At 61.0% G+C, this 113277-nt stretch carries 112 protein-coding genes, 1 other RNA gene and 1 riboswitch (1 of these 114 running past the window's edge); of the genes, 42 read left to right on the plus strand and 71 right to left on the minus strand.

Annotation, left to right across the window (positions count from 1 at the left end; translation table 11 throughout):
* The first annotated feature begins 186 nt into the window (after nt 1-186).
* The 6 genes from GJA_RS27880 (at nt 187) to GJA_RS20625 (ending at nt 6871) form a co-directional block, all read left to right on the plus strand.
* The gene (locus tag GJA_RS27880) at nt 187-351 is read left to right on the plus strand and encodes a hypothetical protein (RefSeq protein WP_156484104.1); all 165 of its coding nucleotides are present in this window, start codon (nt 187-189) and stop codon (nt 349-351) included.
* A gap of 44 nt (nt 352-395) precedes the next feature.
* Nucleotides 396-612: riboswitch (cobalamin riboswitch) on the plus strand.
* Nucleotides 613-744: 132 nt separating this feature from the next.
* Nucleotides 745-2634 carry a TonB-dependent receptor plug domain-containing protein gene (locus GJA_RS20605; protein WP_038496037.1) on the plus strand — a complete coding sequence of 630 codons (1890 nt, stop codon included), beginning with the start codon at nt 745-747 and terminating at the stop codon, nt 2632-2634.
* Between the two features lie 79 nt (nt 2635-2713).
* On the plus strand, nt 2714-3736 hold the full coding sequence (locus GJA_RS20610) for a FecCD family ABC transporter permease (protein WP_038496039.1): 1023 nt from the start codon (nt 2714-2716) through the stop codon (nt 3734-3736).
* Nucleotides 3733-4506, plus strand: coding sequence for an ABC transporter ATP-binding protein (locus tag GJA_RS20615; protein WP_038496041.1), 774 nt, complete (start codon nt 3733-3735; stop codon nt 4504-4506). Before GJA_RS20610 ends, GJA_RS20615 begins: the two co-directional genes overlap by 4 nt.
* Entirely contained in the window at nt 4503-5408 is a 906-nt protein-coding gene (locus GJA_RS20620) for a cobalamin-binding protein (RefSeq protein WP_051781195.1), read from the plus strand. Before GJA_RS20615 ends, GJA_RS20620 begins: the two co-directional genes overlap by 4 nt.
* A 17-nt stretch (nt 5409-5425) precedes the next feature.
* A complete protein-coding gene (locus GJA_RS20625; RefSeq protein WP_038496045.1) occupies nt 5426-6871 on the plus strand; it encodes a cobyric acid synthase in 1446 nt (481 codons plus the stop codon).
* Here the strand turns inward: GJA_RS20625 and GJA_RS20630 are convergent.
* Nucleotides 6868-8601 carry an alkaline phosphatase D family protein gene (locus tag GJA_RS20630; protein WP_051781470.1) on the minus strand — a complete coding sequence of 578 codons (1734 nt, stop codon included), beginning with the start codon at nt 8599-8601 and terminating at the stop codon, nt 6868-6870. The genes GJA_RS20625 and GJA_RS20630 overlap by 4 nt on opposite strands.
* Before the next feature lie 198 nt (nt 8602-8799).
* On the opposite strand from GJA_RS20630, the gene GJA_RS20635 reads away from it, so the two are divergent.
* From GJA_RS20635 to GJA_RS20655, 5 genes are all read left to right on the plus strand, one after another.
* Nucleotides 8800-10275, plus strand: coding sequence for a DHA2 family efflux MFS transporter permease subunit (locus GJA_RS20635; protein ID WP_081905661.1), 1476 nt, complete (start codon nt 8800-8802; stop codon nt 10273-10275).
* Nucleotides 10276-10470: 195 nt separating this feature from the next.
* Entirely contained in the window at nt 10471-11769 is a 1299-nt protein-coding gene (locus GJA_RS20640) for an HlyC/CorC family transporter (protein WP_038496047.1), read from the plus strand.
* A 188-nt stretch (nt 11770-11957) separates the two neighbouring features.
* Complete coding sequence (pilB, locus tag GJA_RS20645) at nt 11958-13685, plus strand: type IV-A pilus assembly ATPase PilB (RefSeq protein WP_038496049.1); 1728 nt, start codon at nt 11958-11960, stop codon at nt 13683-13685.
* A gap of 33 nt (nt 13686-13718) precedes the next feature.
* The gene (locus GJA_RS20650) at nt 13719-14948 is read left to right on the plus strand and encodes a type II secretion system F family protein (RefSeq protein ID WP_038496051.1); all 1230 of its coding nucleotides are present in this window, start codon (nt 13719-13721) and stop codon (nt 14946-14948) included.
* Nucleotides 14949-15352: 404 nt separating this feature from the next.
* On the plus strand, nt 15353-15553 hold the full coding sequence (locus GJA_RS20655; protein WP_144241606.1) for a hypothetical protein: 201 nt from the start codon (nt 15353-15355) through the stop codon (nt 15551-15553).
* Here the strand turns inward: GJA_RS20655 and GJA_RS20660 are convergent.
* Nucleotides 15550-15819, minus strand: coding sequence for a hypothetical protein (locus GJA_RS20660; protein WP_038496054.1), 270 nt, complete (start codon nt 15817-15819; stop codon nt 15550-15552). The genes GJA_RS20655 and GJA_RS20660 overlap by 4 nt on opposite strands.
* 308 nt (nt 15820-16127) lie before the next feature.
* Between GJA_RS20660 and GJA_RS20665 the strand changes: the two genes are divergently transcribed.
* From GJA_RS20665 to yacG, 4 genes are all read left to right on the plus strand, one after another.
* A complete protein-coding gene (locus tag GJA_RS20665; RefSeq protein ID WP_038496056.1) occupies nt 16128-16997 on the plus strand; it encodes a prepilin peptidase in 870 nt (289 codons plus the stop codon).
* Nucleotides 16998-17036: 39 nt separating this feature from the next.
* Nucleotides 17037-17684 (plus strand): dephospho-CoA kinase, encoded by a 648-nt coding sequence (gene coaE / locus GJA_RS20670; protein ID WP_038496058.1) that lies wholly within the window; start codon nt 17037-17039, stop codon nt 17682-17684.
* A 64-nt stretch (nt 17685-17748) separates the two neighbouring features.
* Nucleotides 17749-18504 (plus strand): cell division protein ZapD, encoded by a 756-nt coding sequence (zapD, locus tag GJA_RS20675; protein WP_038496060.1) that lies wholly within the window; start codon nt 17749-17751, stop codon nt 18502-18504.
* A 9-nt stretch (nt 18505-18513) separates the two neighbouring features.
* Nucleotides 18514-18702 (plus strand): DNA gyrase inhibitor YacG, encoded by a 189-nt coding sequence (yacG, locus tag GJA_RS26900; RefSeq protein WP_081905662.1) that lies wholly within the window; start codon nt 18514-18516, stop codon nt 18700-18702.
* Nucleotides 18703-18798: 96 nt separating this feature from the next.
* Here the strand turns inward: yacG and GJA_RS20680 are convergent, their stop codons facing one another.
* The 4 genes from GJA_RS20680 to secA form a co-directional block, all read right to left on the minus strand.
* Nucleotides 18799-19212, minus strand: coding sequence for an NUDIX domain-containing protein (locus GJA_RS20680; protein WP_038496062.1), 414 nt, complete (start codon nt 19210-19212; stop codon nt 18799-18801).
* Nucleotides 19199-20077: an ATP-binding protein gene (locus GJA_RS20685; protein WP_038496064.1), complete on the minus strand. Its 879-nt coding sequence runs from the start codon at nt 20075-20077 to the stop codon at nt 19199-19201. The genes GJA_RS20680 and GJA_RS20685 overlap by 14 nt, the downstream gene beginning before the upstream one ends.
* Nucleotides 20074-21312, minus strand: a complete 1239-nt coding sequence (gene argJ / locus GJA_RS20690; RefSeq protein ID WP_038496066.1) for a bifunctional glutamate N-acetyltransferase/amino-acid acetyltransferase ArgJ — start codon at nt 21310-21312, stop codon at nt 20074-20076. The genes GJA_RS20685 and argJ overlap by 4 nt, the downstream gene beginning before the upstream one ends.
* Before the next feature lie 157 nt (nt 21313-21469).
* Nucleotides 21470-24229, minus strand: coding sequence for a preprotein translocase subunit SecA (gene secA, locus GJA_RS20695; protein WP_038496068.1), 2760 nt, complete (start codon nt 24227-24229; stop codon nt 21470-21472).
* Between the two features lie 261 nt (nt 24230-24490).
* On the opposite strand from secA, the gene GJA_RS20700 reads away from it, so the two are divergent.
* On the plus strand, nt 24491-24985 hold the full coding sequence (locus GJA_RS20700) for a DciA family protein (RefSeq protein ID WP_051781472.1): 495 nt from the start codon (nt 24491-24493) through the stop codon (nt 24983-24985).
* A gap of 2 nt (nt 24986-24987) precedes the next feature.
* Here the strand turns inward: GJA_RS20700 and lpxC are convergent, their stop codons facing one another.
* The 4 genes from lpxC to GJA_RS20720 all read right to left on the minus strand — a co-directional run bounded on the left by lpxC (nt 24988) and on the right by GJA_RS20720 (nt 28323).
* Nucleotides 24988-25923, minus strand: coding sequence for a UDP-3-O-acyl-N-acetylglucosamine deacetylase (gene lpxC, locus GJA_RS20705; RefSeq protein ID WP_038496072.1), 936 nt, complete (start codon nt 25921-25923; stop codon nt 24988-24990).
* A 68-nt stretch (nt 25924-25991) separates the two neighbouring features.
* Nucleotides 25992-26834: a DMT family transporter gene (locus tag GJA_RS20710; protein WP_038500634.1), complete on the minus strand. Its 843-nt coding sequence runs from the start codon at nt 26832-26834 to the stop codon at nt 25992-25994.
* 153 nt (nt 26835-26987) lie between these two features.
* Nucleotides 26988-27407 (minus strand): hypothetical protein, encoded by a 420-nt coding sequence (locus tag GJA_RS20715; RefSeq protein WP_038496074.1) that lies wholly within the window; start codon nt 27405-27407, stop codon nt 26988-26990.
* A gap of 142 nt (nt 27408-27549) precedes the next feature.
* On the minus strand, nt 27550-28323 hold the full coding sequence (locus GJA_RS20720) for a helix-turn-helix transcriptional regulator (RefSeq protein WP_051781199.1): 774 nt from the start codon (nt 28321-28323) through the stop codon (nt 27550-27552).
* Nucleotides 28324-28448: 125 nt separating this feature from the next.
* Between GJA_RS20720 and GJA_RS20725 the strand changes: the two genes are divergently transcribed.
* Nucleotides 28449-29216, plus strand: coding sequence for a class I SAM-dependent methyltransferase (locus GJA_RS20725; RefSeq protein ID WP_038496078.1), 768 nt, complete (start codon nt 28449-28451; stop codon nt 29214-29216).
* Between the two features lie 65 nt (nt 29217-29281).
* Here the strand turns inward: GJA_RS20725 and GJA_RS20730 are convergent, their stop codons facing one another.
* The 17 genes from GJA_RS20730 to mraZ all read right to left on the minus strand — a co-directional run bounded on the left by GJA_RS20730 (nt 29282) and on the right by mraZ (nt 49070).
* The gene (locus GJA_RS20730; RefSeq protein WP_144241607.1) at nt 29282-30838 is read right to left on the minus strand and encodes an Ig-like domain-containing protein; all 1557 of its coding nucleotides are present in this window, start codon (nt 30836-30838) and stop codon (nt 29282-29284) included.
* A 287-nt stretch (nt 30839-31125) separates the two neighbouring features.
* Complete coding sequence (locus GJA_RS20735) at nt 31126-31632, minus strand: peroxiredoxin (RefSeq protein WP_038496082.1); 507 nt, start codon at nt 31630-31632, stop codon at nt 31126-31128.
* Between the two features lie 164 nt (nt 31633-31796).
* Nucleotides 31797-33002: a cell division protein FtsZ gene (gene ftsZ, locus GJA_RS20740; RefSeq protein ID WP_038496084.1), complete on the minus strand. Its 1206-nt coding sequence runs from the start codon at nt 33000-33002 to the stop codon at nt 31797-31799.
* Nucleotides 33003-33154: 152 nt separating this feature from the next.
* Entirely contained in the window at nt 33155-34387 is a 1233-nt protein-coding gene (gene ftsA / locus GJA_RS20745) for a cell division protein FtsA (protein WP_038496086.1), read from the minus strand.
* A gap of 9 nt (nt 34388-34396) precedes the next feature.
* Entirely contained in the window at nt 34397-35215 is an 819-nt protein-coding gene (locus GJA_RS20750) for a cell division protein FtsQ/DivIB (protein ID WP_038496088.1), read from the minus strand.
* 3 nt (nt 35216-35218) lie between these two features.
* Entirely contained in the window at nt 35219-36202 is a 984-nt protein-coding gene (locus GJA_RS20755) for a D-alanine--D-alanine ligase (RefSeq protein ID WP_051781200.1), read from the minus strand.
* Between the two features lies 1 nt (nt 36203).
* Entirely contained in the window at nt 36204-37607 is a 1404-nt protein-coding gene (gene murC, locus GJA_RS20760; protein ID WP_038496090.1) for a UDP-N-acetylmuramate--L-alanine ligase, read from the minus strand.
* Nucleotides 37608-37672: 65 nt separating this feature from the next.
* Nucleotides 37673-38755, minus strand: a complete 1083-nt coding sequence (gene murG, locus GJA_RS20765) for an undecaprenyldiphospho-muramoylpentapeptide beta-N-acetylglucosaminyltransferase (protein ID WP_038496092.1) — start codon at nt 38753-38755, stop codon at nt 37673-37675.
* Nucleotides 38752-39963 carry a putative lipid II flippase FtsW gene (gene ftsW, locus GJA_RS20770; RefSeq protein ID WP_038496094.1) on the minus strand — a complete coding sequence of 404 codons (1212 nt, stop codon included), beginning with the start codon at nt 39961-39963 and terminating at the stop codon, nt 38752-38754. The genes murG and ftsW overlap by 4 nt, the downstream gene beginning before the upstream one ends.
* Nucleotides 39963-41477: a UDP-N-acetylmuramoyl-L-alanine--D-glutamate ligase gene (gene murD / locus GJA_RS20775; RefSeq protein WP_038496096.1), complete on the minus strand. Its 1515-nt coding sequence runs from the start codon at nt 41475-41477 to the stop codon at nt 39963-39965. The genes ftsW and murD overlap by 1 nt, the downstream gene beginning before the upstream one ends.
* On the minus strand, nt 41477-42652 hold the full coding sequence (gene mraY / locus GJA_RS20780; RefSeq protein ID WP_038496098.1) for a phospho-N-acetylmuramoyl-pentapeptide-transferase: 1176 nt from the start codon (nt 42650-42652) through the stop codon (nt 41477-41479). Before mraY ends, murD begins: the two co-directional genes overlap by 1 nt.
* Nucleotides 42653-42654: 2 nt before the next feature.
* Entirely contained in the window at nt 42655-44058 is a 1404-nt protein-coding gene (locus GJA_RS20785) for a UDP-N-acetylmuramoyl-tripeptide--D-alanyl-D-alanine ligase (RefSeq protein ID WP_038496100.1), read from the minus strand.
* On the minus strand, nt 44058-45590 hold the full coding sequence (locus GJA_RS20790) for a UDP-N-acetylmuramoyl-L-alanyl-D-glutamate--2,6-diaminopimelate ligase (RefSeq protein ID WP_038496102.1): 1533 nt from the start codon (nt 45588-45590) through the stop codon (nt 44058-44060). The genes GJA_RS20785 and GJA_RS20790 overlap by 1 nt, the downstream gene beginning before the upstream one ends.
* A gap of 20 nt (nt 45591-45610) precedes the next feature.
* Nucleotides 45611-47392 (minus strand): peptidoglycan D,D-transpeptidase FtsI family protein, encoded by a 1782-nt coding sequence (locus GJA_RS20795; protein WP_038496104.1) that lies wholly within the window; start codon nt 47390-47392, stop codon nt 45611-45613.
* Complete coding sequence (gene ftsL / locus GJA_RS20800) at nt 47389-47661, minus strand: cell division protein FtsL (protein ID WP_038496105.1); 273 nt, start codon at nt 47659-47661, stop codon at nt 47389-47391. Before ftsL ends, GJA_RS20795 begins: the two co-directional genes overlap by 4 nt.
* The gene (gene rsmH / locus GJA_RS20805) at nt 47658-48632 is read right to left on the minus strand and encodes a 16S rRNA (cytosine(1402)-N(4))-methyltransferase RsmH (protein WP_038496107.1); all 975 of its coding nucleotides are present in this window, start codon (nt 48630-48632) and stop codon (nt 47658-47660) included. Before rsmH ends, ftsL begins: the two co-directional genes overlap by 4 nt.
* 9 nt (nt 48633-48641) lie before the next feature.
* A complete protein-coding gene (gene mraZ, locus GJA_RS20810) occupies nt 48642-49070 on the minus strand; it encodes a division/cell wall cluster transcriptional repressor MraZ (protein WP_038496109.1) in 429 nt (142 codons plus the stop codon).
* A gap of 2 nt (nt 49071-49072) precedes the next feature.
* Between mraZ and GJA_RS27535 the strand changes: the two genes are divergently transcribed.
* A complete protein-coding gene (locus GJA_RS27535; RefSeq protein ID WP_144241608.1) occupies nt 49073-49294 on the plus strand; it encodes a hypothetical protein in 222 nt (73 codons plus the stop codon).
* Nucleotides 49295-49475: 181 nt separating this feature from the next.
* Here GJA_RS27535 and GJA_RS27540 read toward each other — a convergent pair whose 3' ends face one another.
* Together GJA_RS27540 and rnpB are read right to left on the minus strand one after the other, a co-directional pair.
* Nucleotides 49476-49721, minus strand: a complete 246-nt coding sequence (locus GJA_RS27540) for a hypothetical protein (RefSeq protein WP_144241609.1) — start codon at nt 49719-49721, stop codon at nt 49476-49478.
* A 72-nt stretch (nt 49722-49793) separates the two neighbouring features.
* Nucleotides 49794-50145, minus strand: an RNA gene (rnpB, locus tag GJA_RS26435) — RNase P RNA component class A.
* 216 nt (nt 50146-50361) lie between these two features.
* Here rnpB and GJA_RS20815 point away from each other — a divergent pair.
* Complete coding sequence (locus tag GJA_RS20815) at nt 50362-52065, plus strand: thiamine pyrophosphate-binding protein (RefSeq protein ID WP_038496111.1); 1704 nt, start codon at nt 50362-50364, stop codon at nt 52063-52065.
* Between the two features lie 51 nt (nt 52066-52116).
* On the opposite strand, the gene GJA_RS20820 is transcribed toward GJA_RS20815, so the two are convergent.
* The 10 genes from GJA_RS20820 to GJA_RS20865 all read right to left on the minus strand — a co-directional run bounded on the left by GJA_RS20820 (nt 52117) and on the right by GJA_RS20865 (nt 61871).
* Nucleotides 52117-52650, minus strand: coding sequence for a hypothetical protein (locus tag GJA_RS20820; protein ID WP_038500640.1), 534 nt, complete (start codon nt 52648-52650; stop codon nt 52117-52119).
* Between the two features lie 151 nt (nt 52651-52801).
* Complete coding sequence (locus tag GJA_RS20825; protein WP_038496114.1) at nt 52802-53938, minus strand: porin; 1137 nt, start codon at nt 53936-53938, stop codon at nt 52802-52804.
* Nucleotides 53939-54903: 965 nt separating this feature from the next.
* Nucleotides 54904-55365 (minus strand): nuclear transport factor 2 family protein, encoded by a 462-nt coding sequence (locus GJA_RS20830; RefSeq protein WP_038496116.1) that lies wholly within the window; start codon nt 55363-55365, stop codon nt 54904-54906.
* Complete coding sequence (locus GJA_RS20835; RefSeq protein ID WP_038496118.1) at nt 55362-56129, minus strand: SDR family NAD(P)-dependent oxidoreductase; 768 nt, start codon at nt 56127-56129, stop codon at nt 55362-55364. The genes GJA_RS20830 and GJA_RS20835 overlap by 4 nt, the downstream gene beginning before the upstream one ends.
* Complete coding sequence (locus GJA_RS20840) at nt 56126-56683, minus strand: DUF3833 domain-containing protein (RefSeq protein ID WP_038496119.1); 558 nt, start codon at nt 56681-56683, stop codon at nt 56126-56128. Before GJA_RS20840 ends, GJA_RS20835 begins: the two co-directional genes overlap by 4 nt.
* 40 nt (nt 56684-56723) lie before the next feature.
* Nucleotides 56724-57959 (minus strand): MFS transporter, encoded by a 1236-nt coding sequence (locus GJA_RS20845; protein ID WP_038500642.1) that lies wholly within the window; start codon nt 57957-57959, stop codon nt 56724-56726.
* Between the two features lie 5 nt (nt 57960-57964).
* Complete coding sequence (locus GJA_RS20850; RefSeq protein ID WP_038500644.1) at nt 57965-58501, minus strand: chalcone isomerase family protein; 537 nt, start codon at nt 58499-58501, stop codon at nt 57965-57967.
* 43 nt (nt 58502-58544) lie between these two features.
* Nucleotides 58545-59801, minus strand: coding sequence for an SAM-dependent methyltransferase (locus tag GJA_RS20855; RefSeq protein ID WP_038496121.1), 1257 nt, complete (start codon nt 59799-59801; stop codon nt 58545-58547).
* Nucleotides 59798-60592: a DUF1365 domain-containing protein gene (locus tag GJA_RS20860; RefSeq protein ID WP_038496123.1), complete on the minus strand. Its 795-nt coding sequence runs from the start codon at nt 60590-60592 to the stop codon at nt 59798-59800. The genes GJA_RS20855 and GJA_RS20860 overlap by 4 nt, the downstream gene beginning before the upstream one ends.
* Nucleotides 60582-61871, minus strand: coding sequence for an NAD(P)/FAD-dependent oxidoreductase (locus GJA_RS20865; RefSeq protein WP_038500647.1), 1290 nt, complete (start codon nt 61869-61871; stop codon nt 60582-60584). The genes GJA_RS20860 and GJA_RS20865 overlap by 11 nt, the downstream gene beginning before the upstream one ends.
* Before the next feature lie 329 nt (nt 61872-62200).
* On the opposite strand from GJA_RS20865, the gene ftsY reads away from it, so the two are divergent.
* From ftsY to GJA_RS27550, 6 genes are all read left to right on the plus strand, one after another.
* Entirely contained in the window at nt 62201-63262 is a 1062-nt protein-coding gene (gene ftsY, locus GJA_RS20870; RefSeq protein WP_038496125.1) for a signal recognition particle-docking protein FtsY, read from the plus strand.
* Between the two features lie 7 nt (nt 63263-63269).
* On the plus strand, nt 63270-63932 hold the full coding sequence (locus GJA_RS20875; protein WP_038500650.1) for a cell division ATP-binding protein FtsE: 663 nt from the start codon (nt 63270-63272) through the stop codon (nt 63930-63932).
* Complete coding sequence (ftsX, locus tag GJA_RS20880) at nt 63929-64849, plus strand: permease-like cell division protein FtsX (RefSeq protein WP_038496127.1); 921 nt, start codon at nt 63929-63931, stop codon at nt 64847-64849. The genes GJA_RS20875 and ftsX overlap by 4 nt, the downstream gene beginning before the upstream one ends.
* Nucleotides 64850-65448: 599 nt before the next feature.
* Entirely contained in the window at nt 65449-66342 is an 894-nt protein-coding gene (rpoH, locus tag GJA_RS20885) for an RNA polymerase sigma factor RpoH (RefSeq protein WP_038496129.1), read from the plus strand.
* Nucleotides 66343-66723: 381 nt separating this feature from the next.
* Nucleotides 66724-66960 carry a hypothetical protein gene (locus GJA_RS27545; RefSeq protein WP_144241610.1) on the plus strand — a complete coding sequence of 79 codons (237 nt, stop codon included), beginning with the start codon at nt 66724-66726 and terminating at the stop codon, nt 66958-66960.
* Nucleotides 66961-67135: 175 nt separating this feature from the next.
* Nucleotides 67136-67348 carry a hypothetical protein gene (locus tag GJA_RS27550; RefSeq protein WP_144241611.1) on the plus strand — a complete coding sequence of 71 codons (213 nt, stop codon included), beginning with the start codon at nt 67136-67138 and terminating at the stop codon, nt 67346-67348.
* 163 nt (nt 67349-67511) lie between these two features.
* Here GJA_RS27550 and GJA_RS20890 read toward each other — a convergent pair whose 3' ends face one another.
* Entirely contained in the window at nt 67512-67775 is a 264-nt protein-coding gene (locus GJA_RS20890) for a hypothetical protein (protein WP_038496131.1), read from the minus strand.
* A gap of 138 nt (nt 67776-67913) precedes the next feature.
* Between GJA_RS20890 and GJA_RS20895 the strand changes: the two genes are divergently transcribed.
* A complete protein-coding gene (locus GJA_RS20895) occupies nt 67914-68348 on the plus strand; it encodes a hypothetical protein (protein WP_038496133.1) in 435 nt (144 codons plus the stop codon).
* 10 nt (nt 68349-68358) lie between these two features.
* Here the strand turns inward: GJA_RS20895 and GJA_RS20900 are convergent, their stop codons facing one another.
* From GJA_RS20900 to GJA_RS20920, 5 genes are all read right to left on the minus strand, one after another.
* Nucleotides 68359-69243, minus strand: coding sequence for a hypothetical protein (locus tag GJA_RS20900; RefSeq protein ID WP_038496135.1), 885 nt, complete (start codon nt 69241-69243; stop codon nt 68359-68361).
* A gap of 168 nt (nt 69244-69411) precedes the next feature.
* Nucleotides 69412-69993 carry a TerD family protein gene (locus GJA_RS20905; protein WP_038496137.1) on the minus strand — a complete coding sequence of 194 codons (582 nt, stop codon included), beginning with the start codon at nt 69991-69993 and terminating at the stop codon, nt 69412-69414.
* 23 nt (nt 69994-70016) lie between these two features.
* A complete protein-coding gene (locus GJA_RS20910) occupies nt 70017-70712 on the minus strand; it encodes a TIGR00266 family protein (protein WP_038496138.1) in 696 nt (231 codons plus the stop codon).
* A 55-nt stretch (nt 70713-70767) separates the two neighbouring features.
* A complete protein-coding gene (locus GJA_RS20915; protein WP_038496140.1) occupies nt 70768-71343 on the minus strand; it encodes a TerD family protein in 576 nt (191 codons plus the stop codon).
* 139 nt (nt 71344-71482) lie between these two features.
* Complete coding sequence (locus GJA_RS20920; RefSeq protein ID WP_038496142.1) at nt 71483-72532, minus strand: DUF475 domain-containing protein; 1050 nt, start codon at nt 72530-72532, stop codon at nt 71483-71485.
* Nucleotides 72533-72661: 129 nt separating this feature from the next.
* Between GJA_RS20920 and nhaR the strand changes: the two genes are divergently transcribed.
* Complete coding sequence (gene nhaR, locus GJA_RS20925; protein ID WP_038496144.1) at nt 72662-73585, plus strand: transcriptional activator NhaR; 924 nt, start codon at nt 72662-72664, stop codon at nt 73583-73585.
* Here nhaR and GJA_RS20930 read toward each other — a convergent pair.
* Together GJA_RS20930 and GJA_RS20935 are read right to left on the minus strand one after the other, a co-directional pair.
* Nucleotides 73580-74002, minus strand: coding sequence for a helix-turn-helix domain-containing protein (locus tag GJA_RS20930; protein ID WP_038496146.1), 423 nt, complete (start codon nt 74000-74002; stop codon nt 73580-73582). The two genes, nhaR and GJA_RS20930, sit on opposite strands and share 6 nt — an antisense overlap.
* A complete protein-coding gene (locus tag GJA_RS20935) occupies nt 73990-74277 on the minus strand; it encodes a type II toxin-antitoxin system HigB family toxin (RefSeq protein ID WP_197539806.1) in 288 nt (95 codons plus the stop codon). The genes GJA_RS20930 and GJA_RS20935 overlap by 13 nt, the downstream gene beginning before the upstream one ends.
* A gap of 261 nt (nt 74278-74538) precedes the next feature.
* On the opposite strand from GJA_RS20935, the gene GJA_RS20940 reads away from it, so the two are divergent.
* A complete protein-coding gene (locus GJA_RS20940; protein ID WP_038496148.1) occupies nt 74539-75879 on the plus strand; it encodes a hemolysin family protein in 1341 nt (446 codons plus the stop codon).
* Nucleotides 75880-75885: 6 nt separating this feature from the next.
* Here the strand turns inward: GJA_RS20940 and GJA_RS20945 are convergent, their stop codons facing one another.
* The 6 genes from GJA_RS20945 to GJA_RS20970 are packed head-to-tail and all read right to left on the minus strand — an operon-like array spanning nt 75886 to nt 80962.
* Nucleotides 75886-76932, minus strand: coding sequence for an AI-2E family transporter (locus GJA_RS20945; protein WP_038496150.1), 1047 nt, complete (start codon nt 76930-76932; stop codon nt 75886-75888).
* Between the two features lie 54 nt (nt 76933-76986).
* Nucleotides 76987-77571 (minus strand): SCO family protein, encoded by a 585-nt coding sequence (locus GJA_RS20950; RefSeq protein ID WP_038496152.1) that lies wholly within the window; start codon nt 77569-77571, stop codon nt 76987-76989.
* A gap of 4 nt (nt 77572-77575) precedes the next feature.
* On the minus strand, nt 77576-78469 hold the full coding sequence (cyoE, locus tag GJA_RS20955; protein ID WP_038496154.1) for a heme o synthase: 894 nt from the start codon (nt 78467-78469) through the stop codon (nt 77576-77578).
* Nucleotides 78466-79629 (minus strand): COX15/CtaA family protein, encoded by a 1164-nt coding sequence (locus GJA_RS20960; RefSeq protein ID WP_038496156.1) that lies wholly within the window; start codon nt 79627-79629, stop codon nt 78466-78468. The genes cyoE and GJA_RS20960 overlap by 4 nt, the downstream gene beginning before the upstream one ends.
* 6 nt (nt 79630-79635) lie before the next feature.
* Nucleotides 79636-80184 carry an SCO family protein gene (locus GJA_RS20965; RefSeq protein WP_242404681.1) on the minus strand — a complete coding sequence of 183 codons (549 nt, stop codon included), beginning with the start codon at nt 80182-80184 and terminating at the stop codon, nt 79636-79638.
* Nucleotides 80185-80242: 58 nt separating this feature from the next.
* Nucleotides 80243-80962 (minus strand): SURF1 family protein, encoded by a 720-nt coding sequence (locus GJA_RS20970; protein WP_038496159.1) that lies wholly within the window; start codon nt 80960-80962, stop codon nt 80243-80245.
* Nucleotides 80963-80999: 37 nt separating this feature from the next.
* Between GJA_RS20970 and GJA_RS20975 the strand changes: the two genes are divergently transcribed.
* Nucleotides 81000-81200 carry a twin transmembrane helix small protein gene (locus GJA_RS20975; RefSeq protein ID WP_038496161.1) on the plus strand — a complete coding sequence of 67 codons (201 nt, stop codon included), beginning with the start codon at nt 81000-81002 and terminating at the stop codon, nt 81198-81200.
* A 74-nt stretch (nt 81201-81274) separates the two neighbouring features.
* On the opposite strand, the gene GJA_RS20980 is transcribed toward GJA_RS20975, so the two are convergent.
* The 7 genes from GJA_RS20980 to GJA_RS21005 all read right to left on the minus strand — a co-directional run bounded on the left by GJA_RS20980 (nt 81275) and on the right by GJA_RS21005 (nt 87399).
* Complete coding sequence (locus GJA_RS20980; RefSeq protein WP_038500656.1) at nt 81275-82153, minus strand: cytochrome c oxidase subunit 3; 879 nt, start codon at nt 82151-82153, stop codon at nt 81275-81277.
* Nucleotides 82154-82190: 37 nt separating this feature from the next.
* Complete coding sequence (locus GJA_RS20985) at nt 82191-82403, minus strand: DUF2970 domain-containing protein (protein WP_038496164.1); 213 nt, start codon at nt 82401-82403, stop codon at nt 82191-82193.
* Nucleotides 82404-82417: 14 nt separating this feature from the next.
* Complete coding sequence (locus tag GJA_RS20990; RefSeq protein ID WP_038496166.1) at nt 82418-82975, minus strand: cytochrome c oxidase assembly protein; 558 nt, start codon at nt 82973-82975, stop codon at nt 82418-82420.
* Between the two features lies 1 nt (nt 82976).
* Entirely contained in the window at nt 82977-83084 is a 108-nt protein-coding gene (locus GJA_RS28360) for a cytochrome oxidase small assembly protein (protein ID WP_218008471.1), read from the minus strand.
* Between the two features lie 72 nt (nt 83085-83156).
* Nucleotides 83157-84752 carry a cytochrome c oxidase subunit I gene (gene ctaD / locus GJA_RS20995; RefSeq protein ID WP_038496168.1) on the minus strand — a complete coding sequence of 532 codons (1596 nt, stop codon included), beginning with the start codon at nt 84750-84752 and terminating at the stop codon, nt 83157-83159.
* A 13-nt stretch (nt 84753-84765) separates the two neighbouring features.
* Entirely contained in the window at nt 84766-85974 is a 1209-nt protein-coding gene (gene coxB, locus GJA_RS21000; RefSeq protein WP_038496170.1) for a cytochrome c oxidase subunit II, read from the minus strand.
* Between the two features lie 501 nt (nt 85975-86475).
* Entirely contained in the window at nt 86476-87399 is a 924-nt protein-coding gene (locus tag GJA_RS21005; protein ID WP_038496172.1) for a methyltransferase domain-containing protein, read from the minus strand.
* Nucleotides 87400-87458: 59 nt separating this feature from the next.
* On the opposite strand from GJA_RS21005, the gene GJA_RS21010 reads away from it, so the two are divergent.
* Both GJA_RS21010 and trmL read left to right on the plus strand, forming a co-directional pair.
* Entirely contained in the window at nt 87459-88199 is a 741-nt protein-coding gene (locus GJA_RS21010; protein WP_038496174.1) for a ComF family protein, read from the plus strand.
* A gap of 43 nt (nt 88200-88242) precedes the next feature.
* On the plus strand, nt 88243-88713 hold the full coding sequence (gene trmL, locus GJA_RS21015) for a tRNA (uridine(34)/cytosine(34)/5-carboxymethylaminomethyluridine(34)-2'-O)-methyltransferase TrmL (RefSeq protein ID WP_038496176.1): 471 nt from the start codon (nt 88243-88245) through the stop codon (nt 88711-88713).
* A gap of 7 nt (nt 88714-88720) precedes the next feature.
* Here the strand turns inward: trmL and GJA_RS21020 are convergent, their stop codons facing one another.
* Nucleotides 88721-89197: an adenylyltransferase/cytidyltransferase family protein gene (locus GJA_RS21020; RefSeq protein WP_038496178.1), complete on the minus strand. Its 477-nt coding sequence runs from the start codon at nt 89195-89197 to the stop codon at nt 88721-88723.
* A gap of 189 nt (nt 89198-89386) precedes the next feature.
* Here GJA_RS21020 and GJA_RS21025 point away from each other — a divergent pair, with 189 nt between their 5' ends.
* The 5 genes from GJA_RS21025 to GJA_RS21045 all read left to right on the plus strand — a co-directional run bounded on the left by GJA_RS21025 (nt 89387) and on the right by GJA_RS21045 (nt 92456).
* A complete protein-coding gene (locus GJA_RS21025; RefSeq protein WP_038496180.1) occupies nt 89387-90322 on the plus strand; it encodes a hydrogen peroxide-inducible genes activator in 936 nt (311 codons plus the stop codon).
* A 68-nt stretch (nt 90323-90390) separates the two neighbouring features.
* The gene (ubiA, locus tag GJA_RS21030) at nt 90391-91245 is read left to right on the plus strand and encodes a 4-hydroxybenzoate octaprenyltransferase (protein ID WP_038496181.1); all 855 of its coding nucleotides are present in this window, start codon (nt 90391-90393) and stop codon (nt 91243-91245) included.
* Nucleotides 91246-91362: 117 nt separating this feature from the next.
* Nucleotides 91363-91734 carry an ElaB/YgaM/YqjD family protein gene (locus GJA_RS21035; protein ID WP_081905517.1) on the plus strand — a complete coding sequence of 124 codons (372 nt, stop codon included), beginning with the start codon at nt 91363-91365 and terminating at the stop codon, nt 91732-91734.
* Between the two features lie 24 nt (nt 91735-91758).
* Nucleotides 91759-92133, plus strand: a complete 375-nt coding sequence (locus GJA_RS21040) for a phage holin family protein (RefSeq protein WP_038496184.1) — start codon at nt 91759-91761, stop codon at nt 92131-92133.
* Entirely contained in the window at nt 92130-92456 is a 327-nt protein-coding gene (locus GJA_RS21045) for a hypothetical protein (RefSeq protein WP_144241612.1), read from the plus strand. Before GJA_RS21040 ends, GJA_RS21045 begins: the two co-directional genes overlap by 4 nt.
* An 87-nt stretch (nt 92457-92543) precedes the next feature.
* Here the strand turns inward: GJA_RS21045 and GJA_RS21050 are convergent, their stop codons facing one another.
* Both GJA_RS21050 and GJA_RS21055 read right to left on the minus strand, forming a co-directional pair.
* A complete protein-coding gene (locus GJA_RS21050) occupies nt 92544-93764 on the minus strand; it encodes a multidrug effflux MFS transporter (RefSeq protein ID WP_038496187.1) in 1221 nt (406 codons plus the stop codon).
* Nucleotides 93765-93768: 4 nt separating this feature from the next.
* Nucleotides 93769-95328, minus strand: coding sequence for an FAD/NAD(P)-binding protein (locus GJA_RS21055; protein ID WP_081905518.1), 1560 nt, complete (start codon nt 95326-95328; stop codon nt 93769-93771).
* A 94-nt stretch (nt 95329-95422) separates the two neighbouring features.
* Between GJA_RS21055 and pdxR the strand changes: the two genes are divergently transcribed.
* Nucleotides 95423-96940 carry a MocR-like pyridoxine biosynthesis transcription factor PdxR gene (gene pdxR, locus GJA_RS21060; RefSeq protein ID WP_038496189.1) on the plus strand — a complete coding sequence of 506 codons (1518 nt, stop codon included), beginning with the start codon at nt 95423-95425 and terminating at the stop codon, nt 96938-96940.
* A 76-nt stretch (nt 96941-97016) separates the two neighbouring features.
* On the opposite strand, the gene proC is transcribed toward pdxR, so the two are convergent.
* Together proC and GJA_RS21070 are read right to left on the minus strand one after the other, a co-directional pair.
* Nucleotides 97017-97865: a pyrroline-5-carboxylate reductase gene (gene proC, locus GJA_RS21065; protein ID WP_038496191.1), complete on the minus strand. Its 849-nt coding sequence runs from the start codon at nt 97863-97865 to the stop codon at nt 97017-97019.
* Between the two features lie 49 nt (nt 97866-97914).
* Entirely contained in the window at nt 97915-98616 is a 702-nt protein-coding gene (locus GJA_RS21070; protein ID WP_038496193.1) for a YggS family pyridoxal phosphate-dependent enzyme, read from the minus strand.
* Nucleotides 98617-98732: 116 nt separating this feature from the next.
* Between GJA_RS21070 and GJA_RS21075 the strand changes: the two genes are divergently transcribed.
* From GJA_RS21075 to GJA_RS21090, 4 genes are all read left to right on the plus strand, one after another.
* Entirely contained in the window at nt 98733-99776 is a 1044-nt protein-coding gene (locus GJA_RS21075; RefSeq protein WP_038496195.1) for a type IV pilus twitching motility protein PilT, read from the plus strand.
* 42 nt (nt 99777-99818) lie between these two features.
* Entirely contained in the window at nt 99819-100955 is a 1137-nt protein-coding gene (locus GJA_RS21080) for a PilT/PilU family type 4a pilus ATPase (protein WP_038496197.1), read from the plus strand.
* The gene (locus GJA_RS21085; RefSeq protein ID WP_038496199.1) at nt 100955-101446 is read left to right on the plus strand and encodes a glutathione peroxidase; all 492 of its coding nucleotides are present in this window, start codon (nt 100955-100957) and stop codon (nt 101444-101446) included. The genes GJA_RS21080 and GJA_RS21085 overlap by 1 nt, the downstream gene beginning before the upstream one ends.
* Nucleotides 101447-101655: 209 nt before the next feature.
* On the plus strand, nt 101656-103737 hold the full coding sequence (locus GJA_RS21090; protein ID WP_038496202.1) for a putative bifunctional diguanylate cyclase/phosphodiesterase: 2082 nt from the start codon (nt 101656-101658) through the stop codon (nt 103735-103737).
* Here GJA_RS21090 and GJA_RS21095 read toward each other — a convergent pair.
* From GJA_RS21095 to GJA_RS21110, 4 genes are all read right to left on the minus strand, one after another.
* Nucleotides 103734-104786 (minus strand): OTU domain-containing protein, encoded by a 1053-nt coding sequence (locus GJA_RS21095; protein ID WP_144241613.1) that lies wholly within the window; start codon nt 104784-104786, stop codon nt 103734-103736. The genes GJA_RS21090 and GJA_RS21095 overlap by 4 nt on opposite strands.
* 428 nt (nt 104787-105214) lie before the next feature.
* Complete coding sequence (glcF, locus tag GJA_RS21100) at nt 105215-106441, minus strand: glycolate oxidase subunit GlcF (RefSeq protein WP_038496208.1); 1227 nt, start codon at nt 106439-106441, stop codon at nt 105215-105217.
* A 6-nt stretch (nt 106442-106447) separates the two neighbouring features.
* Complete coding sequence (glcE, locus tag GJA_RS21105) at nt 106448-107506, minus strand: glycolate oxidase subunit GlcE (RefSeq protein WP_038496210.1); 1059 nt, start codon at nt 107504-107506, stop codon at nt 106448-106450.
* Nucleotides 107507-107516: 10 nt separating this feature from the next.
* Nucleotides 107517-109025: an FAD-linked oxidase C-terminal domain-containing protein gene (locus GJA_RS21110; protein ID WP_051781207.1), complete on the minus strand. Its 1509-nt coding sequence runs from the start codon at nt 109023-109025 to the stop codon at nt 107517-107519.
* 166 nt (nt 109026-109191) lie between these two features.
* Here GJA_RS21110 and GJA_RS21115 point away from each other — a divergent pair, with 166 nt between their 5' ends.
* Entirely contained in the window at nt 109192-109746 is a 555-nt protein-coding gene (locus GJA_RS21115; protein WP_038496213.1) for a cob(I)yrinic acid a,c-diamide adenosyltransferase, read from the plus strand.
* A gap of 11 nt (nt 109747-109757) precedes the next feature.
* On the opposite strand, the gene GJA_RS21120 is transcribed toward GJA_RS21115, so the two are convergent.
* Nucleotides 109758-111752 (minus strand): FUSC family protein, encoded by a 1995-nt coding sequence (locus tag GJA_RS21120; protein WP_081905663.1) that lies wholly within the window; start codon nt 111750-111752, stop codon nt 109758-109760.
* 264 nt (nt 111753-112016) lie between these two features.
* Nucleotides 112017-113277, minus strand: partial view of a 1-deoxy-D-xylulose-5-phosphate synthase gene (dxs, locus tag GJA_RS21125; protein WP_038496216.1) — the 3' portion only. Its footprint extends 611 nt past the window's final position; 1261 of the gene's 1872 nt are visible here — the last part of the coding sequence; the start codon falls outside the window, past its right edge; it ends in the stop codon at nt 112017-112019.

Genomic DNA, 113277 nt, shown 5'->3' on the forward strand with positions numbered 1-113277 from the left:
TTTTCTTTTCTACAGCATCGCCGTTTCGGGCGATCCCTTTTGCTTTGCAACGAGTGCGCTTCAGCGGGGAGGCAAACTATAGCAAAGCACATAGCGCACTGCAAGGATTTTTCTTGCAGCAGCTAAAATAGCGCTGCGCTATCGTATCGGCGAGATATACATCCCACCATCCGCTTACGCCGCTTTTTGTTGCGCCAACAATACGATTGCGCCGTCATCGTGTGCCATGCCGGCAGCATGCGCCTGCTGGCCGCCCTGAATAGCGGACTGCCATTGGCGCAGGCGGCGCTAAAAGCGGCCGCGACATGCCATAAAATCGGCTACGGCAGCACCCTGATCCTCGATTTTTAAACAGAAAGTCACGCCGCAATCGTTTGCCGCAAGGAATGAGCAACGTATAATGGAGAGGTTTTGGTGCCCGCGCGCATGTCCATGTGCGCAGTTAAACGGGAAACACAAAGCCGCTCCAGCGGTAAATGTGTGCTGCCCCCGCAACGGTAAGCAAGTGTCGCGATCCGCGACGAGCTGTCTATGAAAACCACTGTGCATCGCATGGGAAGGTGTGACAGTCAACTTGCCAGCCCGGATACCGGCCAGGACAGGTGGAAGTGTGCGAACGGGGATGTTCGCGATACGGACCGGCCCAACGGCTGTCTTCGATCGACGATTATCTATCCCGGCCCTTCTGTTCAATCTGGCCAACGGGGACGTTGGCTGGTTGCTTCTTACTCACTGAAAATTGCCATGAATTCTAATGTTTCCCGCCACGCGGCACTGACGTCGCTCGCGCTAGCCATCGCCGCGCCTGCCGCATTCGCTCAAACCACCGGCAACGTACCAGGCACCGTGATCGTCACGGCTACCCGCACGCCGCAAAAATCGAGCGAATTGCTGGCGGAGACAGAAGTCATCACCAGTGAAGAAATCGCGCGCTCGGGCGCCGGCTCGCTGACCGAACTGCTGCAAAAACAACGCGGCATCGAAGTGGCCCGCAACGGCGGCCCAGGCACCTCGTCGTCGGTGTTCATCCGCGGCGCCAACAGCAACCAGAACATCGTACTGGTCGACGGCGTGCGCATCGGCTCCTCGACCACCGGCGCCGCCAACTGGAGCCCGGTGCCACTGGCGAATATCGACCATATCGAAATCGTCTATGGCCCGCTGAGCACCATGTACGGTTCCGACGCGATCGGCGGCGTGATCCAGATCTTCACCAAAAAGGGCAGCGGCGCACCAGCAGTCGGCGCATCGCTCGGTTTCGGCAGCGACGCGACCCGCCAGTACGACGCCAGCGTTTCCGGCGCGACTGAAGGCTACAATAGCCTGAGTTACTCGCTGAACGTCAGCAAGGAAAAATCCGACGGCTTCTCGGCCACCAAACCGGGCAACTTCTCGTACAACCCGGACAAGGACGGCTACGACAAGAAAAGCGTCACCGGCCAACTGGGTTTCAAACTGGCCAAGGGCCACGACCTGGGCCTGACCATTTTCCAAAGCAAGCTGGATGCCCAATACGATAACGGCCTCGGCGACGACGCGCGCAGCAATCAAAAGCTGCAAAACGTCGGTTTCTACCTGAACGATCAATTCCTGCCGTTCTGGCACAGCAATGTGCAAGTTGCCGAAGCGCGCGACGAAGCCAACGACAACAGCATCAATGGCCCTGGCAGCACCAGCTTTTTGGGCACCAAGCAATCGACGTTCGACTGGCAAAATGATTTCGCGATCGGCCAGGACAACTTGCAATTGCTGGGCAGCTACCGCAAGGAAGACGTGACTTCGAGCGACGACTCCGTCTTGAACCGTGGCCGCAGCACCAAATCGCTGGCCGCGTCGTACACGCTGAAACGCGGCCAGCACCTGGTCAGCGCCAGCTTGCGCCGCGACTGGATCGCCAAGACCAACCTGGATAAGCAATCGGAAACCGACAAGCCGGCCACCGGCAGCATCGGTTACGGCTACCAGATCAGCAGCGCCTTGCGCGCCAATGCCAGCTTCGGCACCAGCTTCCGCCAGCCAACCTTCAATGAGTTGTACTACCCAGGCTACGGGATCGCGTCCAACCGCCCGGAAAAAGGCCGCAACTCGGAAGTCGGCCTGCGTTACGACGACGGCACATCGCAATTGAGCGCCGTGTATTACCACAACCGCATTACCGACTTGCTGGTCTACGCCAGCACTTGCCCGGTTGAAGTCAGCAGCCCCCCATACGGCTGCGCCTATAACGTCAACAACGCTTTGCTGGAAGGCGTCACGCTGTCGGCACGCCGCCAGTTCGGCGACTTTGGTTTCAGCGGCAATACCGACTTCCAGAACCCACGCGACCTGAGCACCGACAAATTGCTGGCGCGCCGCTCCAGGAAACACGCCAACGTCGCCGTCGACTACAGCCTCGGCGCGCTGAAGACCGGCGTCGAACTGCAATTGTCGGGCCAGCGTTTTGACGATGGCGCCAACAAGAACGCACTGGGCGGCTACGGCTTGCTGAACCTGTTCGCCACCTACCAGTTCGCACCCGACTGGTCGCTGCTGGCACGCTGGAACAACGCCACCGACAAGCAATACGAATTGGCGCGTAACTACAATACCGCCGGCGCCACATTCTTCCTGGGCCTGCGTTACGGCTTCAAGTAATTTGTTGTAATCTGCGGAGGACGGCCCAGGCCGCCTTCCGCGGACGCAGTTCCGCAGTCCCCGATTCCAAAGGCAGTGCATGCATCCTTTCTTTCGCAATATGCGACACCGCGCCAGCCTCATCCTGGCCATCCTGATCGCACTCGCCGCCGCCAGCCTGATTTTCTCCGGCATGACCGGCTCGGTTTCACTGCCGCTGTCCGACCTGCCTTCCGCCCTGCTCGACCTGATCCACGGCAAGACCGACACACTCGCTTCCAGCCTGCTCGAACTGCGCCTCGGCCGCGCGCTGACCGCCTTCGTCACCGGCGCGGCGCTGTCGCTGGCCGGCGTGATGATGCAGGCGCTGCTGCGCAATCCGCTGGCCGACCCCTACGTATTGGGCATCTCGGCCGGCGCCTCGGTCGGCGCGCTGGCCGCGCTGCTGTTCATGTGCGCGCTGTGGCTGGTCGATGCCGCCGCGTTCGCCGGCGCCGTCTCCATTTCAATGCTGCTGTACCTGTTCGCCCGGCGCGACCTGCGCGGCGGCGCGGCCGAAGGAAGCACCTCGCTCTTGCTGCTGACCGGCGTGATCCTGTCGTCGGCTTGCATGGCGGTAGTCACGCTGATGCTGTCGATCGCCCCAGAAAGCCGCTTGCGCAGCATGGTGTTCTGGATGATCGGCGACCTGTCCGGCGCGCCGCTGCGGCTGGCCCCATGGCTGGTGCTGGCCGGGGTGATGCTGTTCGCCTTGCGCAGCGCGCGCGCGCTGAACGTGATGGCGCTGCACGCCGAAGCCGCCGCCACGCTCGGCATCCGCGTCGGCCCGCTGCGCAAGGGCCTGTTTTTCTGTTCCGGCCTGCTGACCGCCAGCGCCGTCACCAGCGCCGGCAGCATCGGCTTTGTCGGCCTGATCGTGCCGCATGCGCTGCGTTTCGCCTGCGGCCCGGACCACCGTCTGCTGATCCCGGCGGCAGCGCTGGCCGGCGGCACCTTTCTGGTATTGACCGACACGCTGGCGCGCACCGTGCTGGCGCCGCTGCAATTGCCGGTCGGCGTGGTCACCGCGCTGATCGGCGCGCCGGTATTCCTGTTCCAACTTCACCGCCTGCGCCGCTCATGATCAGCACCCACAAACTCCGCCTGCAAGCGGGCTCGCGCATCCTGGTCGATGGCCTCAGCTGGAACATCCGCGTCGGCGAATGCTGGAGCATCATCGGCCGCAACGGCGCCGGCAAAAGCACGCTGCTGCGCACGCTGGCCGGCTTGCGCGAAGCGGACGACGGCAGCGTCGCGATCCTGAAACGCCGGCTGGCCGACTGGCCGCTGGACGAACTGGCGCGCCAGCGCGCCTACCTGGCGCAGTCGCGCAACGACGCGTTTTCGTATCGCGTCATCGAAACCGTGCTGGCCGCGCGCCACCCCTACCATGCCAACCGCTACTGGGAAGGCAACGACGATTTCCGCATCGCCCACGCGGCGCTGGCGGCGATGGAAGTGGCCGGACTGGCCGAGCGCGACGTGCGCACCCTGTCCGGAGGCGAACGCCAGCGGGTGGCGATCGCCGCGATGCTGGCGCAAGACACGCCGCTGCTGCTGCTGGACGAACCGGCCAACGCGCTCGACCTGGCGCACCAGGTCAGCGTGATGGGATTGCTGGCGCGCCTGTGCCGCGAACAAAACAAGACCGCCGTGATGGTCGGCCACGACCTGAACCTGGCGCACAGCGTATCGAGCCACGCGCTGCTGCTGATGGGCGACGGCCGCTGGCTGGCCGGCCCGGTCGAGGAGGTGATGCAGGCCGACATACTGAGCGACTACCTGGGCTACCCGATCGATATCATCCAGCACGGCACACGCAGTATTTTCATCCCCAAAGAGGCCATCGCATGAGCGGAAACACAAAACTGTGCTTGAGACTGTGCGTGACATTATCGCTGGCACTCTCGCTGCCAGCCCACGCGGAGATCACCGTGCGCGACGACGACGGCAATCCGGTGACGCTGCAAAAACCGGCGCAGCGCATCATTTCGCTGGCGCCGCACGTCACCGAACTGCTGTTCGCGGCCGGCGCGGGCAGCAAGATCGTCGGCGCCACCAGCTATAGCGACTTCCCGGAAGAGGCGAAAAAGATTCTGCAAATCGGCGACAACCGCCAGCTCGACATGGAACGCATCATCGCCATGAAACCCGATTTGATCGTGGTCTGGATGCATGGCAGCGCCGAGCGGCAAATCGAGATGCTGCGCCAGTTGAAGATACCGATGTTCCACAGCGAACCGCGCAAGCTGGCCGATATCGGCGACAGCGTGCTGCGCCTGGGCCAGCTGGCCGGCACCGAGAAGATCGCGCAGCCGGCCGCCGCCGCGCTGCAAAACCAGCTGGCCGCACTGAAGGCAAAGTATGCCGGCCGGCCGACGGTCGGCATGTTTTATCAGGTATGGGACAAGCCGCTGTACACGCTGAGCGGCGCGCACATCATCGGCGAAGCGATACGGCTGTGCGGCGGACGCAATATTTTCGACGGCATGAAAGTGGTGGCGCCGGTGGTGACGCCGGAAGGCGTGCTGCAGGAAGACCCGGAAGTATTGATCGGCACCAGCGAGAAAAGCGCCAGGGAAAAAGACGGCGGCCTGGCCATGTGGCGCCAGTATCCAGCGATGAAAGCGGTACGCAGCAATAATCTGTACAACCTCGACGGCAACCTGACCAACCGCGCCGGTCCGCGCATGATCGCCGGCGCCGCCGCCCTGTGCGAAGTCCTGGAAACGGCGCGCGCGCGTCGCAAAAACTAGCGCCAGGCTGAAACCGCATGAACTATCCCTTTTCCACGCTGATGGTGCAAGGCACCACGTCGGACGCCGGCAAGAGCACGGTGGTGGCCGCGCTGTGCCGCATCCTGAAGCGCCAGGGCGTGCGGGTGGTGCCGTTCAAGCCGCAAAACATGGCGCTCAACAGCGCGGTGACGGCCGATGGCGGAGAGATCGGCCGCGCGCAGGCGCTGCAGGCCATCGCCGCCGGCGTGGCGCCGCACACCGACATGAACCCGGTGCTATTAAAGCCGTCGTCCTGCACCGGCGCGCAAGTGATCATCCACGGCAAGGCGCAAGCCGACATGCAGGCGCGCGACTACCAGCAGTACAAGACGGTGGCGATGCAGGCAGTGCTGGAGTCGTACCGGCGCCTGGAGCGGCAATACGATGCCGTCATCGTCGAAGGCGCCGGCAGCCCGGCCGAAATCAATTTACGGGCGCGCGACATCGCCAACATGGGCTTTGCCGAAGCCGTCGACTGCCCGGTGATCCTGGTCGCCGACATCGACCGCGGTGGCGTGTTCGCCCACATCGTCGGCACGCTGGCCTGCCTGTCGGACAGCGAACGCCAGCGTATCATCGGCTTTGTCATCAACCGCTTTCGCGGCGATATTGCGCTGCTCGATCCGGGACTGGCATGGCTGGAACGGCAGACCGGCAAGCCGGTGCTGGCGGTGCTGCCCTACCTGCAAGGCCTGTTCCTCGACGCCGAAGACGCGGTCGCATCGCAACAGGCCGGACGCGGCGCCTTCCGCGTGATCGTGCCGCAACTGCCGCGCATCAGCAACCACACCGATTTCGACGCCTTGCGCGCCCATCCCGGCGTCGACCTGCAATTCATCGGCCCCGGCCGGACGATACCGCCGGCCGACCTGGTGATACTGCCCGGCAGTAAAAACACCCGCGGCGACCTGGCATGGCTGCGGGCCCAGGGCTGGCAAACGGCGCTGAACAAGCATCTGCGCTACGGCGGCAAGGTGATCGGCATTTGCGGCGGCTTCCAGATGCTGGGCAGCAGCGTGGCCGATCCGCACGGCGTCGAAGGCGCTGCTGGTGTCACGCCGGCTCTGGGTTTGCTCGATATGGCGACCGAACTGACGCGTGAAAAGCGGCTGTTACAAGTCAGCGGCCGCTGCGTCTTTGCCGATGCGACGGTGGCAGGGTATGAAATCCACATGGGCGTGTCGCACGGCGCGGCGCTGGCCCGGCCGGCCTTTTTGATCGATGGCCGGCCGGAGGGCGCGCGCTCGGACGATGAACACATCCTCGGCAGTTATCTGCACGGCATGTTCGACACGCCGTCGGCTTGCCAGGCCTTGCTGCGCTGGGCCGGCCTCGATAGCGATACCGCCATCGACACGGCGCAATTGCGCGAAGCCAGCCTGGAACGTATCGCCGACGCGGCCTTGCCGCTGTTCGATGCGCTGAATAAATTCAGCCATTAACACTCGGCGATCTTGCGCCCGGCCGGACCTGCCAGCGTGCGCAGACTGCGCTCGGTGGCGGCGCTGAACTGGCGGCTGTGCACCGTATCGACAAAACGCCAGTCGGCGCGCACTTCATCGCTGGTAACGGTGACGATCAGATAGCCGCGCTTGCTGGTTTGCGCGTAATACAGCGGCGCGATCATTTGTTCCATGATGCGCGCCACGTCCTGTGGCGCATGCTGCGGATAGGCGCTTTCCATGCCGGGCGACGAGACCGACGGGGTGGCGAATTCGACGCCGACCTGGTGCCCCGCATCGTCGCGCAAATCGCTGGCCCACGCATTGTGGCTGTCGCCGGCCAGCACCACCAGGTTCTTGCGCAAGCGCCGCATCAAGCCGAATACCCGTTCGCGCTCTTGCGGATAACCGTCCCACGAATCCATATAACAGGGCAAGCCGGGCGCCGCCAGGCAAGCCAGTTCCTGTTCGGTGAGGCTGTCGGGGGCGCGGCTTTTCAAGTCGACATACGCGCTGCGGCTGATCTGCCCCATCGCCACCGGCAGCGGCAACTCCATGCGCGCCATCAGCACCTGCTGGCCCAGCACCTGCCAGCGCGCGCCCGATGCCGCCACCTGGCGCTCCAGCCACGCCATCTGTTCGACACCCATCATCTGGCGCTGCGGCGCGTTCAGGTCGCTGCGAAACTTGGCTTCATCGAAGCGGCGGCTCGCATCATAGTAGGACGACAGCATCAATTGCTGGTCGCGGCCGATCAGCCGCGTATCGAGCATATGCAGCGACAGCAGCTTGCCGAAATCGAAGGAACGGTAGATCCGTTCCAGCCGCTCCGGCTCGGGCGCGCGCACCGGCATCCACTCGTGATACGCGCGCAGCGCCGCCTCCTTGCGTACCGAGAAGGGACCGTGGCGGGCCGGCCGGTGATCGACCGAACCCTCGCGCCACGCATCGTCGGCGAATTCATGGTCGTCCCATACCAGGATGAACGGCACGCTGGCGTGCAGCGCCTGCAAGTCCGGGTCGCCGCGGTACTGGGCGTAGCGGCGGCGGTAGTCGTCCAGCGCCAGCAGCACGTCGGGCGGATCGGACACGCGCCCCAGCGCCACCGCATCGGCGCTGGCGTAACCGGTCGCTTCGTATTCATAAATATAGTCACCGATATGCAGCGCCGCGTCGAACTGGTCTTGCCGGGCGGCGTCGGCGTAGACGTTGAAATAGCCGGCCGGATAATTCGAGCACGAGAACACCGCCAGCGTCACCTGCCTGACGTCGGCCTTCGGCAAGGTGCGCGTGCGGCCTTGCGCCGACTTGACGCCGGCGCAGCTGAAGCGGTAATAATAGACATGGCCCGGCAACAGCCCGGCCGCATCGACCTTGACGGTGTAATCCTGCCCTGCGCCGGTATTGACGATGCCGCCGCCGACCGGCTGGCGCATCGCCGGGTCGGCCGCCATGCTCCACTGCACCGCCAGCTCGCCGCCGTCATGACCGGCCGGCGGCGTGACGCGGGTCCACAGGATCACCCGGTCCTGCAGCGGGTCGCCGCTGGCCACGCCGTGCCGGAAGCTCGCGCCGGCATGCTCGCCGGCCAGCTCGGGCGCGGTGCTGCCGCAGCCTGCCAGGCCGGCGCCGCCCAGCAGCGCCGCCGAACCAAGCTGGCGCATGAAGCGCCGGCGCGGAATGGCGGGCGCATCGTCCGGCGCCGCCAATTGCTCGAAAATCGATTCCATATGATGTGCCGTCTTGTCCAGGGATGCGAATGTCAGCAACTTACGCTGTATTAATGACGGCACGATGACCAGAATGGCGTTGCGGAAAAAGAACGCCGATGACATCCACGCTACGTGGAAGACACATTTATGTAACAATCGAGGGTATGCCGCAAGCCCGGCCCCACTACACTCAGGCTCCGCTCCATGCCCAACCCGATGACCAGCTCCGCCACCAAGAGCTATTTGCCATGGGTGGTCGCGACCGCCCTGTTCATGGAGCAACTCGACTCCACCATCGTCAACACCGCCATTCCCGCCATGGCGGCCAGCCTGCAAGTGACGCCTTTGAGCTTGAAGGCGGTGGTCACCAGCTACATCCTGAGCCTGGCCGTATGCATCCCGATCAGCGGCTGGATGGCCGACCGTTTCGGCACGCGGCGCGTGTTTTCGGCGGCGGTGGCGATCTTCACCATTGCCTCGATCCTGTGCGGCCTGTCGGTCAATTCGCCGATGCTGGTCGCGGCGCGGCTGCTGCAAGGCGTCGGCGCGGCGATGATGATGCCGGTCGGACGGCTGACCATCATCCGCACCTTCCCCAAGTCGCAATTGCTGGCGGCGATGAACTTCGTGATCATCCCGGCGCTGATCGGTCCCTTGCTGGGGCCGACGGTGGGCGGCCTGATCGTGCACTGGCTGTCGTGGCGCGAAATTTTCTTCGTCAACGTGCCGGTCGGCCTGGTCGCGCTATTCCTCGCTTACCGCTACATGCCGGACTATTACGGCGACAAGCAGCGCCCGCTCGACCTGATCGGCCTGGTCCTGTTCGGCACCGGCATCGCGCTGCTGTCATGGCTGCTGGAAGTGTTCGGCGAACATAAGCTGGACCCGACCTCGGCCGCGGTGCTGCTGTTCATTTCGATCAGCCTGCTGGCCGCGTATGCGTGGCACGCCAGCGAAATGCTGCATCCGCTGCTGCGCCTGACGCTGTTCAAGATCCGCACCTTCCGGGTCTCGGTGGTCGGCGGTTTCGTGACCCGCCTCGGGGTCGGCGGCCTGCCCTTCCTGCTGCCGCTGCTGTACCAGCTTGGCCTGGGCTTGCCGGCCTGGCAATCGGGCTTGCTGATGATGCCGTCGGCGGCCGCCGCGATGTTCATGAAAGTGATTTCGGCGCGGGTGCTGGCGCGTTTCGGCTACCGCCAGGTGCTGATCGTCAATACGGTGCTGATCGGCGTGACGATCGCCATGTTTTCGCTGGTCGGCGCCAGTACGCCGCTGTATGCGATCGTGATGATCAGCCTGTGCCTGGGCTTTTTCAATTCGCTGCAATTTTCCAGCATGAACACCATCGCCTTCGCCGACATCGACAACGCCGACTCCAGCATGGCCAGTACCATCGCCAGCTCGATGCAGCAATTGTCGATGAGCTTCGGACTGGCCTTCGGCTCGCTGATCACCGGCTGGTTCCTCGGCGACATGCCGCAAAGCGACCGCCTGCAACTGGCCAGCGCGCTGCACCACGCCTTCCTGTGCCTGGCCGTGCTGACCATCCTGTCGTCGCTGACCTTCTGGACCTTGCGCCGCGGCGATGGCGAAAACATCAGCAAGGGCAGTTCGCAAGAACCCGACGAGGACGCCACGCAAGCCGAAGTGGTGGCGGTGGCCAACGTCAAGGTCGAAGGCAAGAAAGCGTAAGCGGGAGGCGAACCGGCTTGACGCGGCGCCAAGCCAGGCCGCGTCAAACTTGCACGCAGTCGGCACTTGCCTTAGAATTCACAGCTCTGGCGCTGGACTTATTTTTATGTCAATACAGGCCAGCCGCGCTGGACCGGCGCATTTTTTTTGCAAGGCCGGCCAGTTTTCCCACGTTGTTTTCTTGACGGTGACCCATTGGATACCGTGCCCATATGGGTGCAAATTCTTGCACTCGCACTCCTGATACTCTGCTCGGCCTTTTTCGCGATGGCCGAAACCGCCCTGATGGCGGCCAACCGCCACCGCCTGCGCCATATGGCCAAACGCGGCAGCCGGCGCGCCAGCACCACGCTGTGGCTGCTGGACCGCACCGACAAGCTGCTGTCGCTGATCCTGATCGCCAACACCATGATCAACGCCATGGCCACCGCGCTGGTGACGGTGATCGCGATCGGCGCCTTTGGCTACGACGAACAGGTGATCTTGCTGTCGACCGGCGGCGTGGCGTTCCTGCTGATCGTGTTCGCCGAAATTTCACCGAAGGTAATCGGCGCCACCTTCCCGGAACATATCGCGCTGCCGACCAGCATGATCCTGAAACCGCTGATGAGCGTGGCCAAGCCGCTGATCTGGTTCGTCAACCTGTTCGTCTACCTGGTGTTGCGGCTGTTCCGCATCAAGCAGGGCGGCAAGTTGCACGACACCCGGCTGTCGCCGGAGGAATTGCGTTCGATCGTGCTGGAAGGCGGCAACTTCATTCCGCAAAAACATAAAAGCATCTTGCTCAACCTGTTCGACCTGGAAACCATCTGCGTCGAAGACATCATGATTCCGCGCGCCCAGATCGAAGCGCTGAACCTGGCCAGCACGGTCGAGGAAATCACCCGGCAACTGACCACCTGCTATCACAATAAATTGCCGGTCTATCAAGGCGAGATCAACCAGATCGCCGGCATTTTGCATGTGCGCAAGGCGGTGGCCTTGTTGAACCAGGAAGAGGAATTGACAGTCGACCATTTCCGCGCCTTGCTCAGCGCACCGTATTTCATTCCGCCAGATACCGGTGTGTTTGCACAGTTGCAATATTTCCAGGAGAATCGCGAACGGCTCGGCATCATCGTCGATGAATACGGCGAAGTACAGGGCCTGGTGACGCTGGACGACATCATCGAGGAAATGATCGGCGAATTCACCACCTCGACGCCGGGCGCCGCGCGCGCCGACTCGTTCGGCTGGGATGCCAGCGGCGAATGCTTGCTGGAAGGCACCACGGCCTTACGCGACATCAACAAGCGCCTGGGACTGGACTTTTCGCTGGATGGTCCGAAGACCGTCAACGGCATGCTGCTGGAATTGTTGCAGGATATTCCGGAAGCGCCGGTCAGCGTCAAGATCGGCCATTGCATCATCGAAGTGGTGCAAGTGCAAAACCAGGCGATCAAGATGGTCAAGATCAAAAAACCGCTGCAAACGGTGATGGCATTAGAGGATTGACAAGTTGGGCGCGCGAAAGCGCAAGATGCCGGCGGTTATCGTGTTTTATAGAGGCTGACAGCATGACAAACGCTTTACAAACAAGGTGCTCGTAGGCATGATCTAGCGAATCAGCGGACCGGGCATTACTCTCTGTCCTGTCATTTGCCGGCCGCTATAAACAGCGTAGTTTGATGAACAACGTTCCTATGGCAGCAGTCTCTCCTATCGTCGCTCAAGCTTCCGGCACGGCCATGCCTGGCCTGGCGCGAGCATTGCTGCAAGCCGGGCATTTGAATGCCGCGGTGGCCGATACGCTGCACAAAAAATCATTACAAGAAAAGCAATCCTTCATCGATGTGCTGCTGTCCAGCGGCGCCATCGACGCGGCCGGGCTGGCGCTGTTTTGCTCGGAAACCTTTGCCTACCCGCTACTCGATTTACGCACCCTGAGCCTGGATGCGCTGCCGCAAAAAAGCATCGACAACCGCTTGATGCAAAGCCAGCGCGTGATTCCGCTGACACGGCGCGGCAACAAGATGTCGGTGGCGATTTCCGATCCGACCAATACCCAGGCGCTGGACCAGATCAAGTTCCAGACCGAAGCGTCGGTGGAACCGGTGATCGTGCAGCATGACGTGCTGCTGCAAGTGCTGGCCAGCCTGAATAAAAGCAGCGAGCAAATCATCAGCGACCTGGGCGGCGATCACCAGGAAATCCAGTTCGCCGAAGAAGAAACCGCCGCGCCCGATCCTTCCGCCAATGAAGTCGAAGATGCGCCCATCGTGCGCTTCCTCAACAAGATCTTGATGGATGCGGTCAACCTGGGCGCGTCGGATATCCATTTTGAACCGTTCGAGAAATATTTCCGGATACGCTTGCGGGTCGATGGCGTGTTGCTCGATCACGCGCAGCCGCCGGTATCGATCCGGGAAAAACTCGTGTCGCGCATCAAGGTGCTGGCGCGGCTGGATATTTCCGAAAAGCGCATCCCGCAAGACGGCCGCATGCGGCTGATCCTGTCGCCGGTGCGCACCATCGATTTCCGGGTCAGCACGCTGCCGACGCTGTTCGGCGAAAAAACCGTGATGCGGATACTCGACGCCACCCAGGCCCAGATGGGCATCGACGCGCTCGGTTACGAGCCGGACCAGAAAGCGCTGCTGCTCGATGCAATTACCCGTCCCTACGGCATGGTGCTGGTGACCGGGCCGACCGGTTCCGGCAAGACCGTGTCGCTGTACACTTGCCTGAACGTGATCAACAAGCCCGGCATCAATATTTCAACGGCGGAAGATCCAGCCGAGATCAATATGCCGGGCGTCAACCAGGTCAACGTCAATGAACGGGCCGGCCTGACCTTCCCGGTGGCGTTGAAATCGTTCCTGCGGCAAGATCCGGACGTCATCATGGTCGGCGAGATCCGCGACCTGGAAACCGCCGACATCGCCATCAAGGCGGCGCAAACCGGCCACATGGTGTTTTCCACCTTGCATACCAACGATGCCCCGTCGACGCTGACGCGCTTGATGAATATGGGCGTGGCGCCGTTCAATATCGCCTCGTCGGTGATCCTGATCACGGCGCAGCGCCTGACCCGCCGCCTGTGTTCCTGCAAGCAGCCGGTCGAGATGATCGATGAACTGCTGCTGAAAGCCGGTTTCCTGCCGGAAGAACTCGATGGCAGCTGGAAACCGCATGGCCCGGTCGGCTGCGAACGCTGCAACGGCACCGGCTACAAGGGCCGGGTCGGGATTTACCAGATCATGCCGATCACCGAAGCGATCGAGAAAATCATCCTGGCGCACGGCAACTCGCTGGAAATTGCCCGCCAGGCCGAATCGGAAGGCGTGGTGTCGCTGCGCCGGGCCGGCTTGAGCAAGGTGCGGCAAGGATTGACCAGCCTCGAAGAAGTGTTAGGCTGTACTAACGAATAACAGTCATCAAAAAAGAATGGAATAAGGCGGAGCATGGCCACATTGGGCAAAACGGCGCGGGACAGCCAGGTCAAGGAACTCATCTTTGCCTGGGAAGGCAAGGACAAGACCGGCAAAACCGTGCGCGGAGAAATGCGCGCCGGCGGCGAGGCCGTGGTCAACGTCACCTTGCGCCGGCAAGGCATCATGGTGACCAAGGTCAAGAAAAAGGCTTACCGCAGCGGCAAGAAAATCACCGACAAGGATATCTCGCTGTTCACCCGCCAGCTGGCCACGATGATGCGCGCCGGCGTGCCGCTGCTGCAATCGTTCGACATCGTCGGCAAGGGCCATGCCAATCCGTCGGTGTCGAAGCTGGTGATGGACTTGCGCGCCGACATAGAAACCGGCACCAGCCTGAACCAGGCTTTCCGCAAATACCCGCTGTATTTCGACCCGCTGTTTTGTAACCTGGTCGGCGCCGGCGAACAGGCCGGCATCCTGGAAGACTTGCTGACCCGGCTCGCGGTCTACAAGGAAAAGACGCTGGCCATCAAGGGCAAGATCAAGTCGGCGCTGACCTATCCGCTGGCGATCCTGGCGGTGGCCTTCATCGTCACGGCGGTGATCATGATCTGGGTGGTGCCGGCGTTCAAGGAAGTATTCAAGAGTTTTGGCGCGGCCTTGCCGGCGCCGACACTGTTCGTCATGGCGCTGTCGGAATTTTTCGTCAATTGGTGGTACCTGATCTTCGGCGGCCTGTTCGCGGTGATCTACTTCTTTTTCCAGGCCTGGCGCCGCTCGCCGAAGATGCAGCGCTTCATGGACGTGGCCATGCTGAAAGTGCCGGTATTCGGCGCCGTGATACGCAAGGCGACCATCGCGCGCTGGACCCGCACGCTGGCGACCATGTTCGCGGCCGGCGTGCCGCTGGTCGAATCGCTGGACTCGGTCGGCGGCGCGGCCGGCAACGCGGTCTACCTGGACGCCACCCGGCGCATCCAGAATGAAGTCAGCACCGGCACCAGCCTGACGGTGGCGATGCAAAATGCCGACGTGTTCCCCAACCTGGTCACGCAAATGGTGGCGATCGGCGAAGAGTCCGGCTCGCTCGACGCGATGCTGGGCAAGGTCGCCGATTTTTACGAGGAAGAAGTCGACGAGGCGGTGGCCGCGCTGGCGTCGCTGATGGAACCGATGATCATGGTGATCCTGGGGGTGCTGATCGGCGGCCTGGTGATTGCCATGTATTTGCCGATCTTCAAGCTGGGTTCGGTGGTGTAAAGCAATGCTGCAGGTTTTCAACATACCTTGCAGCGCCTCGCTCCGCAGACTAGCCCGAAAGCGGTTTTTCTCCCGCGCGCGCTGGTACATCCCTTTTCCCACATAAGCCATTCCGTCCCCCCATATCACGGTGCAGGGCGGCGCCAGGACAAGCGACCTGGACGCGCTGCCGGCCGGACTGCCGCCTGGATGACGGGATGGTGGAATTGTGGCTGACATTCCCTGAATTTATTTAATCGATGAAACTTTTTCGACCAAGCATCCACTGATGAAAGGCGATTGATCATATGAACTTCGCTGCAGTCGTTGATTATCGTGGCTGATGAATCATTGCTGTTACAGCAGCACGATATGACGCAATCCCTTGTGTTTTTAATATTTCATTCAACTTACTTTTGGAGCTAATGATGAGTCACGCAATTTCGCCTAGTGAAATGGGCCACGTTTTTTCTGCTATGGAAGCAATGTCAAAAGCGGGCGTCAGCAAAGACGATCAGAAAAAGCTTCTCGCGGAAGCGCGCGCCCAAGGTGTCGATCCCGAGAAAATTGGCGCTGACCTGCACGCAGGCAAGACCGTTTCACAACTCGAACACGGTCGCATCTAAATATCATTGTTGGCGCTGGCGCCGGATTGACCCGCGTCGCTGGAATGAGGTGTACTGCCCATAGCGGACACTCTTGTTTCAAGCCGCCCGCGCTGTTTGCTGAATGTTCCAGCAAACAGCGCGGGTGGAACATCGCCGAAGCGCGCGTGGCGCCACTGGCGATTGTAGAACCTGTCGATGGAGTCCTGTAGTGCGGCACTCGCATCGGCATGCTGCACCCTCTCATTTTCAGGCCGCCGTTTGCGATACGGCTGTTGGTCGTTCATCGGCGATGGCGCTGGTCTGAAGCCGTGTCTGCGCTTCAATTTTAAATCCCGGATACAAAATAGACGCTAAAAGCTCCCCATTGGCCCTCGGCAATGTTTTAATATGGGCGAGTTCTCATGTTCGCCATCAAGGGCACCTCGAAAAACCGTCGCAGGCAAGCGCAATTCCGGGTCGAGTCGCGCAGCTGTACCGAGCTACAGCGAGCAACACAGGCCCGGAAGTGCGCTGCGCAGCAGGTTTTTCGAAGTGCCCTTGAGCGGGCATGGCATTGCCACTCTCACTCATGCCGACGCGGAAATAAAATACGATGCTGCAAGATACCCTGTTATTTGCCGAACCGGCCAACCTGCTGGTCAGCCTGGTCGCCGGCCTGTTCGGCTTGTTGATCGGTAGTTTCCTCAACGTCGTGATTTACCGCATCCCGAAGATGATGCAGCGCGAATCGGATAATTACGTGGCCGCCGAAAGCGGCCACGCGCTGCCGCACACCGACCGCTTCAACCTGATGGTGCCGCGCTCGTGCTGTCCGCATTGCGACCACCAGATCAGCGCGCTGGAAAACATTCCGCTAGTCAGCTACCTGGTCCTCGGCGGCAAATGCAGCGCCTGCAAGGCGCCGATCTCGATCCGCTATCCGCTGGTCGAATTGCTGACCGGCGTGCTGTCGGCGGTGCTGATCTGGCATTTCGGCAGCGGCTGGGCCGGCCTGTCGACGCTGCTGTTCCTGTATGCGCTGCTGGCGATGACCTTCATCGACGCCGACACCCAGTTGTTGCCGGACGACTTGACCTTGCCGCTGCTGTGGGCCGGCTTGCTGATCAATATCCACGCTACTTTCGTGCCGCTGCAAGATGCCGTGATCGGCGCCGCGGCCGGTTATCTGGCGCTGTGGGCCGTGTATTGGGCCTTCAAACTGGCGACAGGAAAAGAGGGAATGGGATATGGTGACTTCAAGTTGCTGGCCGCGCTGGGCGCCTGGCTGGGCTGGGCCATGCTGCCCACCATCATCCTGTTGTCATCGGTGGTCGGCGCGCTGGTCGGCATTACATTGATCGTGTTCACCAAGCGCGGCCGTGACAAGCCGATTCCATTCGGCCCCTACCTGGCCGCGGCTGGCTTGATCGCGCTGCTATACGGCACGCCGCTGTCGCACCTGACCCTCAGCCTTCTCGGCTGATGCCCGGCTGATACGATGGCGCATGCGCCAAGGAGTGACATGGAAGCACAAACAGCGCCGTTTTTCAGCATCGGACTGACTGGCGGCATAGGCTGCGGCAAGACCACGGTGGCCGACCTGTTCGCCGCGCGCGGCGCCAGCGTCATCGATACCGACCAGATCGCACACCGTTTGACGGCGGCCGGCGGCGCCGCGATGCCGGCCTTGCTGGAGCAGTTCGGCCCCGGCGTGGCCGATGCCGGCGGCGCGATGGACCGGGCCAAGATGCGCGCGCTGGTATTTTCCGACCCGCAAGCCAAGGCCAGGCTGGAAGCGATCTTGCATCCGCGCATACGCAGCGCCACCGTGCAGGCGGCAGCCGAAGCGACCGGCAGTTATGTGATCTTCGCGGTGCCGCTGCTGGTCGAATCGGGCGGCTGGAAACAGCGGGTGAACCGGGTGCTGGTCATCGATTGTCCGGAAAGCCTGCAAATTTCGCGCGTCATGGCCCGTAACGGCTTGCCGGAAGCGCAGGTCAAGTCCATCATGGCGACACAGGCGACGCGCCAGGTGCGGCTGGCGGCGGCCGACGATATCATCGCCAATGATGGGGAAATCGCCGCTTTGCTGCCCCAAATCGAGCGCTTGCATGCTTTATATCTGGATTTTTCGCTAAGAATGGCGGCAATCCCGTCGCAACGTTTGTAATTTGTCGGCGCTTGGTTCAGAATCACGGAATTGTTTGCCGGTCCATATTTAAAGGGATGTTATTTTGATTGTCTACGAATACCCTTTCAACGAACGCATACGGACCTTGTTGCGTCTGGAAGACCTGTACGACAAATTCAAGTTCTTTGTGCACCAAGAACACCCGATGCAGCACCACGTCGCCCTGGCCACCATTTTCGACATGCTTGAAGTGGCCGGCCGCGCCGACTTGAAGTCGGATTTGCTGCAAGAACTGGAACGCCAGCGCCAAAGCCTGCTCGGCTACCGCTCCAACCCGAACGTCCAGGCCGACATGCTCGACTCCGTGCTGGGCGAACTGGACACCGTCAGCAGCGCGCTGGTCGCGGCGCAAGGCAAGACCGGCCAGAATATCCGCGACAATGAATGGCTGATGAGCATACGCGGCCGCACCATCATCCCGGGCGGCGCCTGCGAATTCGACTTGCCCTCGTATTTTGCATGGCAAAAACGCAGTACCGAACAGCGTTTTTCCGATATCAGCGCCTGGTTCGCGCCGCTGGCGCCGCTGTTCGATGCGCTGGCGCTGGTGCTGCGCCTGCTGCGCGATTCCGGCGGCCCGGTCAAATTGATCGCCAACGCCGGCAGCTACCAGCAAATGTTGCAAGGCAAGGTTTACCAGATGCTGCGCTTGAGCGTGGATGAACATGCCGGCGCGATCCCGGAGATTTCCGCCAACAAATACATGCTGTGGGTACGCTTTACCACCCAGGGCGGCGACTTGAAACCGAAGCCGCTGGAAGAGGATGTGCCATTCGAGCTGACGCTCTGTAATTTTTAAGTAGTGAGTATCATGACTGTCGTTAACTGCCCTACCTGCTCGGCCAAAGTCGAGTGGACTGAAAAAAATAAATTCCGCCCATTTTGCTCGGAACGCTGCAAACAGATCGACCTGGGCGCCTGGGCCGAGGAAAAATACACGATACCGGCCGCCGATCCACTTGATGATCCATTGGATCAGGATGGTTTGAAGGAATAGCAGCCTGGCCGGAATACGTGCTGCGCACTCATCCGGTCTGCCCGACCTGCTCGACCTCCCCGAAACTTGCATGCCGCGCTGCGGCATGCACAGCCATCACGCCGCCTCGCGCCGCACCTCATCGAGCCACTCCAGCAACGGGATCGTGGCCGGCAGCAAAGGCTCGACGCCTACCGTCCCCTGCCACGCGAACGCCTGCCCTTCCAGGCTTTGCGGCTCGCCGCGCCATTCCCGGCTGATGTAGAAATGCAGCCGCACGTGGGCGTGCGGGTAGATATATTCAACGCCGCACCACGCTTCGGCGCTGTCGATGTGCAAACCCAGCTCTTCGACGAATTCGCGCTTCAGCGCATCGATGATCGCTTCGCCCGGTTCCACTTTGCCGCCCGGGAATTCCCAATAACCGTCGTAGGGCTTGCCGGCCGGACGCTGGCCCAGCAGCACGTCGCCGTTCGGTTTCATCAAAATGCCGACCGCGACGTCGACCGGTGTTGTCTTAACTTGGCTCATGCGGCAGCTTTCCGGCGTAATCCTTGGCGAATTGCCACGCCACCCGGCCTGAACGCGAACCGCGCTGCAAGGCCCAGCGCAGGGCGTCGCCGCGCGCGCTGTCGATTTGCTGCGCATCGCAGCCGAACGAGGCCAGCCAATGGCCGACGATGTCGAGGTAATCGTCCTGCTTGAACGGGTAGAACGACAGCCACAAACCGAAGCGTTCGGACAGCGAGATTTTCTCTTCCACCGTTTCGCCCGGATGCAGGTCGCCGTCGTCGTCGGTCTTGTAGCTGCTGTTGTCGGACATCCGTTCCGGCATCAGGTGGCGCCGGTTCGAGGTCGCGTAGATCAGCACATTGTCCGATTGCGCGGCAATGCTGCCGTCCAGCGCCACTTTCAGCGCCTTGTAGCCGCTCTCGCCTTCTTCGAACGACAAGTCGTCGCAGAAAATGATGAAGCGCTCGGGCCGGCCGGCGACCAGGTCGACGATGTCGGGCAAATCGGCCAGGTCGGCCTTGTCGACTTCGATCAGGCGCAAGCCGTCATTGGCGAACTGGTTCAGACAGGCCTTGATCAGCGACGACTTGCCGGTGCCGCGCGCGCCGGTCAGCAGCACGTTGTTGGCTGGCCGGCGCTGCACGAACTGGCGCGTGTTTTGCTCGATCTGCAGCTTTTGCGTGGCGATATTCTGCAAGTCCGACAGCGCGATGCCGGACACATGCTTCACCGGCTGCAGATAACTGGCGCCGCCGTTGCGGCGGCGCCAGCGGAAAGCGAAACCCAGCTTCCAGTCCGGCTCGCGCGGCGCTTGCGGCAAGATCGCTTCGACCCGCGCCAGCAACGCCTCGGCGCGCACCAGGAATTGATCGAGTGAACTCATGAGCGGTAATCGGCGTTGATGCTGACGTAATCGTGCGACAGGTCGCAGGTCCACAAGGTGGCGCTCGCGTCGCCGCGGGCCAGCTTGACGCGGATCGTGATTTCGCTTTGCTGCATCACGCGCTGGCCATCCTGCTCCTGGTAGTCCGGGTTGCGGCCGCCATTCTTGGCGACCCATACATCGTCCAGGTACAGGTTCAGCTGGCCGACGTCGAGGTCGTCCACGCCGGCATAGCCGATCGCCGCCAGGATGCGGCCCAGGTTAGGGTCGGAGGCGAAGAAAGCGGTTTTCACCAGCGGCGAATGGGCGATCGAATAGGCGATCTTGCGGCACTCTTCGATATTCTTGCCGTCTTCGACGGTGACGGTCATGAACTTGGTCGCGCCTTCGCCGTCGCGCACGATGGCTTGCGCCAGGAAGGTCGACAATTCGGTGACGGCGGTCGCCAGCGCCGCGTATTCCGGCGAGTCGATGCTATCGACGCGCAAGGTGCCGGCGCCGGTGGCGATCAGCATGAAGGAATCGTTGGTCGACGTGTCGCCGTCGATGGTGATGCAGTTGAACGACTTGTCGGCGGCCTGCTTCACCAGGTGGTCCAGCACCGGCTGCGCCACGCTGGCATCGAACGCCAAAAAGCCCAGCATGGTCGCCATGTTCGGCTTGATCATGCCGGCGCCCTTGCTGATGCCGGTCAGGGTCACCGTGTGGCCAAGGATGTCGACCGTGCGCGAGCCGGCTTTGGGCTGGGTGTCTGTGGTCATGATGGCTTCGGCGGCCGAGAACCAGTTGTCGGCGGTCAGCGCGGCGACCGCTTGCGGCAAGCCCGCCACCAGGCGCTGCACCGGCAGCGGCTCCAGGATCACGCCGGTCGAAAACGGCAGGATCTGTTCCGGCGCGCAATCGAGCAATGCGGCCAGCGCAGCGCACGAGGCGTGCGCATCGGCCAGGCCGGATGCGCCGGTGCCGGCATTGGCGTTGCCGGTATTGACCAGCAGCGCGCGAATCGGCGCGGCGCCGGCGGTCACGCCGGCCAGGTTGGCTTTCGCCACTTGCACCGGCGCGGCGCAAAAACGGTTCAGCGTGAATACGCCCGATACCGACGCCGTCGGCGCCAGTTTCAAGACCAGCAAATCCTTGCGGTTCGGTTTCTTGATACCGGCTTCGGCGACGCCGATGTCGATGCCGGCGACGGCTTTCAAGTCAGCGGCGACGGGTTTGGGGGAATTGACGGCCATATGAGTTCTTTAGCGTGGAAAGTGGTGGAAATGGAGCCGCTATTGTAATCCCATAATTGCCGCGTGCGCGGCGTCAATATGGCCGCGCGCTTTTGATCGGCGAAAAAAAAGCGGAGCACCGAAGTTCCCCGCTTTTTGGCGCCTCAAACTAGCCGGCTTAGGCCAGCTTGCCGTGGCATTGCTTGAATTTCTTGCCGCTGCCGCAAGGACATGGATCGTTGCGGCCGACCTTGATGCCGCCCATCGTCAATCCATCGCTGTCGTCCGGGCTGGCGGTCGGCGCCAGCAATTCCTCGGGCGCCGCGTCCGGATTGAAATCGGCGTGCTGGTAATGCACGTTTTCGACGTGCGATTGCTGCATCGCCGCTTCCGCCGCGTCGATTTCCTCGCGCGACTGGATGCGCACCGTCATGACCAGCTTGACCACTTCATTCTTGATCATGTCGAGCATCTGGCCGAACAGTTCAAACGCTTCGCGCTTGTATTCCTGTTTCGGGTTCTTTTGCGCGTAACCGCGCAAATGGATGCCCTGGCGCAGGTGGTCCAGCGCCGCCAGATGTTCGCGCCAGTGGTTGTCGACGCCGGTCAGCATGACGTTGCGCTCGAAACCGCCGAACGATTCCTTGCCGACGATCGCGATCTTGGCCTGGTACACCGCATCGGCGGCGCCGATCACGCGCTCGAGCAATTCGTCGTCGGTCAGGTTCGGCTCGGCTTCCAGCGCCGCTTGCAATGGCAGCTCGATTTGCCATTCGGACGCCAGCGTCGCTTCCAGCGCCTTGACGTCCCACTGTTCCTCGACCGACTCTTCCGGCACATAGGTGCGCACCAGGTCGGTGAACACGCCATGGCGCAGCGATGCAACCAGTTCCGAAATATCGGTCGCTTCGAGCAGCTCGTTGCGCTGCTGGTAAATCACCTTGCGCTGGTCGTTGGCGACGTCGTCGTATTCCAGCAATTGCTTGCGGATGTCGAAGTTGCGCGCTTCCACCTTGCGCTGCGCCGATTCGATCGAACGCGACACGATGCCGGCCTCGATCGGCTCGCCTTCCGGCATTTTCAGGCGGTCCATGATGGCGCGCACGCGGTCGCCGGCGAAGATGCGCAGCAGCGCGTCGTCCAGCGACAGGTAGAAGCGGGACGAACCCGGATCGCCCTGGCGGCCGGCACGGCCGCGCAACTGGTTGTCGACCCGGCGCGATTCGTGGCGTTCGGTGCCGATGATATGCAGGCCGCCGGCGTTGACCACATGGTCGTGCAGCGATTGCCATTCATCGCGCAGCGTCTTGGCTTGCGCCGCCTTGTCGGCGTCCGCGATGTCCGGATTGGCTTCGATGAACTTGATCTGGTTTTCGACGTTGCCGCCCAAAACGATGTCGGTACCGCGGCCGGCCATGTTGGTGGCGATGGTGATCGCTTTCGGGCGGCCGGCCTGGGCGATGATTTCCGCCTCGCGCGCATGCTGTTTGGCGTTCAGCACGTTATGCGGCAATTTCGCTTTGGTCAGGATGCCGGACAACAGTTCCGAATTCTCGATCGAAGTGGTGCCGACCAGCACCGGCTGGCCCCGTTCGTAGCAATCGCGGATGTCGATCAGCATCGCATTGTATTTTTCTTCCGACGACTTGTAGACCTGATCCTGACGGTCCTTGCGCTGCAATGGACGGTTTTGCGGGATCACGACGGTTTCCAGGCCATAGATTTCCTGGAATTCGTACGCTTCGGTATCGGCCGTGCCGGTCATGCCGGCCAGCTTGCTGTACATGCGGAAGTAGTTCTGGAAGGTGATCGAGGCCAGCGTCTGGTTCTCGTTCTGGATCTTGACGCCTTCTTTCGCTTCGACGGCCTGGTGCAAGCCATCCGACCAGCGGCGACCGGTCATCAGACGGCCGGTGAATTCGTCGACGATCACCACTTCATTGTTTTGCACCACGTAGTGCTGGTCCTTGAAGTACAGCGCGTGGGCGCGCAAGGCCGCATACAGGTGGTGCACCAGCGTGATGTTGGCCGAGTCGTACAACGAGGCGCCTTCCGGCAGCAAACCCATTTCGGTCATGATCGCCTCGGCGCGCTCGTGGCCGACTTCGGTCAGCAGCACCTGATGCGCTTTTTCATCCTTGGTGTAATCGCCGGGCACCTCGACCTTGCCCTTGCCATCCGGCGTTTCCTCGCCGATTTGCAGCGTCAGACGGCCAGGCACGGCATTGATCTTGTGATACAGGTCGGTATGGTTTTCAGCCTGGCCGGAAATGATCAGCGGAGTACGCGCTTCATCGATCAGGATCGAGTCGACTTCATCGACGATGCCGAAATTGAGCGCGCGCTGGACCCGGTCGCGCGCTTCGAACACCATATTGTCGCGCAGGTAGTCGAAGCCGAATTCATTGTTGGTGCCGTAGGTGATGTCCGACGCGTAGGCGACTTGCTTGGCGTCGTGCTCCATCTGCGACAGGTTGACGCCGGTCGACAGGCCCAGCCAGCCATACAGGCGGCCCATGGTGTCGGCATCACGCTGCGCCAGGTAATCGTTGACGGTAACGATATGCACGCCCTTGCCCGACAAGGCGTTCAGATAGGCCGGCAGGGTCGCCATCAGGGTCTTGCCCTCGCCGGTGCCCATTTCCGCGATCTTACCGTAGTGCAAAACCATGCCACCGATCAATTGCACGTCGAAGTGGCGCATGCGCATCACGCGCTTGCTGGCCTCGCGGCACACGGCGAACGCTTCCGGCAACAAGGCATCCAGCGTCTCGCCATTGGCGAGGCGTTCCTTGAAGGCAGGCGTCTTCGCTTGCAGCTCGGCATCCGACAGCTTTTCGATGACCGGCTCGAGCGCATTGATCTCGCGTACCGTTTTTTGGTATTGCTTGAGCAGCCGCTGGTTGCGGCTACCGAAAATCTGGGTCAGTAATGACATGCTTGAATTCTTGAAAAAACGCCGTTAAAAAAAGCTCGCTTGGTGACAACTAGGCAAAAATCGCGTTACCGCACGGAGTTCGAGTATGGCAAAAGACGATGATTTTATCATGCGACGCAGCCAAGATTGGGATATTGGCCTATATAACAATAGGGCGATGATAAACAATGTCGGCCAATTCCGGAAATTTATTCACTTCCGGCCGCCGCGCCGGCATGCCCCGCTCGCCAGCCGGCGGGCAACTGTGATATGTTGCGCGCTATGCGATCCCCCACTTTTTTCCAGGCGCCGCGCCGCAAGTTCAACCAGCCCGTCAGCGGCGCCACCGACTTTTTGCGCAGCAACGCCACCATGGCGTCGCTGCTGCCGACCGTCGCCCGGCTGGCGTCGCTGCAAAAAGATTGCGCACAAGCGTTGCCGGCCATGTTCAGCCAGTGCGACATCCTGCAATTCGAGGGCGGACACCTGGTGCTGGCGACGCCGAACGCGGCGGTGGCGGCCAAATTGAAGCAGCAATTACCGAAATTGCAAGCCGAGCTGGAAAAACGCGGCTGGCAGATTTTCGCCATCAAGCTGAAAGTGCAAGTGATTAAAAGCATCGCGCCGGTGGTCTATACCCGGGCGCTGGTGTTGCCGGAAAAGGCGATGTCGGCGCTGGATGAATTGAGCAATACCTTGCCGGCGTCGAAACAGAACCAGGACTTGATCGCGGCGCTACGGGCGCTGGTGCAGCGCCACCGCGATCCATCAGACTAACGTCAAGTTAGCGACCACTCGCGTTCCATCTGCCTCAGATACGATTGCGGCGCCGCCTCATTGGTATCGAACGACACGACTTCATAGGCGTCCGGCTGTTGCAGCAAGGCCAGCAGCAGCTGGTTATTCAGCGCGTGGCCGGATTTATGCGCCGTGTAGCTGGCCAGCAAGGGATGGCCGATCAGGTACAAGTCGCCGATCGCGTCGAGTATCTTGTGGCGCACGAATTCATCTTCATAGCGCAGGCCGTCCGAATTGAGGATACGGTATTCATCCATGACGATGGCGTTTTCCAGCGAACCGCCACGCGCCAGTCCCATGCCGCGCAAGCTTTCGACGTCCTGCATGAAACCGAAGGTGCGCGCGCGCGCCACATCGTGCACATACGACACGTCGCCGAAATCGACTGTCGCGCGCTGCGTCGTGCCATCGACCGCCGGATGGTTAAATTCAATGAAAAAGTCCAGCTTAAAACCTTCGTGCGGACTCAGACAGGCCCATTTTTCGGCGTCGCCTTTGCCGTGGCGCACTTCCACCGGCTTGATCACACGGATGAATTTTTTCGCCGCCGCCTGCTCTTCGACGCCCGATTGTTGCAACAGGAACACAAAAGAAGACGCGGAACCGTCCATGATCGGAATTTCCTCGGCGCTGACGTCGATATACATATTGTCGATGCCGAGGCCGGCCGCGGCCGACATCAAGTGCTCGACCGTCGACACCCGCGCGCCATCCTTGATCAGCACCGAGGCCATGCGCGTATCGCCGACCGCCATCGCGCTGGCGGGAAATTCCACCACCGGCGTCAAGTCGACGCGACGGAACACGATGCCGGTATCGATCGCCGCCGGCCGCAAGGTCAGTTCGACCTTGGTGCCCGAGTGCAAACCGACGCCGACTGTACGGACCAATTGTTTGATAGTGCGTTGTTTTAACATCCGTCGATTATATCAATTTGGCGTTTTCTCGTTGCGGCCCAGAATTTTCTACGCCAGAAAAACCACAATCACGGATGTTCGCTGTCGATATGCACCGCCTCGCGCCGCACCAGGTAGATGCCGCTGGCAATGATAATCCCCGCGCCGAGCAAGGTATATTCATCCGGCAAGGTGCGCCATAGCAACCAATCCAGGCCCATGCCCCAGGCCAATGCCGAATATTCGAACGGCGCCACGCTTGACGCCTTGCCCGTGCGAAACGCCTCGGTAATCGCCAATTGCCCCAGGAAACCGCTGACCGACAAGCCAAGCAGCAACCAGACATCCTGACGGCGGATGGCCACCCACTCGTGCGCCGACAGCAGCACGCCACCGATCGCCATCATCACCATCAGCCAAAACACCATGCTTTCGCTGGCGTCGCTGCGGCTCAGCACCCGGCCGGTGATCGCCGACACCGCATAACAGGACGCCGCGGCCAGCACCGCCAGTCCGCCCAGCGAGAAAAACTGTGCGCCGCTGGGGCGCAGCACCACCAGCACGCCGCCCATCCCGACCGCGATCGCGCACCAGCGCTGCACATCGACTTTTTCTTTTAAAATAAATACCGACAGCGCCGTGATCAGCATCGGCGCGATGAAAAACAGCGCATACGCCTCGGCCAGCGACAGCAGCCGCAAACCGTAGGCGAACAGCGTGATCATCGCGATGCCGAGCCCGCCGCGCAGGAAATGCAGCGGCCAGCGCACCTTCAGCACATGTGTAAACGCACCCCGGTACAGCAGGTACAGGCACACCAGCGGCAGCGACGACAGCGCGCGCAAGGCAGTCACCTGCATCGCCGGATAGTTGGCCGACAGCAGCTTCATGGCTGTGTCCATCAAGGAAAACATGGCGGCGGCGATCAGCATCGCATAGATGCTGCGCAGGTTTTGCGAACGAGAACTCATAACGGCCCATAAAATGCATCCGCTTGCCGAGGAGCAACTCCATCGAGCAAGCTGTCAATGATCAGGAAACAACGGCCAAACGCGCATGTTCCCCCTGGGCCGGGGTGTTGAACATTACTGCTGGGTACACGTTTCTGTGCCGAAACCACCTCCCTTGTATTCAGGTTGATAATAATAACTGGTAAACACCCATTTGTTCGCCTTGTTCTTCGACATGGTGCCGACACTGGTGCCATAGTCCTTGCCGCTGGTATCCAGGTTGGCAAAAGATACGGCCACTTGCTTGCCCTTAGCTATCGCACTGCCTTTGTACGACGCATAGTCAGGCACCTCCATCGTCAACGTGTAAGCGCCGCGGTCGCCGCTACTTTGCGCGGCGGCCAGCGCAACCTTCAAGGTGACGCCGAATGCGCCATCGCGGTTATCGTTGCCGGCGCAATCGTAGGTCCCACTAAAATTATTTCCCGTAAATGCAGGCTGGGCATATGCGCTACAGGACAGCACAGCCAAAGCGCACATCAGAATACGTTTCATCACATCTCCTAAAAATTAAATAGTGTTACAGCCGCCGATTGCCTCGATATACATTCCAAAGCGACAAGACGCGGTTAACATAACACAAAATAGTTTTCATAGGAAACAATTTACATTCCGCATACAAAGATGGCGCCCATCGCTACGCCAAAGGCAACAGCATCACCAATTTCAATTCATGGCGCCGCGCCAGGTGCAGCGTCACCTGGTTAAAACTGACGGCGCCCGACAGCGGATGCTGGAAACAGCGTACTCCGCCATCGCGCCCCAGTACTTGCTGCGTTTCCCAGCACTGGCGAAACTCGGCGCTGGCTTGTATCAATTCGTCGATCAGGGCGGACAGCGGCGGCTGGTCGGCATGCCGGCCGGCATCGGCGCGAAATTCCGCCACCAGCCGCCGCGCCCGTTCCGGCCAGTCGGCAATCAATGAACGCGCACTCGCTGCGCGGAACATGAAACGCAGCTGGTTCGGCGCAGCGCCGCCCTGCTCGCGATCGAGCCAGCCGGTGAACAAGCGTGCGGCGTCGCGGTTCCAGGCCACCGCATCCCACCCGCGGTCCAGGATATACGCCGGCGCGGCGATCGCCTCGACAATCGCGGCCAGCCCGTCGTCGCCCGCTTCGCCGCTCGCGCCCTGGTTCGGGTCGAGCTTGTCGGCCACCGCAAACAGATAGGCGCGTTCCGCCGCGCTCAGTTGCAGCACTTGCGCCAGCCGGGCCAGCATCGCGGCCGACGCCGACACCGGACGGCCCTGCTCCAGCCAGGTCAGCCAGGTTGGGCTGACGCCGCACAATTGCGCCAGCTCTTCGCGCCGCAAGCCCGGCGTGCGGCGCCGGCCGCCACCGGACAGGCCGGCCTTGGCCGGCGTGACCGCTTCGCGCCGGGCACGGATGAATTCGCCTAATTTATTCGACATGGTGACGCGGGATATAGAGCATGGGAATATTTCATGGTAGTACTTATACCAGTATAAGTACTTGTCTTGTTACAGGATAAAAACCGTCTTATTCTGCATCAACCCTATCTTTGATGGAGAAAAACATGCAACAGCAAGATGTCATCGCCCAACAATTCGGCACCAGCGCCAGCGCTTATCTGAGCAGCGCGGTGCACGCGCAAGGCGCCGACCTGGTGCTGATGCAGGAAGCGGCGCGCCGCCTCGGCAAACCGAATGTGCTCGATCTCGGCTGCGGCGCCGGCCACGCCAGTTTCGCCGTGGCGCCGGTGGCACGATCGGTCACCGCGTTCGACTTGTCGCGCCAGATGCTCGATGTGGTGCAGCACGCCAGCGGGCAGCGTGGCCTCGACAATATCGCCACGCAACAGGGCGATGTGACCGCGCTGCCATTCGGCGACGCCAGCTTCGATATGGTGGTGACGCGTTTTTCAGCCCATCACTGGTTCGACGCGGCGGCCGCGCTGCGCGAGGCCTGGCGCGTGCTGCGCCCGCAAGGCAGGCTGCTGATCGTCGACATCGTGGCGCCAAAAAACGCGTTGTACGACAGCACGCTGCAAGCGGTGGAATTGCTGCGCGACGCTTCCCACGTGCGCGATTACCGCAGCTGCGAATGGGGCGCCAAGCTGGAGACGGCCGGTTTCACGCACCAGTTGCGCAGCCAGTGGAAGCTGCAAATGACATTCGGCGACTGGGTGACGCGGATGCGCACGCCGGCGCCGCGGGTACAGGCAGTGCGCGACCTGTTCGATACGGCGCCGCAGGAAGCGCGCGATTATTTTGCGCTGCAAGACGATTATTCGTTCACCATCGACGCGGCGCTGTTTGAAGCGGTGAAACCGGCGCGGCAATAAGCATGAGCAATGAGTAATGAGCAACGGCGCCGCATGGCGCCGTTGCTCAGGATTGCTGAAAAGGCTTATCGATGGATAGGAACTTCCTTGCAAATCCGATAAAACCGGATCGGACCAACTTTAAGCTTTTCCACAGGCTGGGAACTTGGGCCGAACAGCAATATCTGGTACTGACCAAGCTGGGCCTCTCCATTCCAGCGGGTGCCATCGCCGAACGGTCCGTAATTGTATGCCTTGAATGTTTCTCCGGTACATGCGGACATTTCCGCACGATAACGCGCTCGGCCGGAGCGGTCAGTGGTGGCCACATATTGTTGCCGGGTTTCTCCATCATATTTATTGCGATCCAGGACAAACAGCACAGCCTGTCCTTCGACTGGATTACCCTCGGTATCGCTGACTTTGACGCTCAAATCGAGGTAATGGGCCGCCTCCACTCCATAGCCGTCGAATTTCGGATACCAATGCGTCAAGTTTTCACTATTATAACTATCATAATCGGCAATAAAGAAATCCGGCGTTTTGACGTGCACGGTATAAGGCTGTACGGCGGGCGCCGCTGGATTGACGCCGCTGACGCGCACGATCACGCCATAGACGCCATTCGCATCGGCACGCGGAATACCGTTGAGCGTCAGGGTCCTGCCCGATTCGACCGCGGCCAGCGGTCTTTCATCTGCCCACGCATAACTGCCATCCGTATTTTTCCGTCCCAGCCGGATGCCTGCCGATTGCTGCGCGGTAAAGTTAATGGTGATGTCAGCCGAACTTTGGTTGCGCTTGAGCGGGAAAAAATAATAATCCTGGTCCGTGCCCGGCACATCGATATTCGCGTTCACCGTCTGGTTAATCGGCGCCAACGCCGGCTTGCTGATTTTATCGTTGACTTCAAACGCATCGAAGCCCTGGCTCGACCACGCGCCGAACTGGTAAGCCTGGCCGCCGGGACCATTCGCGGCTTGCACCACCAGTACCAGCCGCGCCGACTGGCTGATGCTTTGCATCAGCAGCGGATTGTTCGGGCTGGCATCGAAGTCCAGTTCCACATCGCGGATCTGACCGGTGGCCGGATCGACTTCAAACAGATAGCCAACCGCATTGATGCCATCCGGCAACAACGCCTTGCTGTCGATCTTGGTTTTATCGTTGACCACGAATTGGTAGCACTTCAAGCCGCCGGCGGCCGGCGTGCTGTCGGTGTACACAAAGCCGGGCTGGATTTCGGGACAGCCGGCGATCGGCGCGGGAATCGCATCGCCGGCGGCCAGCATACGCATGGCGCCCGGCACCGCCGCGCGCCGCGCCGGATCTTCGCGATGCAGTTTTAATTGCACGGCCAGCGCGGCATTTGGTTCAGCCTGGATGCTGCGCGCCGCACTGCCCTGGCCAAAAACGGCCGGCGTCGCGGCCCGTACAACGGGCGGGTTATTCAATGCGGTCGCCAGCAAGATCGGCTTGGCGCTATCCGGGTCGGCGCTATTCTGGCTGGCCGCCTGCGCGATGATATTCGACGATGCCAATATTTTTGAGCCGCTATCGGCCGGTCCGGAGGCATCTCCGCCGCCGCAAGCCGCCAATAATGCACTGAGGCAGGCGCTTAAAACAAGACTGCTTTTTCTCATGACTACCAGTTCTCCCTTTTATTAAAAATCCAGATAAAACATATTTATTTTAATATTTAAAATAAAATATCAAATGAATATTATTGTATTTTTATAAAAATGTAAACGAATAGCCAATTGAAAAATTATGAAATTTCCTCTTTAGTATATTTATTTCAATCCAATGAATATGATTTTAATACAATGAGGATGCATAATGAGCAATTAATCGAAATAAAATGCACGTCAAAAAATCGGCCATAAAAAAATGGCGCACGCGGCGCCATTTTTTATTGCAGCGAAACAGCTTACGCCAATTGGCCCAGCAGGGTTTCCGCGTTCGATACTTCGAATTTGCCGCCTTGTTCGATATTGAGCTGGGTGACCACGCCGTTGTCGACCAGCAGCGAATAGCGCTGCGAACGGGTGCCCATGCCAAACTTGCTGAAGTCGGCATCCAGGCCCAGTGCCTTGCTGTAAGCGGCATTGCCGTCAGCCATCATGCGCACGAAACCGACCGCTTTTTGATCGCGGCCCCAGGCGCCCATGACGAATGCGTCATTGACCGAGATGCACCAGATTTCATCGACGCCCTTGGCTTTCAGGTCGGCGGCGTGCTGGACGTAGCCCGGCACGTGCTGTGCGGAGCAAGTCGGGGTGTACGCGCCTGGCAAGCCGAAGATGGCGATCTTCTTGCCTTTGACCAGTTCTTCCACCTTGAAGGTGTTCGGTCCCAGCGCGCAGCCTTCGGTTTCGGTTTCGATGAATTCGGACAGGGTGCCTTCTGGCAGGATGTCGCCGATTTTGATGGTCATATTGACTCCTTATATTGGATGCTTGCTAAATTGGACAGGCCAAAAAGAAGCCGCGCCAGGCGCGGCTACTCCAGGCACTGGCCAACAGTATGCCTGACTTGGATGCTTTATGCAGCAAGCGCCCCGTGCCGGATGGCCGGGGCGCCGTGCCTCAAGCGGCTTGCTTAATCCGCCTGCTTGCGCAGGAAAGCCGGAATGTCGTAGGTTTCCATGCCGTTCTTTTCCATTGCGCGCACTTGCTCGGAAGCCGATTCGCGGCGCCATACCGCCGGCGCCTTCATGCCGTCGAACGCTTGCGCCGGCACCGCCATGCCGACCGACGTCGCGGCGGCCGCACCGCCCATCGACGCCGCTGGATTCAGCGGGCTGTTGTGGGTGCCGGTGCGCAGCATTTGCTGCGGTACCAGCTGGATGTTTTTCTTGGCGCGGCCCAGGCCGGTGGCCACCACGGTGACGCGGATATCGTCGCCCATCGCATCGTCGTAGGCGATACCTTGCGCGATCGATGCATCCGGCGCCGCGAACGCACGCACGGCGGCCATGACTTCCTTGATCTCTTTACCTTTCAGGCCACGGCTGGCGGTGACGTTGACCAGCACGCCGCGCGCGCCGGACAGGTCGATGCCGTCCAGCAGCGGCGAGGCGACCGCCTGCTCCGCCGCGATGCGCGCGCGGTCGACGCCGGACGCGGTGGCGGTGCCCATCATGGCCTTGCCCTGCTCGCCCATGATGGTTTTCACGTCGTTGAAGTCGACGTTGATATGGCCCGGCACGTTGATGATCTCGGCGATCCCGGCCACCGCATTGTTGAGCACATCGTCGGCGTGCTGCATCCACTCCAGCATGCTTTCATCTTCGTAGATCTCTTCCAGTTTTTCATTCAGGATGATGATCAGCGAATCGACGTGCAGCGACAGCTGCTCCAGGCCTTCGTCGGCGATATCCATGCACTTCTGGCCTTCGTACGAAAACGGCTTGGACACCACCGCCACCGTCAGCGCGCCCAGTTGCTTGGCCACTTCCGCGACGATAGGCGCGGCGCCGGTGCCGGTGCCGCCGCCCATGCCGGCCGCGATGAACACCATGTGCGCGCCGCGCAACGCGTCTTCGATGCGCGCGCGCGAATCTTCCGCCAGTTGGCGGCCGACTTCCGGCTTCATCCCGGCGCCCAGGCCGGTGTCGCCGATCTGGATGATATTGTCCGCCTTGGACGCCGACAGCGCCTGCGCATCGGTGTTGGCGGCGATGAATTCAACGCCGGACATGCCTTTGTTGATCATGTGCTGCACTGCATTGCCACCCGCGCCGCCGACTCCGACGACCTTGATGACGGTACCTACGGCTGCGTTATCGACCATATCGAACTCCATGATGTGCTCCTTCAGAATGCGGTTTCCAAGCGCCAGGCCTCATATTCGTAGGAGAGCTGGAGATTGAAAACTGCGGTTAAATTTAAATAAATAGTGTGTACCTGCGCTGTAACCGAAAACCGTGCAACCTGAACCATGCAACCAAACCGTGCTTAAAAATTCCCCAGGAACCATTCCTTCATGCGCTGCCAGACCGCCTTCACCGAGCCGTCCTGCCGCGTCACGATGTGGCCGCGCAGGTACTGCTTTTTCGCTTCCAGCAGCAAGCCGAGCACTGTCGCGTAGCGCGGACTGCGCACCACGTCGGCCAGCTGGCCGCGGTAATCCGGCGTGCCCAGGCGCGCCGGCTTCAGGAAAATGTCTTCCGCCATTTCGACCATGCCCGGCATGATCGTGGTGCCGCCGGTCAGCACGATGCCCGACGACAGCACCCCTTCGTAGCCCGATTCGCGCACCACCTGGTGCACCATCGCGAACAATTCCTCGACGCGCGGCTCGATCACCGCCGCCAGCGCCTGGCGCGACAGGTTGCGCGGGCCACGGTCGCCCAGGCCCGGCACTTCCAGCGTCTCGCCCGGATCGGCCAGCACCTGCTTGGCGACGCCGTAGCGGATCTTGATTTCTTCCGCTTCCGAGGTCGGCGTGCGCAGCGCCATCGCGATGTCGTTGGTGATCTGGTCGCCGGCGATCGGGATCACCGCCGTGTGGCGGATCGCACCGTCGGAAAACACCGCCACGTCGGTGGTGCCGCCGCCGATGTCGATCAGCACCACGCCCAGTTCCTTCTCATCGGCCGTCAATACCGAGTCGGCCGAGGCCATCGGCTGCAGGATCAGGTCGGACACTTCCAGGCCGCAGCGGCGCACGCACTTGACGATGTTCTGCACCGCCGACACCGCGCCGGTGACGATGTGCACCTTCACCTCCAGCCGGATGCCGCTCATGCCGATCGGCTCGCGCACGTCTTCCTGGCTGTCGACGATGAATTCCTGCGGCACCGTGTGCAGCAATTGCTGGTCGGTCGGGATGTTGACCGCCTTCGCCGTCTCGATCACGCGCGCCACGTCGGTGGCGGTTACTTCCTTGTCCTTGATGGCCACCATGCCGCTCGAATTGAAGCTGCGGATATGGCTGCCGGCGATGCCCGCATACACATTGCGGATCTTGCAGTCGGCCATCAGCTCGGCCTCTTCCAGCGCGCGCTGGATCGACTCGACGGTGGCCTCGATATTGACCACCACACCCTTCTTCAATCCCTTCGATTCGTGCTGGCCCAGCCCGATCACTTCGTGGCGCCCGTCGGACATCACCTCGGCGACCACCGCCACCACTTTGGAGGTGCCGATGTCGAGTCCGACGATCAGGTTTTTCGCGTCTTTTGTCATGTCTGTCGCCTACTGTATGTTCTTGATGATTGGCTTTAAATTATTCGGTTTTTTCTTCAGCGCTGCCGACTTCTTGCCTTCCGCCGGAATCACCAGCCCGGCGGAACTGAGCGCCAGGCCATTTTGGTACCGCATATCGATGGTGTCGATATTGTCCAGCCGGCTCGCCAGCTGCGGATAAATCCCCACCAGCCGGTCGACCCGTTCCTTCAGGGTGCTGCGGGTCTGCTCGCGCCCCAGCGCCACGCTCATGCCGTTGTCCAGCTTGACCGTCCACGCATAACGGCTCGACAGCGACAGCGATTCCGGCACCAGCTTGATCGGCGCAAACCACTTGCGCAACAGCGCGAAGGTCGCCAGCACGTCTTTCTCGCTGCCGTCCGGCCCGAAAAACTCGGGCAGCACATGGTCGTCTTCCGCCTCGGCCAGGTTGGCGGTGAACACATCGCCCTTGACCGACAGCAGCCGGCCATCCTCGCCCCAGGTGCCGAGCGCCTCGTGTTCGTCCAGCGTGACGATCAGCTGGTTCGGCCACTCGCGGCGCACGGTGGCGCGGCGCACCCAGGGCACCGATTCAAACGCCTGCCGCACGCTGTCCAGGTTGGCGGTGAAAAAATTTCCCTTGATGCGGCCCAGCGTGGCGCTGCGCAGCGTCAGGTGATTCACGTGGCGCAAGCCGGACGACTGCATGCTCTCGACGCGTATCATCCGCAAGGTAAACATCGGCCGCTGCGCCAGCCACCAGACGCCGGCCGCCACGCACACGAGCATCACCAAGGCCAGCAAGGCGTTGGCGGTCGCGTTCAAGGTTTTAGCGTCTTGCCACATGGTTTACCGTCCCTGCCCTTGCTGCTTCGGTCCCGACATTTTCAAGCGCGCCGTGCCGACGATTTCCAGGCACAGGTCTTCATAGCTGATACCCACCGCGCGCGCCGCCATCGGCACCAGCGAATGGCCGGTCATGCCCGGCGAGGTATTCACTTCCAGCAAAAACGGCCGGTTATCGCTGCTCCGCAGCAGCACGTCGACCCGGCCCCAGCCCTCGCAACCGAGGCTGCGGTACGCTTCCAGAGCGATGCGCTGCATTTCGTCAGTGGTCGCCTGGTCCAGCACCGCCGGGCAGAAATACTGCGTATCGTCGGTAAAGTACTTGTTCTGGTAATCGTAATTGCCTTGCGGCGCGACGATTTCCACCACCGGCAAGGCGCGCGCACCGGCGCCGTGGCCCAGCACCGCCACGGTGAACTCGCGGCCGGTGACGAATTCCTCGGCCAGCACCGAATCGTCGAGACCCGCGGCGATATCGTAGGCCGCCTGGAACGCCGACGCTTCGCTGACCTTGGTGATGCCGATGGTCGAGCCTTCGTGCGGCGGCTTGACGATCAGCGGCAAGCCCAATTCGGCCGCGACCTGGTTCAAGTCGGACTGGTCGTCCAGCACCGCGTACTTCGGCGTCGGCAAGCCGTGCATCAGCCAGATCAGCTTGGTGTAAATCTTGTCCATGCCGACCGAGCACGCCATCACGCCGCTGCCGGTGTACGGGATGCCCAACTGTTCCAGCGCGCCCTGCAGGCTGCCGTCTTCGCCGAAGCGGCCGTGCAGCGCGATGAACACGCGGTCGAATTTTTCCGCCGCCAGTTCGGCCAGGCTGCGCACGCCCGGATCGAAGGCGTGCGCATCGACGCCGTGGCTTAACAGGGCATTGAGTACGCCATTGCCGGACATCAGCGACACTTCGCGCTCCGCGGAACGGCCGCCGAACAGCACGCCGACCTTGCCCAATGCTTTAACGTCGATAACTGAGGTTTGGTTCACGTCAGGCCTTGATAAATGTTGTAGGTTGATTTTTCAGCAGCGCCGGAACGCCGCTGATCGAGCCGGCGCCCATCGTGACGACCACGTCGCCGTCGCGCGCCACGCTGATGATGGTGTCGCGCATGTCGCTCATTTTTTCGACGAAGATCGGTTCGATCTTGCCCCGTGCGCGCAGCGCATGCGCCAGTGCGCGGCCGTCGGCGGCGACGATCGGCGCCTCGCCGGCGGCGTACACTTCGGCCAGCAGCAGCACGTCGACCGTGCCGAGCACCTTGACGAAGTCTTCGAACAGGTCGCGGGTGCGGGTATAGCGGTGCGGCTGGAACGCCAGCACCAGCCGGCGGCCCGGGTACGCGGCGCGTGCGGCGGCCATCGTCACTTCGGTTTCCACCGGGTGGTGGCCGAAATCGTCGACCAGCGCGAAGCTGCCGCCGCCGGCCAGGGCGATTTCGCCGTAGCGGGTAAAACGGCGGCCGACGCCGGCGAATTCCGCCAGGCCCTGCTGGGTGGCGCTGTCGCCGATGCCGATTTCGCGCGCGATGGCGATCGCCGAGCAGGCGTTCTGCACGTTATGCATGCCAGGCTGGTTCAGCACCACGTCGAGCGCCGGATAACCTTCCTGCAGCACCGTGAAATGCATTTCCAGGCCAACCGCGCGGGCGTTCACGGCGCGCACTTCGGCGTCCTCGGCAAAACCGTAGGTGGTCACCGGCTTGGTCACGAACGGGATGATGGCGCGCACGTGCGGATCGTCGATGCACAGCATCGCGCGGCCATAGAACGGCAGCCGGTGCGTGAATTGCACGAAAGCCTGCTTCAGCTTTTCAAAGTCGTGCTCGTAGGTTTCCATGTGATCGGCGTCGATATTGGTGATCACTTCGATCATCGGCGCCAGGTTCAGGAACGACGCATCCGACTCGTCGGCCTCGGCCACCAGGTAGTCGCCGGAACCCAGTTTCGCATTCGCGCCGGCGCTGGTCAGGCGGCCGCCGATGACGAAGGTCGGGTCCAGGCCGCCCTGCGCCAGCACCGACGCGACCAGGCTGGTGGTGGTGGTCTTGCCGTGCGTGCCGGCGATCGCGATGCCGCGCTTCAGGCGCATCAGTTCACCCAGCATCACGGCGCGCGGCACCAGCGGAATCTTGCGGCTGCGCGCAGCCTGCACTTCCGGGTTGTCTTGCGGCACCGCGCCGGAAGTGACCACCGCGTCGGCGTCGCCGATATGGGCCGCGTCGTGGCCCAGCATGACTTTGGCGCCCAGGCTTTCCAGCCGCTGGGTCGCGGCATTGCTGCCCAGGTCGGAGCCGGACACGGTATAGCCCAGGTTGACCAGCACCTCGGCGATGCCGCTCATGCCGCTGCCGCCGATGCCGACGAAATGGATGTTTTGTACTTTATGTTTCACGTATGCAGTCTCTGTTTCAATCTCAATATAGGGTCAAGCCGATTTTTCGGGTCAAGCAAAATTTGTCAGGCTAATTGTTCCAGTACCGCCGCGATCGCGTCGTTCGCGTCGCGCTTGCCGACGCCAAGCGCCGCCAGCGCCATCGCCTGGCATGCCTCGCGGCTCAAGCCCTGCAGCAGCGCCGCCAGCGACGCCGCCGTCATCTCGGTCTGCGGCAAGTGAATCGCCGCCGCTTGCTGCTCCATCCATTGCGCATTGTTGCGCTGATGGCTGGTGGTCGACGCCACCAGCGGCACCAGCACGCTGGCCACGCCGGCGGCGGTCAATTCCGAAACCGTGATCGCGCCGGCGCGGCAAATCACCAGGTCCGCCTCGGCATACGCGTGCGCCATGTCGTCGATGAAATCGACCACGTTCGCGTCCACGCCAGCCTGCGCGTACGAAGCGCGCAACGCGTCGATATTCTTCTTGCCCGACTGGTGCGTCACCAGCGGACGCCGTTGCTGCGGGATCAGCGCCAGCGCCGGCGGCAAGCTGTCGTTGAGCGCCCTGGCGCCCAGGCTGCCGCCCACCACCAAGATGCGCAACGGTCCATCGCGGCCCTCGAAGCGGCTTTGCGGCCCCGCCATGTCGAGGATTTCGCGGCGCACCGGATTGCCGGTGACGACCGCCTTGGCCGCCGCATTGCCGAAATCGGCCGGGAAACCGAAGCACACCTTTTGCGCCACCGGCGTCAAGGTCTTGTTCGACAACAGCAGCGCCGCATCGGCGTTGACCAGCACCAGCGGCAGACCGCGCAAACGCGCCATCAAGCCGCCCGGCACCGTCACATAACCGCCCATGCCCAGCACCACGTCCGGCTTGCGCTTGCCGATGAAACGCAGGCAGGCGAAAAAACTGGCGACCAGCTTGAAAGCGCCGCTGACCGTATGGGCCAGGCCCTTGCCGCGCATGCCGGAAAATTCGACCGCGTCCATTTCGATGCCATGCTTCGGCACCAGCTCCTGTTCCATGCCGTGCGAGGTGCCCAGCCAGCTGACTTGCCAGCCGCGCGCGCGCATGGTTTGCCCGATCGCCAGGCCGGGAAAAATATGGCCGCCGGTACCGGCCGCCATGATCATCAATCGTTTTTGCTTTACTGAAGTCATAACCTGCCACCACGCATCAAGACCCGGTTCTCGTAGTCGATCCGGAGCAGGATCGCGAGTCCGACGCAATTAATCAATACTCCGGTGCCGCCATAACTCATCAGCGGCAAGGTCAGGCCCTTGGTCGGCAGCAAACCGAGGTTGACGCCCATGTTGATGAAGGTTTGCACCCCGATCCAGATGGCGATGCCTTTCGCGGTCAGGCCGGCGAAGGTCTGGTCGATGGCGATCGCCTGGCGGCCGATGTCGAAGGCGCGCTTGATAATCCAGTAAAACATCGCGATCACCACCAGCACCCCCGCCAGTCCCAGCTCTTCGCCTATCACCGCCAGCAAGAAGTCGGTATGCGCTTCCGGCAGATAGTGCAGTTTCTCGACGCTGCCGCCGAGGCCGACGCCGAAAAATTCGCCGCGTCCGAAGGCGATCAGCGAATGCGTCAACTGGTACGCCTTGTTCAGCGCATTGTCTTCCTGCCACGGGTCCAGATACGCGAAAAACCGCTCGCGGCGGAACTTCGACAAGGCGATGATGGCGATGAAAATCGCCGCCAGCATGGCGCCGATGCCGCCGAACCAGATCGCATTGACGCCGCCCAGGAACAGGATGCCCATCGCGATGCAGACGATCACGCCGAACGCGCCCAGGTCAGGCTCCATCAGCAGCAGCAAGCCGACGAAGCTGACCGCCAGCGCCATCGGCATGAAACCCTTGGTCAGCTTGTGCATGAATTCCTGCTTGCGCACCGTGTAATCGGCAGCGTACAGCACGATCACGACCTTCATGATTTCGGAGGGCTGCACGTTGAACAGGCGCAGCTTCAGCCAGCGCTTGCCGCCGTTCACCGACAGGCCGATGCCGGGCACGAACACCAGCGTCAGCAAGATCAGCGTGCCGATAAACAGATACGGCGCCCAGCGCTGCCAGCTGGCCACCGGCACCCGGAACACCAGCGCGCCGACTACGATCGACACCGCGATAAAGGCCGCCTGGCGCACCAGGAAATAGCTGTTGCTATAGGCCGAAAACTTCGGCGAATCGACCAGCGCGATCGACGCCGAATACACCATCACCATGCCGAACAACATCAGCAACACCACCACCCACACCAGCGGCTGGTCGTATTCCATCATCTTCGACGGCCGCGCATTGCTATCCATCGGCTTGGAGGCCGACCCGGCAAAGAGGCGGAATGGCAGTTGCAAGGCCATCAGATATCCTGTCCCTGTTCCAGTGCGATGTCGCGTACCGCGTCGACGAACACTTGCGCGCGGTGGCCGTAATTGTTGAACATGTCGAGGCTGGCGCAAGCGGGCGACAGCAGCACCGCGTCGCCGGCCTGCGCCAGTTGACTCGCCTGTTGCACCGCTTGCGGCAAGGTCGCGCAATCGACCAGGTCGACGCCGGACGGTTCCAGCGCGGCCCGCAAGGCCGGCGCGTCGCGGCCGATCAGCAGCACCGCGCGCACATAGCGCGACACCGGCTCGGCCAGCGGCGAAAAATCCTGGCCCTTGCCGTCGCCGCCGGCGATCAGCACCAGACGCTGGCCGGCGCCGCCGAACGCCTTGCCGAGGCCGAACAGCGCGGCCACGGTGGCGCCGACATTGGTGCCCTTGCTATCGTCGTAGTATTCGACGCCGCTGATCGCCGTGATCAATTCGACCCGGTGCGGCTCGCCCTGGTATTCGCGCAGGCCGTGCAGCAGCGGCGCGAACGGCAAATCGATCGCGCGGCACAGCGCCAGCGCCGCCAGCGCGTTGGCCGCATTGTGCTGGCCGCGGATTTTCAGCGCGTCGGCCGGCATCAGTTTCTTGGCCGTGGTGGCGACCGGTTCCGGCGCCGGATCGTTCTTGCGGCGTTTTTTCTCGATCACTTCCTCACTCGGCACGGCGGTCGCCAGCCAGAAAATGCCGCGCTCGTTTTGCAGGCCGAAACTGTCGACGCCGGTGGGCTCCCCGGTGCCGAAGGTGATCGCGGCGGCCAGCGGATCGGCCATGCGCATCACGTGGGCATCGTCGCGGTTCAGCACGCGCACCGTGTCGCGGCCGAAAATACGCGCCTTGTCAGCCGCATACGCTTGCATGTCGCCATGCCAGTCGAGGTGGTCCTGGCTCAGGTTCAGCACGGTGGCCGCGTCGGCTTGCAGGCTGAACGTGGTATGCAGCTGGAAGCTGGACAATTCCAGCACCCAGGCCTGCGGCAGCGGGTGCGCGTCGGACGCCTGATCCAGCACGTCGCGCAGCACGTCCAGCGCGGCCGGGCTGATATTGCCGGCCACCCGCACCGACAGGCCGGCGCGCTGGCACAGCAGGCCGACCAGGCTGGTCACCGTGGTCTTGCCGTTGGTGCCGGTGATGGCGATGACTTTCGGCTGGTAGCCACGGTCTTCCTTCAAGGCGGCCAGCGCCTGGGCGAACAATTCGATTTCGCCCCACAGCGGGATGTCTTTATCGGCGGCGGCCGGAATGATCTCGGCCAGTTCGCGGTTCGGCGCCAGGCCGGGGCTGACGGCGATGATGTCGACGCCGTCGACCAGGCCGGCGTGGAACGGCCCGGCGACGTAGCCGGCGTCCGGCAGCGCGGCGCGCAGGTCGGCCAGCCGCTGCGGCGCCTCGCGCGTATCGGCCACGCGCACCGACGCGCCGCCGCGGGCCAGCCACAGCGCCATCGCCAGCCCGGATTCACCGAGCCCCAGCACCAGTACTTGTTTGCCGGCGTAATTCATTAGCGTAACTTCAACGTGGTTAAACCAAGCAAGACCAGCATCATCGTGATGATCCAGAAACGCACCACGACCTGGGTTTCGCGCCAGCCCTTTTGCTCGAAATGGTGGTGCAGCGGCGCCATCAGGAATACCCGGCGGCCGACGCCATAGCGTTTTTTGGTGTACTTGAACCACACCACCTGGATGATCACCGACAGCGTTTCGACGACAAAGATGCCGCCCATGATGAACAGCACGATTTCCTGGCGCACGATGACGGCGATGGTGCCCAGCGCGCCGCCCAGCGCCAGCGCGCCGACGTCGCCCATGAACACTTGCGCGGGATGGGTGTTATACCAGAGGAAGGCCAGTCCCGCGCCCGCCATCGCGCCGCAAAAGATGATCAATTCGCCGGCGCCCGGGATATGCGGGATGAACAGGTATTTCGAATAACTGGCGCTGCCGGTCAGGTAGGCGAACAAGCCCAGCGCGGTGCCGACCATCACGGTCGGCATGATCGCCAGGCCGTCCAGGCCATCGGTGAAATTGACCGCGTTGCTGGTGCCGACGATGACGCAATAGGTCAGCGCGATGAAACCCCAGACGCCCAGCGGATAGCTGATGGTCTTGAAGAACGGCACGATCAAGTCGGCTTTCGGCGGCAAGTCCATCGAAAAGCCCGATTGCACCCAGGAGTAGATCAATTGCCACACCTGGCCGGCGTCCGGTTCCGACACCGACACCGAAAACGCCAGGTAAAACGCGGCCACCAGGCCGATCAGCGATTGCCAGAAATATTTTTCGCGCGAGCGCATGCCGTTCGGGTCTTGCCGCACCACCTTGCGGTAATCGTCGACCCAGCCGACCGCGCCAAAGCCCAGCGTGACCACCAGCACCGGCCAGATGAAGCGGTTCGACAAGTCGGTCCACAGCAGCGTCGACACGCCGATCGCCAGCAGGATCAGCACGCCGCCCATGGTCGGCGTGCCGTGTTTTTTCAGATGGGTTTGCGGACCGTCGGTGCGCACCGCCTGGCCGACCTTCATGCGGGTCAGCATGCGGATCACGGCGGGACCGGCGAACAGGCCGATCATCACCGCCGTCAACGTCGCGAACACCGCGCGGAAGGTGATGAAATTGAAGACCCGCAGCGGGCCGAGGTCTTCCTGGAAATAGTGGGCGAGCCAGAGCAGCATGATTAGTGAGCTTCCTTGTTATTATTGCTATGAGATCCAATCAAATGCTGCACGGCCCGTTCCATTTTCATGAAGCGGGAGCCCTTGATCAATACCGTTGTTTCCGGATGGCCGGCAAGATGCGCATCGAGCGCCGCCAGCAAACCGTCGAACTGTTCAAAATATTCCACGTTGACGCCATGCACATGGCGCGCCAGCTCGCCGGTGACGAGCACATGCTCGATCCCCTTGGCGGCCGCATACGCGCCGATCTCTTCGTGGAATTGCCTGCCTTGGGTGCCGACTTCGCCCATGTCGCCCAATGCCAGAATGCGCGGCGCGCCGGCTTGCGCCAGCACGTCGATCGCGGCGCGCACCGAATCGGGATTCGCGTTATAGCTGTCGTCGATGACGGTGGCGCCGTTCGGCGCGCGCTTGTGCTGCAGGCGGCCCGCCACCGGCGCGAACGCTTCCAGGCCGCGCTTGATGGCGCCGGCCTCGACCCCGGCGGCCCAGGTGCAGGCCACCGCCGCCAGCGCATTCAACACATTGTGCCGGCCGGCCGCCGCCAGCGCGACGAAAAACTGCACCAGCTGGCCATCCGGCTGGCGCACGCTGACGAACAGGTCGCTGCCGAAATCCTCGGCCGGCCGGTGGCTGCAGCTGACCGTGGCGTCCTTGGTCAGGCCGAACGTCAGCACGCGGCGCGCGCCGGACAATTCGGTCCACAGCGGGGTAAATTCGTCGCCGTGCGGGAACACCGCGACGCCGTCGGCCGGCAAGCGCTGCAGCACCGCGCCGTTCTCCAGCGCCACGGCTTCCACCGTATGCATGAATTCCTGGTGTTCGCGCTGGGCGTTGTTGACCAGCGCCACAGTCGGTTCGGCGATCGCGCTCAGGCGGGCGATTTCGCCGGGATGGTTCATGCCCAGTTCGACCACCGCGGCGCTGTGCGCCACGTCGAGCCGGAACAGCGTCAGCGGCACGCCGATTTCATTGTTCAAGTTGCCGCGCGTGGCCAGCCGGCCCTCTTCGCTGTAGGCGGCGGCCAGCACCGAGGCGATCATTTCCTTGACCGTGGTCTTGCCATTGCTGCCGGTGACGCCGATCACCGGCAGGTCGAACTGGCGGCGCCAGTAATTGCCGATGCGGCCCAGCGCGGCCAGGGTGTCGGGCACGATAATCGCCGGCAGCGGGAAACCTTCAGGCACTTGCTCGGCCACCACCGCCACCGCGCCGGCCTGGACCACCTGGTCGAGGAAGGCGTGGGCGTCGAAGGTCTCGCCGCGCAGCGCGACGAACAGCGCGCCGGCCGGCACGTTGCGGCTGTCGGTCGACACGCCCTTAACCAGCAGGTCGCCGGCGGCGTTGTCGGACAAGGCGGCGCCGGGGATCGCCGACGTCAATTGTGCCAGTGTGGTGCGCATCAATTGGTCCTCATCATGGTCAAACGGGCCGACAGCGCCAGCTGGGCGTGGTCGGTATCCGAAAACGGCAATTTCTTGCCCTTGATTTCCTGGTACGGTTCATGGCCTTTGCCGGCCAATAAAATCACGTCGGCCTTGGCCGCGTGCTTGATGGCCAGCAAAATGGCGGCGGCGCGGTCTTCCACCGTCTGCAGCGCCGAGCCGGGATGTTGTTGATTCATGCCTGCGACGATTTGTTCAATGATGGTATGCGGATCTTCGCCGCGCGGATTGTCGCTGGTGACCAGCACATGGTCGGCCATTTGGGCGATCGCGCCCATTTGCGGACGCTTGCCCGGATCGCGGTCGCCGCCGCAGCCGAACACGCACCACAGCTGGCCGCCGCGCTCCTGCGCCACCGCACGCAAGGCGGCCAGGGTTTTTTCCAGCGCATCCGGGGTATGCGCATAGTCGATGACGACCATAGGCGCATCCTGGCCGCCGACTTGCTGCATGCGTCCCGGCGCCGCTTGCAGCGCTTCGATCGCTTCGATCGCGGCGCGCAGGCCAACGCCCTTGGCCAGCAGCGCGCCCATCACCGCCAGCGCATTGCTGATATTGAAGTGACCGACCAGCTGGGTCTTGACCAGCGCCAGGCCGAACGGCGACTCGAGGTGGAATTCGGTGCCGGCGTGACGGCTGCGGAACTGGCTGGCGCGCAGCATGGCGACGCCGTCCAGCCCAGGCAAGGCCGCACTGTCCTGCAGCGTGTAGCCGACCAGCGGCAACTTGCCGGGCAGCCTGCCGCGCAGATGCCCGGCCAGCCGCAAGCCCATCGCGTCGTCCAGGTTCAGCACCGCGCTTTGCAGGCCGGGCCAGTCGAACAATTTGGTCTTGGCCTGTTCATAGGCCGCCAGGTCGCCGTGGTAATCGAGGTGGTCGCGGGTCAGGTTGGTGAACAGCGCGACGTCGAAATGCATGCCGGCCGCGCGCTGCTGGTCGAGGCCGATCGACGATACTTCGATCGCCAGCGCCTCGGCGCCGCGCTCGCGCATCTCGGCCAGCTTGCGCGCCAACAGCACCGCGTCCGGCGTGGTGTAGCCGGTGACGTCGAATTCGACGTCGCCGCGGGCCCGGCTCAGGCCGACGCCCAGCGTGCCGATCACGGCGGTCGACGCGCCGAGGCGCGACAGCGCCTGGCCCAGCCACACCGCGCAGGAAGTCTTGCCGTTGGTGCCGGTCACGCCGACGCTGAACATGGCGCGGTCCGGCTGCCGGTAAAAGGCGTGCGCCAGCGGGCCGGCCTGGCGTTTCAGCCCGGCCACGGCCAGGTGCGGCAGCTGCCACTGTTCATTCCAGGCAAAGTCCGCGCCGTCGTAGACGATCGCGGCGGCGCCCTGGGCGATCGCGGCGGCGATAAACGCGCGGCCGTCGCCGACATCGCCGGGATAGGCAAAAAACACGTCGCCGCGCTGGATGCGGCGCGAGTCCGACGCCAGCTGGCCGGCCGGCGCCACGGCGCTGATCCAGGCACTGATTTCTGTTAGGGTCATGGGGGTTATCGCAGTTGACATTACATCGCCTCCGGACCGTTGCTCGGCGGCGCCACGATTTCGGTCACCGAAGAATCCGGCGGCACGTTCATCGCGCGCAGCGCATTGGTGGCGATCGCGGCGAACGCCGGCGCGGCCACCTGACCGCCATAGTGGGCGGGACCGGTAGGTTCATCGATCATCACGGCAATGATGAAACGCGGCGCCGACATCGGCGCCATGCCGACGAAGGAGCCGATGTATTTGCGCGGCATCGCGTACTTGCCGTTTTCAACCTTGTAGGCGGTGCCGGTCTTGCCGCCGACGCGGTAGCCTGCCACCTGGGCCCGTTTGGCCGAGCCGTGCGCGCCGGACACCACCAGCTCCAGCATGTCGCGCATTTCGGCGGCGGTTTCCGGCTTGATGATTTGCTGGCCGACCGGCAGTTCGTTCACTTTCTGGAACGACAGCGGTATCGTGTCGCCGCTGCGGGCGAACATCATGTAGGCGCGCGCCAGCTGGATCAGCGACACCGAGATGCCGTTACCGTAGCTCATCGTGGCCTGCTCCACCGGACGCCACGATTTATACGGCCGCACGCGGCCCGCCACGGCGCCCGGAAAGCCCCATTTCGGCTGCTGGCCGAAGCCGACCTTGGTAAACATTTCCCACATATCCTGCGCCGGCATGCTCAGCGCGATCTTCGACGAACCGATATTGGACGACATTTCAATCACTTGCGACACGCTGATGACGCCATGCGCCGAGGTGTCGGAAATGGTGCGGTCGGCGATCGTGAAACGGCCCGGCCCGGTATCGATCAGCGTGGCCGGCCTGACCTTGCCCTTGTCGAGCGCCAGCGAAACGGTGAACGGCTTCAGCGTCGACCCCGGCTCGAAGGTGTCGGTCATCACGCGGTTGCGCAACTGCTGGCCGGTCAGCGTACGACGGTCGTTCGGGTCGTAGCTGGGATAATTGGCCAGCGCCAGCACTTCGCCGGTGTGCACGTCGAGCACCACCGCGCCGCCGGCCTTGGCGTTGAATTTCTCGACCGCTTCCTTCAGCTGGGTAAACGCGATGTACTGGATCTTGCTGTCGACCGACAGCGTCAAGTCCTTGCCGTCGTGCGGTTCGTGGATGAAGCCGATGTCCTCGACGATGTGGCCGAGGCGGTCCTTGATCACGCGGCGGCTGCCGGTGGCGCCGGCCAGCGTTTTTTGCTGCGCCAGTTCCATGCTCTCCTGGCCGATGTCTTCCACGTTGGTGAAGCCGACCAGATGCGTCATGACTTCGCCTTGCGGGTAAAACCGCTTGTATTCCTTGCGCGCGTCAATGCCGTCGATCTTCAGCGCGGCGATCTTGTCGGCGGTTTCCATCTCTACCTGGCGCTTCAGGTAGACGAAGCTGCGGTCGGAATCGAGTTTTTTGCGCAATTCGGCTTCGCTCATGTCCAGCAAGCCGGCCAGCGCGGTGATTTTTTCAGGCGGCGCCTGCAGCACATCGTCGGGAATCGCCCAGATCGCCTTGACCGGCACCGACGACGCCAGCACCTGGCCATTGCGGTCGGTGATCTTGCCGCGCGTGGCCGGCAATTCCAGCGTCCGCTCATAGCGGCTGGCGCCCTGCTTTTGCAGGAACTGGTTCGACACGCCCTGCAGCCACAGCGCGCGCGCGCCGAGCGCGCCAAACGCGGCGAACAGCACGAACAGCACCACGCGCGAACGCCATACCGGCAGGCGCACCGCCAATACCGGATTCTTCGAGAAGGGCACGCCCTTCGAGGCCGCTACACGTGCGCCGTCGCGGCTGCCGCCGAGCTTCATGGCTGGCCCTCCGTCAGGTACTGGGTGCGCGCGGCGGTCAGCGGCGTCATGTTCAGGTCGCGCCGCGCGATCGCTTCGATGCGCTCATGCTTGCCCAGCGTCGACTGGTCGAGCTGCAGCTGGGCCCAGTCGATGTCGAGCTGGCGCGACAACGCTTGCGCGCGTTCCAGGTCGATCAGCAAATGGCGCGCCTGGTATTGGGCGTTGACCAGCGATAGCGCGCAGCCGACCAGCAAGGCCGCCAGCACGGTATTGAGCTTGCCGCTCATACGACGCCACCCTGGCCGGCCGGCAGCGGCAAACGCTGCGCCACCCGCATCACCGCCGAGCGGGAACGCGGATTGGCGTCGATTTCGGCATCGGACGGCTTCATCTTCGCAATCAGCTTCATTTCCGGCTGCGGCAAATCGACGGCGCGGATCGGCAGGCGCCGGTCCGGCTGCTCGACATTCGCCTTGGAAGCGAAAAAGCGCTTGACCATCCGGTCTTCCAGCGAATGGAAGCTGATCACCGCCATGCGCGCGCCCGGCGCCAGGCAGTCATACGCCTGGCTCAGCCCAATCTCGAGATCTTCCAGCTCCTTGTTAATGAAAATCCGGATTGCCTGAAAGGTGCGGGTTGCGGGGTCCTTACCCTTCTCACGGGTCTTGACGGCGCCTGCCACGATAGCGGCAAGCTGTCGTGTGCTTGAAATTGGCTGGACTGCCCGGCCAGCAACAATCGCCTTTGCAATCTGAAAAGCAAACCGTTCTTCCCCATAATCGCGTATTACCTTTTCCAGTGTCTGTTCGGTTTCCACAGCCAGCCACTCGGCCGCCGAGACGCCGCGCGTGGTATCCATGCGCATGTCGAGCGGGCCGTCGTTACGGAAACTGAAACCACGCGCCGCGTCGTCCACCTGCGGCGAAGAGATGCCCAGGTCCAGCAGGATGCCGTCGACCTGGGAAATACCGCACGCCGCCAGGCTGGCCGACATGGTGGCGAAGCTGTCATGCACGATGGTGAAGCGCGGATCCTTGATTTGTTCGGCGGTGGCGATGGCCTGCAAGTCCTTGTCGAAGGCGACCAGGCGCGCCTGCGCGCCCAGCCGCGACAGGATCAGGCGGCTGTGGCCGCCGCGTCCGAAAGTGCCGTCGACGTAGATGCCGTTGGCGCGTGCGCCGGCCAGGTCGAGCGCGTCGACCGCCTCGTCCAGCAGCACCGTACGATGCTGAAATTCCGGCACCGGTAATATTGTCATCACGGAGCCTTAAAAAGAAAAATTGGATAACACATCGGGAGTGCCCGCCTCGATTGCTTGCTGCTCTTTTTCGGCAAGCTTGGCGGCGTCCCAGATTTCAAAATGGCTGCCCATGCCGATCATCATCACCTCGCGCGCCAGACCGGCGGCGTTGCGCAATTCGGGGGAGATCAGCACCCGGCCGGCCGAGTCGAGTTCGACATCGACGGCGTTGCCGAGAAAGATACGCTGCCAGGCGCGGGCCGACATCGGCCATGCGGCGATTTGCTGGCGGTGGCTTTCCCATACCGGGCGCGGAAAAAACAGCAGGCAGCCGTCGGGATGCTTGGTCAGGGTCAAGCGGCCTTCGCATTGAATCGACAGCGCGTCACGGTGCTTGGCGGGGATGGACATCCTGCCTTTGGCATCGAGATTGATTGCGGACGCGCCTTGAAACACGAATGACCTTTGATTTTGGATTATTTTGGCGCGGTGAGCGCGACGCTGAAACAGGGAAAAATTCCCACAAAAACACACTTTTCCACACAGTTGCCCACTTTAGAGGAAGCAAAGATAGTGGTCAAGCGGTTTCCGATTGGAAAAAAAGGAATTTTATTAATGAAATTAAGGACTTAGCGGATATCTTTGAAGAAGCCTCGTATGAAAATATATCGAGAAATTAGATACTTATGAAAGATAGTGAATGTTGTACCTCATCTGCACACATGTGTTTGCCTACCGTAAACATCCAAAAACGCAAAATTTTTAAATTGAAACAAATACATATAGTTGATAGATGACAACAAATCATGCCTCTCTCTGCGGCCCAACTTCATGCGTGATAAATGTTTTAAATTTAATCATTCAAGCCCGGCGTTTTTTCGGCAATCCGGCCATTCGCAAGGCTTGGCGACAGCCGCCAGGAGCAATACCGACACATGGAAATAGATTTATTTTAAATAACTTTTTAATCCAATTTTCCCGGAAATTTGTATAGACAACTTTTTGCAAAAATGAAGATTTTAAATATAAAAAAAGCCCCGCTGCGGGGGCTGGTTTGATACCAACGGTGATGCGTTCGGCCGCTTTCGGCGGCTGAAACAGCATCACGGCGTGATATTACGGCCGGAAAACGGCCATCGACGGGCCGCCAATCATCGATATTGGCGCGCCGGGGAATTCAAGTGAAGCAGGCCGATAGGCCGGATTTTGTTACGGCGCAAGCTCTTGCGAACCCGCGCTATGACAGCCATTCCTCTAGGCGCCTGATTACTCAGGCGCTCAAGCTTTCTACCCGCACGCTCCGCGAGCAGCATCATCGCGTGCCTATTTGAAATTGCACCAGGTGGAGGTTACCGCGTTTCACCGTAACTGAATACGCTCGTCTCTGTGGCCCTATTCCTCGCCTTATACCTTGGGCTTGCGCTTGCGGCTTTCAGCGGACGGCCGTTAACCGTCACCCCGCTCTATGGAGTCCGGACCTTCCTCCCGCCGGCGCATTGCTGCGCCAGCCAGCGACTGTCTGGCCTGCTTCACCCGCATTGTACCGCGCCGCGGCACCATTCTGCAAAGACCAGGCGCGACGGGGGTGCATGACACTGGCACCGGACGCGATTGAATGTGAAATTTGGTGTCGCCATTTCAAAAGCCCGGCAAAACCGGCTCACATAGAATGGCAGCAGCCGACGTCCATATGGATCAGCCATAGCGGCGCCGATTCCCCACTGCGATCCTTTTAAAAGAACCGACCATGACACAACCTTCCCGTACCGGCGGCCAGATCCTGGTCGACGCCCTGCAAGTCCACGGCGTCGACACCGCTTTTGGCGTACCTGGCGAAAGCTATCTCGACGTGCTCGACGCGCTGCATGATTCCGGCATCCGCTTCATCATCAACCGCCAGGAAGGCGGCGCCGCGTTCATGGCGGAAGCCTATGGCAAGCTGACCGGCAAGCCAGGCATCTGCTTCGTCACGCGCGGCCCGGGCGCCACCAACGCGTCGATCGGCGTGCATACGGCTTACCAGGATTCGACGCCGATGATCTTGTTCATCGGCCAGGTCGGCAACGATTTCATGGACCGCGAAGCCTTCCAGGAAGTCGATTACCGGCGCATGTATGGCCAAATGGCCAAATGGGTCACGCAAATCGACCGCGCCGAGCGGATTCCCGAATACCTGGCGCGCGCCTTCCAGGTCGCCACCAGCGGCCGCCCCGGCCCGGTGGTGCTGGCCTTGCCGGAAGACATGCTCATCACGCTGGCCAGCGTGGCCGACACCCGCCCTTACCAGCCGGTGCAGGCGTCGCCGTCGGCGGCCCAGATCGGACAATTGCGCGCCATGCTGGCGACAGCGAAAAATCCGCTGGTCCTGTTGGGCGGCACGGTCTGGACCGAGCGCGCCTGCGCCGACCTGCAACGCTTCGCCGAAGCCAACGCCTTGCCGGTGGCATGCGCCTTCCGCTTCCAGGACTTGCTCGACAATGCGCACCCGAACTATGTCGGCGACGTCGGCATCGGCATCAACCCGACACTGGCGGCACGTATCAGGAATGCCGACCTGATCCTGGCGATCGGGCCGCGCCTCGGCGAAATGACCACCAGCGGCTACACGCTGATCGCCGCACCGGTGCCGCAGCAGCGGCTGGTGCATTTCCATGCCGACGCGGAAGAACTGGGCAGCGTGTACCAGGCTGAACTGATGATCAACAGCGGCATGCCGCAAGCGGCCGCGATGCTGGCCGCGATGGAACCGGTGGATGCGGGCGCATGGCGCCATACGGTGGCCGAAGCGCGGGCCGAGCTGGCCGCGTGGCAACAGCAGCCGCCGGTATTCCACGATGGCGCCGCGCCGCTGAATTTGTGGCAAGTGGTGCAAGACATCATGGCGCAAGCGCCGCGCGACACCATCATCACCAATGGCGCCGGCAATTACGCGTCGTGGGCGCACCGCTTTTACCGTTATGGCGGCATGCGCACCCAGCTGGCGCCCACCAATGGCGCGATGGGGTATGGACTGCCGGCCGGCGTGGCGGCCAAGATCGCGGCGCCCGAGCGCACCGTGATCACCTTTGCCGGCGATGGCGAATACATGATGAACGGCCAGGAATTGGCGACCGCGGTGCAATACCGCGCGGGGCTGGTGGTGATCGTGTTCAATAACCAGATGTACGGCACCATCCGCATGCACCAGGAACGCGATTATCCGGGCCGCGTCTCCGGCACCACGCTGCACAACCCCGATTTCGCGGCGCTGGCGCAAGCGTATGGCGGCCACGGCGAAGTGATCGATACTACCGAGCAATTCGCAGCGGCACTGGCCCGCGCGCTGGCCTTTGCCAACGAAAAACAATTGCCGGCCCTGATAGAGCTGCGCTACGACGGCAACCTGATCACGCCGAATACCACGCTGGACAGCATCCGCCGCAATGCGGAGGCGGCGCTGGCCGCCCGCTAAACTGTTGCTGCAAGAGAGGAAAGATCCCGGAGTGGCATATCCGGGCTTTTTTTAAGCCTCGGGCAACTCCTTCGGCGCCGGGCAAGGCTTGCAATTCTTGAGCTTGGCGCCAAAATCCTTCACCAGCGACAACTTCATCGGCATCGATGCATCGCCGCCGCAATACGCGCCTTCCAGCGTCAGGCTCTGGCCATCGCGGGCAAACTTGCCGACGATCTTGCGCTCTTCCTCGTCGGCGCCCTGCACCGTGAAATCGAACACGCCCGTGGCCTGGTCCAGGTTGACGTCGCTGGCCACTACCGGCCAGCTCAGCGCACCTGCGGTAAACTCATAGATGACCGTGTCGGCCTCGGCAAAACGGTGCAGCGTAATGCGCTGGCCGCCGATGTCGCCGCTGTCGCTTTGCAGGCACAGGTCGGAATACACCGCCACGCCATAACGCGCCAAGCCTCGCGACGCGCTCTGCTGCCTGGCCTCGGCCTTGGCCTTGGCCTTGGCGGCCACGGCCGCTCCCGCCAGGCCGCCCAAGCCCAGCACTACCGCGCCGGCCAGGGCCAGGCGGACGATACGACGATTTTTATTCATATGGTTACTTTCGCTTTGGTGGTGGCACATTTTAACCGCTGCCCGGCAAATGCAAAAACGCGCCGCCAGGCCTGAGCCTGACAGCGCGTTTTTTACACCCGCATCCGCAAACGGATGCTAGGCGTTTAATGCATTTTCGGTGAACCGAAAATTAGAACGAGTGACGAACACCAACGTTGAATGCCTTATCGCCGGTACCGACTTCGCTGTTGCCACCAACGGTGTAACCAGCGCCGTTTTTGTTTTTGATCTTGGCGTACGAAGCGTAGGTGCTGGTACGTTTCGACAGAGCGTAGGAGTAACCCAGTGCCCATTGATCAGCGTCAGCGTTAGCAACGCCTTTATCGTTGGTTTTGATGTACGAAGCCATCACGGTGCCAGCTGGACCAACTGGGATCGTTGCGCCGACCAGCAGGTTGGTGCTGTCGGTGCTAGGAGCCACGGTAGCGTAGCCGTATGGATTCTGGATCGATGCATCCAGATGACCAGGGGTACCAGCAGCAAAGTTGGTGTTGCTCAGGCCCGAATTGTAGGTGGCGCTGTTGATACCTTTGTTGGTGCCGTATGCCAGGTAAGCTTTAACAACGGTGAAGTCGTAGTTAGCGGCAGCCAACCAGTTACGGGCGCTGCTGCGCGAAACGCCAGCAGCGGTCGCGGTAGCAACACTGTCGTTGTTGGTGTTGTTGTACACCAGACGTGCATTCAAAGGACCGTTAGCGTAGCCGAACGATGCGCCGATTTGACGGGCAGCTTTGTTCGAATCAGCTTGTTCGCCGAAGGTGTAAGCCAGGTCGCCGCTGAAGCCGCTGAAATCCGGGGTCGCGTACAACACGGTGTTGCTGGTGCGGGTGTTCGCTGGGAACAAGTTCTTAGCGGAACCAGCGTAGCCCACTGCGAATGGATCAGCGATTTTCGACAGGGTGTTGTAGTACGGGGTGTATTGACGACCCAGGGTCACGGTACCGGCATCTTTGCTGCCCAGACCGACGTACGATTGACGATTGAACAGGGTGCCAGCTTTGTCTTGGGCGCCGGTGTCAACGCTGAAACCGCTTTCCAGAACGAACAGTGCCGACAGGCCGCTGCCCAGATCTTCAACGCCTTTGAAACCCAGGCGGGAAGCCGAAGCATTGCCGCTGCTGATTTTGTTAACTGTGCCTTGAGCACCGCCACGCTCGCTGACGAACGATGCGTCAACGGTACCGTAGATGGTGACGCTCGATTGAGCGTGAGCGATGCCGGTCGAAGCGGCAGCCAGAACTGCGAGGGAGATCAGAGTTTTTTTCATTGCTGTTTCCTTTATTTTTGAAGCAAAAAATTAATACGGCCTATGCATCTCGTGCGGCGCTTCAAGAGCGCTTTTTATGGGTGAGGGCAAGGTCTCCACCTGCCACGCTGCTGCTCCGGTCAGGGGAACAAGCTCACATTCGTCGCGGCGCGTTTTGCGCTGGTTTTATCGGATCGGCGCACATCTTGCACCAGATCGGTGCGCAAGGCACCGGAGGCGGCACTATACTGACCGAGCCACATTTCATCAAGTTCCAGCCTGTGACTGCCGGTATTAAAAAATGGACCCAACCACCTCCGATAAAACCGTCAATACCGCGACCCCACTGTAGCGCCGCGCCTTTCCGGCCGATGCAATGGCTGATTGACTGTCGCTATGGTAACGCATGCCTCTACGTCATCCGTTGTAATTCCACAACAGTATCAAACACTTGACAGAATATCAACCTGCTCCAGCCATCATTTCGATCGACGATTTACTCGACGAAGCGGACAATTAACCGGGCGATAATGCATAAACGGGACGAAGCATACACCGCATCGGCAATCTTTGCTGCGCGCCCCTTTTTGGTGATCCCACCATGGCCCAGTTTGCCATAGGGAAAACCGCTCTGCTACAGAGGGGGAACAGGGAGTTGTAAGCACGCCACAAAATGGTGCAGATAGTGCTTTAAGGCAAAGCGAAATTTCTTGCCGATATCTCTACTTCTTGTATTTCTGATGATGGATTATGTTGCCACATCAACCATACTGATGCGTATAACACATGCGATTCCTCTCATCAATTGAAACAATTCCTTACAATCTTCATACACGTTTTTCGTTGTTTTTCCGCACCAAAAGCACGGTTTTAGGTGTTTCAAACGATTTAAGCTTGCTTTAAGAATTATTTTCAGCGTTTCTTAATATTGCTTTTAAAAACGGCGCACCATTTTAGTGCGACGATTTTCGATGGCATGGAACACCTCAACCAGTCGCCGCCCTTTTCAGCAAGCGCATCAAGCCGCCCAGCAACGGCAGCTTTTCATACAATTCCTCGGCGGCGTCCCAGTAATCGCGGTGCATGGCGACCAGGCCGGCCTCGAAACGGAGATGAGTGGCGCCGCGCACGCATTGCTCTTCGCGCACAAAGCGCTTCATGCGGAAACGAAATTCCCAGGTCAGGAAAGCATCGTCGCCTTGCAGTACGCTGCTCAGCACGACAAAGCGCGGCTGATGCACCTGCACAAACATATGTTCGAAGATGCGCACAATAGCGGCATGGCCGCCGACCTCGTTAAACGGGTCCTTGAAACTGGCGCCGGGAGCGTAAATGGCCGTCACGTCCGGTACCGACTCCGGCGTCAGGGCTTGATAAAAATGCACCAGCCGGGCCAGTGCGGCCTGATTATCGATCACATTCGTCGTATTGCCCATCATGTCGTTCATAAGCCTGTCACCTTGCGCACCAGCCAGAAATACAGACGGTAAGGCAAAAGCCTGGCCAGCCGCAAGGAATTGGTGAACCGTCGGGGAAAGTGGATGTGGAAAGCGCCGCGCTCGATGCCGTGTAGCAATTGCTGTGCGGCGGCTTCGGCCGTCATCAGTGCCGGCATCTTGAAATCGTTGCCGGCAGTCAAAGGCGTCGCGACAAAACCGGGATTGATTTGATATACCGCAATCCCACGCGGGTGCAGGTCAAAATACAGCGATTCCGTTAAATTGATCAGCGCGGCCTTGGTCGGGCCATACACCAGCGCCTTCGGCAAGCCGCCATAACCGACCGCCGATGCGACAATGCCGAGGCCGCCGCTGCACTGCGCCAGCAGCACCGGCAATACCAGGTCCAGGCAATTGAAGACGCCGCGCAGGTTCAAATCGATCATGCGGTTGGTGGCGGCCAGGTCGAAACTGTCGGCGCGCATCTCGTTATAGCCGCCGGCGACCACCAGCACCAGGTCGATGCGCGGCCAGCTGGCCAGCAAGCTGTCGCGCGCTGTTTCCACGCTGCCATGGTCGGTGATATCCAAAGGCAAGGCCAGCGCCAGCGGCTGGTCGACACACGCTTGCCGCAACGCCGCCTGATTGCGTGCCGATAAGGCCACATGCGCGCCTTGCTCCAGCAGCAAGACGGCCGTGGCGGCGCCGATGCCACTGGACGCGCCGATCAGCCACACATATTTTCCGGCCCAGCCATCGATGCGCGGGTTCATGGCGTACCACGCTTATTGAATGACAAGGTCACCGCGCCCAGGTTAATCCCGAACTTGCTCATCACGGCGCGGTTCAGCATCACCTTATCGTCGATCAAGAACATCCAATCCTCGAAGGTCACGTCATAGACCTTGCCGTCGACCGGCAGCGCCAGCACATAATTCCAGCGCAAGGCGTTCCCCGCGACGATGCCGAGCGCCTCGCCGACCACATCGGGCGCGCTGCCGATAAAGCGGCCGGGGCCGGTCTTGCGCAAAGTCCACACGCGTTTTTGCCTGCTGCCGTCCGAATAGGTGAACTCTTCATCCAGCGTGCCGGTATCGCCGTCCCAATGGCAGCGTAACACCACGGTAAAGCGCTTGATGACGGTGCCGGAACGGTCCTGGAACATGCCGTGCGCATCCAGCGTGCCATTGAAATAATGCTGCACGTCGAGTTGCGGCGTTTCGGCGGCATACCATTCGGGCGGCTTCGGCGTCGAACAGGCGGCCAGGCTGATAAGTATGGCGGCGCAGCAAAGGCTGCGCCATGGTTTGCATAAGACAACCCGCATGATGGCCTCCCTTAGTTAGTTGCTTCGAATTATTTTTTCATCAGCAATCTCGCAGCGGCGCGCGCCACAAGATCCACGCGGCCAGTAACTTCAATGCGCAGGGCAACAAGGCATACGCCGCCGACAGCGCGACCTGGCCGCTGTCACGGCCGGGGACATAACCCAGCCAGGCCAGCAGGGGCAGCGCAATGCCGGCCGCCAGCGCCAGGCTCATTTGCACGCCCCAGTTCCACCAGCCGAAATAAGCCGCTGCGCGCGGTCCGCCATCGCCATCGGCGGCGATCAGACCGGCCAGCAACGCGGGCGGCAAGGCCAGGTCGGCGCCCAGCGTCAAGCCGGACAACAGGCAAATGGCCCCAAAACCGAGCGCCGCGCCGGCGCCCAGTGCGTAAGCCCACACAAATATCAGCGCCGACAGCAACATCGCGGCCAGCCACGCGCGCGCTTCGCCAAAACGGCGCGCCATGACCACCCACAGCGGCATCGACATGGCGGCGGCGCTGAAATAGAGGATCAGGAACAGGCCGGCGTCATGGCCGAGCCGCAAACGGTCTTCGACAAAGAACAGGAATAGCGTGGCCGGTATCGCCGCCGCCACGCCATTGACCAGCAGCACGCCGAACAGCGCGCGGAAGCGCCGGTTGTGAAACGGCGCCAGCACATCGTCCAGCCTCAGCAATGGCCGCGCGGCAACAGTGGCGAGCGGACGCGGCGCCCGCGACAGCAGCAAGGCGCCTGAACATAACAAGGCGCTGCCAAATACCAGCGACAACACGTCGTAGCCGAGGCTGCCGGTCAACGCCGCCGCCAGCAACACGCCCAGCAAGCCGCAACCCTCGCGGACGGCGGTCACGCGCGAACGCTGGGCGATGTCGCCGCTCAAGGCTGCGCCCCAACTTTGATGGGCAATCGTGGCCAATCCAAAACCGCCATACACCAGCAGCAGCGAAAGCAGGAACCAGGCCATGCTTGCCAGCCATGCCAGCGGCGGCGGGTGGAACAGCGCGCCAAAGCCCAGCAACAGCAACGGCATCGACACCATCACATACAGGGAATCAGGACGCTGGCCGCGCGCCATCCACCAGCCCAGCGCCGGGTCGATACAGGCGGCCAGCAGGCGCGCGGCCAGCAACACGGCGCCGATGGCGGCCAGTCCGAGGCCGCTGTTCGCGGCATAAAATTGCGGTACATACACATAGATCGGCAACGCGACCATCGCCAGCGGCAAGCCGAAACAGCCGTAGGCCAGCAGCGCCCGGAACGATAGCCCGGCCATGCTGCTCACGGCCGCGGCGCCGCGTCCAGCAGCAAGGCGCTGCGCAACTTGGGCGCGGTGCTGTGCGGCGCCAGCCAGATCGCAAAAAATGCCCGGGCGAAGGCCGGGTCCGGCACGTCCGCCAATCGCGCGCCATCCAGATAAAAACGGGCGCCGCCGCCCGCCAATTGCACACCGGCAATATTCTGGCCTTCTGTCACATCGGGAAAGATGCGTTGCATGCTGGCCAGCCATTGCTGGCGCTGGGCCTCGCTGCCGGCGCCGATCTTTTTCATTTGATCGTAGCTTGCCTCGGCAATTTTCTGGCCATTCAGCGCACGCGCATAGCGCAAGTCGAGCACGAACGGCGCCGCATCCGGCGCGGCATCGCGGTAGCCTTGCGGGCCGACCCACAGTTGCGCCTGATAAATGGTCAAGCCTAACCACGTAAAACTGCCCTGCCCCGCCAGTCGCGCCTGCGGCACTTCCTGCTCGACATAGGCTGGCGCCGCGCCCGCCAGCGCGGGCATGGCCAGCAAGGTACGTAACAGCAGGCCACACATGCCTTGCCGCAGTCGGGACAAAATGGTCGGCGCCATCGCGGCCTCAGCTTTTGATCAGCGTAAATTGCATCACATCGGTATTGCCGGCCATGAAGGCAGCTTCGCAATACGCCAGGTAAAACTCCCAGGTCAGCAAGAAGCGGCCGTCGAAGCCCTGTTGTTCCAGGGCCAGCCGCTGCACACCAAACGTGACACGCCATTGGCGCAGCGTTTCCGCGTAATCGAGACCGAAACAGAATTCATCGGCCACGATCAAACCATGTTCAGTGGCGCAGCGGCGGAATGCCGATGGCGATGGCAGCATGCCACCCGGAAAGATGTATTGCTGGATGAAATCGGTACTCTTGCTATACCGGTCAAACAAGGCATCGTCGATGACAATCGTCTGGATGCAGGCCCGGCCGCCCGGCTTCAGGTTGCGCGCGACGCAGGCAAAATAGCTGGGCCAGTAACTCTGGCCGACCGCCTCGAACATTTCAATCGACGCGATGGCGTCGTACTGGCCGGCGCTGTCGCGGTAATCGCACAGTTGCAAATCGGCGTGATCGGCCAGGCCGGCGTCGGCCAAACGTTGCCGCGCATATCCGAGTTGCTCGGTAGACAGCGTCAATCCCGTCACATGGGCGCCCTGGTCGCGCGCGGCGGTTTCGGCAAAGCCGCCCCAGCCGCAACCGATTTCCAGTACCCTGGCGCCATCGGCGATCCGCAGCTGGGCCAGGATGCGGCGGTATTTCGCCAGTTGCCCCTGCTCCAGGTCTTGCCCAGCGCCGCCGGCGCTGAACAAGGCGCTGGAATAGGTCATCGACGGATCCAGCCACAACTGGTAAAAGGCATTGCCGATATCGTAGTGGGCGTGGATATTCTTTTTGCTGCCGGCACGCGAATTGCGGTTGAGCAAATGCTTGAGCCGGTACACCAGACGCCCCCACCAGCTGCCATAAATCAGCGCTTCGATTTCCGAACGGTTGCGTATCAGCAATTCTATCAAGCCTGGCAGATTATCGGTTTTCCAGTCGCCGGTGATAAAGGTTTCGGCAAAGCCGATATCGCCCGAGCGCAGCACCGCGCCGCACAGATTCCAGTTGATCAGGTCGAGCACGATGGGCTGCGAATTGTCGCCGTAGTGCATGATGGTGCCGTCCGGCATGATCAGGCGCAAGGCGCCATGTTTCAGCCCCGGCAGCATATTCAAGATCAAACGGGCCGGCGCCGGCAGCCGCGCGCTATCGTAGGAAAAACCGCCACTGCTGCGCGCCAACGGCAGCAGCGTCGACTGGCTGGACAGGGATTTGACATTCATCGGGACACCTCTTGTTGGGGCGGAACGGGTTTGCTAAAGAACGGCACGCGGCGCAGCCACAGGCGCAACGCTTGCCAATGAATCTTGAAGACCACGCCGAAGCTCATCAAAGGATGCGCCAGGAAGGCACCGGCCAGCGCCAGGTCGCTGATGGCATGGGCCTGGCCGGACAAGCTGGTTTTTAACAGCGGTCCACGGGCGTCGTCGTAATCGATACACGCCAGATGGCGCTCCTGTGCACGCTGGCTGCGCAGGAAGCGGAAGCGGTAAGCGCCTTCGACGCGGCAAAACGGCGACACATGGAATATTTTCTTGGCGCTCAGTTCGCTGCCATAAGGAATCGCGGCGCCGGTTTCCAGCAAATACATATGCCGTTCGCCAAAGGTATTGCGCACGTCGCACAACACGGCCCGCAAACTGCCGTCGCGCCGATGGCAAAACCAGAAACTGATTGGATTAAAGACATAACCCAGCACGCGCGGCATGGTTTGCAGCCAGATTTCGCCATCGGCATCGAGCACCCCATGTTGCCGCAGCAAGCCATCGATCCAGGCCAGCAGCGGCTGCTGGCCGTCGCCATGGTCGCTGTCGCGGAACGACAGCAGATTCCAGCGGTTGCGCGACAGCAGGCGCGACGTAAAACCGGCATCGCCCATGCTGCGCAGCGGCAAGCGCAAATAATAGATACCGTAGCTGAAAGCGTGGCGGCGCGGCTGCAGCCGCGTATGGCGCACCTGCCCCAGGCACAGTTGCGGCGTATTCAGTGCAGACAAGAAGGGTTCAGGCCGCATGGCTCAGCGCGGCCAGGCCGTTCAACGCGGCAGCCACGGCCAGGCCGGACTTCAAGCCGTCTTCATGGAAACCGTAACCGGTCCAGGCGCCGGCGAACCAGGTGTGTTGCCGGCCCTGCAAGGTGGCCAGCTGGCCTTGGGCGGCGATGGCCGGGCCATCGAACACGGGGTGAGCGTATGAAAATTCGTCGATGACACGGGCCGGGTCCGGTTCATCGATCGGATTCAGCGATACGATCACCGGCGTGCTGAACGGTACCGGCTGCAACATATTAATCAGGTAATGCACGCACACTTGCGGCGTGACGCCATTGACGGACGGACCGCCCTGGTAATTCCAGGCCGACCACGCCTTGCGGCTGGCCGGCAGGCATGTCGCGTCGCTGTGCAGCACGGCACGGTTTTGCTGGTAGCGCACGGCCGACAATACCGCCCGCTCATCGTCGCGCACATCGGCCAGCAGGGCCAGCGACTGGTCGCTATGGCTGGCCATCACCACATGGTCGACATGCTCGATGCCGGCCGCCGTTTCCAATTGGATCATGCGCGCCCCGCCGTGGCTGTGGCGGCGCACCGACAGCACCGGGCAATGCAGGCGCTGCTGCGGTATGCCGGCCAGCAATTTCTGGACGTACTGGCGCGAGCCGCCGCGCACCGTGCGCCACTGCGGCCGGTCATTGACTTGCAGCAAGCCGTGGTTATGGCAAAAGCGGAGGAAGGTCGTGATCGGAAAGGCCAGCATTTGATCCGATGGGCAAGACCAGATGCAGGCCGCCATCGGTAATAAATACCAGTGGCGGAATTGCTGCCCATACGCATGGGCATCGAGGAAGTCACCCAGCGATGTCTGCGGCATGTCCCCGCTGACAGCCAGGGCACTGGCCTGGCGGTTGAAGCGCATGATGTCGGACAACATCCGCAAGAATTGCGGACTGAGCAGGTTACGGCGCTGCGCGAACACCGTGTCCAGGTTGGCGCCGGCCCATTCCAGCGTGCGTCCGCCCAGCGGCATCTTGACCGAGAACGACATGTCGCTGTCGGCCGTTTCCACCTGCAAGCGCTCGAACAGCTCGACCAGGTTCGGGTAGGTGGCGTGATTGAATACTAAAAAACCGGTATCGACGCCATGCGTCACGCCATCAAGGCTGACATCGACGGTATGGCTGTGGCCGCCGAAATAATCGCCAGCCTCGAACAAGGTCACGTCCTGTCCGGCCTGGGCCAGCTGGTAGGCGCATGACAAGCCTGAAATTCCCGCACCTACGACTGCTATCTTCATGAGACCGCCGAAAAAGTTGTTTTCAGGACAAATATTGCCTAAGGAATAGTCAAACAATTATTGATTCATGTCAATTTGCTGAAACCACTCCTGTGCAGAACTTATACGCAGGCAATACCCGAAACGGATTCAACTGTTTTTCACATCGGCATTACGACTGGCAAAGCGGTAGTCATGCCGATCGCTGATGCAGCGCCAGCCCGCACAATGTTGCCATTCAAGCAGGGATAGCTGAAGCGGCCGGCGCGCTCTGGTAAAATAGCCACCATCTGATCCCTCGTGTCCGGTGTTACCGGGCATATGCTTGAAGCGCCCTCAACCACACATCCATGTTTAGTTTCTTCAAGAAAAAAACTGCCGCTCCTGCCGTTGCGCCGCAACCCGCCGAAACCATCGCGCCGCTGGCACCTCCCCCCACCCCGGTTTCCGCCCCGCCGGCGACGCCAGCAATCCCTGCAGTCGCTCATACGCCGCTCGCCAGCGACGGCGAAAAGAAACAATCGTGGATGTCGCGCCTGAAGGCCGGTTTGTCGAAAACCTCATCGACGCTGAGCGTGCTGTTTGTCGGCGCCAAGATCGACGACGACTTGTATGACGAGCTGGAAGCGGCGCTGCTGATGGCCGACGCCGGCATGGACGCCACCGATTACCTGCTGACGGCGCTCAAGAAAAAGGTCAAGGAAGACAAATTGCTCGATGCCGACGCCGTCAAGGCCGCGCTGAAAGTCTTGCTGATCGATTTGCTGACCCCGCTTCAGCGGCCGTTCGAGCTGGGGCGCCACAAACCGCTGGTGATGATGATTTCCGGCGTCAACGGCGCAGGCAAGACCACCACCATCGGCAAATTGGCGAAACACTTGCAAACCCACAATCAATCGGTGTTGCTGGCCGCCGGCGACACCTTCCGCGCCGCCGCCCGCGAGCAATTGATGGTCTGGGGCGAACGCAACAACATCACCGTCATTTCGCAGGAGTCCGGCGATCCGGCCGCCGTCGCATACGACTCGGTGCAATCGGCCAAGGCGCGCGGCATCGATGTGGTGATGGTCGACACGGCCGGCCGCTTGCCGACCCAGTTGCACCTGATGGAAGAATTGAAAAAGATTAAACGCGTGATCGGCAAGGGCCTGGAAGGCGCGCCGCATGAAACCTTGTTGGTGATCGACGGCAATACCGGCCAGAACGCGCTGGCCCAGGTCAAGGCTTTCGACGACGCGCTGACCTTGAGCGGCCTGGTGATCACCAAGCTGGACGGCACCGCCAAGGGCGGTGTGCTGGCGGCAATCGCCCGCGTGCGGCCAGTGCCGGTGTATTTCATCGGCATCGGTGAAAAGATTGAGGACTTGCAGCCGTTCGTGGCTGCCGAATTTGTCGAAGCGCTGCTCGGATAAGGCCACCATGATCGAATTTCAGCACGTCTCCAAGCAATATTCCTCCGATGCGGTAGCGCTGCGCGACATTTCCCTGACCATCGCCAAGGGCGAGCTGGTATTTTTGGCCGGCCCGTCCGGCGCCGGCAAATCGACCTTGTTGAAAATGATCGCCGCGATGGAACGGCCGACTTCCGGCAGCCTGATCGTCAACGGGCAAGACATCGGCAAGATCAAGCCGGCCGGCGTGCCTTTCCTGCGCCGCAACATGGGTTTGATTTTCCAGCAACAGCGTTTATTGACCGACCGCTCGATCCTGGCCAACGTCATGCTGCCGCTGCTGGTAGTCGGCGCGCACAAGGCGCAAGCCGAGCAACGCGCCCGCGCCGCACTCGACAAAGTGGGCTTGCTGGAACGCGCACTGTCGCGTCCGCTGGCCTTGTCCGGCGGCGAGCAGCAGCGCGTGGCGATTGCGCGCGCCATCGTCAACCGTCCGCAAATCATCCTGGCCGACGAACCGACCGCCAGCCTGGACCGCGAAAGCGCCGACAAGGTGCTCGATGCGTTGAAGGCGTTCCACTCGGTCGGCGTGACCTGCCTGATTTCGACCCACGATGAACACATACTGCAAGGCGCGACACGCGTCTTGCACTTGAAACAAGGCCAACTGGTGACGGGAGAAACAGCATGATCGGCTGGCTCAGGCAACATCGTTTTGCGCTCGGCTCGGCGCTGATTCATTTGCGCAAGTCGCCAGGCGGCTTCATCCTGAACATTTTCGTGGTTGCCATCGCATTGGCGCTGCCGTTCGCCGGCTTGACGCTGCTCAACAATGTGCGGCCGATGTCGGAGCAATTGTCGGTCGATCCGGAAGTAAGTGTCTTCCTCAAAATCAACTTGCCGCGCGAACAAGCCGTCGGCATGCAAGCGCAACTGAAAACGATCGTGCACGACAACAAGGCCAAGATCGTCTTCATCCCGCGCGAACAGGCGCTCGATGCGCTGAAAAGCAAGAATGGCCTGGCCGACGTGCTGACCACGCTGGGCGACAATCCTTTACCCGACAGCTATGTCTTGAAACTGGATGCATTCAAGAATGCGGCCGAAGCGGCGGACATCGATATCATCGCCGAACAATTGCGCGCCTTGCCGGGCGTGGAATCGGTGCAAGTCGATTCCGCCTGGGTCAAGCGGCTGGCGGCCTTGCTGGGCATCTTGCGGCTGTTGTTGCTGTTGCTCGCAATCACCTTGGGCGCGGCGGTAATCGCGGTGGTATTCAACACCATCCGCCTGCAAGTGATGACGCAGCGCGATGAAATCAGCGTGTCGAAATTGATCGGCGCGACCGACACCTTCATCCACCGGCCGTTTTATTACACCGGCGCCTTGCTGGGGCTGTGCGCCGGCGGCGTGGCGCTGGGCGCGGTGGCGCTGGCGCTGCGGCCGCTGAATACTGCGATTGCCGAGTTCGCCCGGCTGTACGCGTCGGAATTCCAGCTGGTGCCGCTGGCGCCATTGCCGATGGCCGGCTTGCTGGCGCTGAGCGCCGGGCTCGGCTTGATTGGCGCCGTCTTGTATGTACAGCGCCACCTGGCGCGCCTGAATTAAACGCGCCAGGCAAAACGCCGATGGCGGTGTTGCATTGCCTTGCCCTGAGCGTTTTGCCAGACGCTCAGGAACGTCTCCCGATCTGGACGCGGCCCTTGGCCGTGTCTTGCATTACTTAAGTTACCCTTCAGTAAACTCCCCTAGACTTTGTTCGTCACAGTACAGAAGAATCACGACAAGCTGGACCACCCTGAACTTTCAAGACGTTAAAACCACTCTTGTTTGATCCAGCTCAAAAGTTATTCAAATATCTAGCTGAACCTGATTTTGGTCTAAGCCATTGAGTATGATTATCCCATAGTATTTAAGCTATCGGAGCCATTGAATCAGGCGATTGGCACTCTCCATCAGAGAGTGCTAATATATGGTTCATTGATGCAGAATATGCAATCAGGCAACAAAGTACCAGATGCTGCCTGGAGTGCCTGAGAACATTCCAGGGTCAGGCGATGCAACGATGCCATGGGAATTTTGTCAGACACGCTTCTGCCCGCAACAAGATAGACACGGTAACAAACCGTAACAGTCCGTGTTCCTGGCTGGCCTGCATGGCACATTGGAACAAAAGCAAGACTATTAAGCGAGGAATAAACATGACTATGATGTCCGCACCGTCCGCATTGGTTCCGACCAAAAGTAATGCGCTGGGCTTGGGATTCACCGGCAACCTGGGGAATCTCGACGCCTATATCTCGGCTGTGAATCGTTTACCTATGCTGACCCATGACGAAGAAGTTTCCCTGGCGACTCGCCTGCGTGAAAAGAACGACCTGGCCGCCGCGCAAGAACTGGTGCTGTCGCACTTGCGCCTGGTGGTGTCGATCGCCCGCGGTTACCTCGGTTATGGCTTGCCACACGCCGACCTGATCCAGGAAGGCAATATCGGCTTGATGAAAGCCGTGAAACGTTTCGATCCTGACCAAGGCGTGCGCCTGGTATCGTACGCGATGCACTGGGTCAAGGCCGAGATGCATGAATACATCTTGAAGAACTGGCGCCTGGTCAAAGTAGCGACCACCAAGGCACAGCGCAAGCTGTTCTTCAACCTGCGCAGCCACAAGCAAGGCCTGGACGCGATGACGCCAACCCAGATCGATGCGCTGGCCAAGTTGCTGGACGTTAAGCGCGAAGAAGTGATCGAGATGGAAACCCGTTTGAGCGGCCGCGACATTGCACTGGAATCGCCGACCGACGATGAAGACGACAAGTTTTCGCCGATCGCCTACCTGTCGTCGGAACAAAGCGAGCCGACCAAGGTATTGGAAGCGGAACAAGTGACGCGTTTGCAATCGGAAGGCCTGGAAACGGCGCTGGGCAAACTCGATGTGCGTTCGCGCCGCATCGTCGAAGCCCGCTGGCTGGCCAACGACGACGGCTCCGGCGCCACCTTGCACACGCTGGCCAACGAGTTCGGCGTCTCGGCCGAGCGCATCCGCCAGATTGAAACGGCGGCGCTGAAAAAAATGAAGGGTGCGCTGGCTGCCTATATTTAATTGGCCGGCCGCACCATCGAATAGCGGCGGCCCGTCTTGGCCGCCCGCTGCAACACCCTCCTGCATACGCTGTCACGGGATGTCTGCGACATCCCCCGTGACCGATCAGCGCTGCTCGGCTTGCTGAACGCTTTCCCTGCTCGGCAACAGCTTCTTATACCTCGATGCGCGATTTCGATACGCGCACGTTTCGCCCCTTGCGCTCCGCTGCGCAGCCGGGCTTGGCTTCGCTCGCGCTACCGGCTCACGGCGGGACTGACTCCCGCAACAGCAGGCCGACCCGCGCATACATAGCAAGACTTTATTTGGAACAATTACTCCACCTCCACCACTGATGGATACGCCTCACCAGCCCTTCCCCCAACCTTGCCAGGAGTTTGCATGTCTATCTCTTCCATCTCGACCTTCACCGCCGCAGTCCCCGGCCCAGCAGCTCACTCAAGCGGTGCGGCTGCAGCAGCCGCCGCGGCGCCGCCTTCCGGCTCATCGGATATTAAAGATCCTTTGCAAGAATTAAGCTCGAAATTGGAAATGTTTTTAAAAATAAACAAAAAGAAGCATGAAGCGCAGGCGGATCCCGGCGCCACGACTCCGCCGTATAACCCGTGGCAAGTCTGATGGCCCACGCGGGATTTAGCTGATCGTCACTTCTTGCGCTGCATTCAACTTGCAGCCGCAAGAATCGGCCTTGGATACACCAATATCAAGAATTTTCCGGGAACAATCAGTCCCATCGCACCACTCATGGAACAGCCTCAAGATCAAAGCCCTTCCCCTCTTTCAAGGAGTTACCATGCTTCCCTCTTCCTACGCCACTCCCACCGCAGCATTCCCGGACCCTGCTACCGCAGGCACGCCTTCCGACTCATCGCCATCGGATATCAGCAATCTTAAGCAAGAATTGGACTTGATATTAGGAATGCTTTCACAATTAATTCAAACACAACAGTTGCAGGCGCAGTTCTCAAGCTCCACGACGTCGAACGATCCCTGGTCGCTGATCTGATGGCTGGCGCGCGATTTGACGACACCATTCTCGCATGTACGTGGTTCGCCATATTGTCTCCGCGCCGGGACTTGCCCTCGCAAGAACAGGTCCACGCTGAGCGCACAGCCGCTCAGTTCATGCGGACCGGGCGGCTGATGCCGTCACCGTGACGGGCAAACGATCAGGCGGCCAGGCCCTTGGTCAATACGTCGGCGACGACTTCATTCAATTCGGCACCGCGCTCCTTTGCCAGCGTTTGTAATTGCAACACCAGGTCGCCATTCAATTTGACGGCGAACGGTACCAGGCCCAGCGCCTGGTCGCGCTTGCGCTGTTCGCGACGGTCGATAACGACCGCTTCCTTACCGAATGCGCCGGTGCCAGGGACATGCATCTTGCCCATCAATTTTTTGGCATCGCTTTTCGCCAGGTCGGTTTTTTTCATGATTTCTGTCCTGAATATTTCAAAGCAGCCATTTTACGCAGTATCGGCAACAACCACGTCTTTTGTTTGCGCGCCACCGACAGCGTCAATTTGATATCCTTGCCGCACTGACCTGATGTTCACCGATGAAGGAAGCACATGAACACCTGCCGCAACATCACCTTCACGCTGCTGGCCAGCCTGGGTTTGCTCAGCGCTTGTGGAGCGGCAACGACCAACAGCAGCAGCGAGACTGCCGCGCCAACGGCGCGCGGCGGCACCTATGTGCTGACGGTCGGCCAAAGCGTCGCGCTCGCCTCCGGCGAGACCTTGAAACTGGACCGTATCAACGACAGCCGCTGCAAGGTCGGCGCGGTCTGCGTGTGGGAGGGCTATGTCAGCTACAGCTTGACGCTGACGAATAAAGACGGCGCAGCGGCGCTGGTCTTGTCGGATTCGATGCCGGGCGGTTCGCCGACGGTCAGCCGGGCCAACCTGGTGCTGACGCTGGTCGGCGCCGAGCCCGCCACGCCGCCGGCCTTGCATGGACCGGAGCCGGATTACAAGGTCACGCTCAAGGTCAGCCAACCCTGATCAAGCGTCGTCAATTGAGCACGCGTCGCGCGTGAACCCATTCGACGCTGCCATACGGCGCCAGCTGATTCAATTTCTGCAGCGAGCGCCGGGCTGACACGGAATCGTGTTTGACATATCTGGCATACGCGCCGGTATAAAACAGGCTTTCGGCAAACGCATCCTGCTGTTCATCGCCGCTTTTTTCCGCCAGCAGCCGGGCAATCTCCGGCGCGGTATCGTCGCCCTGCCACATGCGCAGCAAGGCGCCATAATGAGACTGCTTATTTTGAGCGTCATCGGCGGCGCGCTTTTCCAATGCAGGATTAGCCAGCGCGACATCGTTGGCGCGCGCCATGATGTAGCGGTAAAGCAGCGAACGGTATGGATAGAAATCCGGATCTTCGGGAGGGCTTTCGGCATCGGCCAGGTAAGCCAGCGCATCTTTCCAGTTTTCCAGCTCGACCGACGCAAACACCGCCACCGTGAAACCGGGCAAATAACCGGCCAGTGTCGCGGCGCGCTCGGCCGCCGGCACGGTTGCCGCCGCCTGGCGCGCGCCATTCAGCACGGGCGTCAGCAGCAACAGCGCTTCGCGCGCGCGCCCGAGGCTGAACAGGATGGCTGACTTGGTGACGATGGACGATTCTTTTTGTTCCGCAGAAGCCAGGCCCAGCGCCTGGTCGGCCAGCTTCAATGCCTGGGCCGACTGCCCCAGCGAATCGAGCGCGGACGCTTGAATGTCCAGCAGCGCCGCCTTGTCGTCATTGCCCTGGGCATTTTTTGCCATGCCTTGCGCCATCGACAAAGCCTGCTCATGCCGGGCTTTCAAGAAATTCGTTTGTGCTTGCGCCGATACGCTGCCCGCTAGCAGCAGGCTGAACAGGAATAACTTGATCGATTTGGATAAAAACATGAATACTCACTCATCATCAACATGGCGTTTGAGTATATAACAACAAGATTTCAAAAAGGAAAGTTTCAAATCCCGCGCATGGACCGCGCGCAGCTCAGAGGGGGCCATGAAGTGCGGCGCAACCGGGGCGGTCTCCGGTCCGCCCCCGCTGCGCCGCGGTACTGCTCGTTACAGATGCACGCTCATTTGCGGCAGCAGATCGTCGAAGGTGCGGCCATTGCCGTTTTCGCCGATCGCGTGCATTTTCCACTCGCCGTTATGGCGGTACAGCTTGGCCATGATTTGCGCCGTATGGCCGCCTTGCACCGACAAATTGAAACGCGCGATTTCCTGCTGATTGCCGGCATTAACGATGCGGCAATACGCGTTTTCGATTTGCGAAAAATTCTGGCCGGTAAAGCTGTTGACCGTGAATACCAGGCTTTTGACATGCGCCGGCACGCGCGCCAGGTCGACATTGATTTGTTCGTCGTCGCCATCGCCGGCGCCGGTGCGGTTGTCGCCGGTATGCACGATACTGCCGTCGCGGCTTTTCAGCTGGCGGAACCAGACGATGTCGGCCGGCTTGTTATTGTCGTCGAACAGCACGCACGATGCATCCAGGTCGATTTCCTGGGTTTTCGAACCGAAACCGAGAAAGCCCTTGGTCTTGACCGAATCCCAGCCCAGTCCCATGGTGATCTTGCTCAGCGCGGAACCGGCTTCTTTGTCCAGCGATATTTTCTGGCCTTTGGATAAATTAACTGACATATCAACTCCTTTGTGTGTGTGGATTACGCCGGCTTGCTTTGGGTCCAGCTGAGGAAGGCGGCCCGGTTGCGCGAGCACACCAGTACCTTGCCCTGCCCCTTGAATTTCAGCACCATGCCTTCGCCGCTGGTCTGGCTATTGATCAAATTGCCCAGGAAACCGCCGCTGGTGCCGGTCGTAATGGAAATCTCGTATTGCAAACGGCTGTCCCAGCACACCACGTGCGAATTATCGATCACCACTTCTTTGCCGGGCGTCACTTCGATTTCCGCCATGGAACCGAAACCGGACACCGCGACCTGGCCGCTGCCGGCCGTTTCCGTGATGAAGAATCCACCGCTCTGGGCGAACAGCGCATTGCCCAGGCTTTGCGTGCGCACCTTCAAATCGACGCTGGACATGGCGGCGACGAACGCGCCGTCGCTGATCATGTATTGCGTCGCGCCGACATCGACGATGCGCATCGCGCCCGGCAAGGTTGGCGACAGCAGGCAATCGCCATCGCCGCGCACCGCCTCGATATGCTGCTGGAAGAACGACTCGCCGTTGGCGAAGCGGCGCATGATGGCGCTGCCGATGCCGCCAGTCATCTTGCCCTTCAAATCCAGGTTCGCTTCCATCATCACCATCGCATCCGATTCGCAATAAATCTTTTCGCCTTTACCCAGCGACACATGCAAAAACGGATCGACTTCTCCTGTCACGCTAAACACCGGCATTGAACTACTCCTTATCGTATTGATGGTCGATGAAACGTCGAACTCAGTTGCTCGATTACACGCCGACGCCGAACGATGCGGCGAGTGGCCCCAGGCCGCCCTTGTAACCCTGGCCGATGGCCTTGAACTTCCAATCGCCGCCATTGCGGTAGATTTCCCCGAACACCATCGCGGTTTCGGCGGAACCATCTTCCGACAAATCGAAGCGGGCGATCTCGGTATTTCCATTGGCGTTGATGCAGCGCACATAGGCCTTCGATACCATGCCAAAGTTTTGCCGGCGCGCTTCGGCGTCGTGGATCGTCACGCAGACGGCGATCTTGTCGACGTCGGCCGGTACCTGGCTCAGGTCGACGGTCACGGTTTCATCGTCGCCATCGCCGGCGCCGGTGCGGTTGTCGCCCGAGTGCGTCACCGACCCGTCGGACGATTTCAGGTTGTTATAGAAAATCATATCGAGGTCGGCGCGCACCTTGCCATCGGCCTTCAACAAAAACACGCTGCCATCGATGTCGAACGCGGCGCCATCGGTGACGCGGGCGTCCCAGCCGAGGCCGACGGTCATTTTCGACAAGCCTGGTGCTTCCTTGCTCAGATTAACGTTGCCGCCTTTTTGCAGATTGATTGCCATGATGTGTCTCTCCTGATAATAAATGAAATGGTCTTGCTACACCTGGCGCCTGGCGCCGCCCTGACTCCCCAGGGCGGCGCTGACGCTTGCTGCACGACGCTGACAAACGGGTGTCCTGCGTTTGCCGCGTTTTCCCTTCTTAAGCCGGCGCCCCTTCGAGCGCGGCCTGCTTGCGTTTATGCTTGACCGAAGACCACAGCGAAGCGAAGATGAACGCCACCCCGATCAAGCCGGTAAACACTTCCGGCACGTGGTACTTCATGCTGGCCAACATGATCAAGGCCAGGATACCGATCGCATAATGGGCGCCGTGCTCCAGGTAGACGAACTCGTCCAAAGTACCCTTGCGCACCAAAAACACCGTCATAGAACGCACGAACATGGCACCGATCGCCAGGCCCAGCATGATGATCACGACGTCCTTGGTAATCGCAAACGCGCCGATCACGCCGTCGAACGAGAATGATGCATCCAGTACTTCCAGGTACAGGAAACCGCCGATGCCGCCGCGTTTCACCAGGTCGCCGACATTGCTGCCCTGTTCGCCGTTTTCCAGCAAACCGCTGATCACGTCGACGCCGACATAGGTCAGCACACCCCACAGGCCCGCCGTCAGCACCACCAGCTTCTGGCCTTCTTCGATCATGCTCAGGCTGGCCATCAGGGTACCCAGCGCGATCATCACCGAGATCGACGACACCTTGCCCAGCGCGCCCAGCTTTTCTTCGATGCGGCCCAGCCAGTGGGTTTGTTTTTCAGCATCCAGCAAGAAGTTCAGGAACACCAGCAGCAGGAAAATACCGCCGAAGGCCGCCACTTCCGCGTGGTGGTTGGTCAAGTGGGTCGAATAGGCGTTCGGATCGTTCAGCGCCAGGTTCCACACTTCCAGCAAACCCAGGTCGGCCGCTTGCGCAACAATCACCAACGGGAATAACAAACGCATGCCGAATACCGCGATAATGATGCCGACGCCAAGGAACAGGCTTTGCCAGAATTTATCCCAGGTCTTTAACACCGACGCATTCACGACAGCGTTATCGAACGATAAGGAAACTTCCATCACGCCCAGAATGATCGCGATGCCAAGCGCTGAAAACATCGCCGACACGCCACCGTGCGTATAGCCCCACCAGGCAGAGATCGCCAGGCAGATAAATGTCACAAGGAATGACACTCTGAAATGTTTCATCAATTTTTCCTTTTGTGTTGTGAAGCGAATGACATCCAGTGTAAACAACATCCAACTGCTTAAAAATAGAAGATAATAGAAGTATTACTTCGAAAAAAACGAAGATATAAAATTCAGACCGTCGCTACCATGAAAACTACCGGCATCAACTTTCGTCATCTTTACTTCTTTTGGGTCGTCGCCAAGGAAGGCGGCGTCACCCGCGCGGCCGAGCGCCTCGGACTGGCGGTGCAAACCATCAGCGCCCAGCTTGCACTGCTGGAACAATCGATCGGCAAATCGCTGCTGGCGCCGCAGGGACGGCGGCTGGTGCCGACCGAGGCCGGCCGGCTGGCGCTGGGTTACGCCGACCGCATCTTCTTGCTCGGCGAACAGATGCAAGAAGCGCTGGACGATACCGACGCCGAAAAAATGCGGCTGACGGTCGGCATTTCCGACTCGCTGCCGAAACTGATCGCCTACCGCTTGCTGGAAGCCACCCGCCGCCTGAAAATACCGGTCAAGCTGGTATGCCTGGAAAACGAATTCGAGGCGCTGCTGGCCGACCTGGCCTTGCACAAGCTCGACGTGGTACTGACCGACCGGCCGGTGCCTGCCGGCGCCAGCCTGCGCGTGTTCAGCCATTTACTGGGCGAAAGCGCGATGAAACTGTTCGGCGTCCAGCAACTGGCCGAGTTATACCGGGATGGCTTTCCCGCCAGCCTGACCGGCGCCCCGCTGCTGCTGCCGACTCGCAACAACGCCTTGCGCGGCCGCATCGACGAATGGCTGGTGCAACATGGCGTGCGGCCGGACGTGGTCGGGGAATTCGAAGACAATGCGATGCTGAATACGTTTGGCCGGAACGGGCTGGGCCTGTTTTTCGCGCCGGCGGCACTGGAGCAGGAAATCAAGGAACAATTCAACGCGGTATTGGTCGGCAACGTGGCGGAATTGCGCGAACAGTTTTACGTCATTTCCAACGAGCGCAAGATCACCCATCCGGCGATCGAAGCGATCCTGTCGGCGGTGCACCAGGGAGAATTTGCCGTCAACGGCAAGGACGGCTTATAAAAACAGCGCGCCGCTGACCTTGAATCGCTGGACCAGCGCCTTGATCTGGCGCGCATTCAAGCTGCGCTTGCCATTCAGGATTTCAGACACCACGCCCTGGCTGCCGACTTCGGGCAAGTCGGCTTGCGACAAACGATGTTGCTCCATCAGGAATCGCAAGGCATCAACCGGCGTGCCGGCATGACGCCGGAAATGCAGGTCGTCGTAATCGGCGATCAATATGCCGAGTACCGCGGCCAGGTCGGCCAGCGCATGGCTCTCATCGGCGGCGCCGGCGTCGAGCAAACGGTTCAATACGGCCACCGCGTCATCATATTGCGCTGCGGTCGCAATAGGACGCAACGGCACTTTGGCAAGCAGCGCCAGATAATGCCCACCGATCTCGCGCAGTTCCTTATCGGTCTCTACGGCGCCCATGCGTCATATTCCTGATGTGTAAATACATGTCGGATGTACATGATTTGTCGATTGAAATGAATTGCCGCAACAATCCGGTATTTGTTGCCACCGATATCGAAGACATCAAACGCACCCACCCGGTCTACCGTATTAAAGGTAGACCGCAACTCGGAAAAGTTGGCAAACGCGCGCGACTCCACCACCTTGCGCCATGTTTGCAGGGCGACTTCGGCAGCATGATATCTGGCCGAAAAATCAAGCAAAGCACGGTTGGCGACGAGTCGCATGATCATGCTATCTCAATTTGAGATTAAAGCAAGTGAAATGAGAAGGAAATCAGAAAAAATCCAGTCTGTACCCTTATCCATGGTTCGGCTTGTTTCAGCACAAACCGGCTGAATAGTGTTCTCAACGGATGCTGGATCAGGCCATTGCCGGCATTGCGCGTCACAAAAAGCGATGAGCGAGGCGCGCGCCGTTGCGCAAAAATTAGGATCTGGCCGCCATCGTCGTTTAATATGCATGTTTTAACAGCCAATCTCTATTGCGCAAACATGCACAATGCCTTGTTAGTCTTGCTCGCCCTGTTCCTGGTCGCGCTCAATGGTTTCTTCGTTGCCGCCGAATTCGGCATCGTCACTTTAAGGCGCACCCGGGTCCGCGCCATCGCTAAAACCCAAGGCCTGCGCGGTCGCATCCTCGGTATCGTGCACGGCGAACTCGACGCTTATCTGTCGGCCTGCCAACTCGGCATCACGCTCGCATCGCTGGGCCTCGGCTGGGTCGGCGAACCGGCGTTTGCCAGCCTGCTCGAACCGCTGTTTTCGCTGGCCGGCGTCACGTCGGAAAAATTGATCCATGGCGTGTCGTTCGTGATCGCCTTCCTGGTGATTTCCTTTTTACACATCGTGGTCGGCGAACTGGCGCCGAAATCGATGGCGATCCGCAATCCGGAAGCCGTCGGCCTGTGGAGCGCGCTGCCGCTGTACGGTTTTTACTGGACCATGTATCCCGCCATCTATCTGTTGAACGCCAGCGCCAACTGGGTGCTGCGCTTGGCCGGCCTGGGCAGCAAGGGCGGCCACGATTCGCATTATTCGACCGATGAATTGAAATTGATCTTGCGCACCAGCCAGCCGGGCGAGAAATTCACCCGCGACGAGCGCAACATCCTGGCGCAATCGCTGGATTTCGAGCAAATGACGGTATCCGACCTGATGCGCCCGATCAATGAAGTGATCGCCTTGCATGCCAACAAGTCGCTGGAAGAGAATTTGAACACGGTGTTGCGCAACCGCTTCAGCCGTTACCCGTATTTCGACCAGAATGGCGACGACGTGCTGGGCGTGGTGCATTTGAAGGACTTGTTTTTCGCGCAGCAAGCGGGCAAGCCGATCACCTCGATGCTGCCGTTCCTGCGGCCGGTCGATATCATTTCGGCGCGTACGCCGGCGCTGGAACTGTTCCGCCGCTTCCGCGACGGCGCGCCGCATTTTGCGCTGATCGGCGAAAAAGGCAAACGCCCGCAAGGTTTTATTACGCTGGATAATTTGCTTGGCGCGATGGTCGGCGAAATCCGCGATGAATTCCGCCTGAATGAAAACGACTGGCTCAAGCAAGCCGACGGCACCCTGATCGGCAAGGCCAGCCTGCCGATCTTTTCGCTGGAGCGCATCCTCGGCATCGATATCGAAAACGAGGAACTGGGACTGGAAGACGTCGAATCGGTCGGCGGCCTGATCATGGTCAAGCTGGGCGATATCCCGAAACAGGGCCAGCGCATCACCTTCGTCGATTTCGATATCGTCGTCAAAAAGATGAACGGCCCGCGCATCGTGCTGATCAAGGTGATTCCAAAAGCCGAACGCGATTTAGACCCCGACCAGCGCGATTAAATCTCGTTAATTGTCTGGCGGCAAGTCGCCGGTCCAGGTTTGCAGCAGGCTGTACAGCACCGCCAGCAAGGTCGGGCCGATAAAGATGCCGACAAAACCGAACGCCAGCACCCCGCCCAGCACGCCCAGCAGCACCAGCAGGAATGGCAAGCTGCTGCCGCGGCTGATCAGCAACGGTTTCACCACGTTATCGACGCCGCTGATCAGCACCAATCCCCACACCAGCATGAAGATGCCCCAGCCGGTATGGCCTTGATTAAATAGCCAGATCGCCGCGCCGCCCCACACCAGCGGCGGACCGACCGGTATCAGCGACAGGATGAAGGTGGCGATGCCCAGCAGCGCCACCGCCGGCACGCCGGCGATCAGGAAACCCAGCACCGCCACCAGCGCCTGCGCCAGCGCGGTACCGAGCAAGCCATACATCACGCCGCGCACGGTGCGGCTGACGGTCAGCAATACGCCGGGCGCATTGTCGCCGATGACGCGTTTCATGCCCGTCATCAATACTTGATTGAGTTTTACTCCGTCGCGGAACAGGAAGAAACTGACGAATACGGCCAGGCTGGTTTGCGCCACGCCGCTGCCCAGCACGATGCCGCTGGACAGCAAGAAATGGCGCGCCGGTTCCAGCAAGTTCTTGGCCAGCTCCAGCAATTCGTCGCGGTCGCCGATCAGGCGCCGCAGATAACTGTCGATCGACTCGCCGACCAGCGGAATACTGACCAGCCAGCCTGGCGGCGCCAGCGTACCGCTGTCGATGATGGCGCGGCTTTGATCGTAGATGCGCGACACATTGTCGGCCAGGTTATATGTCACCAGCACCAGCGGCACCACGATGATCAGCACCAGCGACACCGTCATGATGCTGGCAGCCAGGTTACGTCGGCCTTTCAGGCGGTTCAGCAGGAAGAGATACAGCGGCCAGACCGAAACGCTGACGCAGGCGGCAAACAGCATTGCCGCGAGGAAAGGCTGCAAGACGTAAAAACAGCCGATCAACAGGAAGATGACGGCTGCCAGTTTGAAGAAAGGTTCGAAGCGTTTTTCCATGCGGTACGACCTTTCTGCTATAAAGTGAGGCACTCGACTGGCGAGTGCCTAAGCTTAGGATAGCAGAAGTTTAAGGTCGTGGACGATAGGAGTCACTTCCTGGCCATTGCGGATGAACAAACGAATCTTGCCGTTGCGGTCGAATACATAGGTGCCGGCGGTATGGTCGACGGTATAGCTGTCCGCTGTCGGCCCTTCCACCTTCGAGTAAAACACCTTGAATTCCTTGGCCACCTTGGCGGTGGCGGCGGCGTCGCCGTACAGGCCGATGAAACGCTGGTCGAACGCCGGCACGTATTGGGCCAGCAACGCTTGCGTGTCGCGCTCCGGATCGACGGTGACGAACAGCACTTGCACCTGGTCGGCCTGCGTTCCCAGTTGCTTCATCACTTGCGCCATTTCAACCATGGTGGTCGGGCACACGTCCGGGCACTGGGTGTACCCGAAGAACATCACCACCAGCTTGCCCTTGAAATCGGCCAGCGTGCGCGGCTTGCCGGTATGGTCGGTCAGCGCGAAATCGCGCGCGTAATCGAGGCCGGTCAAGTCGGTATTCTTGAATTCCAGCTTGGGCGCGGCCGACTGGCCGCAAGCGGCCAGCAGGAAGGACAGACATAACAGCGAGAGCAGTTTTTTCATGGGATCACAGTGGCAAATAATGGTCGACCAGCAGGGCCACGAAGAGCAGCGACAGGTAGACGATGGAATAAGCGAACGCCTTGCGGGCGATCAAGTCGGTGTAATGGCGGTAAATTTTCCACGAATGGTACAGGAATACCGCGTTCAGCAAGACCGCCGACACCAGGTAAATCAAGCCGCTCATGTGCACCGCATACGGCAGCAGGGTGGTGGCGGCCAGCGCGATCGAATACAGCCAGACGTGGAACTGGGTGAATTTCAAGCCATGCGTGACGGGCAGCATCGGCAAGCCGGACTTGGCGTAATCGTCGCGGCGATACAGCGCCAGCGCCCAGAAGTGCGGCGGGGTCCAGACAAAGATGATCAAGACCAGCAGCCACGCCTGCATCGGCACGTCGTTGGCGACGGCGGCCCAGCCCAGCGCCGGCGGCATCGCGCCGGACAGGCCGCCGATGACGATGTTTTGCGGCGTCGCCGGTTTCAGCAGCATGGTGTAGATCACCGCATAACCGACGAAGGTGACGAAGGTCAGCCACATCGTCAGCGGATTGACCAGGGTATATAACACCCACATGCCGGCGCCGCCGATGACGGCGGCGAACACCACGGTTTGCATCACGGTGATGTCGCCCATCGCCATCGGACGGCGCGCGGTACGCGCCATGCGCGCATCGATTTCGCGTTCGGCCAGGCAATTGACGGCAAACGCCGCGCCGGCCAGCAGCCAGATGCCGATCGTGGCGGCCACCACCAGATGCCACTCCGGCAACTCATCGCTGGCGAGGAACATGCCGATGACGGCGCAAAATACCGCCAGCTGCGTCACGCGCGGCTTGGTCAGCGCCCAGTACTGGGCGATGCGAGGGGAAGACTTACGGGTTGCTGTCTGGGTCGTCATTGGTGATGTTTTACTGGCGGAACTTGCGTGGATGCGGCGTCGGACGCGGTCTTGCGCGTTATATCGAGTTGAAACCTGACCTTGTAGTTTAACATGGTCAGTAACAAGACGAGCAGCGCCGCCCCGCCGTTATGCAAAACCGCGATCGCCAGCGGCCAGTTCAGGTAAATCGTCGCGATGCCGGTGCAGGCTTGCACGGCGAGCACGATGGCGATCCAGCGCGCGGTGCGCCGCAGCGCGGCATGGCGCCACGCGCGGTAAGCCGTGTAGCCGAGGCCGAGCGCCAGGATGAAGGCGAAATTGCGGTGTACCCAGTGCACCGCCACCAGCGCCGAAAACGGCAAATAGTGGCCGGCGGCGGTCTTGCCCAGTTCGCGCCACAGGTGGAAACCATGCTCGAAATCCATGTCTGGAATGACTTTACCCTGGCACAGCGGGAAATCGGTGCACGCCAGCGTCGCATAATTGGTGCTGACCCAGCCGCCCAGCGCGATCTGGATCAGCAACAGCACGGCCGACATCAGCGCCAGGTTGCGGATCGCGCGCATTTGCCGCGGCGGGCTGCTGGCCGACAGCAATGGCGCGATGGCGTTATCTTGCCGCCCGCCCAGCCAGGCCAGCAAGGCCAGCAGTCCCATCCCCAGCAACAAGTGCATCGTGACGATCACCGGCTGCAATTTCAGCGTCACGGTCCAGGCGCCGAACGCGCCTTGCAGGCAGATAAAGAAAAACACCCCGGTCGGCAGCCATGGCGCGAATTCGGGACGGCGCTTTTTCAGCCAGTGCCACCAGGCCAGCCCCATCATCGCCACGGTCAGCACGCCGATCGCCATCGCCACGTAGCGGTGTATCATTTCGATCCATGCCTTGGCCAGCGTCACCGGGCCATCCGGCATCAGCGCTTCGGCGGCGACGATATGTTCATGCGCCAGGAAGGGATTGGCCAGGCCGTAGCAACCGGGCCAGTCCGGGCAGCCGAGGCCGGAATCGGACAGGCGGGTAAAGCCGCCGAACATGATCAGGTCGAAGGTCAGGAACACCGCAACCCAGACCAGCTTGCGGTATTTGTTGGCGTCCGACGAGACCCAGACCAAGGTGAGTGGCAACAAGGCGACCAGCAAGCCGGTCAGGCCCAGCTGGGCCAATGAAGATAAATGCATGAAAAATTAACCGATCGCGGAAGCTTTAAGTAATTTGCTGATGTCTTTCTTGACCTTGCCGGGGTCGGCGTCTTTCGGGAACCGCATCATCAAATTGCCCAGCGGGTCGATCATATACAGATGGTCGGCGCTATTGCCGCCCGCCTCGACCGGCAGCCACGCCTTCAGCGACGCGGCCGGCACGCGCAGTATATGGGTACCGTCGAATTCGCGCATGACGATGGTGTCGAGCGGCTGATCGTCGGTGACCAGCCAGACCCGTTCCAGGCGCTCCATTTCCTTGCCTTGCATCAAGCGCAGCTGCTGCATCGCGAACAATTGCTTCTTGCATGCCTGCTGGCAATCGGACGGGGCGCTCAGCAACATGATCCATTTACCCTGGTAGGCGTCCAGGCCGGACGGCTTGCCATCCAGCGTGACGATGCCGAGCGCCGGCGGGATCGGATACTGGCGGGGATCGATCAGCGCGCCGTAATTATTGCGACCGGTAGGCTTGATCACATAATAAGTGAAATACGAGGCGACAATCGGAAAGGCGCAGACGGCGAGCACCATCAGCAGCTTCAAACGGCCGCTGTTTTGCTGTTTCGCCAGATCCTGCGGTGTTGCCGGTTTATTGAGTTCCACGTCGAAATCCTGTCAAAACGAAAAATAAAAAGGCCATCACCGCCAGCGCATACCACTGGAAGGCGTAACCACGGTGTTTTTCCACGCCCAGCGACGGCGCCGGCCAGTCGCGCACCAGCAATTCGCCGGCTGGCACGGCGCCGGTTTGCTCGATGATAAACGGCTGCAGGGCCAGTCCGCTGGCCGTGCTCACTTGTCCGACATCGGCATTTTGCACGATCGCTTTCGGTGTCAAAGGCGGCGTGCTGCCGAGCTGCATCACATGACCGGCATTCAGCCGCGCCACGCCTTCAATCGTCACGGTGCCGGATGGGGTGCTGTAGTCGGGCAAATGCAAACGGTCTTGGGTATTTCTCGGCAGCCAGCCGCGTTCGACCAGCACGTGCATCGACGAGCCGCTTATTTTAAACGGCATCAGCACATAAAACCCGGCACGGCCCTGGTACGGACGGTTATCCAGGTACAGGACCCAGTCCGGCACGAATTCGCCGGTCACGGTCACCTTGCGAAACTCCACGGCCTCCGGCGCCAGCCTGGTCGCTCCGACCTGCAGCGGCGCGGCCGCATGACCGGCGTTCAGCTTCGCTTCCAGCGCCAGTTTTTGCGCGGCGCGCCGGTCTTGCCACTGGCCCAGCGACACGCCCAGTATCACCAGCAACAGCGTGGCGATCAAGGGAATCCATCGAAAACGGAAGCGGATACGCATTACAATAGGCCTTCATTAAAGATAAACCTCTGCCGCCATGAAAATCGTCGTCGCCATCGCTTTCATCCTGATCCTCGGCAGCCTCGGATCGGCGCTGTTCTACCTGATGCGCGACAAAGGCAAGAGCAACCGCACAGTCCAGGCGCTGGCCGTGCGGGTCGGTTTCTCGATCACCCTGTTCCTGCTGATCTTGCTGGGCTACAAGCTGGGCTACATCACCCCGACCGGCATACGCTAATAAAAAAGCCGTACGCAGGCTGCCCCGCATACGGCTTCTCGTGGCGGGTCGCCCCGCCGCGGGTCATGCGGCCATTATAACCAGTAGACGACGACGTACAGGCCCAGCCAGACCACGTCGACAAAGTGCCAGTACCAGGCCGCGCCTTCGAAGCCGAAGTGGTTGTCGGCGGTAAAGTGGCCCTTCAACACGCGGTACAGTATCACCGACAGCATGATCGCGCCCAGCGTCACGTGGAAGCCGTGGAAGCCGGTCAGCATGAAGAAGGTCGAGCCGTAGATGCCGGACGTCAGTTTCAAGTTCAGTTCGCTGTACGCGTGCATGTATTCATACACCTGGAAACCCATGAAGACCGCGCCCAGCAAGATGGTGCCGGCCAGGAACAGCGCGGTCTTGCCGCGTTGGCCCAGGCGCAGCGCGTGGTGCGAAATGGTCAGCGTCACGCCGGACAGCAGCAGCAAGGCGGTATTGATGGTGGGAATCGGGAATGGTCCCATGGTATTGAATTCCTGCACCGTCCCGGCCGGGCCGGCATTGCCCCAATGTGCCGAAAAATCGGGCCAGATGACTTTGTGGTCCAGGTCGCCCAACCATGGCATCGAAATGCTGCGCGCATAAAACAGGGCGCCAAAGAATGCGCCGAAGAACATGACTTCCGAAAAGATGAACCAGCTCATCGCCCAGCGGTAGGAATAATCGATGCGCTGGCTGTACAAGCCTTTTTCGGATTCGCCGATGGCGTCGCCAAACCAGAAATACAGCACCGCCAGAATGCCGGCCAGGCCGATGAAGTTGACGTACGGCCCCCACGCAATGTCGTTGACCCAGGCCGACGCGCCTATCATCGTCAATAGCAGCGTCAGTCCGCCCAGCATCGGCCAGCGCGATGGTCCAGGCACGAAGTAATACGGTGCGGCAGGATTTATTACACTCGTTACACTCGTTGCACTCATCATCATCTCCTCAAACTTATTCGGTGAATTGTTTCTATTATTTTAATACGACGAATTGAACGATCGATATCAAGATGCCGATCAGGCAAGCCACTGCCAGGAAACCGGCGATGACGATATGCACCGGATTGATTTTCACCCCGTCCATCTCGAAATCGCTCTTGCGGCGCAAGCCGGTGAACGACCAGATTACCGCCTTCAGGGAATATAAAAACGACGCGCGTTTCGGTGCGTTTTTCGATGCGCTCATGCTGTTTTCCTTGTTTATCTGGCCGCCTGGCTGAGCCCGGCGATTTCAAAGAAGGTGTACGACAAGGTAATGGTCTTCACTTCCTTCGGCAGCGCCGGATCGATGAAGAACACCACCGGCATTTGCCGCGCCTCGTTCGGTTTCAAGGTTTGCTGCTTGAAGCAAAAACATTCGATCTTCTTGAAATGCGGCGTCGCGCTCTGCGGCGCGTAACTCGGAATCGCTTGCGCCTGCACCGTGCGCGGCTGGGTGTTGACCACTTCATACAGCACCGTGGCCAGTTCGCCCGGATGCACCGTCATGCTGGACACCACTGGACGGAAGCGCCACGGCCCTTGCGCATTGCCATCGAATTCGATGGTGATGCTGCGGGTCTTGTCGACTTGCGTATTCTTGTCGTATTCGACCGTGCCATCCTTCTGGGTCAGCACGTTGATCCCCATCACTTCGCAAATCTGCCTGTAGACCGGGATCAAGGCATAACCGAAACCGAACATCAGGATCGCGATGACGATCAATTTGCCCAGCATTTTGCGGTTCAGGCCGCGTACCGTACCTGGTTCCTCGCTCATGTCAGCTCAGCCAGATGCGTTTGACAAACACGGAAATAAAAAACAGCAGTGCGATCGATCCAAGTATCAGGCCGGTCTTCAGGTTGTTCGGTTTTTTCGGGGCGGACATATCAGCGGCTTATTCCATCAAGACGGGCAGCACGGGCCGGACAACGATCCGGCCCGTGCCTGCAAGGCAGCGTTATTTCACTGTCGGCGGTGTTTCAAACGTGTGGAACGGCGCCGGGCTAGGCACGGTCCATTCCAGGCCTTCCGCGCCATCCCACGGTTTGTCGGCTGCTTTCTGGCCGCCGCGGATGGTCGGGAACACGACGAAGAACAGGAAGTACACCTGCATCAGGCCAAAACCGAAGGCGCCGATGGTGGCCACCATGTTGAAGTCGGTAAATTGCGCCGGGTAATCGGCGTAACGGCGCGGCATGCCGGCCAGGCCCAGGAAGTGCATCGGGAAGAAGGTGATGTTGAACGTGATCAGCGACAGCCAGAAATGGATCTTGCCGCGCGTTTCGTTGTACATGTGGCCAGTCCATTTCGGGCTCCAGTAGTAGAAGCCGGCGAACAGCGCAAACAGCGAGCCGGCCACCAGCACGTAATGGAAGTGGGCCACCACATAATACGTATCCTGCAACTGGATGTCGATCGGCGTCACCGCCAGGATCAGGCCGGTGAAACCGCCCATCGTGAACACGAAGATGAAGCCGACCGAGAACAGCATCGGGGTTTCAAAGCTCATCGAGCCTTTCCACATGGTGGCGATCCAGTTGAACACCTTGACGCCGGTCGGCACCGCGATCAGCATGGTGGCGTACATGAAGAACAACTGGCTGGTCACCGGCATGCCGGTGGTGAACATGTGATGGGCCCAGACGATGAACGACAGGATCGCGATCGACGCGGTGGCGTACACCATCGACGCATAGCCGAACAGCGGCTTGCGGGCGAACGCCGGCAGGATTTGCGAGACGATGCCGAAGGCCGGCAAGATCATGATGTAGACCTCGGGATGGCCGAAGAACCAGAAGATGTGCTGGTACATGACCGGATCGCCGCCGCCGGCCGCGTTAAAGAACGAGGTGCCGAAATGGCGGTCGGTCAGCGTCATCGTGATGGCGCCGGCCAGCACCGGCATCACGGCGATCAGCAGATAGGCGGTGATCAGCCAGGTCCAGCAGAACATCGGCATTTTCATCAGGGTCATGCCGGGCGCGCGCATGTTCAGGATGGTGACGATGATGTTGATCGAGCCCATGATCGACGACGCGCCCATCAAATGCATCGCGAAAATCGCCATGTCCATGCCGGGTCCCATCTGGGTCGACAGCGGCGCGTACAGCGTCCAGCCGGCGGCGGTCGCGCCGCCAGGCACCAGGAACGAGGTGGCCAGCAGCAGCGCGGCCGGCGGCAACAGCCAGAACGAGAAGTTGTTCATGCGCGCAAACGCCATGTCGGACGCGCCCACTTGCAGCGGGATCATCCAGTTGGCGTAGCCGACGAAGGCCGGCATGATGGCGCCGAACACCATCACCAGGCCGTGCATGGTGGTCAACTGGTTGAAGAATTCAGGCTGGAAAAATTGCAGGCCCGGATGAAACAGTTCCGAACGTATCATCAGCGCCAGCACGCCGCCGGACAGCAGCATGATGAAGGAGAACCACAGGTACAGCGTGCCGATATCCTTGTGGTTGGTCGCAAACAGCCAGCGGCGCAGGCCGGTCGGATGGTCGTGGGCGTGATCGTGGCTATGGTCGTGACCGTGATCGATAATGCTTGTGCTCATGTGCGGCTCCTAATTACTTGCGTGCAGCCAGGACTTCGGCTGGTTGAACGATGTTTTCGTCAGCTTTGTTCGACCAGTTATTACGGGTATAAGTGATCACCGCCGCAATTTCCGTATCCGACAACTGCTTCCATGCTGGCATTTCCCCTGGGAATGCACCGCTCTTCTGTCCGTTCAGCAAGACATGAATTTGTTCCGCCTTCGGACCGTTCACCACTTTCGAGCCATCCAGCGGCGCGAACGCGCCCGGCACGCCTTTGCCGTTGGCCTGATGGCATACGATACAGTTAGTAGTGTAGACTTTTTCGCCCCGGGTTTTCAGTTCATCGATGGTCCAGGTCTTGTTCGGATCATCGGCCAGCGCCGCCATTTCTTTTTTCTTGCCGTCGACCCAGGCCTTGTAGTCGTCTTCGGACACCACTTTGACGACGATCGGCATGAATGCATGCTCTTTACCGCACAATTCGGCGCAATTACCGCGGAACGTGCCGATATGGTCGGCCTTGAACCAGGTGTCGCGCACGAAGCCCGGAATCGCATCCTGCTTGACGCCGAAGGCCGGTACCGACCAGGCGTGGATCACGTCGTTGGCGGTCAGCACCATGCGGATTTTCTTGTTGACCGGCACCACGACTTCATTATCGACTTCGATCAGATAATGTTCGCCGCGTGCTTCGGTCGCCGGCGCGCCCGGCGCGCCCACTTGCGAGCGCGGGGTCGACAGGTTGGACAGGAAGGCAATCCCTTCGCCCTCGCCTTTCAGGTAATCGTAGCCCCATTTCCATTGCATGCCGGTGGCCTTGATGGTGATGTCGGCGTTGGACGTGTCTTTCATGCCGACCACGGTGCGGGTGGCCGGCAACGCCATGCCGATAACGATCAGGAACGGCACCACGGTCCACGCGATTTCAACGGTGGTGCTTTCGTGGAAAGTGGCCGGTTTATGGCCGAGGGATTTGCGGTGCTTGAAAATCGAATAAAACATCACGCCAAAGACGGCCACGAAGATCACCAGGCAGATAATCATCATCCAGGTGTGCAAATCGTAGATCTCATGGGCGATTTGCGTGGCTGGCGCCTGCAGATTCAGTTCCAGCGGAATCGGGCCGCCAGTGCCGGGATACGCGCCCGGCGCCGCCGGAGCCGCCGCCCAGGCCGAGATGCCGGTCGCTGTCAATAACAGCCCGAGCATCGACGATTGAAGTCGCTTTGCTTGTTTCATGTTTTCCCCAACCACCCAAAATAAGAATATTTTTAAACGGAGTCCTCTCCGCTGATACCGGAAACCGGACCGCCGTCGCTCCTCCACCAACCGCGCCGCGGCCCTTCCGGCCATCTTGCGCTAACACCCGCAGGCCCCATGCCAGCCCCTGTGTGTATCGACCGCACAAAGACATGGCTGGAACCCTGGACTTCTCCACCGCCGAACAAAACTCGGTAATGAATGACTAATGACGACTCAATTCGGACGACTCAATTCGAACGGCTAAACTCGGACGGTACTCGGAAGATTACCGGGCGCTGTGATTAACGCCTTGTTTTTATTTGATTTTTCAGATTATCAAAGCCAACTGCAAGCTGGCAAAATTAGTCAACGATTATAATCAAGAATACACTTAAGCATCAAGGATTAATGTTCTTTACGCAACCGTGCTCACCTGTTGATCGCTTTGACAACGCTGGCGCAAGATGCAATTAAAACACTTGCGCTTTTTTGAAAGGCTTATTTCGACTTGCGCGGCAAATCGAAACGAATGATCGCCGCGCCATCTTTCGTGACCCGGGGAGCGGGACGGAAGGCATGGCCGTAAATGATTTCAAAGGTCAATCCCAGCTTGCCGTCGGTCCGGCGCAACGCTTCCAGCGCCTGCAGCATGCGGTCCCATGCGGCCTTGCCCATCAGGCCGCGGCGCCGCGTGGACAGCGGGTTGCCGCCCCAGGCGCGTACGTCGGCCAGCAAGGCGGACGTTGTGTCATACGTGACAGTAATGATTTCCATGTCCAGCACCGGCGTCGAAAAACCGGTCTCGACCAGCATATCGCCGAAATCATGCATATCGACAAAAGGTAATGCATGCGGCGCCAGGTCGGCCTCGGCGAACGCGGCGCGAATTTCCTTGAAGGTATCCGGCCCAAAACACGAAAACATTAATAAACCGTCGAGCCGCAATACCCGGCGCCATTCGGCGAATACCCGATCCGGCTGGGCATGCCAATGCAGCGCCAGATTAGACCAGATTAAATCGACGCTGTTTGGTCCAAAAGGCAAATCGCCCAAATCGCCGCACAATAAATCGACGCCCGATTTTGCTGGTAATAATTTACTTAGAAACTGATTCAAACTCGCCATTTTCGATACCGGCGCCCGCGCCGCGCGCACCATTTCTTCCGAGGCATCGAGACCGATCACCTGGGCCGCCGGATAATCCTTTTGCAGCAGGGCCAGGTCCGGTCCCGGGCCGCAGCCGGCATCCAGCACCCGGCGCGGCACGATCTTGACCAGTTCCAGCCGGTCATGCATGCGCGAAGACACTTCGCGGCGCAGGAAATCGGAAGGGGCGATACGCACAGGACGTGAAAATAATTCACGCACTTGCACCACATCAATCGGCGCGCTCATTTTTGGCGGACTTGGGGGAACTGGCATGGCTGAATCGGATGAAGGTGAGATAATGCCGGCAGTGTACATGGAACAAGGCAAAAGCGATGCCTGCCACTTTAATGGGCAGCGCGCGCCGTGTCGCGGCCGCGCTGCTGCAAACCTTGCTGCCGGCCGCGTGCGCCTTGTGCGGCGGCCGCTGCGACGGCGTGCTCTGCGCGCCTTGCCGCGCCCAGTATCTGGGCGGCTCCCGCATACGCTGCACACGGTGCGCCAATCCGCTGCCGGACGGGAGCAGCGGCGCCTGCGGACGCTGCCTGAGCCATCCGCCGGCGTTCGACGCGACGCTGGCCGCGGCCGATTATGCGGCGCCGGTCGACCAATTGCTGCTGCAACTAAAATTCGGCGGCCGGCTTGCGCTGGCGCCGCTGTTTGCGCAATTGCTGCGCGATGCCTTGCTGGAACGGCCGGATTTTATCTTGCCCGAATTATTATGCCCGGTGCCGCTGGGACCGACGCGGCTGGCCGAGCGAGGTTTTAACCAGGCGCTGGAAATTGCCCGGCCGCTGGCCCGGTCGCTGGGCGTGAAGCTGTATCCGACGCTGGCGGTGCGGGTAGTTGACACGCCGGCGCAAAGCCGCACCGGCCTGCAAGAACGGCAACGCAATATGCGGCATGCTTTTGTTGTCGCACCGGAAACGGCCTGGCTGGTGCGCGGCCGCCATATCGGCATCGTCGACGATGTGCTGACCAGCGGCCAGACCGCCAACGAACTGGCGGCGGCCTTCAAGCGTTACGGCGCGGCGCGGGTCAGCAACCTGGTGTTTGCGCGCACGCCGCCGCATTGATGTTTATTTTTAATTTAACCCGTAGCAGGGATAGGAGAGCAATTTGTTTCACGTCGTTTTGGTAGAACCGGAAATCCCGCCCAATACGGGTAATATCATCCGACTGTGCGCCAATACCGGCGCGCAGCTGCATTTGATCGAACCGCTGGGCTTTCCGCTCGACGATTCCAAGATGAAACGCGCCGGTCTCGATTACCACGATTACGCCAGCATGAAGGTGCACGCCAACTGGGATGCGTTCATCGCCGATGCCCGGCCCGATCCGGCACGCATGTTCGCGCTGACCACCCACGGTTCATCGCCATTCGCCAACGCCAGTTTCCAGCCTGGCGATGTGTTCGTGTTCGGTTCGGAAACCAAAGGCCTGGACCCGGCCTTGCGCAATTCCTTCCCGGAAGCCCAGCGCATCCGCTTGCCGATGCGTCCGGACAACCGCAGCCTGAACTTGTCGAACACCGTTGCGGTGGTCGTGTACGAGGCCTGGCGCCAGCACGGCTACGCCGGCGGCGCTTAAAACGTCGTCAGGACTGGCGTACCTTGGTCAATAATTTGGTGGTCGAGCGGTCGTGTTCAAAATCGACCGCCACCGCCCTGCCGCCATACGCCAGTACGGCCTTGCCTTCGGGAATCGCGGTCATCTCGTAATCGCCGCCCTTGGCGTAGATATCCGGCCGGGTTTCCAGCACCACTTCCAGCGCGCTGTCTTCCGAAAACGGCACCACCAGGCTGACCGACTCCAGCGCCGCCAGCACCGCCAGCCGGTCGTCGCAGGTATTCAGCGGCCGGTCGTCGCCCTTGCCCAGGCGCTTGACGGAAGCGTCGGTATTGAGCGCCACCACCAGCGAGGCGCCCAATGCGCGCGCCTGTGCCAGATAGGTCACGTGGCCGCGATGCAGGATATCGAATACGCCATTGGTCAGCACCACCGGCTTCGGCAAGGCGGCCACGCGCGCGGCCAGCTCTTCGCGGCTGCAGATTTTGTCTTCAAATTGGGGCATGCTTGTATCTTGCTATCTCAGATTAATAGGGACCGGCCGCGCACGGCGCCGGTTATTGTAGGCCAGGCAGCAACGGCCGCCGATTCAAATCGGCCCATTCCGCTACAATACGCTATCCGCGCCACACTTTGGCGTTACCGTTATGTGCAATCATTGCACATAAGCATAGCGTGTGTTTCAATCTAATTCATGACACTGACAGAACTAAAATATATCGTTGCTGTCGCGCGAGCGAAACACTTTGGCCATGCCGCCGAAGCCTGTTACGTTGCCCAACCCACCCTGTCGGTCGCCATCAAGAAACTCGAAGACGAGCTGGGCGTGGTGCTGTTCGAACGCGGCGGCGCCGAAATCTCGGTGACGCCGCTGGGCGCGCAAATCATTGCCCAGGCCGAACGGGTGCTGGAACAGACCGCCGCCATCAAGGAATTGGCCAAACAAAACAAGGACCCGCTGGCCGGACCGCTGCGTCTCGGCGTGATCTACACCATCGGACCATACCTGCTGCCGCCGCTGGTCAAGGCGATGATCGATACCGTGCCGCAGATGCCGCTGATTTTGCAAGAGAATTTCACCGTGCGCCTGCTGGAACTGTTGCGCCAGGGCGAGCTGGACGTGGCTATCATGGCCTTGCCGCTGCCGGAACACGGCATGGCCATGCAAACCCTGTACGACGAGCCCTTCGTCGTCGCGATGCCGAAAAACCACCCATGGGCCGCGCGCCAGGAAATCGCCGCCAACGATTTGAAATCGGAAAACATGCTGCTGCTCGGCAATGGCCATTGTTTCCGCGACCAGGTGCTGGAAGTGTGTCCGGAAATGGCGCGTTTTTCATCGCCGGGCAATGGCATGCAGCGCACCTTTGAAGGCTCGTCGCTGGAAACCATCCGTCACATGGTCGCCAGCGGCATCGGCCTGACCGTGCTGCCGCGCGCCTCGGTGCCGGACATGCATGTCACCGATGGCTTGTTGCAATACCGGCCATTCGAAGAGCCGGCGCCGTCGCGCAGGGTGGTCATCGTGTGGCGCAAGAGTTTTACGCGCAAGGCCGCGATCGATGCACTGTGCACCGCGATTGCCGGCTGTCATTTGCCGGGCGTGGATACGGTGTGCGCGGTCGATTGATTGCGGATTAGTCCGAGGCACGACTATTTGCGATAATCGCGCTTCGATTCCTCACCCGCGATGTCCCCATGAACAAGCTGGCGCTCTATTTCCGTCTGATACGACTCGATAAACCGATCGGCACCGTGCTGTTGCTATGGCCGACACTGTGCGCCATGTGGCTGGCGCAGCAAGGCGTGCCGGACTGGCATTTGCTGCTGATCTTCGTGCTCGGCACCTTCCTGATGCGCTCGGCCGGCTGCGCCGTCAACGACTATGCCGACCAGGATATCGACAAATTCGTCAAACGCACCGCCGAACGGCCGATCACCAGCGGCCGCATCAGCGGCAAGGAAGCGCTGGCGATCGCCTGCGTGCTATCCTTGCTGGCCTTTGTCCTGATCTGGCCGCTGAATGCGCTGACCAAGCAATTGTCGGTCGCCGCCGTCATCATCGCCGCCACCTATCCCTACTTCAAGCGCTTCTTCGCGATCCCGCAAGCGTACCTCGGCATCGCCTTCGGCTTCGGCATCCCGATGGCCTTTGCCGCGATCCAGGACACGGTGCCGCCGGTGGCCTGGCTGTTTTTACTGGGCAATGTGTTCTGGTCGGTGGCCTACGATACCGAATATGCGATGGTCGACCGCGACGACGACTTGAAGATCGGCATCAAGACCTCCGCCATCACGTTCGGCCGCTACGACGTGGCCATCATCATGCTGTGCTACTGCGCCACGCTGCTGATCTGGCTCGTGTGCGGCTGGCAACTTGGCCTGCGTTACTACTATGTTGCCGGTCTGCTCATCGCCGCCGGCTGCGCGGTTTACCACTACACGCTGATACGCGCACGCGAGCGTATGCCGTGTCTTGCCGCATTCCGTCATAATAACTGGCTGGGAGCGGCTGTTTTTGCCGGCGTGGCGATCGACATCGCGCTGCGCTGATCAAACCGGCCACGCGCGCACCATTGAGTTTGCGCAAAGCCACACGGCAGTCGCTGCTTACACTTGTACCATTGCGCCATACACTCTATGGTATCCACTCTATTGATGAGGTAATTCATGAGCTCGACACAAGCAGCTGGAAAATCCGTTAAAAATGGCAGCGACAGCGCTTCCATCCTTGGCCCGGATGCCGATCAGGCGCGCGAAAAACTGGTGAACGATTTAAAAGGCGTCATCAGCGAAGCGGAGGAGTGGTTGCACAATGCCGGCGCCGATACCAGCGACAGCCTGGTATCGCTGAAGGAAAAATTCGAAACCACCTTGCGCAAGGCAAAAAACGACCTGGTCAGGCTGGAAGAAAGCGTGGTGGCCAAGACTAAACAGGCAGCTCAGGCGACGGATGACTACGTGCAAGATAATCCGTGGACCTCGGTCGGTGTCGGCGCAGTCGTCGGGGTGCTGGTCGGCCTGCTGATCGCGCGCAGATAAACGCCCCGCCGCCGAGACGCCATCATGGCCATCGCACAATCGCTCGGACGCATCGCCACCACGCTGGTGGCGATCATCCGTACCCGCATGGAACTGGCAGCGGTTGAAATGGAAGAAGAATCGCTGCGCTTCCTCGCCTACCTGGCGCTCGGACTGCTGGCCATGCTTTGCATGGCCATCACCATCCTGCTGCTGGTTTTCCTGATCCTGGTGCTGTTCTGGGACAGCTACCGCATCGCCTCCATCATCGTCAGCGCCGCCGTCTTCGCCGCGCTGGGCGTCGCCATCGTGCTGGGCGTGCGCCACCATTTCCGCCACAAACCGAAATTGCTGTCATTCACGCTGGCCGAACTGAATAAAGACCTGGACAGCATGCAGGCGCTGGGGAGAATCCGATGAAAAGCTCCCTGCCCGCCACCATTCCCCGATTATCGTTGGCAGAACGGCGCGAAGCGCTGATCACCGATTGCGCGCTGCAACGCCTGGCACTGAGCGTGGCCAGCCGTGAATTGCTGATGCCGCTGCAGCCGGGCAATCTGGCCAGCCGCTTTGCGTCCAGGCTGAAAATTCCGCTGCTGTTCGGCGGCGCCGCGCTGGGCTTGCTGGCCGCCCGCTCCGGCCGCATCTTGCCGGTGCTGAGCACCGGCACGGCCGTTTTACAAGGCATCAACGGCGCCTTGCCGCTAATACAGCGCCTGGGCGGCCGCTTGAGAAATCGTTGAGATTGAAGTCGCAAGCGGCGCGTCACAGCGGGCACGGCGGATGGCGAAAGCGATGCCGCCCCTGTGCAATTTCGTAGGAATCTCCCCTCAGGCGAGGTGCGACGCGCGCGCCGACACTTGTTGCGCCTGCCGGCGGAAGCCGAACCACACCGCGCCAAAACCGACGCTGCATGCCACCGTGACCAGGACCATCGGCCTTGCCGTGCCATTCGACAGGCAGCTGGTGATAAAACTGCACAAGGCCGTCAACGCCATCTGGATGAAGAAAAACAGGCCGGAGGCCGACCCGGCCACCGCCGCATAGGGTTGCAGCACGCCGAACTGGCAGGCTGGAATGGCGACCCCGACCGACAGCATGATCAGGATGAACGGCGCGACTATCGCCGGCAGCGCCAGCGGGTAAAACGTGGTGGCGCCCATCAGCAGCATGGCTCCCGTTATATTGACCCCCACCGCCCACGAAATCAGGCGGTCGGCCGGATAACGCGCCGACAGGCGCCGGAACAGGTTGGAACCGATGACGTAGCCGGCCACCGTCACCCCGAACACCAGCGCATACGCGGTTTCCGACAGATGCATGGTGCGTTGCAGCAACACCGACGATTCCGCGATAAACGGAAAATAGGTGCAATATACAAAGCTGATCGCCAGCGCATAGCGCAGGAAATAGGCGTCGCCCAGCAAGCGGCGGTAGATGCTCAATGCGCTCTCGCGCGGCGCGTCCGCCTGGGCGGCGGGACGGGTTTCCGGCAGCAGCAAGGCAATCAAGGCCAGCGAAATAATCCCCAGCAAACCCAGTCCGATGAACACCCAGCGCCAGCCCAGCAGGGTATGGATCATGCTGCCGATCAGCGGCGCGATGATCGGCGACAGCGCCATCCCCATCGAAATCTGGCTCAGCATGCCGGCCTGGACAGTTTTGTCGAACTTGTCGCGCACCATGACGCGGCCGACCACGGTGCCGCTGCAGCCACCCAGCGCCTGGAACATGCGGGCCACGATGATCACTGCCGCGTTGTTGGCCATGGCGCACACGATCGTTGCGGCCACGTACAGCAGCGTGCCCCAGATTAGCACAGGCCGCCGGCCGACCCGGTCGCACAAGGGGCCGCAAATCAGCATCGACACGGCATACCCCACCATGTACAGCGTCAACGTCAGTTGCATTTGCGCATCGGTAGCATGCAGGGCGTCAGCCATCGCCGGCAGCGACGGCAGGTAGGCGTCGATGGTCACGCGCGGCAGGCAGACCACCAGCAACAGGATCGCGGTCCAGGCCCAGGGTTTCAGTATATTGTTTTTTTGCATGGCATCAATCCAGTAGAGGAGTCGCGGCGTGTGCTGCACACATAGCGTCGTGGCGCGGCGCAAGCGAAGACAGTACATCATCCGCGATGTGCTGGGCACGCCGCGCAATCATTTCCAGAGAACTTACAAAAAAGTAGGTGCCGCTGGTCAGGTGGCCCAGCGCGCGCATATTCCAGTCGGGCTCATTGTCTTCGTCGATCACGGCGCCGGTGACGAAGTCGACGCGGATGCCGCCGCGCGGATCCGCCACCGCATAGCCGTCTTGCAGCAATTGCCAGACCAGCGGCGAGTCTTGCTTGCATTCCACCCATTTGGCGGCGCCGGTCGCATTGATCACATAATCGTAGCGGTGCTGCGCACCATCGGCATGGACCGCGCTCAGGCAATCGGCGTCGCCGCGCTCGAACGATGGCGCGCCGGCCAGCAACGACAGTTGGCCTGCCTCGATCATATTGAGCAGCGTGCGGCCGTTGCTGGCAGGCATGGGCGCACGGCGCGCCATCCACGCGCGCGCAAAGCGCTTCATCACCAGTTGCTGGTCCGACGCCGGCAACGCGTGCCAGGCTTGTTCGATCACGTCATTGGTCGCCGCCAGCACCCGCTGCCAGGAACGCACTTGCCCTGCGGCCGCGACTTCGCTGCGCAGCCGGTCGACCGGCGTGGCACGGTCGAACAGCAGCCCGCGCCAGCAGCAGCCGACAGCGCGCAATTCGGCGCGCAGCAAACGGAACACGGCTCGCAAGGAACTTTTCCGGGTAGCATCCCGGGTCAGGCTGGCCAGCGCGGCGCGGGTCAGGTGGCGCAACTGGTGCTGCGGGCCCTGCAGGCCCCGCACGAACGGCAAATGGCCGCTGTTCGACACCATGTCGATGACGCCGCCAAAACCCTGCGCCGCCAGCGTGACCGCAATGTCAACCGCGGTCAGGCCGCTGCCGATGATGCAAATGCGCTCGGCCCCGCGCAACGGCAACACCTGGCGCGACAGCGGATAAGGGTTGCCGATGAAACGCGCGTGGCCTTGCAGCTGGTAATGGTCGCGTGAGCCAGTATTGCCAACCGCCAGCAATACCGAATCCGCCAGCAATACCTGGTCCGCATAACGGATTTGATAACGTCCTTCGCGCCGGATCGAGTCAACGGAGTTGTGCACAACTTCGATTTTCAGCCCTTTTTTGAGGGCGGCGGCGCAGGTTTCGAGAAAGAAGTCATGCAAGAAACGGCCGAACGTCGGCCGTGGCACATACGCCGCAGCCAGGTCGGTATCGGAAACGGAACGCAATTCGTCTTCATGGTGCGCCTTCCAGCGCAGCCATGCGGAAAAGGTCGAAAAGTCGCTGGCCGAGACCGACATGGTTTCCGCATTCCGGTTCAGCAGCGCGGTGCCGATATCTTCCTGATACGCCAGGCCCGGGCCTATTTTTTCGCGCGGCTCGAATACCACCAGGCGTATCGATGCAGCCTGCTGCGGGTCCATCGACGACACTATCTGATGCAGGAAGGCAACGCTAGCACCTCCCGCCCCCACTACCGCCACTGTAAATCGTTGGTCACAAAATACCGTCATTGTTTCCTTTGGGAAAGAATTAAGAATTTTGCAATTTTAGAGGTGGTATGGTCTAATTCTAAGTACCATTTATTAAAAAGAGCATTGGACCAGTATGGCGCGCGGAAAAGTAGAATTAACCCTGGATTTACCCCGGCCGGCGGCGTTGCAGGGCGCGCCCGGTGAAGTGCTGGGCGGCAATAAACAAGACATCGTGTATGCAACGCTGCGCGACGCCATTCTGGGCAAGCTGCTGCCGGCGGGCGGCAGGCTGCCGTCCACCCGCACGCTGGCGCAGCGCTGGGGCCTGTCGCGCGGCACGCTGGAAATCGTGTATGACCGGCTGTGTTCGGAAGCCTATCTGTCGCGCACGCCGGGTTCCGGCACCCGCGTCAGCGCGGTAGTGCCGGACAGCTACCTGATGGCGGCGCACGACGTACCGTCCACCAACATCCGGCAGGCGGCAACGCCGGCGCAGCGGCGCGCGCGCGCGGCGGCCGGCAGAGGCGAGCGCGGCATAGACCTCAGCGTGCAGACCGGCGTGCCGTTCGTCGCGCGGCTTGCCGATCCGGCGCTGTTTCCGGTGCCGACCTGGTCGCGCCATATCGCCAGGGCGCTGGGCGGCGCCAGCGCCGAAATACTGTGCTGCGCCGATCGCAGCGGCTTGGCGGCGCTGCGCGAACAGATCGCCGACTACCTGCGCAAGTACCGTGGCCTGCCTTGCGTCGCCGACGATGTCGTGGTGCTCACCGGGATACGCCATGCGCTCGACCTGATCGCGCGCAGCGTATTGCGTCCGGGCGATAAAGTGTGCGTGGAAGATCCCGGCTATCCGGCGGCGCGGCAGATCTTCGGCATGGCCGGCGCCGTGCTGGCGCCGATAGAGGTCGATGGCGAGGGCATGGAGTGCATGCAGCTGGCCAGCCATCCGGACGCGCGGCTGGTCTACGTGACGCCGGCCCACCAGTCGCCCAGCGGTGTCACGATGTCGGTGACGCGGCGCCTGGAGTTGCTGGAATGGGCCGACAGCCGCGACGCCTGGATTATCGAAGATGATTACGACAGCGAATTCAATTACGTCAGCGCACCGCTGGCCGCGCTGAAGTCGCTGGACCGTGGCAACCGGGTCATTTACTGCGGCAGTTTCAACAAGACCTTGTTCGCCGGCCTGCGCGTGGGCTTCGCCGTCGTGCCGCCGCGGCTCAAGTCCAGCCTGCTGGCGCTATGGCAAACCACCGGCCGCTCGGTCGGCGTGACGGAGCAACTGGCGCTGGCCTCGTGGCTGGCCGATGGCGCATTCGTGCGCCACCTGCGTTCGGCGCGGCGCGCCTACCAGGAACGGCGCGATGCGATCCTGGCGGTGCTGGAGGCCGATGCGGCTGGATGTTACAGCGTCAGCGGCCAGCAAGCCGGCTTTCATTTCGTGCTGTGGCTGCCGGACGGCTGCGATGAAACCCTATTTTGCCAGCGCGCCGCCGCGGCCGGCCTGTACCTGCAGGGATTGCGTGGCCTGTGCAGCGACATCCGCTTGCCGCCCGCCGTCATCGTCGGTTACACGGCGCTGACGATGGCGCAGGCGCGCTACGGCGCCAAGCTGCTGGCCAGCCTGCTGCGCGAGCACCGGCCGGCTTGATGGCGCACCGGCCGGACGCGGCGGCGCTGTTTTTCAAGCATTCTTCAAGCGACGACGCGCAGCGCCTGGCGCCGCCTCAGCCGGCCCGCCCCAGCTCATCGCCCAGCTCCTTGCCGCGCCGCGCCGCCGCCTTGACCGCTTCGACGATTTCCTGCTTGATGCCGCTGTTTTCCATGCTGCTCAACGCCGCATGGGTGGTGCCGCCCTTGGACGTGACGCGTTCGCGCAACAGCGACACCGGTTCGCTCGACTGGGCCGCCAGTTGCGACGCGCCGACAAAGGTGGCCAGCGCCAGTTGCCGGCCCTGTTCGGCGTTCAAGCCCAGTTCGGCCGCCGCCGCCTGCATCGCTTCGATGAAATAAAACACATACGCCGGGCCGCTGCCGGACACCGCCGTCACCGGATCGATCAAGTCTTCGCTATCGAGCCAGACGGTGGCGCCGACCGCTTTCAAGATCGCATCGGCGGCCTCTTTTTGCTCCACGCCGACGCCCGGGCTGGCCACCATGCCGGTAATGCCGAGTCCGATCAAGGCCGGCGTATTCGGCATGCAGCGCACGATCGCGCCATAAGCGCCGAGCCAGCGCGACAGGTCGGCGGCGCGGATGCCGGCGGCGATCGACAACACCAGCGGCGCCTTGCCGGTTTGCGCGGCCTCCAGGTACGGCAACAATTGCGCCGCCACCTCGCGCATGCTTTGCGGCTTGACCGCCAGCACGATCACATCCATGCCGGACAAGACTGCGCTTGCAGCATGGGCGGTCGTGACGCCGAACTGGGTATGCAATTTGTCCAGCGCGTCGGGATGCGGGTCGATCACGTGGATAAGACGGCCCGGCGTCAGCTTGCCGGCCAGTCCGGCGATCAGTGCCGACGCCATATTGCCGCCGCCGACAAAGGCTATCTTCAATTCGGTGTTACTCATGGACGCGCTCCGCAAAAGTGAATGAAATGGCTGAAGTCAGGTTGTATCATCAGGCGTAATGGCGCGCGCCAAAGATCGCGCTGCCGACCCGCACCATGGTGGCGCCTTCGAGCACCGCCGCGCGCAGATCGGCCGACATGCCCATCGACAAGGTATCGAGCGCCAGGCCATCGGCCTGTAAGTGTTGGTACAGCAGGCGCAACTGGCGAAACGCGATGCGCTGCGTGTCGAAGTCGTCGGCCGGTTCCGGAATCGCCATCAAGCCGCGCAAGCGCAGATTCGGCAAAGCGGCCACGTAATGCGCCAGTTGCGGCAAGTCGGCCGGCCTGACGCCACTCTTGCTGGCCTCGCCGCTGATGTTCACTTGCAAACAAATATTGAGTGGCATCATGCCTTCGGGCCGCTGTTCCGATAAACGCTGGGCGATTTTTTCGCGTTCCACCGTATGCACCCAGTCGAAATGCCCGGCGATCGGACGGGTCTTGTTGCTCTGGATCGGACCGATGAAATGCCATTCCAGATTTGCCTGCGGCAAGGCCTGGACCACGGCCGCGATCTTGTCGAGCGCTTCTTGCAGATAGTTTTCGCCAAAGGCCCGCTGGCCGGCGCCGGCCGCCGCGATCACCGCGTCGGCGCCGAACGTCTTGGACACCGCCAGCAGGGAAACAGCCTCGGGGGGCCGGCCGGCCTCTTGCGCGGCGGATAGAATACTGTGATGGACTGCTTGCAAGTTGTGGTCGATTGTGGACATAATCATTTTGCAGGGTAATGTAAAGCAACACCGGTGAGCTTCCCCGGGACTTGCGCCCTGAAACGGCGGCGTCCTGCTGGCAGGCGCCGCCAATATTGCAGGCACAGGGATTATAAATGGACATCTCCGAACTACTCGCATTCTCCGTCAAGAATAAAGCTTCCGACTTGCATCTGTCCGCCGGCCTGCCGCCGATGATACGGGTGCATGGCGACGTGCGTCGCATCAATTTGCCGGCGATGGACCACAAGGAAGTCCACGGCATGATTTATGACATCATGAACGATGGCCAGCGCAAGGCGTATGAAGAAGTACTGGAAGTCGACTTTTCGTTCGAAATTCCCGGCCTGGCGCGCTTCCGCGTCAATGCCTTCAACCAGGAGCGCGGCGCCTCGGCCGTGCTGCGCACGATTCCGTCGAAGATCATGAGCCTGGAAGACTTGAATTGCCCGCGCATCTTCGCCGACCTGGCGCTGAAACCGCGCGGCCTGGTGCTGGTGACCGGCCCTACCGGTTCCGGCAAGTCGACCACGCTGGCGGCGATGGTGAACCACGTCAATGAAAACGAATACGGCCACATCCTGACCATCGAAGACCCGATCGAGTTTGTGCACGACTCCAAAAAATGCCTGATCAACCAGCGCGAAGTCGGTCCGCACACTTTGTCGTTCAACAATGCGCTGCGCTCCGCCTTGCGCGAAGACCCGGACGTGATCCTGGTCGGCGAATTGCGCGACCTGGAAACCATCCGCCTGGCGCTGTCGGCCGCCGAAACCGGCCACCTGGTGTTCGGCACGCTGCATACCTCGTCCGCCGCCAAGACCATCGACCGTATCGTCGACGTGTTTCCGGCCGATGAAAAGGAAATGGTGCGCGCGATGTTGTCTGAATCGCTGCAAGCGGTGATTTCGCAAACCCTGCTGAAAACCAAGGATGGCAGCGGCCGCGTCGCCGCGCATGAAATCATGGTCGCCACGCCGGCCATCCGCAACCTGATCCGCGAAGCCAAGATCGCCCAGATGTATTCGGCGATCCAGACCGGCAGCAATGTCGGCATGCAGACGCTGGACCAGACCCTGACCGACCTGGTGCGCCGCAACGTGATTTCGGCCGCCGCCGCGCGTGCCGCCGCCAAGACGCCCGATAACTTTCCCGGCTGAGAGCACGACCTCGCCATTTAGCCGGCTCAACAAGGAATAACGATGGAACGGGACCAGGCTTCAAAACTCATGTCGGACTTGCTGCGGCTGATGGTCAGCAAGAACGGCTCCGACCTGTTCATCACCGCAGGCTTTCCGCCGGCCATCAAGATCGACGGCAAGCTGACGCCGGTGTCGCCGCAAGTCCTGAGCGCGGCCCACACGGTCGACCTGGCGCGCTCGATCATGAACGACAAGCAAATCGCGTCGTTCGAACTGAGCAAGGAAGCCAATTTCGCGCTCAGCCCGCCAGACCTGGGCCGCTTCCGCGTGTCGGCCTTCGTGCAGATGGGTTGTGTCGGCATGGTCTTGCGCACGATCAATACCGCGATCCCGAAACTGGAAGACCTCGGCTTGCCGACCGTGCTGCAAGACGTGGTGATGAGCAAGCGCGGCCTGGTGATCATGGTCGGCGCCACCGGTTCCGGCAAATCGACGACGCTGGCGGCGATGGTCGGCTACCGCAATGAAAACAGTTACGGCCACATCATCACCATCGAAGATCCGGTCGAATACGTGCATCCGCACAAAAATTGCATCGTCACGCAACGTGAAGTAGGCGTCGATACCGACGATTGGGAAATCGCGTTGAAAAACACGCTGCGCCAGGCGCCGGACGTGATCCAGATCGGCGAAATCCGCGACCGCGAAACGATGGACCACGCCATCTCGTTCGCCGAAACCGGCCACCTGTGCCTGGCCACGCTGCACGCCAACAGCGCCAACCAGGCACTGGACCGTATCGTCAACTTTTTCCCCGAAGAGCGGCGCCAGCAATTGCTGATGGATTTGTCGCTGAACTTGCGCGGCATGATCTCGCAGCGCCTGGTGCCGAAGAAGGAAACCAAGGGGCGCTGCGTGGCGATGGAAATCATGTTAAATTCACCATTGATATCGGACTTGATCTTCAAGGGCAATGTGCATGAAATCAAGGAAATCATGAAAAAGTCGCGCGAACTGGGCATGCAAACGTTCGACCAGGCGCTGTTCGACTTGTTCGAAGCCGATCAAATCAGTTACGAAGATGCCTTGCGCAACGCCGATTCCGTCAACGACTTGCGCCTGTCCATCAAATTGCATGGCAAGGCAGCGCACACCCGCGATCTGTCTGCCGGAACCGAACATTTAGGATTAATCTGATGACTACACCGTCGATCTACGATTTTTCAGCCGATAGCCTGGCCGGCAAGCCGGTCAGCTTGAGCCAGTACCAGGGCCAGGTTTTACTGATCGTCAATACCGCCAGCAAATGCGGTTTTACGCCGCAATACCAGGGCCTGGAACAGGTTTACCGGCAATTCAAGGATAAGGGCGTCACCGTGCTGGGATTTCCATGCAACCAGTTCGGTTCGCAAGAGCCGGGCACGGCCGATGAAATCGGCGCGTTTTGCGAAAAGAACTTCGGCGTCACTTTTCCGCTGTTCGCCAAGGTCGACGTCAATGGCAATCACACCCACCCGCTGTTCGCGGCGCTGAAGAAGCAGGCGCCGGGTTTGCTCGGCACCGAGGTAATCAAATGGAATTTCACTAAATTCCTGATCCGCAAGGATGGCAGCGTCTACCAGCGCTACGCGCCGGCTACCGCACCGGCCGACCTGGTCAGCGATATCGAAAAGCTTTTGGCAGAGTAGTTAGCATCCTCGAACAAGCCGGGGCATGATGAATCGCCTCGGCCTTGCGTTTTCTACATAAAGTTGTATAAATCTCAAATTATTATTGAAAGCGCTTCCAACCGGCATTCCTCCAAGCTTTTTTCGGTGATAATGTTCATGGATTCATTTTGCGGACACCGATCAGAGCGATGCCATTCCTTGGGAAGATATTATCGTCATGGATGCGGATGGGTATTTATTCCCGTCTGTTCATTCCCATTTCCCTCCTTATCCTCGTTGTTTCAGCCATCCGCTACGACCTGTTGATCAAGAATGAAACCGACAACGCCGATACGCGTTATCAGTCGGAGGCGCGGGAATTGGGAAAGTATGTGGCCGGCACTTTATTGCCGCTGGCCGCTAGCTGGAATGAAGATGCGCTGCAACACACCCTGGCCGGTGTCTTGCCCCTTAATAAAGACCTTGCCGCGATTGCCTGGGATAGCCCGGCCGGCCATCTCGAAGTCCATGCCGAACCTGTCGATGCAGCAGATTATCCGTCGTGGTTCCGCCGCGTGAGCGGCTTGCACGACATCGATGAAAGTTTCCCGATTGCCCTCAATAGCGGGGCCAACGCCAAGCTGTCGCTGCATTACGTACCGGTACTGCCGCTGAACCGGATCTGGACCGTGGTGGTCAAACAAGCCGCCATCACCCTGATCAATGTGTTCCTGATCTATCTGATCCTGGGCATGATCCTGGCGGCCAACCGCAAGATGCTGAAACGCCTGGCGCAAGCGAGCGACCGTTTCCAGCATGGCGACCATAGCGTGCGCCTGGAGGTCGGTGGCACGCTGGAAGCGCGCGCGATGGCGACGACCTTCAACAATATGGCGGGCAACGTCGAAAACCTGGTCATGTCGCTGCAGTCGAGCCAGAAAAACCTGGCCGATCAACTGGCGCAAACCGTGGCGATGCAAAGTGCGTTGCAACAAATGTCATGGCAAAACTATCATGACGTCTTGACCGGCTTGCCGAACCGGGCCGCGCTGGCGGCGCGTTTTGAGCAGGAACTGTTCATGGCACGCGAACGCCGGCGCCTGCTGGCGGTGTGCCTGATCGACCTGGATCATTTTCAGCATATCAATGACCGCCACGGCGCCGAATCCGGCGACGATATCCTCAAGCAAGTGGCAATGCGCTTGCACGCCTTTGGCAAGCAAAGCCATTATGCGGCGCGGCTGGGCGGCGACGAATTTGTCGTCTTGCTGTCAGGCATGACGAATATGGCGGAAGTTGAACACACCATCGCCTTATTGCTGGAAGAACTATCCAAACCCTACCAATCCGATATGCAGCAGCTGGGCATGACCGCCAGCGCCGGCATCGCGGTCTACACCGGCAAGGAAATGAGTACCGAAACCCTGCTGCGCCACGCCGACCATGCGGTCTACCAGGCCAAATTGACCGGGCGCAATAAGTATCACTTTTTCGACGCCAATCTCGATGAAGAAGTGCGCACCCACCACAATCAGCGCACCGAAATTCGCAAAGCCTTGCTGGCCGGCGAATTCCGCCTGTATTACCAGCCCAAGGTGAATATGCGCAGCGGCGCCGTGGTCGGCATGGAAGCCTTGCTGCGCTGGCAACATCCGCAACACGGCGTGCTGGGGCCGCTGTCATTCCTGCCGATGGTCGAGCAAACCGACCTGATCATCGACATCGGCGAATGGGTGCTGCGCCAGGCTTTGTGGCAAATGCAGCGCTGGAGCGCGGCCGGCTGCCATTGGGTGGTCAGCGTCAATATCGCGGCGCGGCATTTCCAGCAGCCGGATTTTGTGTCGCGCTTGAAAACCATCCTGGCCGAGTTTCCCGGCGTGCGCGCCAGCATGCTGGAACTGGAAATCCTCGAATCGTCGGCGCTGCACGACATCGAGCAAGTGCGCCACATCATGACCGCTTGCCAGGCTTTCGGCATCACCTTTGCGCTGGACGATTTCGGCACCGGTTATTCATCGATGTCTTACCTGAAACGCTTGCCGGCCAACATCTTAAAAATCGACCAGAGTTTCGTGCGCAATATGCTCAACGACAAGGAAGACTTGCACCTGGTCAGCGCCGTGATCGGCCTCGCCAAATCGTTCAGGCTGGCCGTGATCGCCGAAGGCGTCGAAACCACCGAACACGGCGCCAAGCTGATGCAACTGGGCTGCGACCTGGCCCAAGGCTACGGCATCGCCCGGCCGATGCCGGCCGATACAGTGCTGTCATGGGCCAACGCTTTTGTCCCGGCGCCGGAATGGCAAACGCCACTGCTGAGCGAAATTTAAACGGCTGGCCGGACGCTCAGCACCTGTTCCCAATGTTTGTTGTTCAGATACAAGGTCCGGTCCGATTGCGGCAATTCCGACTTGCCCTGCATGTCGACCATGCTTGCCTTACCATCTTTACCGTAAGAGATCACGTCGACACGGTCGCCGTTACGGCTCAGCACGGTGGCGCTCTTGTTTTCCAGCCTGCACCATTGGCCCAGCTCTTCGCTGCCGGCGAACACGCCGGGAATCTTTTGCATCGCGGCCAGCGCCACATGGTCCAGCGGCACCTTGGTACTGTTCAGCAAACGGTCAACCTCGGCCCGGTTGGCGACGGGATCCGAGAAAAACGTGCGGCTGTCCTGCAAGGCATCGCGGATATCGGCGGAGTAATCGGCAGTGCTATTCGGCAAGACTTGTCCGGCCACCCGCTCCCGCAGATGCGTCACTTCGGCAAGATTCAAATTCTTGCCGCTCAAGGCATGGAACAGGCAATTGCCATCCGCATGGCATTCCCGCGTGTCGATCACGAACGGCCCGGCTCGTTGCTCCTTTTTGACGATGCCGGGCGCCGCGCCCAGCGCTGCGGCGGGGCTGGAACCTGCGCCATCGAGGAAGCCGACGAATTGCTGCATGTCCGCCGAGAGCCGCTTGGGCTGGGTGAATTGCCATATATCGGCGACAAATTCCCGGTGCGCGGGATCGTTCTGGTCGATGCCGTACTCCTGATACAGCGGCGCCAACTGCGCGTCAGTCGGCCCGGCGGCATGCACCGCGGAATGCGGAATGTCGGCATGCGATGGCGCAAGCGCCTCTGGTTTTACCGGCTCCTGTGGCGGCGGCAGCGGCTTGGGCTGCGCCTGGCGCCACATGTCGATGGCAAATTCACGCTCCGCGGCATTGGTTGGCAACATATCCAGCTTCAGGCAAAACTCTTGCAGCTCAAACTCGGTCGGCTCGCTGGCAGCGGTCCGCTGCGCCGGGGGCGGTGGAGGCGGCGCACTTGCTTGCGCAGCATCCCACATCTCCCGCAAGCCACGGAGTTCCTGGCCGGTCATCTTTTTCATGTCCAGATCCAGATCGCCGCAAAAATTCTGCAATTGCGCAAGCGTAGGCCCCTTGGACAGCGCTGGCTTGGGCGGCACCGTATCTTTTGCCATGTTCAACAAATGCCGGCGCCGCACGCCTTCCCCCCTGACGGTTCTAACGCGCTCCTGCCTGGCCAGCGTCGTCGGCGGCGCGGGGGTATAAGCGGCGCCAGCGCTATACTCTGGCGCCGTATGGATGGCAGGGACAGGCAAAGGCCGGGTAAGGACAGGGCTCATGGTGGGTTCCGAAATGTCACGATCATGTTATGGAGAGGAACGACAGTGCTTCAGATCGTGAAGGCAAGCAGTCGATCCGTCTGTCACCATGAGTAACCGGCCGCGCAGCCAGGGTTCCATGGCGGGCGGCGGGGTTCTCTCAGCGCCACCAGCGGAATAAAAGACGACAACTAGCTCGCCGCCAGCGCCCGGTCGATCAATTCGATCCAGTGCCGCACCGGGGTATCGGTTCCCGACTGCAAATGCGTCAAACAACCGATATTGGCCGAGACTATCATCTCCGGCTCGCTGGCTTGCAGATTGGCCAGCTTGTTGTCGCGCAATTGCATCGACAATGCAGGCTGCAATATCGAATACGTGCCGGCCGAACCGCAGCACGCATGGCTGTCGGCGCACAGTGTGACGTCGACCCCGGCCGCGCGCAGCAGCCGCTCCGCCTTGCCGCGAATTTGCTGGCCATGCTGCAAGGTACAAGGTGGATGGTAAGCGACCCGCGGCCCGGTCTTGCCGCGCAGCAGTCGCACCAGCTGTTCCTCGAATTCCGGCAGAATTTCGCTGAGGTCGCGCGTGATGGCCGAAATGCGCCGCGCCTTTTCGGCATACGCGGCGTCATCGGCCAGCAAGTGGCCATATTCCTTGACTGTCACACCGCAACCGGACGCCGTCATGACGATGGCCTCGACCTGGTCGATATAAGGCCACCAGGCATCGATATTGCGCCGCATATCGTCCAGTCCGCCCTCCTGGTCATGCAAGTGATAACGCAGTGCGCCGCAGCAACCGGCCTTGGGCGCCAGCATCAGTTGCACGCCCAGCGCATCGAGCACGCGCGCGGTGGCGGCATTGATATTCGGCGCCATCGCCGGCTGCGTGCAGCCGTCCAGCAGCAGCATCTTGCGCGCATGCAGACCGGTTGGCCAGCGCCCCGGCCTGGCGCCCGGCATCAATTTGTCTTGCAGCGATTTCGACAGGAACGGGCGAAACAGCTGGCCGGTTTTATAGGCTGGCGTAAACAGCCATGTGCGCGGCAATCCCTCCTTCAGCACAAAACGCAGCGCCCGCTCGCGCAAGGGCCGCCGTACGCGCTGTTCGACCACCTTGCGGCCGATATCGGCCAGCCGGCCATATTGGACGCCGGACGGACAGGTAGTTTCGCAGTTGCGGCAAGTCAGGCAGCGGTCCAGATGGGTTTGCGTCCTGGCCGTGACCGGCGCGCCTTCCAGCACTTGCTTGATCAGGTAAATGCGGCCGCGCGGACCATCCAGTTCATCGCCCAGCAACTGGTAGGTCGGACAGGTGGCGGTACAAAAGCCGCAATGCACGCAGGCGCGCAAGATCGCTTCGGCTTCATCGCCGTCGCGGGTATGCCTGATAAAATCGGCGAGATTGGTTTGCATGGTCGCTCAGTACATTCTGCCGGGATTAAAAATGCCGGCGGGATCGAACGCCTGCTTCAGGCGCTGATGAATTTTCTCGACGGCCGGCGCCAGCGGATGGAACACCCCAACGCTTTTATCGCCGCCACGAAACAGGCTGGCATGGCCGCCGGCCGCCGCCACCGTCCTGCGGATGGTGCGCGCCATGTCCATATCGGCATCGATCTTCAGCCAGCGCTGCGCGCCGCCCCACTCGATCAATTGCTGCCCGCGCAAGATGACGGCGCTGGCCGCCGATGGCAGCGACAGCCGCCAGACACTGGTCTCGCCGCTAAAAAACGGATGGGTCTGTTCGCGCAGGCTGGCCCAGAATGCCGCGCCATCCTTTATTTCCTGGCCGCCGATACTGCCGAGCGCCGAAGCCACCGCCGCATCGGCACCGGACAGGCGCACCGTCAGCAGACCATCGTACCAGCAACTGGCCGAGATCGGCAACGGCCGCCCGGCCCACTGGTTCAGGTAGCGCAACGCTTCGATTTCACCGAGCGCAAAACGCACGCTGGTTTCGCGCAACGGCAGCGGCAATACTTTCAGCGACACATCCAGTATCAAGCCCAGCGTGCCGAGCGAACCGGCCAGCAGGCGCGACACATCGTAGCCGGCCACGTTTTTCATCACTTGTCCGCCGAAGGTCAATACTTCTCCCTTGCCATCCATTAATTTGGCGCCCAGCACAAAGTCGCGCAGCGCACCGGCGCTGGCCCGGCGCGGCCCCGACAAGCCGCTGGCGAGCATGCCGCCGACAGTGGTCCCGGAGCCGAAATGCGGCGCTTCGAAGGCCAGCATTTGATGCTGCGCCGCCAGCGCCGCCTCGATCCCGGCCAGCGGCGTGCCGCAGCGGGCGGTGATCACCAATTCGGTCGGTTCGTAATCGACGATGCCGGCATACGGCCGCGTGTCGAGCAACTCGCCGTCGAACGATTGCCCATACCAATCCTTGCTGCCGCCGCCGCGCAGCCTTAACGCCGTCCGATTCGCGCTGGCCGCCAGGATACGCTGCCGAAATTGTTCCGTTATCTCTTGCACACACACTCCGTTAAAAACGCGGCAAATGCGCGAAGTTCAATCGACCGCCCGCCACATGCATCTTGCCGAATTCGGCGCAACGGTTCAGCGTCGGGATCGCCTTGTCGGGATTGAGCAAAAATGCCGTATCGAAAGCCCGCTTGACGGCAATGAAGGCGCCGATTTCCTGCGCCGTGAATTGCAGGCACATGGAATCGATCTTTTCGATGCCGACGCCATGCTCGCCGGTGATGGTGCCGCCGACCGCCACGCACAAGGCGAGGATATCGGCGCCAAACGCCTCGGCGCACGCGAACTGGTCCGGCTGATTCGCATCGAACAAGATCAGCGGATGCAGATTGCCATCGCCGGCATGGAACACATTGGCGCAGCGCAAGCCATATCTGATTTCCATCTCCGCAATGCCGGTCAGCACTTGCGCCAGTTTCTTGCGCGGGATGGTGCCATCCATGCAGTAATAATCGGGGGAAATGCGGCCCGCGGCGGGAAACGCATTCTTGCGCCCGGACCAGAATTTCAAGCGCTCCGCTTCCGATTGCGACACCGCGATCGCGCTGGCGCCGGCCTGCTGCAATACCGCCGTCATGCGTCCGATCTCTTCCTCAACTTCCGCTACCGTGCCATCGGCTTCGCACAGCAAGATCGCCGCCGCGCCGGTGTCGTAACCGGCATGGACGAACGGCTCGACCATGCGCGACGAGGTTTGGTCCATCATTTCGAGGCCGGCCGGAATGATGCCTGCCGCAATCACATTGGCCACCGCATTGCCGCCGGTAACGATATCGCTGAACGACGCCATGATGACGCGCGCCGTGGCCGGTTTCGGTATCAGCTTGACCGTCACTTCGGTGACGATGCCCAGCATGCCTTCGGAACCGATGAAGACCGCCAGCAAATCCAGGCCCGGCGCATCGAGCGCTTCGCTACCCAGTTCGACCACCTCGCCATCGATGCTGACCATGCGCACGCGCAACACGTTATGCACCGTCAAACCGTATTTCAGGCAATGCACGCCGCCCGAGTTTTCCGCCACATTGCCGCCGATGGTACAGGCGATTTGCGACGACGGGTCGGGTGCGTAATACAAAGCGTGTTCGGCGGCAGCGTCGGAAATGGCCAGGTTGCGCACGCCCGGCTGCACCACCGCGGTCCGCGCATACGCGTCGAGCCGCACGATGCGGTTCAGGCGCGCGGTCGACAACACCACCCCGTCGGCGATCGGCAACGCGCCGCCGGACAAGCCGGTGCCGGCGCCGCGCGGCACAATCGGCACGCCCAGCTCGCGGCACACCTTCAGGATCGCGACAATCTGCTGTTCGGTATCGGGCAAGGTCACCACCATCGGCAACTGGCGGTAGGCAGCCAGGCCGTCGCATTCGTAAGGGCGGGTGTCTTCCGGCTCGGACAAGACGCAACGCTCCGGCAACACGGCGCGCAGCGCCGCCGCGACTTGCCGGCGGCGCGTGGCCAGCCGCGCGGGATCGGGGGGGGCGATATTGGCGGTATCGGAGGTACTCATCGGGCGGCGCCTGCTGGCTGGTGGTCAAGCGTCGATTGTAAGCACAAAAACGGACGACGTCCGGATTCTTGACAATTTTACTAAACCGGCGTGCGCAAGCGGCGGAACCAGCGCCATATGCCGTATCCTCACAGTTTACCGACATCAATCAACAGGAAACATCATCATGGGCAACCGACTCTCTAAAATCGCCACCCGCACCGGCGACAATGGCAGCACCGGCCTGGGCGACGGCAGCCGCACCAGCAAGGACAGCGTGCGCGTGCATGCGATGGGCGACGTCGATGAACTCAATTCCCACCTCGGCCTGCTGCTGTGCGAAGACATGCCGGCCGCCTTGCGCGAAGAGCTGGTGGCGATCCAGCACGACTTGTTCGACCTGGGCGGCGAGATTTGCATTCCCGGCTACCAGTTGATTACCGAAGTGCATGTGTTGCGCCTCGATGGCTTGCTGGAAAAATACAATGCCGACTTGCCGCCATTGACTGAATTCATCTTGCCGGCCGGTTCGCGGGCGGCGTCGATCGCCCACATTTGCCGCACCATTTGCCGCCGCGCCGAACGCAGCATCGTGGCGCTGGGCAATGCGGAAACCATCCACGACCATCCGCGCCAATATGTCAACCGCCTGTCGGATTTGCTGTTCGTGCTGTCGCGCGTACTGAACCGTTTTGCCGGCGGCAGCGACGTGCTGTGGCAGCAGGAGCGCCAGCGCGGCTGATCCGCTCTCCCTCAGGCGCGTTTGGCCGGGTTTGCCAAATGTTCCAGCAACAACACGCGCAGCAGGATGATCTGCGCCACCGCGTCGGCTTGCAGGGGATCCGGGTCGGGCGCGTCGAATGCGATCGCCGGGCCTGCTGGTTCGCCGCGCAGCAAGCTGTCGATATCGGCGCTGACCGCCTCGGTCCAGCGCAATAATAGCGGTCCGGCCGGCACCGCGCGCGGACTCAGGCTGATGCGCGCACTGCTGCCGGCGACCCGGCGCAGCAGCGCCAGCGTGCGCATCGCCGCTTGCATGCCGGCCGCGCTGCCGCGCCGTTCGATGCGCAAGCGCTGGCACACCTGTTCCGCATTATTGCTGGCCAGGCCGGCCTGACGCCGTAACGCGGCGATGCCGGCATCCCATTTGCCGCCGGACGCCATCACCGCCAGCAAATATTTCAGGTTGGCCGATACGGCGGCCGACAGGCGCTGCTCCAGGTTCTCGGTTTCGCGGCTCGGCCACAAGTAAAACGTGGCCAGCAAGGCGAATAGACAACCCAGCACATTGTTGCCGAAACGGCTCATCGCATACACCAGTTCATTGGCCGGCGCCGCATAGTCGGCCACCAGCACAAAGGCCGGCGTCATGAACATCACATGCAGGCTGTAGCTGACGCGGCGCAGCGCCATGCAGGCGCAAATCAGCGGAAACACCACCAGCGAAATGGCCAGCGGCGACTGCACCGCCAGGCCGATCAACACCGCCAGCAACGCGCCCAGCATGCTGCCGGCGACGCGTTCGATGCCGCGCGGCCAGGTGGTGGCGACCGACGGCTGCATGATCAGCAAGGTGGCCATGGTGGCCCAATAACCGAACGGCACCTTGAAAATCACCGTCACCAGGAAGGCCGCCAGCGTCGCCAGCCCGACCCGCGCCGCGTGGCGCCAGCCCAGCGATTCGGTGCTGGCATTGGATTTCAGCGCCAGCCACGCATGCGACAATTCGGCGGCCGCCGCCTGGCGCCACGGCAATTCCTCGGCTTGCTCTATGCCCAGCTCAAATACTTCGACATTCAATTTAAGTGGCAGCAGCTCGCCCAGCGCGGCCGCCAGCCGGCGTCCGCAAGCATCGAGCCGGCGCTGCAGCAGCAACGGCGGCAACTCCGGCATGCGGTCGATTTCCAGGCCCATGCGGCGCAGCAATTCCGCCATGCTTTCCAGGCTGCGCACGGCCCGCTCGGCGCCGCGCAAGCGGCGCTGTTCGCGTTCGCACGCGTGCGTCACCGCGATCAGGTAGGCAAAGATGCGCTCGGCGTCGCTCAGCGCGATCAGCAACTGGTCATAGATCTTGCGCTTGCCGGTGCGCGACGGCGGCAAGGCGGCCAGCGCCTGGCGCGCCGCTTCCAGCGCGGCCCGGGTTTCCGAACGCAGACGGGCGCCATGCACGGCGCCGCTGCCGGCCAGCGCACCACGGCGCAGGAAACGGGCATTGTCGCGGGCGATGCCGGCCAGCCGCGAATAGGCGGCGCGCACCGCGCGCCGGCTGGCCGCGAACGGATGGATGCGCCACACGGTAAAACTGAGCACGGTGGCAAACAGGCAGCCAAACAGGTAAACACCGAGGAAATACACCGCGTGCGGCCAGGAATGGAGCGGATGGGTCACCATCACGACGCAGGCGGTGGCGGCCAGGATCGCCGCTTGCGCGGCGGCCGCGCCCCAGATGCGGGCCAGCGCGCCGGCCCATGAAAAAAACAGTACCGCACACGCGGCGGGGAACCAGCCGAGGCTGGCGGCGTAGGCGGAAATACCCCCGCCCAGCGTCGAGCACAGCGCAAAGCCCGTCATCGATGCGAAGCGCATGCGCCTGGTGCCGGCCGCGTCGGCCAGACAAGTCCAGAAGGCGCCGATCGCGGCCCACGCAAATTCATGCTGGCCCAGTACCAGTCCCAGCACCAGCATGGCGCTGGACGCGCAGGCGGCGCGCAAGCCCTCCGACAGATTGGCTTCGTCGACCGACAGCATGGCCAGCCACGACGGCCGGTGGCGCGCCAGGCTGTCGCCGCTGACATGCAACGCCGTTGCCCAGCGATACGCCCAACCCTTCGATTGGCGCTGAATTTTCCTGAATCTCAATGTACCCTCTTTACAGGCGGCTTGTTCGTTGTAACGTGTGGATCGGAAAACATCATCGTAGCATTGCCCAGCCCGATACTGTCGCGTTTGAGGGCAGGCTATAAAAAAACGGCGCAATTTGCGCCGTTTTCGGGAAAAAACTACAACTCAGGGTTACCCCTTATTGACCACCACCAGGCGCGGTTCGCCGCCGCCAAAACGCTGCTTGACCGAAGCGGCGATGCCGCTCGCGTCGAGGCCGACGCCTTTCAGCAGCAAGGCTGGATCGCCATGGTCGATGAACTGGTCGGGCAAGCCCAGCATCAGCAACGGCTTGACGATGCCCTCGGCGGCCAGCGCTTCGGCCACCGCCGAACCGGCGCCGCCCATGATCGCCCCCTCTTCCACCGTCACCAGGTAATCGTGTTGCTGCGCCAATTGTTTCAACAGCTCGACATCGAGCGGCTTGACGAAGCGCATGTTGGCGACCGTCGCATCGAGTTGCTCGCCGGCGGCCACGCTCGGCGTCACCATCGAACCGAATGCCAGGATGGCGATCTTTTGGCCGTGGCGCTTGATTTCGCCCTTGCCGATTTCCAGCGTCGTCAATTCCTTGTCCAGCACCGCGCCGGTGCCGGTGCCGCGCGGGTAACGGATCGCCGCCGGACCGTTGTATTGAAAACCGGCGGTTAACATCTGGCGGCATTCGTTTTCATCCGACGCGGCCATGATCACCATGTTCGGAATGCAGCGCAAAAACGCCATGTCGTAATTGCCGGCATGGGTCGCGCCATCGGCGCCGACCAGGCCGGAGCGGTCCAGCGCAAACGTCACGTCGAGGTTTTGCAGCGCCACGTCGTGGATCAGCTGATCGTAGCCGCGTTGCAAAAAGGTCGAATAAATCGCCACCACCGGTTTCAAGCCTTCGCAGGCGAGGCCGGCGCCGAAGGTCACCGCGTGCTGCTCGGCAATACCAACGTCGAAATAGCGGTCCGGGAATTGTTCTTCAAACTTGACCATGCCGGAACCTTCGCGCATCGCCGGCGTGATGCCGACCAGGCGCTTATCCACGGCGGCCATGTCGCACAGCCAGCTGCCGAACACTTCGGTATAGGTGAGCTTGCCGGCGGCAGCGGGCTTGATGCCTTCGGCCGGGTTGAATTTGCCGGTACCGTGGTACAACACCGGCTCCGCCTCGGCCAGCTTGTAACCCTGGCCTTTCTTGGTCACCACGTGCAGGAATTGCGGCCCCTTCAATTGCTTCAGGTTTTGCAGCGTCGGGATCAGCGATTCCAGGTCATGGCCGTCGATCGGTCCGATATAGTTAAAGCCGAATTCCTCGAACATGGTGGCAGGCACCACCATGCCCTTGGCGTGTTCTTCGAGGCGCTTGGCCAATTCCAGTACCGGCGCGGGCAACACCGATTTGCCGACA

It is taken from the genome of Janthinobacterium agaricidamnosum NBRC 102515 = DSM 9628, from assembly GCF_000723165.1.
Lineage (GTDB): Bacteria > Pseudomonadota > Gammaproteobacteria > Burkholderiales > Burkholderiaceae_D > Janthinobacterium > Janthinobacterium agaricidamnosum.

Excerpts from the sequence above, each read along its gene's own strand:
- GJA_RS21040 (WP_038496184.1), top strand. The coding sequence starts at position 91,759 with ATGGCCATCGCACAATCGCTCGGACGCATCGCCACCACGCTGGTGGCG.
- argJ (WP_038496066.1), bottom strand. The coding sequence starts at position 21,312 with ATGGCCGTCAATTCCCCCAAACCCGTCGCCGCTGACTTGAAAGCCGTC.
- ftsL (WP_038496105.1), bottom strand. The coding sequence starts at position 47,661 with ATGAGCGGCAAGCTCAATACCGTGCTGGCGGCCTTGCTGGTCGGCTGC.
- glcF (WP_038496208.1), bottom strand. The coding sequence starts at position 106,441 with ATGCAAACCAATCTCGCCGATTTTATCAGGCATACCCGCGACGGCGAT.
- ftsZ (WP_038496084.1), bottom strand. The coding sequence starts at position 33,002 with ATGGAGTTCGATATGGTCGATAACGCAGCCGTAGGTACCGTCATCAAG.
- GJA_RS20655 (WP_144241606.1), top strand. The coding sequence starts at position 15,353 with ATGATGAGTCACGCAATTTCGCCTAGTGAAATGGGCCACGTTTTTTCT.
- GJA_RS21050 (WP_038496187.1), bottom strand. The coding sequence starts at position 93,764 with ATGCAAAAAAACAATATACTGAAACCCTGGGCCTGGACCGCGATCCTG.
- GJA_RS21055 (WP_081905518.1), bottom strand. The coding sequence starts at position 95,328 with ATGACGGTATTTTGTGACCAACGATTTACAGTGGCGGTAGTGGGGGCG.
- GJA_RS27545 (WP_144241610.1), top strand. The coding sequence starts at position 66,724 with ATGTCTATCTCTTCCATCTCGACCTTCACCGCCGCAGTCCCCGGCCCA.
- GJA_RS21090 (WP_038496202.1), top strand. The coding sequence starts at position 101,656 with ATGGGTATTTATTCCCGTCTGTTCATTCCCATTTCCCTCCTTATCCTC.
- pdxR (WP_038496189.1), top strand. The coding sequence starts at position 95,423 with ATGGCGCGCGGAAAAGTAGAATTAACCCTGGATTTACCCCGGCCGGCG.
- GJA_RS21020 (WP_038496178.1), bottom strand. The coding sequence starts at position 89,197 with ATGCCCCAATTTGAAGACAAAATCTGCAGCCGCGAAGAGCTGGCCGCG.
- GJA_RS20975 (WP_038496161.1), top strand. The coding sequence starts at position 81,000 with ATGAAAATCGTCGTCGCCATCGCTTTCATCCTGATCCTCGGCAGCCTC.
- proC (WP_038496191.1), bottom strand. The coding sequence starts at position 97,865 with ATGAGTAACACCGAATTGAAGATAGCCTTTGTCGGCGGCGGCAATATG.
- GJA_RS20635 (WP_081905661.1), top strand. The coding sequence starts at position 8,800 with ATGACCAGCTCCGCCACCAAGAGCTATTTGCCATGGGTGGTCGCGACC.
- ftsW (WP_038496094.1), bottom strand. The coding sequence starts at position 39,963 with ATGGCCTTGCAACTGCCATTCCGCCTCTTTGCCGGGTCGGCCTCCAAG.
- GJA_RS20970 (WP_038496159.1), bottom strand. The coding sequence starts at position 80,962 with ATGCGTATCCGCTTCCGTTTTCGATGGATTCCCTTGATCGCCACGCTG.
- GJA_RS21035 (WP_081905517.1), top strand. The coding sequence starts at position 91,363 with ATGAGCTCGACACAAGCAGCTGGAAAATCCGTTAAAAATGGCAGCGAC.
- GJA_RS27550 (WP_144241611.1), top strand. The coding sequence starts at position 67,136 with ATGCTTCCCTCTTCCTACGCCACTCCCACCGCAGCATTCCCGGACCCT.
- GJA_RS20930 (WP_038496146.1), bottom strand. The coding sequence starts at position 74,002 with ATGGGCGCCGTAGAGACCGATAAGGAACTGCGCGAGATCGGTGGGCAT.
- rpoH (WP_038496129.1), top strand. The coding sequence starts at position 65,449 with ATGATGTCCGCACCGTCCGCATTGGTTCCGACCAAAAGTAATGCGCTG.
- GJA_RS20830 (WP_038496116.1), bottom strand. The coding sequence starts at position 55,365 with ATGAACGACATGATGGGCAATACGACGAATGTGATCGATAATCAGGCC.
- GJA_RS20790 (WP_038496102.1), bottom strand. The coding sequence starts at position 45,590 with ATGACCCTAACAGAAATCAGTGCCTGGATCAGCGCCGTGGCGCCGGCC.
- GJA_RS20965 (WP_242404681.1), bottom strand. The coding sequence starts at position 80,184 with ATGGTGCTCGCCGTCTGCGCCTTTCCGATTGTCGCCTCGTATTTCACT.
- GJA_RS20605 (WP_038496037.1), top strand. The coding sequence starts at position 745 with ATGAATTCTAATGTTTCCCGCCACGCGGCACTGACGTCGCTCGCGCTA.
- GJA_RS21045 (WP_144241612.1), top strand. The coding sequence starts at position 92,130 with ATGAAAAGCTCCCTGCCCGCCACCATTCCCCGATTATCGTTGGCAGAA.
- ftsA (WP_038496086.1), bottom strand. The coding sequence starts at position 34,387 with ATGACAAAAGACGCGAAAAACCTGATCGTCGGACTCGACATCGGCACC.
- GJA_RS20890 (WP_038496131.1), bottom strand. The coding sequence starts at position 67,775 with ATGAAAAAAACCGACCTGGCGAAAAGCGATGCCAAAAAATTGATGGGC.
- rsmH (WP_038496107.1), bottom strand. The coding sequence starts at position 48,632 with ATGACAATATTACCGGTGCCGGAATTTCAGCATCGTACGGTGCTGCTG.
- GJA_RS20620 (WP_051781195.1), top strand. The coding sequence starts at position 4,503 with ATGAGCGGAAACACAAAACTGTGCTTGAGACTGTGCGTGACATTATCG.
- GJA_RS20850 (WP_038500644.1), bottom strand. The coding sequence starts at position 58,501 with ATGTGTGGCCTGCTGTTACGTACCTTGCTGGCCATGCCCGCGCTGGCG.
- GJA_RS21070 (WP_038496193.1), bottom strand. The coding sequence starts at position 98,616 with ATGTCCACAATCGACCACAACTTGCAAGCAGTCCATCACAGTATTCTA.
- GJA_RS20945 (WP_038496150.1), bottom strand. The coding sequence starts at position 76,932 with ATGGAAAAACGCTTCGAACCTTTCTTCAAACTGGCAGCCGTCATCTTC.
- GJA_RS20875 (WP_038500650.1), top strand. The coding sequence starts at position 63,270 with ATGATCGAATTTCAGCACGTCTCCAAGCAATATTCCTCCGATGCGGTA.
- GJA_RS20900 (WP_038496135.1), bottom strand. The coding sequence starts at position 69,243 with ATGTTTTTATCCAAATCGATCAAGTTATTCCTGTTCAGCCTGCTGCTA.
- GJA_RS20990 (WP_038496166.1), bottom strand. The coding sequence starts at position 82,975 with ATGAGCGAGGAACCAGGTACGGTACGCGGCCTGAACCGCAAAATGCTG.
- murG (WP_038496092.1), bottom strand. The coding sequence starts at position 38,755 with ATGACTTCAGTAAAGCAAAAACGATTGATGATCATGGCGGCCGGTACC.
- GJA_RS20895 (WP_038496133.1), top strand. The coding sequence starts at position 67,914 with ATGAACACCTGCCGCAACATCACCTTCACGCTGCTGGCCAGCCTGGGT.
- nhaR (WP_038496144.1), top strand. The coding sequence starts at position 72,662 with ATGAAAACTACCGGCATCAACTTTCGTCATCTTTACTTCTTTTGGGTC.
- GJA_RS20750 (WP_038496088.1), bottom strand. The coding sequence starts at position 35,215 with ATGTGGCAAGACGCTAAAACCTTGAACGCGACCGCCAACGCCTTGCTG.
- GJA_RS20625 (WP_038496045.1), top strand. The coding sequence starts at position 5,426 with ATGAACTATCCCTTTTCCACGCTGATGGTGCAAGGCACCACGTCGGAC.
- lpxC (WP_038496072.1), bottom strand. The coding sequence starts at position 25,923 with ATGTTAAAACAACGCACTATCAAACAATTGGTCCGTACAGTCGGCGTC.
- GJA_RS20825 (WP_038496114.1), bottom strand. The coding sequence starts at position 53,938 with ATGAAAAAAACTCTGATCTCCCTCGCAGTTCTGGCTGCCGCTTCGACC.
- GJA_RS20715 (WP_038496074.1), bottom strand. The coding sequence starts at position 27,407 with ATGAAACGTATTCTGATGTGCGCTTTGGCTGTGCTGTCCTGTAGCGCA.
- ftsY (WP_038496125.1), top strand. The coding sequence starts at position 62,201 with ATGTTTAGTTTCTTCAAGAAAAAAACTGCCGCTCCTGCCGTTGCGCCG.
- GJA_RS21085 (WP_038496199.1), top strand. The coding sequence starts at position 100,955 with ATGACTACACCGTCGATCTACGATTTTTCAGCCGATAGCCTGGCCGGC.
- GJA_RS20935 (WP_197539806.1), bottom strand. The coding sequence starts at position 74,277 with ATGATCATGCGACTCGTCGCCAACCGTGCTTTGCTTGATTTTTCGGCC.
- GJA_RS21025 (WP_038496180.1), top strand. The coding sequence starts at position 89,387 with ATGACACTGACAGAACTAAAATATATCGTTGCTGTCGCGCGAGCGAAA.
- GJA_RS21010 (WP_038496174.1), top strand. The coding sequence starts at position 87,459 with ATGCCTGCCACTTTAATGGGCAGCGCGCGCCGTGTCGCGGCCGCGCTG.
- GJA_RS28360 (WP_218008471.1), bottom strand. The coding sequence starts at position 83,084 with ATGTCCGCCCCGAAAAAACCGAACAACCTGAAGACCGGCCTGATACTT.
- secA (WP_038496068.1), bottom strand. The coding sequence starts at position 24,229 with ATGTCATTACTGACCCAGATTTTCGGTAGCCGCAACCAGCGGCTGCTC.
- GJA_RS20815 (WP_038496111.1), top strand. The coding sequence starts at position 50,362 with ATGACACAACCTTCCCGTACCGGCGGCCAGATCCTGGTCGACGCCCTG.
- GJA_RS21005 (WP_038496172.1), bottom strand. The coding sequence starts at position 87,399 with ATGCCAGTTCCCCCAAGTCCGCCAAAAATGAGCGCGCCGATTGATGTG.
- GJA_RS20855 (WP_038496121.1), bottom strand. The coding sequence starts at position 59,801 with ATGAATGTCAAATCCCTGTCCAGCCAGTCGACGCTGCTGCCGTTGGCG.
- pilB (WP_038496049.1), top strand. The coding sequence starts at position 11,958 with ATGGCAGCAGTCTCTCCTATCGTCGCTCAAGCTTCCGGCACGGCCATG.
- coaE (WP_038496058.1), top strand. The coding sequence starts at position 17,037 with ATGGAAGCACAAACAGCGCCGTTTTTCAGCATCGGACTGACTGGCGGC.
- GJA_RS21095 (WP_144241613.1), bottom strand. The coding sequence starts at position 104,786 with ATGAAAAAGATGACCGGCCAGGAACTCCGTGGCTTGCGGGAGATGTGG.
- GJA_RS20710 (WP_038500634.1), bottom strand. The coding sequence starts at position 26,834 with ATGCTGATCGCCGCCGCCATGTTTTCCTTGATGGACACAGCCATGAAG.
- GJA_RS20820 (WP_038500640.1), bottom strand. The coding sequence starts at position 52,650 with ATGAATAAAAATCGTCGTATCGTCCGCCTGGCCCTGGCCGGCGCGGTA.
- GJA_RS20725 (WP_038496078.1), top strand. The coding sequence starts at position 28,449 with ATGCAACAGCAAGATGTCATCGCCCAACAATTCGGCACCAGCGCCAGC.
- coxB (WP_038496170.1), bottom strand. The coding sequence starts at position 85,974 with ATGAAACAAGCAAAGCGACTTCAATCGTCGATGCTCGGGCTGTTATTG.
- GJA_RS20940 (WP_038496148.1), top strand. The coding sequence starts at position 74,539 with ATGCACAATGCCTTGTTAGTCTTGCTCGCCCTGTTCCTGGTCGCGCTC.
- GJA_RS20610 (WP_038496039.1), top strand. The coding sequence starts at position 2,714 with ATGCATCCTTTCTTTCGCAATATGCGACACCGCGCCAGCCTCATCCTG.
- GJA_RS20910 (WP_038496138.1), bottom strand. The coding sequence starts at position 70,712 with ATGCCGGTGTTTAGCGTGACAGGAGAAGTCGATCCGTTTTTGCATGTG.
- GJA_RS20905 (WP_038496137.1), bottom strand. The coding sequence starts at position 69,993 with ATGTCAGTTAATTTATCCAAAGGCCAGAAAATATCGCTGGACAAAGAA.
- GJA_RS21120 (WP_081905663.1), bottom strand. The coding sequence starts at position 111,752 with ATGCTGTCGGTCGACGAAGCCAATCTGTCGGAGGGCTTGCGCGCCGCC.
- GJA_RS20730 (WP_144241607.1), bottom strand. The coding sequence starts at position 30,838 with ATGAGAAAAAGCAGTCTTGTTTTAAGCGCCTGCCTCAGTGCATTATTG.
- GJA_RS20840 (WP_038496119.1), bottom strand. The coding sequence starts at position 56,683 with ATGCGGGTTGTCTTATGCAAACCATGGCGCAGCCTTTGCTGCGCCGCC.
- GJA_RS20865 (WP_038500647.1), bottom strand. The coding sequence starts at position 61,871 with ATGAAGATAGCAGTCGTAGGTGCGGGAATTTCAGGCTTGTCATGCGCC.
- GJA_RS20980 (WP_038500656.1), bottom strand. The coding sequence starts at position 82,153 with ATGAGTGCAACGAGTGTAACGAGTGTAATAAATCCTGCCGCACCGTAT.
- GJA_RS20615 (WP_038496041.1), top strand. The coding sequence starts at position 3,733 with ATGATCAGCACCCACAAACTCCGCCTGCAAGCGGGCTCGCGCATCCTG.
- GJA_RS20845 (WP_038500642.1), bottom strand. The coding sequence starts at position 57,959 with ATGGCCGGGCTATCGTTCCGGGCGCTGCTGGCCTACGGCTGTTTCGGC.
- GJA_RS20630 (WP_051781470.1), bottom strand. The coding sequence starts at position 8,601 with ATGGAATCGATTTTCGAGCAATTGGCGGCGCCGGACGATGCGCCCGCC.
- GJA_RS20735 (WP_038496082.1), bottom strand. The coding sequence starts at position 31,632 with ATGACCATCAAAATCGGCGACATCCTGCCAGAAGGCACCCTGTCCGAA.
- GJA_RS20950 (WP_038496152.1), bottom strand. The coding sequence starts at position 77,571 with ATGAAAAAACTGCTCTCGCTGTTATGTCTGTCCTTCCTGCTGGCCGCT.
- GJA_RS20915 (WP_038496140.1), bottom strand. The coding sequence starts at position 71,343 with ATGGCAATCAATCTGCAAAAAGGCGGCAACGTTAATCTGAGCAAGGAA.
- GJA_RS20920 (WP_038496142.1), bottom strand. The coding sequence starts at position 72,532 with ATGAAACATTTCAGAGTGTCATTCCTTGTGACATTTATCTGCCTGGCG.
- GJA_RS27535 (WP_144241608.1), top strand. The coding sequence starts at position 49,073 with ATGACCTTTGATTTTGGATTATTTTGGCGCGGTGAGCGCGACGCTGAA.
- GJA_RS20665 (WP_038496056.1), top strand. The coding sequence starts at position 16,128 with ATGCTGCAAGATACCCTGTTATTTGCCGAACCGGCCAACCTGCTGGTC.
- ctaD (WP_038496168.1), bottom strand. The coding sequence starts at position 84,752 with ATGAGCACAAGCATTATCGATCACGGTCACGACCATAGCCACGATCAC.
- GJA_RS21110 (WP_051781207.1), bottom strand. The coding sequence starts at position 109,025 with ATGAGTACCTCCGATACCGCCAATATCGCCCCCCCCGATCCCGCGCGG.
- GJA_RS20985 (WP_038496164.1), bottom strand. The coding sequence starts at position 82,403 with ATGAGCGCATCGAAAAACGCACCGAAACGCGCGTCGTTTTTATATTCC.
- GJA_RS20685 (WP_038496064.1), bottom strand. The coding sequence starts at position 20,077 with ATGAGTTCACTCGATCAATTCCTGGTGCGCGCCGAGGCGTTGCTGGCG.
- cyoE (WP_038496154.1), bottom strand. The coding sequence starts at position 78,469 with ATGACGACCCAGACAGCAACCCGTAAGTCTTCCCCTCGCATCGCCCAG.
- mraY (WP_038496098.1), bottom strand. The coding sequence starts at position 42,652 with ATGCTGCTCTGGCTCGCCCACTATTTCCAGGAAGACCTCGGCCCGCTG.
- GJA_RS20795 (WP_038496104.1), bottom strand. The coding sequence starts at position 47,392 with ATGAAGCTCGGCGGCAGCCGCGACGGCGCACGTGTAGCGGCCTCGAAG.
- GJA_RS21115 (WP_038496213.1), top strand. The coding sequence starts at position 109,192 with ATGGGCAACCGACTCTCTAAAATCGCCACCCGCACCGGCGACAATGGC.
- ftsX (WP_038496127.1), top strand. The coding sequence starts at position 63,929 with ATGATCGGCTGGCTCAGGCAACATCGTTTTGCGCTCGGCTCGGCGCTG.
- GJA_RS20860 (WP_038496123.1), bottom strand. The coding sequence starts at position 60,592 with ATGCGGCCTGAACCCTTCTTGTCTGCACTGAATACGCCGCAACTGTGC.
- GJA_RS21080 (WP_038496197.1), top strand. The coding sequence starts at position 99,819 with ATGGAACGGGACCAGGCTTCAAAACTCATGTCGGACTTGCTGCGGCTG.
- GJA_RS20700 (WP_051781472.1), top strand. The coding sequence starts at position 24,491 with ATGCGATCCCCCACTTTTTTCCAGGCGCCGCGCCGCAAGTTCAACCAG.
- GJA_RS20720 (WP_051781199.1), bottom strand. The coding sequence starts at position 28,323 with ATGTCGAATAAATTAGGCGAATTCATCCGTGCCCGGCGCGAAGCGGTC.
- GJA_RS20785 (WP_038496100.1), bottom strand. The coding sequence starts at position 44,058 with ATGCGCACCACACTGGCACAATTGACGTCGGCGATCCCCGGCGCCGCC.
- ubiA (WP_038496181.1), top strand. The coding sequence starts at position 90,391 with ATGAACAAGCTGGCGCTCTATTTCCGTCTGATACGACTCGATAAACCG.
- GJA_RS20660 (WP_038496054.1), bottom strand. The coding sequence starts at position 15,819 with ATGAACGACCAACAGCCGTATCGCAAACGGCGGCCTGAAAATGAGAGG.
- murD (WP_038496096.1), bottom strand. The coding sequence starts at position 41,477 with ATGAATTACGCCGGCAAACAAGTACTGGTGCTGGGGCTCGGTGAATCC.
- GJA_RS20650 (WP_038496051.1), top strand. The coding sequence starts at position 13,719 with ATGGCCACATTGGGCAAAACGGCGCGGGACAGCCAGGTCAAGGAACTC.
- GJA_RS20680 (WP_038496062.1), bottom strand. The coding sequence starts at position 19,212 with ATGAGCCAAGTTAAGACAACACCGGTCGACGTCGCGGTCGGCATTTTG.
- GJA_RS21075 (WP_038496195.1), top strand. The coding sequence starts at position 98,733 with ATGGACATCTCCGAACTACTCGCATTCTCCGTCAAGAATAAAGCTTCC.
- GJA_RS20835 (WP_038496118.1), bottom strand. The coding sequence starts at position 56,129 with ATGAACCCGCGCATCGATGGCTGGGCCGGAAAATATGTGTGGCTGATC.
- GJA_RS20960 (WP_038496156.1), bottom strand. The coding sequence starts at position 79,629 with ATGCATTTATCTTCATTGGCCCAGCTGGGCCTGACCGGCTTGCTGGTC.